The 113,557-nt window shown below is 52.3% G+C and carries 107 protein-coding genes and 3 tRNA genes; 67 read left to right on the top strand and 43 right to left on the bottom strand.

Features of this window, described 5'->3' with window-relative positions; all coding sequences use genetic code 11:
• Positions 1-343: 343 nt before the first annotated feature.
• From hypE to OUY18_RS10345, 17 genes are all read right to left on the bottom strand, one after another.
• A complete protein-coding gene (gene hypE / locus OUY18_RS10265) occupies positions 344-1,330 on the bottom strand; it encodes a hydrogenase expression/formation protein HypE (RefSeq protein WP_268058693.1) in 987 nt (328 codons plus the stop codon).
• Entirely contained in the window at positions 1,330-2,367 is a 1,038-nt protein-coding gene (gene hypD, locus OUY18_RS10270) for a hydrogenase formation protein HypD (RefSeq protein ID WP_268058694.1), read from the bottom strand. The genes hypE and hypD overlap by 1 nt, the downstream gene beginning before the upstream one ends.
• A complete protein-coding gene (locus OUY18_RS10275) occupies positions 2,364-2,588 on the bottom strand; it encodes a HypC/HybG/HupF family hydrogenase formation chaperone (protein ID WP_268058695.1) in 225 nt (74 codons plus the stop codon). The genes hypD and OUY18_RS10275 overlap by 4 nt, the downstream gene beginning before the upstream one ends.
• 58 nt (positions 2,589-2,646) lie before the next feature.
• Positions 2,647-4,911: a carbamoyltransferase HypF gene (gene hypF, locus OUY18_RS10280; RefSeq protein ID WP_268058696.1), complete on the bottom strand. Its 2,265-nt coding sequence runs from the start codon at positions 4,909-4,911 to the stop codon at positions 2,647-2,649.
• On the bottom strand, positions 4,908-5,153 hold the full coding sequence (locus OUY18_RS10285; protein WP_268058697.1) for a hypothetical protein: 246 nt from the start codon (positions 5,151-5,153) through the stop codon (positions 4,908-4,910). Before OUY18_RS10285 ends, hypF begins: the two co-directional genes overlap by 4 nt.
• Before the next feature lie 38 nt (positions 5,154-5,191).
• Positions 5,192-5,554: a 4Fe-4S binding protein gene (locus OUY18_RS10290; protein ID WP_268058699.1), complete on the bottom strand. Its 363-nt coding sequence runs from the start codon at positions 5,552-5,554 to the stop codon at positions 5,192-5,194.
• Between the two features lie 7 nt (positions 5,555-5,561).
• Positions 5,562-6,641: a nickel-dependent hydrogenase large subunit gene (locus OUY18_RS10295; protein WP_268058700.1), complete on the bottom strand. Its 1,080-nt coding sequence runs from the start codon at positions 6,639-6,641 to the stop codon at positions 5,562-5,564.
• Positions 6,642-6,659: 18 nt separating this feature from the next.
• Entirely contained in the window at positions 6,660-6,995 is a 336-nt protein-coding gene (locus OUY18_RS10300; protein WP_268058701.1) for an NADH-quinone oxidoreductase subunit C, read from the bottom strand.
• A gap of 2 nt (positions 6,996-6,997) precedes the next feature.
• Positions 6,998-7,450 carry an NADH-quinone oxidoreductase subunit B family protein gene (locus OUY18_RS10305; protein ID WP_268058702.1) on the bottom strand — a complete coding sequence of 151 codons (453 nt, stop codon included), beginning with the start codon at positions 7,448-7,450 and terminating at the stop codon, positions 6,998-7,000.
• Positions 7,451-7,466: 16 nt separating this feature from the next.
• The gene (locus OUY18_RS10310) at positions 7,467-8,327 is read right to left on the bottom strand and encodes a respiratory chain complex I subunit 1 family protein (RefSeq protein ID WP_268058703.1); all 861 of its coding nucleotides are present in this window, start codon (positions 8,325-8,327) and stop codon (positions 7,467-7,469) included.
• Position 8,328: 1 nt separating this feature from the next.
• Positions 8,329-10,239 (bottom strand): NADH-quinone oxidoreductase subunit L, encoded by a 1,911-nt coding sequence (locus OUY18_RS10315; protein ID WP_268058704.1) that lies wholly within the window; start codon positions 10,237-10,239, stop codon positions 8,329-8,331.
• 375 nt (positions 10,240-10,614) lie between these two features.
• Entirely contained in the window at positions 10,615-13,164 is a 2,550-nt protein-coding gene (locus OUY18_RS10320; RefSeq protein WP_268058705.1) for a transglutaminase domain-containing protein, read from the bottom strand.
• 50 nt (positions 13,165-13,214) lie between these two features.
• Entirely contained in the window at positions 13,215-14,195 is a 981-nt protein-coding gene (locus tag OUY18_RS10325; RefSeq protein ID WP_268058706.1) for an ABC transporter ATP-binding protein, read from the bottom strand.
• On the bottom strand, positions 14,188-15,195 hold the full coding sequence (locus OUY18_RS10330) for an ABC transporter ATP-binding protein (protein WP_268058707.1): 1,008 nt from the start codon (positions 15,193-15,195) through the stop codon (positions 14,188-14,190). The genes OUY18_RS10325 and OUY18_RS10330 overlap by 8 nt, the downstream gene beginning before the upstream one ends.
• An 11-nt stretch (positions 15,196-15,206) precedes the next feature.
• On the bottom strand, positions 15,207-16,130 hold the full coding sequence (locus OUY18_RS10335) for an ABC transporter permease (protein ID WP_268058708.1): 924 nt from the start codon (positions 16,128-16,130) through the stop codon (positions 15,207-15,209).
• Between the two features lie 3 nt (positions 16,131-16,133).
• Positions 16,134-17,075 (bottom strand): ABC transporter permease, encoded by a 942-nt coding sequence (locus OUY18_RS10340; RefSeq protein WP_268058709.1) that lies wholly within the window; start codon positions 17,073-17,075, stop codon positions 16,134-16,136.
• A gap of 79 nt (positions 17,076-17,154) precedes the next feature.
• Positions 17,155-18,801 carry a peptide ABC transporter substrate-binding protein gene (locus OUY18_RS10345; RefSeq protein WP_268058710.1) on the bottom strand — a complete coding sequence of 549 codons (1,647 nt, stop codon included), beginning with the start codon at positions 18,799-18,801 and terminating at the stop codon, positions 17,155-17,157.
• Positions 18,802-19,061: 260 nt separating this feature from the next.
• Here OUY18_RS10345 and OUY18_RS10350 point away from each other — a divergent pair, with 260 nt between their 5' ends.
• The 15 genes from OUY18_RS10350 to OUY18_RS10420 all read left to right on the top strand — a co-directional run bounded on the left by OUY18_RS10350 (position 19,062) and on the right by OUY18_RS10420 (position 32,505).
• Positions 19,062-20,414, top strand: coding sequence for an ROK family transcriptional regulator (locus OUY18_RS10350; protein ID WP_268058711.1), 1,353 nt, complete (start codon positions 19,062-19,064; stop codon positions 20,412-20,414).
• A gap of 328 nt (positions 20,415-20,742) precedes the next feature.
• Positions 20,743-21,021, top strand: a complete 279-nt coding sequence (locus tag OUY18_RS10355; RefSeq protein ID WP_326492990.1) for a type II toxin-antitoxin system RelB/DinJ family antitoxin — start codon at positions 20,743-20,745, stop codon at positions 21,019-21,021.
• A complete protein-coding gene (locus OUY18_RS10360; RefSeq protein ID WP_268058712.1) occupies positions 21,014-21,283 on the top strand; it encodes a Txe/YoeB family addiction module toxin in 270 nt (89 codons plus the stop codon). The genes OUY18_RS10355 and OUY18_RS10360 overlap by 8 nt, the downstream gene beginning before the upstream one ends.
• A 196-nt stretch (positions 21,284-21,479) precedes the next feature.
• A complete protein-coding gene (locus tag OUY18_RS10365; protein ID WP_268058797.1) occupies positions 21,480-22,589 on the top strand; it encodes a DUF362 domain-containing protein in 1,110 nt (369 codons plus the stop codon).
• Positions 22,590-22,724: 135 nt separating this feature from the next.
• Complete coding sequence (locus OUY18_RS10370) at positions 22,725-23,585, top strand: response regulator (RefSeq protein WP_268058713.1); 861 nt, start codon at positions 22,725-22,727, stop codon at positions 23,583-23,585.
• Complete coding sequence (locus OUY18_RS10375) at positions 23,582-24,043, top strand: chemotaxis protein CheX (protein WP_268058714.1); 462 nt, start codon at positions 23,582-23,584, stop codon at positions 24,041-24,043. The genes OUY18_RS10370 and OUY18_RS10375 overlap by 4 nt, the downstream gene beginning before the upstream one ends.
• A 420-nt stretch (positions 24,044-24,463) precedes the next feature.
• A complete protein-coding gene (locus tag OUY18_RS10380; protein WP_268058715.1) occupies positions 24,464-25,723 on the top strand; it encodes an esterase/lipase family protein in 1,260 nt (419 codons plus the stop codon).
• 350 nt (positions 25,724-26,073) lie between these two features.
• On the top strand, positions 26,074-27,288 hold the full coding sequence (locus OUY18_RS10385; protein ID WP_268058717.1) for a BTAD domain-containing putative transcriptional regulator: 1,215 nt from the start codon (positions 26,074-26,076) through the stop codon (positions 27,286-27,288).
• 27 nt (positions 27,289-27,315) lie between these two features.
• Positions 27,316-28,380, top strand: coding sequence for a transglutaminase-like domain-containing protein (locus OUY18_RS10390; protein ID WP_268058718.1), 1,065 nt, complete (start codon positions 27,316-27,318; stop codon positions 28,378-28,380).
• 57 nt (positions 28,381-28,437) lie between these two features.
• The gene (locus tag OUY18_RS10395) at positions 28,438-29,502 is read left to right on the top strand and encodes a type II secretion system F family protein (RefSeq protein WP_268058719.1); all 1,065 of its coding nucleotides are present in this window, start codon (positions 28,438-28,440) and stop codon (positions 29,500-29,502) included.
• 17 nt (positions 29,503-29,519) lie between these two features.
• On the top strand, positions 29,520-29,840 hold the full coding sequence (locus OUY18_RS10400) for a hypothetical protein (RefSeq protein WP_268058720.1): 321 nt from the start codon (positions 29,520-29,522) through the stop codon (positions 29,838-29,840).
• Between the two features lie 18 nt (positions 29,841-29,858).
• On the top strand, positions 29,859-30,323 hold the full coding sequence (locus tag OUY18_RS10405; RefSeq protein WP_268058721.1) for a DUF4860 domain-containing protein: 465 nt from the start codon (positions 29,859-29,861) through the stop codon (positions 30,321-30,323).
• Between the two features lie 13 nt (positions 30,324-30,336).
• Complete coding sequence (locus OUY18_RS10410; protein ID WP_268058722.1) at positions 30,337-30,792, top strand: hypothetical protein; 456 nt, start codon at positions 30,337-30,339, stop codon at positions 30,790-30,792.
• A complete protein-coding gene (locus OUY18_RS10415; protein ID WP_268058723.1) occupies positions 30,789-31,421 on the top strand; it encodes a hypothetical protein in 633 nt (210 codons plus the stop codon). The genes OUY18_RS10410 and OUY18_RS10415 overlap by 4 nt, the downstream gene beginning before the upstream one ends.
• A gap of 10 nt (positions 31,422-31,431) precedes the next feature.
• Complete coding sequence (locus OUY18_RS10420) at positions 31,432-32,505, top strand: type IV pilus twitching motility protein PilT (protein ID WP_268058798.1); 1,074 nt, start codon at positions 31,432-31,434, stop codon at positions 32,503-32,505.
• Between the two features lie 635 nt (positions 32,506-33,140).
• Here the strand turns inward: OUY18_RS10420 and OUY18_RS10425 are convergent.
• From OUY18_RS10425 to OUY18_RS10440, 4 genes are read right to left on the bottom strand one after another with little or no spacing between them, the layout of a single operon-like run.
• Positions 33,141-34,589, bottom strand: a complete 1,449-nt coding sequence (locus OUY18_RS10425) for a DUF4340 domain-containing protein (protein ID WP_268058724.1) — start codon at positions 34,587-34,589, stop codon at positions 33,141-33,143.
• Position 34,590: 1 nt separating this feature from the next.
• The gene (locus OUY18_RS10430) at positions 34,591-36,225 is read right to left on the bottom strand and encodes a Gldg family protein (RefSeq protein ID WP_268058725.1); all 1,635 of its coding nucleotides are present in this window, start codon (positions 36,223-36,225) and stop codon (positions 34,591-34,593) included.
• Between the two features lie 13 nt (positions 36,226-36,238).
• A complete protein-coding gene (locus OUY18_RS10435) occupies positions 36,239-36,943 on the bottom strand; it encodes an ABC transporter permease subunit (RefSeq protein WP_268058726.1) in 705 nt (234 codons plus the stop codon).
• On the bottom strand, positions 36,940-37,923 hold the full coding sequence (locus tag OUY18_RS10440) for an ABC transporter ATP-binding protein (protein ID WP_268058727.1): 984 nt from the start codon (positions 37,921-37,923) through the stop codon (positions 36,940-36,942). Before OUY18_RS10440 ends, OUY18_RS10435 begins: the two co-directional genes overlap by 4 nt.
• Positions 37,924-38,897: 974 nt before the next feature.
• Here OUY18_RS10440 and OUY18_RS10445 point away from each other — a divergent pair.
• Positions 38,898-40,157 (top strand): chloride channel protein, encoded by a 1,260-nt coding sequence (locus tag OUY18_RS10445; protein WP_268058728.1) that lies wholly within the window; start codon positions 38,898-38,900, stop codon positions 40,155-40,157.
• Between the two features lie 426 nt (positions 40,158-40,583).
• On the opposite strand, the gene OUY18_RS10450 is transcribed toward OUY18_RS10445, so the two are convergent.
• The 14 genes from OUY18_RS10450 to dnaA form a co-directional block, all read right to left on the bottom strand.
• Positions 40,584-40,814, bottom strand: a complete 231-nt coding sequence (locus OUY18_RS10450; protein WP_268058729.1) for a hypothetical protein — start codon at positions 40,812-40,814, stop codon at positions 40,584-40,586.
• 10 nt (positions 40,815-40,824) lie between these two features.
• On the bottom strand, positions 40,825-41,370 hold the full coding sequence (locus OUY18_RS10455) for an NUDIX domain-containing protein (RefSeq protein WP_268058730.1): 546 nt from the start codon (positions 41,368-41,370) through the stop codon (positions 40,825-40,827).
• A 163-nt stretch (positions 41,371-41,533) separates the two neighbouring features.
• Complete coding sequence (locus OUY18_RS10460) at positions 41,534-42,172, bottom strand: lysozyme inhibitor LprI family protein (protein WP_268058731.1); 639 nt, start codon at positions 42,170-42,172, stop codon at positions 41,534-41,536.
• 15 nt (positions 42,173-42,187) lie between these two features.
• On the bottom strand, positions 42,188-44,749 hold the full coding sequence (gyrA, locus tag OUY18_RS10465; protein WP_268058732.1) for a DNA gyrase subunit A: 2,562 nt from the start codon (positions 44,747-44,749) through the stop codon (positions 42,188-42,190).
• The gene (locus OUY18_RS10470) at positions 44,749-45,300 is read right to left on the bottom strand and encodes a YcxB family protein (protein ID WP_268058733.1); all 552 of its coding nucleotides are present in this window, start codon (positions 45,298-45,300) and stop codon (positions 44,749-44,751) included. The genes gyrA and OUY18_RS10470 overlap by 1 nt, the downstream gene beginning before the upstream one ends.
• 12 nt (positions 45,301-45,312) lie before the next feature.
• Positions 45,313-45,879 carry a YcxB family protein gene (locus OUY18_RS10475; protein ID WP_268058734.1) on the bottom strand — a complete coding sequence of 189 codons (567 nt, stop codon included), beginning with the start codon at positions 45,877-45,879 and terminating at the stop codon, positions 45,313-45,315.
• 20 nt (positions 45,880-45,899) lie between these two features.
• A complete protein-coding gene (locus OUY18_RS10480) occupies positions 45,900-46,556 on the bottom strand; it encodes a hypothetical protein (RefSeq protein WP_268058735.1) in 657 nt (218 codons plus the stop codon).
• A 91-nt stretch (positions 46,557-46,647) separates the two neighbouring features.
• Positions 46,648-48,588, bottom strand: a complete 1,941-nt coding sequence (gyrB, locus tag OUY18_RS10485) for a DNA topoisomerase (ATP-hydrolyzing) subunit B (protein ID WP_268058737.1) — start codon at positions 48,586-48,588, stop codon at positions 46,648-46,650.
• Positions 48,589-48,681: 93 nt separating this feature from the next.
• Positions 48,682-49,116 carry a hypothetical protein gene (locus OUY18_RS10490; RefSeq protein WP_268058738.1) on the bottom strand — a complete coding sequence of 145 codons (435 nt, stop codon included), beginning with the start codon at positions 49,114-49,116 and terminating at the stop codon, positions 48,682-48,684.
• A 19-nt stretch (positions 49,117-49,135) separates the two neighbouring features.
• Entirely contained in the window at positions 49,136-49,408 is a 273-nt protein-coding gene (gene remB, locus OUY18_RS10495; protein WP_268058739.1) for an extracellular matrix regulator RemB, read from the bottom strand.
• Positions 49,409-49,421: 13 nt separating this feature from the next.
• Complete coding sequence (recF, locus tag OUY18_RS10500; protein ID WP_268058740.1) at positions 49,422-50,489, bottom strand: DNA replication/repair protein RecF; 1,068 nt, start codon at positions 50,487-50,489, stop codon at positions 49,422-49,424.
• On the bottom strand, positions 50,486-50,704 hold the full coding sequence (locus tag OUY18_RS10505; RefSeq protein WP_268058741.1) for an RNA-binding S4 domain-containing protein: 219 nt from the start codon (positions 50,702-50,704) through the stop codon (positions 50,486-50,488). Before OUY18_RS10505 ends, recF begins: the two co-directional genes overlap by 4 nt.
• Before the next feature lies 1 nt (position 50,705).
• The gene (dnaN, locus tag OUY18_RS10510; protein ID WP_268058742.1) at positions 50,706-51,812 is read right to left on the bottom strand and encodes a DNA polymerase III subunit beta; all 1,107 of its coding nucleotides are present in this window, start codon (positions 51,810-51,812) and stop codon (positions 50,706-50,708) included.
• A 305-nt stretch (positions 51,813-52,117) separates the two neighbouring features.
• Entirely contained in the window at positions 52,118-53,431 is a 1,314-nt protein-coding gene (dnaA, locus tag OUY18_RS10515; RefSeq protein WP_268058799.1) for a chromosomal replication initiator protein DnaA, read from the bottom strand.
• A gap of 333 nt (positions 53,432-53,764) precedes the next feature.
• Here dnaA and rpmH point away from each other — a divergent pair, with 333 nt between their 5' ends.
• From rpmH to OUY18_RS10740, 45 genes are all read left to right on the top strand, one after another.
• The gene (rpmH, locus tag OUY18_RS10520; RefSeq protein ID WP_268058743.1) at positions 53,765-53,899 is read left to right on the top strand and encodes a 50S ribosomal protein L34; all 135 of its coding nucleotides are present in this window, start codon (positions 53,765-53,767) and stop codon (positions 53,897-53,899) included.
• Between the two features lie 73 nt (positions 53,900-53,972).
• Positions 53,973-54,305: a ribonuclease P protein component gene (rnpA, locus tag OUY18_RS10525; protein WP_268058800.1), complete on the top strand. Its 333-nt coding sequence runs from the start codon at positions 53,973-53,975 to the stop codon at positions 54,303-54,305.
• Positions 54,302-54,529, top strand: coding sequence for a membrane protein insertion efficiency factor YidD (gene yidD, locus OUY18_RS10530; protein ID WP_268058744.1), 228 nt, complete (start codon positions 54,302-54,304; stop codon positions 54,527-54,529). Before rnpA ends, yidD begins: the two co-directional genes overlap by 4 nt.
• A 24-nt stretch (positions 54,530-54,553) precedes the next feature.
• Positions 54,554-55,555, top strand: coding sequence for a YidC/Oxa1 family membrane protein insertase (locus tag OUY18_RS10535; protein ID WP_268058745.1), 1,002 nt, complete (start codon positions 54,554-54,556; stop codon positions 55,553-55,555).
• 60 nt (positions 55,556-55,615) lie between these two features.
• On the top strand, positions 55,616-56,443 hold the full coding sequence (jag, locus tag OUY18_RS10540; protein ID WP_268058746.1) for an RNA-binding cell elongation regulator Jag/EloR: 828 nt from the start codon (positions 55,616-55,618) through the stop codon (positions 56,441-56,443).
• 272 nt (positions 56,444-56,715) lie between these two features.
• On the top strand, positions 56,716-58,107 hold the full coding sequence (gene mnmE, locus OUY18_RS10545) for a tRNA uridine-5-carboxymethylaminomethyl(34) synthesis GTPase MnmE (protein ID WP_268058747.1): 1,392 nt from the start codon (positions 56,716-56,718) through the stop codon (positions 58,105-58,107).
• 248 nt (positions 58,108-58,355) lie between these two features.
• A complete protein-coding gene (mnmG, locus tag OUY18_RS10550; protein WP_268058748.1) occupies positions 58,356-60,230 on the top strand; it encodes a tRNA uridine-5-carboxymethylaminomethyl(34) synthesis enzyme MnmG in 1,875 nt (624 codons plus the stop codon).
• Position 60,231: 1 nt separating this feature from the next.
• A complete protein-coding gene (rsmG, locus tag OUY18_RS10555; protein ID WP_268058749.1) occupies positions 60,232-60,945 on the top strand; it encodes a 16S rRNA (guanine(527)-N(7))-methyltransferase RsmG in 714 nt (237 codons plus the stop codon).
• 162 nt (positions 60,946-61,107) lie between these two features.
• Positions 61,108-61,926, top strand: coding sequence for a ParB/RepB/Spo0J family partition protein (locus OUY18_RS10560; protein ID WP_268058750.1), 819 nt, complete (start codon positions 61,108-61,110; stop codon positions 61,924-61,926).
• 361 nt (positions 61,927-62,287) lie between these two features.
• Entirely contained in the window at positions 62,288-63,055 is a 768-nt protein-coding gene (locus tag OUY18_RS10565) for a ParA family protein (protein ID WP_268058751.1), read from the top strand.
• A gap of 15 nt (positions 63,056-63,070) precedes the next feature.
• Positions 63,071-63,931, top strand: coding sequence for a ParB/RepB/Spo0J family partition protein (locus tag OUY18_RS10570; protein ID WP_268058752.1), 861 nt, complete (start codon positions 63,071-63,073; stop codon positions 63,929-63,931).
• A 45-nt stretch (positions 63,932-63,976) separates the two neighbouring features.
• On the top strand, positions 63,977-65,254 hold the full coding sequence (gene serS, locus OUY18_RS10575; RefSeq protein WP_268058753.1) for a serine--tRNA ligase: 1,278 nt from the start codon (positions 63,977-63,979) through the stop codon (positions 65,252-65,254).
• A gap of 71 nt (positions 65,255-65,325) precedes the next feature.
• A complete protein-coding gene (locus OUY18_RS10580; protein WP_268058754.1) occupies positions 65,326-66,099 on the top strand; it encodes an acyl-[acyl-carrier-protein] thioesterase in 774 nt (257 codons plus the stop codon).
• A gap of 120 nt (positions 66,100-66,219) precedes the next feature.
• Entirely contained in the window at positions 66,220-67,695 is a 1,476-nt protein-coding gene (guaB, locus tag OUY18_RS10585; protein WP_268058755.1) for an IMP dehydrogenase, read from the top strand.
• A 459-nt stretch (positions 67,696-68,154) separates the two neighbouring features.
• A tRNA-Met gene (locus tag OUY18_RS10590) sits at positions 68,155-68,231 on the top strand.
• 5 nt (positions 68,232-68,236) lie between these two features.
• Positions 68,237-68,311, top strand: a tRNA-Glu gene (locus tag OUY18_RS10595).
• 40 nt (positions 68,312-68,351) lie between these two features.
• Positions 68,352-68,428: transfer RNA gene (locus OUY18_RS10600), tRNA-Val, on the top strand.
• Positions 68,429-68,579: 151 nt separating this feature from the next.
• Positions 68,580-68,996 (top strand): DUF4318 domain-containing protein, encoded by a 417-nt coding sequence (locus tag OUY18_RS10605; protein ID WP_268058756.1) that lies wholly within the window; start codon positions 68,580-68,582, stop codon positions 68,994-68,996.
• 285 nt (positions 68,997-69,281) lie between these two features.
• Positions 69,282-69,740: a nucleotidyltransferase domain-containing protein gene (locus tag OUY18_RS10610; RefSeq protein WP_268058757.1), complete on the top strand. Its 459-nt coding sequence runs from the start codon at positions 69,282-69,284 to the stop codon at positions 69,738-69,740.
• A 262-nt stretch (positions 69,741-70,002) separates the two neighbouring features.
• Positions 70,003-70,998 (top strand): SIS domain-containing protein, encoded by a 996-nt coding sequence (locus OUY18_RS10615; RefSeq protein ID WP_268058758.1) that lies wholly within the window; start codon positions 70,003-70,005, stop codon positions 70,996-70,998.
• Positions 70,999-71,023: 25 nt separating this feature from the next.
• Entirely contained in the window at positions 71,024-71,761 is a 738-nt protein-coding gene (locus OUY18_RS10620; RefSeq protein ID WP_268058759.1) for a GntR family transcriptional regulator, read from the top strand.
• A gap of 371 nt (positions 71,762-72,132) precedes the next feature.
• Positions 72,133-73,068, top strand: coding sequence for a PfkB family carbohydrate kinase (locus tag OUY18_RS10625; protein ID WP_268058760.1), 936 nt, complete (start codon positions 72,133-72,135; stop codon positions 73,066-73,068).
• Between the two features lie 44 nt (positions 73,069-73,112).
• A complete protein-coding gene (locus OUY18_RS10630; protein ID WP_268058761.1) occupies positions 73,113-74,465 on the top strand; it encodes an ABC transporter substrate-binding protein in 1,353 nt (450 codons plus the stop codon).
• Between the two features lie 165 nt (positions 74,466-74,630).
• On the top strand, positions 74,631-75,503 hold the full coding sequence (locus OUY18_RS10635; RefSeq protein ID WP_268058762.1) for a carbohydrate ABC transporter permease: 873 nt from the start codon (positions 74,631-74,633) through the stop codon (positions 75,501-75,503).
• A gap of 16 nt (positions 75,504-75,519) precedes the next feature.
• Positions 75,520-76,353, top strand: a complete 834-nt coding sequence (locus OUY18_RS10640) for a carbohydrate ABC transporter permease (RefSeq protein WP_268058763.1) — start codon at positions 75,520-75,522, stop codon at positions 76,351-76,353.
• A complete protein-coding gene (locus OUY18_RS10645; RefSeq protein WP_268058764.1) occupies positions 76,353-77,039 on the top strand; it encodes an HAD family hydrolase in 687 nt (228 codons plus the stop codon). The genes OUY18_RS10640 and OUY18_RS10645 overlap by 1 nt, the downstream gene beginning before the upstream one ends.
• Positions 77,040-77,134: 95 nt before the next feature.
• The gene (locus tag OUY18_RS10650) at positions 77,135-78,100 is read left to right on the top strand and encodes an SIS domain-containing protein (RefSeq protein WP_268058765.1); all 966 of its coding nucleotides are present in this window, start codon (positions 77,135-77,137) and stop codon (positions 78,098-78,100) included.
• A 151-nt stretch (positions 78,101-78,251) separates the two neighbouring features.
• Positions 78,252-79,139 carry a YitT family protein gene (locus tag OUY18_RS10655; RefSeq protein ID WP_268058766.1) on the top strand — a complete coding sequence of 296 codons (888 nt, stop codon included), beginning with the start codon at positions 78,252-78,254 and terminating at the stop codon, positions 79,137-79,139.
• Between the two features lie 232 nt (positions 79,140-79,371).
• Entirely contained in the window at positions 79,372-79,533 is a 162-nt protein-coding gene (locus OUY18_RS10660; protein ID WP_268058767.1) for a rubredoxin, read from the top strand.
• 365 nt (positions 79,534-79,898) lie between these two features.
• On the top strand, positions 79,899-80,870 hold the full coding sequence (locus tag OUY18_RS10665) for a sugar-binding transcriptional regulator (protein ID WP_268058768.1): 972 nt from the start codon (positions 79,899-79,901) through the stop codon (positions 80,868-80,870).
• A gap of 58 nt (positions 80,871-80,928) precedes the next feature.
• The gene (locus OUY18_RS10670; RefSeq protein ID WP_419196137.1) at positions 80,929-81,597 is read left to right on the top strand and encodes an L-fuculose-phosphate aldolase; all 669 of its coding nucleotides are present in this window, start codon (positions 80,929-80,931) and stop codon (positions 81,595-81,597) included.
• A 39-nt stretch (positions 81,598-81,636) separates the two neighbouring features.
• A complete protein-coding gene (locus OUY18_RS10675) occupies positions 81,637-82,662 on the top strand; it encodes a 2-hydroxyacid dehydrogenase (RefSeq protein WP_268058769.1) in 1,026 nt (341 codons plus the stop codon).
• 84 nt (positions 82,663-82,746) lie between these two features.
• Complete coding sequence (locus OUY18_RS10680) at positions 82,747-83,973, top strand: ABC transporter substrate-binding protein (protein ID WP_268058770.1); 1,227 nt, start codon at positions 82,747-82,749, stop codon at positions 83,971-83,973.
• An 87-nt stretch (positions 83,974-84,060) separates the two neighbouring features.
• On the top strand, positions 84,061-84,933 hold the full coding sequence (locus OUY18_RS10685) for a branched-chain amino acid ABC transporter permease (RefSeq protein WP_268058771.1): 873 nt from the start codon (positions 84,061-84,063) through the stop codon (positions 84,931-84,933).
• A 15-nt stretch (positions 84,934-84,948) separates the two neighbouring features.
• A complete protein-coding gene (locus OUY18_RS10690) occupies positions 84,949-85,836 on the top strand; it encodes a branched-chain amino acid ABC transporter permease (protein ID WP_268058772.1) in 888 nt (295 codons plus the stop codon).
• Between the two features lie 13 nt (positions 85,837-85,849).
• Entirely contained in the window at positions 85,850-86,608 is a 759-nt protein-coding gene (locus tag OUY18_RS10695; RefSeq protein ID WP_419196138.1) for an ABC transporter ATP-binding protein, read from the top strand.
• 13 nt (positions 86,609-86,621) lie between these two features.
• Entirely contained in the window at positions 86,622-87,320 is a 699-nt protein-coding gene (locus OUY18_RS10700; protein ID WP_419196139.1) for an ABC transporter ATP-binding protein, read from the top strand.
• Positions 87,321-87,337: 17 nt separating this feature from the next.
• On the top strand, positions 87,338-88,309 hold the full coding sequence (locus OUY18_RS10705; RefSeq protein WP_268058775.1) for a sugar phosphate isomerase/epimerase family protein: 972 nt from the start codon (positions 87,338-87,340) through the stop codon (positions 88,307-88,309).
• Between the two features lie 12 nt (positions 88,310-88,321).
• Positions 88,322-89,368, top strand: a complete 1,047-nt coding sequence (locus OUY18_RS10710) for a 2,3-butanediol dehydrogenase (RefSeq protein ID WP_268058776.1) — start codon at positions 88,322-88,324, stop codon at positions 89,366-89,368.
• A 21-nt stretch (positions 89,369-89,389) separates the two neighbouring features.
• Positions 89,390-90,577: a trans-sulfuration enzyme family protein gene (locus OUY18_RS10715; protein ID WP_268058777.1), complete on the top strand. Its 1,188-nt coding sequence runs from the start codon at positions 89,390-89,392 to the stop codon at positions 90,575-90,577.
• On the top strand, positions 90,570-92,039 hold the full coding sequence (locus tag OUY18_RS10720) for an FGGY-family carbohydrate kinase (protein ID WP_268058778.1): 1,470 nt from the start codon (positions 90,570-90,572) through the stop codon (positions 92,037-92,039). Before OUY18_RS10715 ends, OUY18_RS10720 begins: the two co-directional genes overlap by 8 nt.
• Positions 92,040-92,137: 98 nt before the next feature.
• Positions 92,138-95,704 carry a pyruvate:ferredoxin (flavodoxin) oxidoreductase gene (gene nifJ, locus OUY18_RS10725; RefSeq protein WP_268058779.1) on the top strand — a complete coding sequence of 1,189 codons (3,567 nt, stop codon included), beginning with the start codon at positions 92,138-92,140 and terminating at the stop codon, positions 95,702-95,704.
• A gap of 86 nt (positions 95,705-95,790) precedes the next feature.
• Complete coding sequence (locus OUY18_RS10730; protein ID WP_268058780.1) at positions 95,791-96,636, top strand: transketolase; 846 nt, start codon at positions 95,791-95,793, stop codon at positions 96,634-96,636.
• 3 nt (positions 96,637-96,639) lie between these two features.
• Positions 96,640-97,599: a transketolase family protein gene (locus tag OUY18_RS10735; RefSeq protein ID WP_268058781.1), complete on the top strand. Its 960-nt coding sequence runs from the start codon at positions 96,640-96,642 to the stop codon at positions 97,597-97,599.
• A gap of 39 nt (positions 97,600-97,638) precedes the next feature.
• Positions 97,639-98,865 carry a MalY/PatB family protein gene (locus tag OUY18_RS10740; protein ID WP_326492991.1) on the top strand — a complete coding sequence of 409 codons (1,227 nt, stop codon included), beginning with the start codon at positions 97,639-97,641 and terminating at the stop codon, positions 98,863-98,865.
• 92 nt (positions 98,866-98,957) lie between these two features.
• Here OUY18_RS10740 and OUY18_RS10745 read toward each other — a convergent pair whose 3' ends face one another.
• The 5 genes from OUY18_RS10745 to OUY18_RS10765 all read right to left on the bottom strand — a co-directional run bounded on the left by OUY18_RS10745 (position 98,958) and on the right by OUY18_RS10765 (position 102,565).
• Positions 98,958-99,590 (bottom strand): ECF transporter S component, encoded by a 633-nt coding sequence (locus tag OUY18_RS10745; protein ID WP_268058782.1) that lies wholly within the window; start codon positions 99,588-99,590, stop codon positions 98,958-98,960.
• A gap of 158 nt (positions 99,591-99,748) precedes the next feature.
• Positions 99,749-100,528, bottom strand: coding sequence for a type III pantothenate kinase (locus tag OUY18_RS10750; RefSeq protein ID WP_268058783.1), 780 nt, complete (start codon positions 100,526-100,528; stop codon positions 99,749-99,751).
• Positions 100,525-101,073, bottom strand: a complete 549-nt coding sequence (locus OUY18_RS10755) for a phosphopantothenoylcysteine decarboxylase (protein ID WP_268058784.1) — start codon at positions 101,071-101,073, stop codon at positions 100,525-100,527. Before OUY18_RS10755 ends, OUY18_RS10750 begins: the two co-directional genes overlap by 4 nt.
• Positions 101,070-101,846, bottom strand: a complete 777-nt coding sequence (locus OUY18_RS10760; protein ID WP_268058785.1) for a phosphopantothenoylcysteine decarboxylase — start codon at positions 101,844-101,846, stop codon at positions 101,070-101,072. The genes OUY18_RS10755 and OUY18_RS10760 overlap by 4 nt, the downstream gene beginning before the upstream one ends.
• A 134-nt stretch (positions 101,847-101,980) precedes the next feature.
• Entirely contained in the window at positions 101,981-102,565 is a 585-nt protein-coding gene (locus OUY18_RS10765) for a TetR/AcrR family transcriptional regulator (RefSeq protein WP_268058786.1), read from the bottom strand.
• A 207-nt stretch (positions 102,566-102,772) separates the two neighbouring features.
• Here OUY18_RS10765 and OUY18_RS10770 point away from each other — a divergent pair, with 207 nt between their 5' ends.
• The gene (locus OUY18_RS10770) at positions 102,773-103,000 is read left to right on the top strand and encodes a hypothetical protein (RefSeq protein ID WP_268058787.1); all 228 of its coding nucleotides are present in this window, start codon (positions 102,773-102,775) and stop codon (positions 102,998-103,000) included.
• Between the two features lie 80 nt (positions 103,001-103,080).
• On the opposite strand, the gene OUY18_RS10775 is transcribed toward OUY18_RS10770, so the two are convergent.
• Positions 103,081-105,090 carry a methyl-accepting chemotaxis protein gene (locus OUY18_RS10775; RefSeq protein WP_268058788.1) on the bottom strand — a complete coding sequence of 670 codons (2,010 nt, stop codon included), beginning with the start codon at positions 105,088-105,090 and terminating at the stop codon, positions 103,081-103,083.
• A gap of 259 nt (positions 105,091-105,349) precedes the next feature.
• Positions 105,350-106,648: an Nramp family divalent metal transporter gene (locus OUY18_RS10780; protein ID WP_419196140.1), complete on the bottom strand. Its 1,299-nt coding sequence runs from the start codon at positions 106,646-106,648 to the stop codon at positions 105,350-105,352.
• A 169-nt stretch (positions 106,649-106,817) separates the two neighbouring features.
• Here OUY18_RS10780 and OUY18_RS10785 point away from each other — a divergent pair, with 169 nt between their 5' ends.
• The 5 genes from OUY18_RS10785 (at position 106,818) to OUY18_RS10805 (ending at position 112,631) form a co-directional block, all read left to right on the top strand.
• The gene (locus OUY18_RS10785; RefSeq protein ID WP_268058790.1) at positions 106,818-107,288 is read left to right on the top strand and encodes an iron dependent repressor, metal binding and dimerization domain protein; all 471 of its coding nucleotides are present in this window, start codon (positions 106,818-106,820) and stop codon (positions 107,286-107,288) included.
• Positions 107,289-107,373: 85 nt separating this feature from the next.
• Complete coding sequence (locus OUY18_RS10790) at positions 107,374-108,180, top strand: alpha/beta hydrolase (RefSeq protein WP_268058791.1); 807 nt, start codon at positions 107,374-107,376, stop codon at positions 108,178-108,180.
• Positions 108,159-108,557 (top strand): hypothetical protein, encoded by a 399-nt coding sequence (locus OUY18_RS10795; RefSeq protein WP_268058792.1) that lies wholly within the window; start codon positions 108,159-108,161, stop codon positions 108,555-108,557. Before OUY18_RS10790 ends, OUY18_RS10795 begins: the two co-directional genes overlap by 22 nt.
• Before the next feature lie 1,514 nt (positions 108,558-110,071).
• Positions 110,072-110,587, top strand: a complete 516-nt coding sequence (locus OUY18_RS10800; RefSeq protein WP_268058793.1) for a hypothetical protein — start codon at positions 110,072-110,074, stop codon at positions 110,585-110,587.
• Positions 110,588-111,431: 844 nt separating this feature from the next.
• Positions 111,432-112,631: a GH25 family lysozyme gene (locus OUY18_RS10805; RefSeq protein WP_268058794.1), complete on the top strand. Its 1,200-nt coding sequence runs from the start codon at positions 111,432-111,434 to the stop codon at positions 112,629-112,631.
• Positions 112,632-112,703: 72 nt separating this feature from the next.
• Here OUY18_RS10805 and sleB read toward each other — a convergent pair whose 3' ends face one another.
• A complete protein-coding gene (gene sleB, locus OUY18_RS10810; RefSeq protein WP_268058795.1) occupies positions 112,704-113,384 on the bottom strand; it encodes a spore cortex-lytic enzyme in 681 nt (226 codons plus the stop codon).
• Positions 113,385-113,557: the final 173 nt, after the last annotated feature.

Genomic DNA, 113,557 nt, shown 5'->3' on the forward strand with positions numbered 1-113,557 from the left:
GTAGGGGCCCGCCCGGCCTGAGGGCAGACTAAATCATTACTGTAATTCAGTATGGAGCGCAAAGGGATAGATTCGACTTATCCGAAAACATCAGGCAAAGTGCAGTTCCAACCTTTCGGGGAACCCCCTGCGAGGGTTCCCCACGCAGAAACAGTCCACTGGACTATTTCTGCTCCCTTCCTGCGCTGTTTAAAGGCTGGGGAACGATGGGGCGCTGCCCCAAACCCTGCAAGCTTTTGAAAAAGCTTGAGCAAAACTTTCAAGTTGTTAAAGCTCAACCCTTCCGTTGGAGGAGCACCGCCTGCGGCGCGGGGGAAACGGCTAAACGGTGCTGTGCGCCTGCCTAGCAGATTCGCGGAAGCCCCTCGCCGTACAGCGCGGTAACAATTCGGGTTCCGCCGATGGGCGTGCGGAGCAGTACTTCGCCGTGCCCCTGCGACAGAACGGAACCGATGATCGCCGCATTCTCGCCGTACTTACTGTTTTTCAGGCAAGCGAGCGCCTTCTCCGCGTCTTCGGGTGCGACGACGACCGTCATCTTTCCCTCGTTGCCCATATAAAGCGGGTCAAGCCCCAGAATATCGCAGAAGCCGCGCACCTGCGCCGAAACCGGAAGCTTCTCCTCGATCAGCTCAATCCGGCAGTTCGAAGCGGAGGCGAATTCATTCAGCACGGTTCCCAGCCCGCCCCGGGTTACGTCGCGCATGGTGCGGACTTTCACGCCCGCTTCCAGCAGGGCGTTTACCATTTCGCCAAGCGGCGCGCAGTCGCTTAGAATCGTATTCTTAATCTGCATCCGCTCGCTTAAAATCGCGGCGTGGTGGTCGCCCAGATTTCCGGAAATCAGCACGGCGTCGCCTTTTTTACAATAGGACGAACTAAGATCGGTCCCCGCCGGAACAAAGCCTACGCCCGCCGTATTAATATAAATCCCTCCCTGGCCTTCCACAACCTTGGTGTCGCCCGCGACGATACTGACCCCGGCTTCCTTTGCGGTTTCCGCCATGGAGGCCGCAATTTTTTGCAGTTGATCGGTATCCGCGCCCTCCTCCAGAATAAAACCGCAGGTAAGGTAGCGCGGCTTCGCCCCGGACATCAGAAGGTCGTTAACCGTGCCGCAGATGCACAGCCGCCCGATATCCCCGCCGGGGAAGAACAGGGGCGTTACAACAAAGCTGTCGGTTGTAACGGCAATGCGTTCCGCTCCGGGCACGACGGCCGAATCTTCCATTCTGGCAAGAACGGGATTATGAAAATTTTTCTCAAAGACAGCGGCAATCAGCTCCGAGGTCGATTTTCCGCCGCTGCCGTGCGCCATGGTAATCTTCATTACACTTTCCTCGTATTTACATAATAGTTATAACAGCTTCCCTCCATGGAAACCATGCAGGCGCCCTGCGGGGACTGCGGGTTACAGCAGGAACCGAAGAGCGGGCATTCCAGCGGGGAAATCGCGCCGGTGAGCACCTCGGCGCACCGGCAGTTCGCGTTCGCGCCGCAGTCTTCGTTCAAACCCGCGCTGCCCGCGTCGTAACGGGCGTATTCCCCGCGCAGAATAATGCCGGAGGCGGGGATGGTGCCCATTCCGCGCCACGCGGCGTCGCAGGGCTCAAAGTATTTCTCCACCATGCGCTGCGCAGACACATTTCCTTCCTCCGTAACCGCCGAAGGATACAGGTTCATGACTTCGCCTTTGCCGCGCTTTTTCACCAGCGCGTAAATCGCCGCCAGAATCTGCTCGCCCTCGAAACCCGCAACCGCGAACGGGATGCCGTATTTTTCGGCAAGCGGCGCAAACGCGCGGCTGCCGGTAATCACGCTGACATGGCCGGGCGCTAAAAAGCCGTCCACGCCGCCCTGATTTTCGCAGATCCAGTCGATGACCGGCGGCATGGTTTTCAGCGAAGTCAGAATTTTCAGATTTTTTACGCCGCTTGCCTCCGCTTCCTCCAAAAGCATGGTGTAAACCGGAGCGGTGGTTTCAAACCCGACCGCCGCGAAAATATAGGTATGCTTCGGGTCGGCGACAGCCATTTTCAGGGCGTCCTGCGGGGAATAAACCATGCGGACACGGCCGCCCTCCGCTTTCGCGTCGTTCAGATTTTTATGGCTGCCCTTTACGCGCAGCATATCGCCGAAGGAAACGACCACGTTTTCCGGTTCCATGCAAAGCTTTACCAAACGGTCGATATACGCTGTAACCGTTACGCAGACGGGGCATCCCGGCCCGGAAATCATATGGATGGAAGGGGACAGCATACTGACGATTCCGCAGCGGGAAATCTGCGCGGTATGCGTTCCGCAGACCTCCATCAGCCGAACCGGCGGGCCGTCGTAATTTTTTAAATAAGAGTGGATATCCGTCATAGCTCTTCTATTTCCTTTAACAGTTCTTCAATGGAATTGCTTTCTTCCTCGGAAAGAACCTGCAAAATACAGCCCGCATGAACCAGAACGCGGTCGCCCGGTTTGATTTTCACCAGACCGGCCTCCGCTTCCACCGTATTTCCGTTAAAATCCACCGTTGCGGTTCTCCCGTTGGTTTTCAGCACTTTGCCCGGCAGCGCAACACACATAATGATCACCATTCCCCGCGGATTGCGAAAAGCTTCCGTCCTTCATCCGCAAAAAGGACGGGACTATCATTTATTCAGAACCTTCCTGCTGCGTTACCGCGGCAAGCCACGCCTGCCCCAGGCATACGCCCCCGTCGTTGCTCGGGACGGCGTTGTTCAGGAACACGCAAAAACCGTTCTCTATTAGTTTATGATAACATTGGTGCAATAGAATGAGATTTGCAAACACGCCGCCGCTCAGCGCAACGCGCTTTTCGCCGCTCTTTGCGCGGATTTTCCGGCAGACGGCCAGCACCGCATCGGACAGCGCCTCGTGAAATCCCAGCGCAATCCGGTCTTTATCCCCGTCCGCGCGCACCGTTTCAAGAAGCTGGCTGATCAGGCTCACCTGATCGACCACCATTTCTCCGTTTTCTTTTTCCAGAATCGGGAATTCCAAAAATAGAGGTGCTTTTCCGGCATCTTTCGCCGCGGCCGCCGCGTTTTCCAGCGCGATGGCGCATTCGCCCTCGTAGCTGTTTTCCTCCCGGATGCCGAGCAGCGCGCTTACCGCGTCGAACAGCCTGCCCATGCTGGAGCTGTCCTGTGTATTAATCCGATGCTTGATCGCCGCCTGCACCATTTCGAAGCGGGGGCTGCCCAGCGCTTCGCCCGCCGCGCAGCGGTAGCAGTCCGCGGCAAGCACGGCGTTTTTCGCCACCGCGTCGCCGCCGCAAAGCGGAACGCTCCGCAGGTGCGCCCGGCGCTCGAAGTCCGCGCCGCTGCAAAGCAGGAATTCGCCGCCCCAGACCGTGCCGTCCGTGCCGTAACCGGTGCCGTCGAACACAACGCCGATACAGCCGTCCAGATGATGCTCCGCCATAACGGAGGCTGCGTGCGCGTGGTGGTGCTGGAATTTCAGCGGCCCCGCCGCGGTAATCCGTAAGGCAAGGTCTTCGCCGAAGGCTGTCGTATGGTAGCCGGGATGCATATCACAGGCCACCGAAAGCGGCTCGATCCGCAAAAGGCGCTCCATATGTTTCAGGCCGTTGCGGTAATTCCGGCTGACCTGATAATTTTCCATATCCCCGAAGTACTGGCTTACATAGGCGCGGTCGCCCTTTAAAAGGCAGAAGCTGCTTTTCAGATCGCCGCCCATGGCGAGAACCGGTTTTCCCGCGCGCCGGGCGAAAAGAAGCGGAAGGGGGACATAGCCCCTGCTGCGGCGGATGACCTGCGGAGTTCCTTCAAAAACCCGCGCAACGGAATCATCCAGCGGCGACAGAATCCGGCGCGTATGGTAAAGCACGCCGGAAAGGAACGGGGAATCCACTTTCAGCAGTTCTTCGTCCCGGTAAAGAATCGGCTCCGAGGTAAAATTGCCGCTTGTAACAACCAGCGGGCCGAGGGTATCCGTTAAAAGCTGATGAAGGCCGGTACAGGGCAGAAACGCGCCGAGGAACCGGCTTTCCCCGCTGACCTGCGGGCAGAACAGCTTTTCCGTTATCCGCAGCAAAACAATCGGCCTTGCAACCGACTTTAACAGCGTTTCCTCTTCATCGCTTACGCTACAGTGCGCGCGGATGGCTTCAACCGACGGGAACATGACGGCAAAGGGCTTTTTCTCCCTGCCCTTCAAAAGCCGCAGCCGTTCCACCGCGTCCTCCTTGTCGGGGGTACAGACGAACTGATATCCGCCGACGCCCTTTACGGCGAGGACTCCGCCGTTCCGAATGAGGTCGGCCGCTTTTGCAAAGGCTTCCTCCTTCTCCCAAACCATGCCCTGGTCCCGTAAAATAAGCTGCGGGCCGCAGTCATGGCAGGAAATCGTCTGTGCATGGCATCTGCGGCCCGCTTGGTATTCCTTTTCACAGGAGGGGCACATGGCAAAGTCCTGCATCGTCGTTGTACCGCGGTCATAGGGAAGCGTATTCATAATACTGTATCGCGGCCCGCAGGAGGCGCAGCTGATAAACGGATAGCGGTAACGCCTGTCTTTTGGGTTCTGTAATTCTTTTTTGCAGCTTTCACACATGGGAAGGTCCGGCGGGATCACCGGCGCTTCCCCCGTATGGCCCTTGCATTTTCCGCTTAAATCGATGCGGAATTCGTCAAACGGTTCTTCCGGCTGCGGCTTTACGGTTACGCGCTCTACCTGCGCACCTTCCGGCCGCTTTTCGTGCAGACGGCGGACAAAGCCTTCCACCGTTTCCGGATCGCCCGAGGCGGTAATCTGCACAATTCCACCGCAGTTGCGCACCCAGCCCTTTACGCCGAGCTCCTTTGCCTGCGCGGCAACAAACGGACGGTAACCCACACCCTGCACAATGCCGAAAACGGTTATGAAAACCGTCATGCGGCCAAAATGCCTTCCGTTTTTATTTCACGGCCTGTTTGGCCCGGCCCGCCCACGGTGTGGAGTTTGGGGGAGCCGAAGCGAAACGGCGTACACGCAAAACAGAGCGGAATGTTTTCTCCGGAAGTTCCGGAATCTTCGCCGGCAAGAACGTTGATTTCGGTAACCCTGTTTTTTCCGGTTCCGGCCGCGTTGCCAAAGGCCGGCTTTAAGAAGTCGGCTGCCTTATGATAATCATGCATGAGTCTAACTCCTTACCTGTGAGATGTGGCAGCTGGAATTACGACGCGCTCTGGTCATCCTTCGGTGCCTGTGTAAAAGTTTCCGTTGATTTTTCGCCGGCCGGCTGGGTATAGTCGGGGCGCATGCTGATACACTTTTTGGGGCAGCTTGCCACGCAGTAGCCGCACTGGATGCAGCTGAACCGCTTAATGGACCAGGTTTTTGCCGCACGGTCCACGATAATGGCCCCGGTGGGGCATTTTTTCGAGCAGAGCCCGCAGAAAACGCAGACATCCATATCGTTTTCCACATGGCCCCTGGTGCGCTCGGGGTAAACCCGCGGCTCCTGGGGATACAGCCGGGTGGCCGGCTTGGAAAACAGGTTGTGCAGCTCCGTTTTTGCAAATGTGAGTAATTTCATAATTTCATCACCTTTCGGTACAGCTGATGCACGGATCGATCGTGAGAATCAGGATCGGAACGTCGGCAAGCTGGGAGCCTTTCAAGGTTTCGAGCATCCCCGGCAGGTTGGCGAACGTTGGGGTGCGCACGCGGACACGGTCGAGAAATTTCGTTCCGTTGCCCTTTACATAATAAACCGCCTCGCCGCGCGGCTGCTCCACGCGCATGAAATATTCGCCGTCCGGGAAGCCCTTTACGGGAACCGCGATTTCGCCGGACGGGATTTTTTCAACCGCCTGGCGGATAATGTCGATGGACTGGAACAGTTCCTTGATACGGACTTCGGTACGGGCATAGCTGTCGCCCGCGTTGCTGGTAATCGTTTCAAAATCGATATCGGAATAAGCGGCGTAGCCCATGTTGCGGGTGTCGCGGTCGATGCCGCTGGCGCGCATGAACGGGCCGACCGTGCCAAGGTCGTGCGCCTGCTGTTTTGTCAAGAAGCCGACGCCCTGCAGACGGGAGTTCACCGCTTTGTTATCCAGGAAGGTTTTGGAAAGCTCCCGAAGCTCTTTTTCTATCTCGTTTAGAATCTTCAGGAACCCTTTCAGCATATCGCCGTCCATGTCTTTCATCTCGCCGCCGATTTTATTCACGGAGAAAATCACGCGGCCGCCCGTGGAAGCTTCAAACATATCCAGTATTTTTTCGCGCATCCGCCAGGATTGCATGAACAGGCTTTCAAAGCCGAACGCGTCCGCCAGAAGGCCGAGCCACATCAGGTGGCTGTGCAGGCGGGACATTTCGCACCAGATGGTGCGAAGGTATTTCGCACGGGGCGGGATTTCCACGCCCATAACATGCTCCACCGCTTCGCAGTAGCCCATTCCGTGCATAAAGCTGCAGATTCCGCAGATACGTTCTGCAACATATACATATTCGTTAAAATCTTTCTTTTCAACCAGTTTTTCAAGACCTCTGTGAATAAAGCCGATGGACGGCACCGCCTCCACCACTTTTTCGTCTTCCAGTACCAAGTCCAGATGAATCGGCTCCGGCAGAACCGGATGATGCGGTCCGAACGGTACGATGCTGCGTTTAGACATCTGGTATCCCTCCTTACGTTATTTAAAAGGCGTTTTCTTATCGGTACGGTAAAGGGTACCCTGATAATCAACGGAAATCATTTTGATCTGTACGCCGAAAAGATCGTGTATCTCGTTTTCATACAAGAAGGCTGTCGGGTAAATATTGGTGATACTCGGAATTTCTTCGTCGTCACCGATGGTAAAGCGCAGGTTGTACAAATCATAGTCTTTTCCGAAGGAATAGGATAATTCGTAGCCTTCCTCCAGTCTCACGGAGCAAATCTGCACCAGACGGCATTCGCTGTTTTTCATTTTCAGGACTTCCTCCAAAAGGGAGTCGGGGGAAATGGGGATAATAATATTTTCCGGCATGCTTAATCCTCCTTATGTGAAACAGACGCGTTTGCTTTCATTTCCGCGCGTTTTTTGTCCAGAAGGCCGACCGCCTTGACCACGCCGTCGATAATGGATTCCGGCTTCGCGGCGCAGCCCGGCACATAGATATCCACGGGGATGACCTTGTCGACGCCGCCGAGGATATTGTAGCAGTCCTTAAAGATACCGCCGTCGCACGCGCAGATTCCCACGGCGACAACGACCTTCGGGTCCGGCATCTGGGAATAAAGCTGTTTCACGACTTCTCTGTTCTGGCTGTTGATGCCGCCGGTAATCAGAAAGATATCGGCGTGCTTCGGGTTTCCGGTGTTTATAACGCCGAAACGCTCCACGTCGTAAACCGGGGTTGTACAGGCGAGGACTTCTATGTCGCAGCCGTTGCAGCTCGAACCGTCATAATGCAAAAGCCACGGTGACTTTGAAATATTCATTTTTCACGCACCTCCCTTAATGTACAAGCGTCAGAATCAACAGATTGACTCCGCCCGCAATCAGCGTTACCAGCCAGGTAGATTTCAGCATACTGTTCCACTTTACGCGGGGGAACAGATTGTCTACAAAAGTTTCCAGAATATACGCGAAGAGGCAGACCACGGCGGCAATCAGAAAGCTCCACCACTGCATATTGACGATAAACAGGCCGACGATGCCGAGGAGCAGAACGTCCTCGTACCAGACGGCAAGCTCCACAAGCGCCAGAATATTGCCGGAAAGCTCCGTTGTAATTCCCTTTACCATTTCCTGATGCGCATGGTGGGAGGTACTGATATCAAACGGAGATTTGCGGAACTTAATGGTTAAGATATACAGAAACCCGAAAAACATACCGGGCAGATACGCAATGGGGGAAACGCTGCTTTTGGCGATATCATCGACCATAAAGCTTCCCGTCGCAATATAGAACCCGATGGCGGTAAGAAGGAGCATCGGCTCATAGGCCATCATCTGCAAAAGCTCTCTCTGCGAGCCCATGGCGCTGTACGGGGAGTTTGCGGAGCAGGCCGCCATCATAAGGAAAACCTCCGCCAGCGTCAGCGCGAAGCACACGAGCAGCAGGTCGCCGCCCACGAAAAACAGGCAGCCGGTGAACAGGATAAAGACGAAATAGCCGCCGACAAAGAAATCCTGAACGCCGTTTACCACGAGGGCCTGCTTTTCAAACAGCTTGAAAAGGTCGTAAAAAGGCTGGAGAAGCGGCGGGCCCTGACGGCCCTGAAACCGCGCGCTGATTTTCCGGTCGATCCCGGAGAGAAGGCCGCCGATCAGCGGCGCCAAGATCAGATACAGTGCAATTTTCAGAAACATCATATTAAATTGCACCTCCAATCACAATAATCATAAGAATCGTCATAATAGCGGAAGCCAAAACAAGCGACGGTTTTAAAAGCTTCTTTTCGCCGAAATAATCGTCCATATACCAGTTGGCAAGGTACATGGATTTTTCATGCCCGAAAGAGTCGACAAACGTGCGGTCATCGCCCTCATTGACACCGGCCATATAGGAGATGACCCTTTTATTCGCTTTGCCGAACGTAAGCAGGCGGACCGTAACCGGAAGGATGACGATCATACACAGCATCAGAAGCATAACGTTGAGATCGCTGCTGCTGATAATCGCCCCGATGGTGTCGTGGAACGTCTGGGACAGGAACGGTTCAACAAAGATATTGGAAAATACCGGGAACGAAATGCAGAGCGCGATAACGAGGAAAGTCAGCGTGTAAATGGAGCCTTTCTCGCTCTTGCGCACGGTATCCTTGAGCTGCGCGGAGCGATGGATAACGGCAACCAGTTTGCCGAGCCATTTGCCCCAGTAGAACAGCGTGCTCGCGCTTCCGAAGATCAGGAACAGAACGAGCCAGACGCTCTTGGAATCGACGAACGCCTTTAACGCGGCCCATTTGGAAATCAGCATTCCGAACGGGGCAAGGAACATGCCGCAGATACCGACGATCATAACGAACGCCAGCTTCGGAAGACGTACGATCAGGCCGTGCATGTCTTCAATATTGCGGCTGCCGGTGATGTTTTCCACCGCACCGACGGAAACGAACAGCAGGGATTTGGATACCGCGTGGAACACCAGCAGAAGGATTGCGGCCCAGACCGCCTGATGCAGTCCGACGCCCGCGCAGGCGGCAATCAGCCCCAGGTTGGAAATGGTGGAATAGGCAAGAACCTTTTTGCCGTCGCTCTGTGAAATGGCAAGCAGCGAAGCCGCAAAGAAGGTGAAGCCGCCGATGCTCGTCACCATGACCCCGGCAAGGTTGCCGTAGAGGGCGGGTGACAGGCGGATGAGAAGATAAACGCCGGCTTTTACCATGGTTGCCGAGTGCAGCAGAGCCGAAGTCGGCGTAGGCGCGACCATTGCGCCGAGAAGCCAGCGGGAAAACGGCATCTGCGCGCTTTTTGTCATTGCCGCAAAGGCCAGAAGGGTCACCGGAATGATCACCGCTTTGTTATTCGCGGCCGCGGCGACCAGATCCTGAAGATTCGCAATATGCAGCGCCATGGAGCTGTACAGAATCGCGCAGGCGAAGCCCAGGCCGCCCAGAAGGTTCATCCAGAGGGCGCGGAAGGAATTGTTGATCGCTTCCTCCGTTTGGGTGTAGCCGATGAGCAAAAACGAGCAGAAGGTTGTGACTTCCCAGAAGAAATAGATCCAGGTAAGGTTGCTGGAGAAGATCAGCCCGAACATCGCGCCCATGAAGACAAACAGCATGGAAAGGAAGAACGAGGACCGATCCTTATACTCCGTATGATGTTTATGGTAATCCTTGATATACCCGATCGCGTATACGCAGATCAGGCTGCCGACCACGCCGACGACAAGGCACATAATCAGGGTCAGGTAATCCACTACAATGTGGTCCCCGCCCTGTGCGCCGCGGCCGGCAAATTCCATCCACACAACAGGAAGCGTTCCTGCGGCGGACAGCAGAAGGATATAATACCTTTTATACCGGATGCCGTAGTAAAACACCAGACCCATCAAACCGAGCTCCGCGATCAGAAAAATCCGGTCGAGCATCTGTGTTTCCATAAGATAGGATTGCGTTTTTCCGCCTTGCAGCACATTGATGCAGAGCAGCAAAACCGTTGCAACAATCACGATGCTGCTGCAAAAAATGAGCCCGTCCCGCAGCTTGCCCGGCTTTGCGCAGGCAATCAGCAAAGCAGCGAGAAAAGGAAAGACCATTAGGGTTGCTATCATTTCCATAATTACCACCGTTTCTCCCTTGAACTTATTCCCCCGCATTTTCATGCGGAATGCACAGAGCATAATATAGGAAAAGGAAGGATTCTCCAAAAAATTCAAGTATTTGTCCTACATTGTGCTCCAAAAAAATATATTAATGTTGCTTTTAACAACAGACACAGATAATATAATAGTCACATTTGTGCAAAAGTGCAAGGTTAATATTCACCCTTTTTCGTTCTTTTTGTTAATGGATTTTATATAAAATCATCAAAAACATTGGGATACTTTGTCAATAATGACTGACCGGAATATAGATACTACAAAATTCAGGCTGAAAAAAACGCATAACCACGAACGGTTATGCGTTTTTGTGACCAGCTTGCCGCAGAACCGTCAGGCCTGTTTGTTCGCGGCCTCGATTATCTTGAGAAGCAAATCGGCAATTCCCACATTATAGCCGCTGGAGGCATACACGCCGCGCCCGCTGCGCGCAACAATAGCAAGGGGCAGCTTGTCGGGGTCGACGAACATCCTGCGGGCCATGGGGACCGCGGTTTCCGAAAAGTCGGCGCGGCGCACCAAAGCGGCGGGAATGGCCTCCTTCGCCTTTATGAAGGTTGCGTTCTTCCACGCGGCGCCGTCGCGGATAAGGAACAGAATCCGGCAGTCGGCGGCGCCCAGCGCGTCCTTTGCTTCCATAAACTCATTCAAAATATGCTCGGTGGGTTCCCGGCCTTCTTCCAGCCAGACAACCAGCGCGGTTCCCCCGCCGATTACGGAATCCGCCGGAACGGCCTCGTTCCGATCATTATCAATCCGGAATGCTGGAAGCGGGATATCCTGAATCAGGTCGCTGATCTCCGTTTTGCACAGTTCAATCGAAAGTTCCTTTTCGTCCCCCGCGCTTAACCGGAAGCAGTATTTCTTCGCGAACTGGTTTCCGTTCGGCGTGCGGCTGGAAGTCAGCAGGCGGTACGCGCCCGGCTTCAGGCTCAGCGCAAGCTTTCCGTCTGCCCACGCGGCGTCGGTAAGGTCCAGCGTCCGGTACTCGCCATGATTCAGCACAGCCAGCGTCCAGTTGTGCAGATACGCCCATTTTTCCCCGCCGCCCAGCAGGGTAACCTTTGCCTCTTCCCCGTTTTTCGCTTTTTCCTGCGCGTCGCGGAACGCTCCGTCACGGTAATACTGGGGAACCATGTCCACCGGATTCAAACGCGCGGGGATGCCCAGCGTGCGGCAGATCGCGGTAAACAGCACCCTGCGGTCGAGTTCCCCGCCCTGGCCGGTGCGCACAACGCACACGGGCGTGGCGGTCAGGCGCTCGCTCTGCCTGTCCGGACTGACCTGATATTTTCCGACATACGCCCAAATGTTTTTGGGGTCGGCACGGAAGGATTCCGCCGTGGGTTCGTCAAACAGGCCCGAAAGGAAGGTCCGGTATTCGGAAAGCTGTTCCAGATACACGCGCGGGCACAGAATATAAGGTACAAAAAGATTGTCCGGGAAATTTTTACGATAGGGAAGCGCTTCGCGGAAATGTTCCGCAAGAACCGCGGCGCGAACGTCGCGAAGATCCTTTTTCATTAAAGAGTGAAGCATTTTTATCGGAAGCTCCCGGTTTTTCTCCCCGAAGTCCATGGACAGGAAATCGTAAACCTCCGGGAAATTGCCCTCGGCCGATTTCAGAAGCGCCCGCACTTCTTCCGGATGCGCGAAACGGGTGGCAAGCGTTTCCGCCTTATCTTTCTGATAGAATCCGGCGGCGTACTCCTTGCGCTTCCGGTCGGCTTCGCCGATGATCTTCCGCCTTGCTTCCTTCTGCTCCTCCGTCAGCGCGATAAAATTGCGGGAGCTGTCCTTCGGCGCGCGGAAAACAAAATCTTCCTGCGCGTCCGGCTCTGCGGAAACCGCGCGGGTAAAGTCGATTTCGATCGAATCGGTTTCTTCCGTGTCGACAAAAACTTCGGCAAAACGCCCGTCCTTCACCGCGTGAATATGAATGCTGCCGAAGCCGAGCGTTACGGCCGCGCGGCCCGCTTCATCCGTTTTTACGGAAGCGATGGGCGAAAACTCCGAACCGTTTAAAAGTTCAAAGTGAACCGTAACATCGGCGAGCGGCTCCGGATTTTTCACCGTAACCGTAAAGCGGCGCTTTTCCGCGTAGCGTTTGAGTTCATTTAAATAGAGGGTGCAGCCGTCGCGGGTGACCTCCTCTTCGTCCTTTGACGGCAGGAACGCCTTGCAGGTCATCAGCATGGAGCGCGCCGCGGCTTCGGTGAACCATCCGCGGTTTAAAACCGGCTCCGGCTCACACGCGCCGAGGAAATACCAGTCCCCGTCGCACCAGACTTCTACCCAGGCATGGTTGTCATCGCAGTGCGCCCAGCGGGGCGCGTAAATCTGGCGCGCCGGAATCCCGACGCTGCGCAGGGCGGTTACCGCGAAGGTGGATTCCTCGCCGCAGCGCCCGTAAGAGGATTTCATAACGGTAAGCGGCGAAACGGTACGGTCGTCCGTCGCCTGATAGGTGACGTGCTCGGCGCACCAGATATTGACCTCCAGCGCGGCCTCCTTCATGCTTTTTCCGCGAACCCGTTCGGAGAGTTCTTTTCGGAAAAGCGGGCGGCAGTCCGCAATCGCTTCATTATTAATACGGTAGGAAAGCACATAATTCAGGAAAATATCTTCCGGAATCCGGCTTTCCCAAAAAGGATTTTCCCAAGCGGAAAGGCCGAACCGCGCAAATTTTTGATAAAGGGAAAAATCATAGTCGCCGATATCGCTTGCGGGCATGGTGCTGTAGAAAAATTCCAGAACGGTGCGTTCGTCTTCGCCGCAATCCCGCATCCGCTCGCAAATTCCCTCGCCGCCATGCCCCAGGGTGGCCCGGGTTTCCATAAACTTCCGGTGAACCGTATCCCGAAGCGCCTGTGAAAAACTCATATCCATATCCTCCTTGCACACCATATATCTTAACATATCCTAATATTCTGTTAAGCCTGCGGGGATTTCATCAAGTGACAGGCAACAAAATGGCCCGGCTTCACCTCGACCATCTTCGGCGCCTCTTTCCGGCACTGCTCCGTCGCCTTCGGGCAGCGGGAGCAGAAGTGGCAGCATTCCGGCAGATTGATCGGGCTGGGGATGGAGCCCTGCAGCGGCACACGGCTGCGGGACTGCTCCAGATCCGGGTCCGGAAGCGGAATTGCGGAAAGCAGGGCCTGCGTGTAGGGGTGGAGCGGATTGTCAAACAGTTCCCTGCTTTCCGCCAGCTCGGCCATGCTGCCGAGGTACATAACCCCCACGCGGTCGCTGATATACTTTACCATGGAAAGGTCGTGCGCGATGAACAGGTACGTCAGCTTCCGTTCTTCCTGCAATTTTTTCAGCAGGTTGATAACCTGCGCCTGAATAGAAACATCCAGCGCGGAAATCGGTTCGTCCGCGATCACGAAATCGGGATTCACCGCGAGCGCGCGGGCGATGCCGATACGCTGGCGCTGCCCGCCCGAAAATTCATGCGGGAAACGGTTGGCGTGTTCCTCCTGCAAACCGACGACCTCCAGAAGGTCAACCACCATCTGGGCGCGCTCCTGCGCGGATTTGGCAAGGTGATGCGCGTCGATTCCCTCCGCGATGATATCCATGACCTTCATGCGAGGATTCAGGGAAGCGTACGGGTCCTGAAAGATCATCTGCATCCGGCGGGAAAGCTCGTGGCTCTGCGCGGCGCTCATTTTGCCGTGTACGTCGGCGCCGTCGAACCGAACGCTGCCGCCGGTGGCGCCGTAAAGCCGGATGATCGTGCGGCCCAGCGTCGATTTTCCGCAGCCGGATTCCCCGACCAGACCGAAGGTTTCCCCGCGGTAAATGGAAAAGCTGACGTCGTCCACCGCTTTCAGCGTCTGATTTTTTCCTACGTTAAAATACCGTTTCAGGTTCTTCACCTGTAAAATCACTTTTTCCTCAGGCATTGTCCGCACCGTCCTTTCCCTGCTCCTTCGCGCGCTCGTCCAAAAGCCAGCAGGCGGCTTTATGCGTTTCGGAAAGACAGGTGTATTCCGGCATATATGCCTCGCACACCTTCATCGTGTGCGGGCAGCGGGCGGCGAAAGGACAGCCCTTCGGCGGGTCCATCAGGTCGGGCGGCGTGCCCGGGATGGAAAAGAGCTGCTGGTTATGCTCGTGCAGCTTCGGGATGGAAGCCAAAAGGCCCTTCGTATACGGGTGGGCGGTCTGATAAAACACATCGCGCAGGTTTCCGGTTTCCACCAGCTTGCCGCCGTACATAACGGCCACGCGGTCCGCAATATTGGCAACCACGCCGAGGTTATGCGTAATCAATATAATGGATGTATCGATTTTCCCCTGCAATTCCTTCATTAAATCCAGAATCTGCGCCTGAATGGTAACGTCGAGCGCGGTAGTCGGCTCGTCCGCAATCAGGATTTTCGGGTTGCAGGCAAGCGCGATCGCAATGATTACGCGCTGACGCATTCCGCCGGAAAGCTGGTGGGGGTACTGCCCGAACCGGGTTTCCGGATTCGAAAGCCCAACCAGCCGAATCTGCTCGATCGCCTTTTCCTTCAGCGTTTCTTTGGAAAATTCGGGGTGATGTTCGTGAAGGACCTCCATAATCTGCTTGCCGACGGTCATGGTCGGATTCAGCGAAGTCATCGGGTCCTGAAAGATCATGGAAATATCCTCGCCGCGGATTTTCTGCATTTCGCGCTCCGGCAGCTTGGAAAGCTCTTTCCCTTCCATGAAAACCGTGCCTTCCGCGATTTTGCCGTTGTTGGGCAAAAGTCCCATAATTCCCTTTACGGTAATGGATTTTCCCGAACCGGATTCGCCCACAATGGCGAGGGTTTCGCCTTTCTGGAGCGAGAAGCTTACGCCGCGCACAGCCTTTACAATCCCGAGCTGCGTCTTGATATGTACATTCAGATTTTCTACTTCCAATAAACTGCTCATTGCGGCCCTCCTCACTGTCTCATTCTGGGGTCGAGCGCGTCGCGGAGCCCGTCACCCAGGATACTGAAGCAAACCATGATTAAAATAATGACCAGAGCGGGGAAGATCAGCAGATACGGGAAATTCTGCAAAACGTGATACCCGTTGTTGATCAGAACGCCCAGCGAGGCATTCGGTTCGGCCAGACCGATTCCGATAAAGCTTAAAAACGCTTCGGTAAAAATCGCCGACGGAATGTCGAACATGGCGTTGATGACAATCACGCCGACCGTATTCGGAATGAGGTGTTTTAGGATAATTTCCCGGTTGCTGGTGCCCAGTACCCGGGCGGCCAGAACAAATTCCTGACTTTTCAGCTTCAGAATCTGCGCGCGCACCAGGCGCGCCATGTTGACCCAGCCGGTAATGGATAGCGCCAGAACAATCGTCCAGATTCCGGCGGGCATCACCATCATTAAAAGGATGACGATAATGAGCTGCGGAACGCCGACAAGGACTTCGATGATCCGCTGCATCACCGCGTCCACCTTGCCGCCGAACAGCGCCGACACTGCGCCGAACGTTACGCCGATAAACAAATCGATGAACGCGGCGGTAAACGCGATCAGAAGCGAAATCCGCGTGCCCTGCCAGATACGCGCCCACTGGTCGCGCCCGAACTGGTCTGTGCCGAAGGGATAGGCGGCGCTTGGGGATTTATAAATCTGCGAATAATCGGTATCGAAGAAGGTATGCTTTGCGAAAACCGGGCCGAACAGGGCAAGAAGAATCACGATGATGAGAATAAACAGGCTGCAAACAGCCGCTTTGTTCTTTTTCAGGCGCAGCCAGCCGTCCTGAAAAGCCGTCAGGTTGGGGCGGGCGATATGCTCCCTTGCTTCCTTGTCCACCTCCGCTTTGACAAACAGTTCCTGAGGGATTTCTGTTTTCGTCATTTGTTAATCCCCCTTTCCGTTGGATGCCAGGCGAATCCGCGGGTCAATGACCGAATAAAGGACGTCGACAACCAGCATCACAAAAATGTAGAACGAGCTGTAAAAGACGGTAATCCCCATAATCGTTGAATAGTCGTTTGTCTTGATGGAATCCACAAACAGGCTGCCGATGCCGGGAATACTGTAAATATTTTCGACCGCAAGGGAACCGGTGAGCAGGTTGACCACAATCGGGCCAAGGATGGTTACAACCGGAATGATCGAGTTGCGCACCGCGTGCCGCATCAGGACTTTAAACTGGTTCAGGCCCTTCGCCTTGGCGGTAACGATATAATCCTGTTCCAGCACATCCAGCATTTCCGTGCGCATAAAGCGCGCGATCATGGCGGTAACGCTGAACGAAAGCGCAACGGAGGGCAGAATGGAACATTTCCAGCTTTCCCAGAAAGCCACGGGGAGGATTCCCCATTTCAGGCCGATAAAATATTGCAGCAGCGCCGCGGCGACGAAGTTCGGAACCGACACGCCCAGAACGGCGATCACCATGGTGAAATAATCGATTCCGCTGTTATGCCGCCACGCGGCGATAATCCCCAGAATCAGGCCGATGGAGAGGCCGATCAGGATCGCCTGAAGACCGATCAGGGCCGAGGGGCCGATCCGCCCCAGAATAACGCCGGAAACCGGCTGCCCCGAGTAGAAAAACGAGGTTCCGAAATCCCCTTTCGCCACATTCAAGATATATTTTCCGTACTGCACGATTACCGGGTCATTCAGCCCGTATTTTTCCAGCATCTGCGTCTGCTGCTCCGGCGGAAGCAGGGAAAAGCGTTCCGAATCGAACGGCGTGCCGGGCAGTTTTTTCATCAGGAAAAAGGTTGTTGTTAAAATGATTAACAGGGTAATCAGCAAATACACAATGCGCTTGCATATGTACCTGAACATTCCGTATGCCCTCCCTCGATATGTTTATTAAAAAAGAGGAGGAAAACTCCCCCTCTTTCCTTCTACTTTCCCGTTTACCTTAGCTCAGGGAAGCATATTTGAATTCAATCGGCGCGCCGAACGGATGGGTGACTAAATTTTTTACATTTGATTTTGTCAGGTAGGCGGAACCCCTGTAGTAAAGCGGGGATACAACCGCGTCGTCGGCAACCAGCGTCTTTTCGGCCGTGAGCATGTCCTGCAGGCGCTTTTCGTCGTCGGTCTGCTTCTTTGCGTCGGCAATCAGGCCGTTATAGGTGCCGCTCTTGTAGCTGCCGCGGTACGGTGTGCCGTTTGTCCAAAGGTCCATATAGGTCATCGCGTCGTCGTAGTCCGCGCCCCATGCAGTAATCGCCATCTGGAACTTGTTGTCGTCCATCAACTGGTTTCTTGCCTTCTTGGTTTTGGAATCAATCTTCACATCGATGCCGAGATTCTTCTTGAATTCGCTCTGCAGATAGGTTGCAACGGTCTTTGTTACGGAGTCGTCTTCGGTCAGAAGGCTGATCGTCGGCGTGCCGCCGAGCTCTTTTACGCCCTTCTCCCAGTATTCCTTTGCTTTCGAAGCGTTGAAGGAATCGATTTCGCCGTTGATTTCACGGAAGGTCTGCTTGCCGTTGCCGTACATGTAATTCGGAATCAGGCCGGTCGCCGGTGCGGAGCCGTCGGCCAGAATCGCTTCCGCAAGCGTTTTGCGGTCTATCGCGTAGCCGAGCGCCATGCGGATATTCTTATTGGACAGCGTTTTGTCCGTTAAATTGTACTGCAGATAGGTGGTGCGGAATTCGTTGGTGGAGCTGAATTCCGGATTGGATTTCATTGCCGGAACGTCGGAGGAGGAAAGAATGACTCTGGAAAGCTCGCCGGCCTTGTACGCGTTGAGCGCCGTGGACTGTTCCTTAATAATGCGCACCTTGACGTTCGGAACCTTTACGTTCGCGGCATCCCAGTAGCTGTCGTTCTTCTTCAGCGTGCTTCCGCTCGCCGGATCGTAAGCCGTAAGGACATACGGACCGCAGTAAATCATGCTTCCCGCGTCCAGACCGTACTTGTCGCCTTTGGACTTTACAAATTCTTCATTCAGCGGGAAGAACATCGGAAGCGTGGTCAGACGGACGAAATACGGAGTCGGCTGCTTCAGCTTGACTTCCAGCGTCTTGTCGTCGACCGCTTTCACGCCGACGTCCTCCGCTTTCGCTTTGCCGGCCTGATATTCCGCGCCGTTTACGATGTAATCCGTCATGATAAAGCCATAGTTATTCGTGGCGTCCGCACTCATCTGCTTTAACCAGGAGAATGCGAAATCTTTCGCGGTAAGAGCGGTGCCATTGCTCCATTTCAGGCCGTCCCGCAGCGTGAACGTATAGGTGAGTTTGTCGTCGGAAATCTTGCAGTCCTTCGCCAGAGCCGGTTCCGGTTCATGGCTGGCGTTCAGACGGTAAAATCCTTCGGACACGTTGTTCATGATCGTAAAGGAGTTTGTGTCGGAAGCCGCCCACTGTACCATGGTACGGATTTCATTCGTGTCATAGACCGTAATGGTATCGTTGGATTTCGTTCCGGCGTCCGCAGTCTGTGCCGTTTTGGAAGCCGCCGTGCTGCCGGTTGAGCCCGTAAAGCCACAGCCGCTTGTCGAAAGGATTGTGGCTGCCGCAAGGACCAGTGCGAGCAGTTTGCTTTTTTTCATACCAAATCTCTTCTTTCTGCAAAAATTGATATCCGCTTTTTTCAACAGGAAAAACTTGCCGGGTTAGTTTGTTTTGTTTCCGAACTTACTTAGCCATTCCGATATTAGCACCATCTTTTTAAATTGTCAATGTATTTACCAAGAATTTTTTAATTCATTTTTATAATTTTGTACAGAATGAATTAAAATCAGAATATTGCTATTGTAAATAGAAATATTCCATGCTATGATTGTTACAAAATGCGACAGAATTCCTGACTTTGTTCGCGGATGGAAAAACCGAGGAATTCCGCGCGGGAATTGTGCCCCTTGGAGGAAACGCGGAAATACCGGCGGATACCGGGTATTCTGCTGCGGACGGACGCAATTTTAGCCTAAATGAACGGATCGTGATGAACATCATACACACAGTCGACCAAACCCATATCCGGTCGATCAATCAAAGGGTGATCCTTGAGCGGATTTACTGCGACGAACCGATTTCCCGGGCGGAACTGGCGCGCGAACTCTGCATCAGCAAATCCGCCATGACGGAAAACGTCTCGTCCCTGCTGGATATCGGGATTATACGGGAGGTAGGCGCGGGCGTCGCCATGTCGACAGGCGGACGAAAGCCTATCATGCTTAAATTTAATAAAAATTACCAATATATTATTGCGATCGAGCTGAATTTCGAGGATCCGATTTTCGTGCTGGGGAACCTGCGCGGCGAAACCCTCAATAAAATCACGGTGGCCATTTCGAATGATTCCGGCTACGAGGAAAGGCTGGAACTGGTGGTGAACGCGGCAAACCGTTTGCTTTCCACCGCGGAACTGAGTACAAAAGATCTTGCGATCATCGCGATTTCCTGCCCGGGCGTGTTCGACCCGGAAAGCCGCAACTACTACGCGGAATCCCATTTCGCCAACTGGAAGATGGGCGACCTTTCCCGGCAGCTCGAAGAACTTTTTGAAACGCAGGTTCTGGTTGTCAACGACGTAAACGCGGCGGCGGTGGGCGAATTCAACAGCGGCGCCGGAAGAGACGCCAAAAACCTTGTCTATATCAGCGGCGGCCAGGGGTTCGGCGCGGGCGTGATCATCAACGGGGAACTTTACCTCGGCAGCACAAACCGCGCGGGCGAAATTTCCAATTCCATTCCCGCGGGGCCTTTGGGGCTGGTAAACGGGAAATTCGGAAATCTGGGGTATTCGGTCAACATCCGCGCGCTGAAGGAATACATCTGCGCAAAAGCGCCGCAGAAGACAAAGGACGCTTTTGCCGCGCTGGGGAAAAATCCGGATTCGATTGGTTTCAAGGACATTTTGTGGGTATGGCGCGGCGGCGACAAATTCCTTCGGCAGAGAGTGGAGGAAATGTCCGTGATTATCGGCGCGGCCATCTCCAATATTATCAGCCTTTTAAACTGCGATCTGGTGATTTTGGGAGGAGATTACGTTGCGTTCCAGTCCCAGATGCTCCCGACGATCAACCGCGTTGTGCGGGAAAGCGCCTTCGCGCCGGTGAATGTGGTTTCCGCAAGCCTCGAGACAAACGCGGGAATCTGCGGGCTTTTCGCACTGTCGCGCGACATCATTTTCGATAAAGTCTGCAATTATGAACGCACATAGGGCGGGCGCACAGGGCGCACAGCGCCTTTTGCCGTTTCCCCCGCGCCGCGTGCGGCGCTCCTCCACGGAATGCCGACAGGAAACTTTCCGTTAAGGAAGAACACAAAGAATTCTCCCCTATTGCGGCGCTTGCCGCCTTCAAGCTCTTTAAAAAGGGCTTAAAGCTAAACTTTTTTTGCTCGTCAAGGTAGGGTGGGATTTTTTCGCTCCTAACCTTGACTTCACTCCCACTCTATTACGAAAACGCCGTATTTGTATTGCATATGTAAATATATGTATTGATAAATGCGTTATTATGACGTATAATAGAAGTAATGAAGGGAGTGTTATGAAAATGGCAAATGTGAATGTTCGTGTTGACGATTCGCTTAAACAGGAAGCTGAGCATATTTTTGCCGAACTTGGGCTTTCTATGTCTGCCGCTACCAATATTTTTTATAAACAGGTCGTCCGGTGCGGTGGGATTCCCTTTGATCTGAGGATAGACCCGTTTTATTCGGCCGAAAATCAAGCGCATTTGCAAAAGGTAATCCATGACTACGAAACGGAAAAAAGCAAGCCGGTTGTAAAAACAATGAAAGAGCTTGAGAACATGGCAAATGAATAGCTTGATCTTTCTACCGGAAGCATGGGACGATTATATTTACTGGCAAGAGAACGATAAAAAGACGCTTCGCAGAATAAATCTCCTTTTGCAGGACATTTCCCGGAGTGCTTTTGTGGGAATAGGAAAACCGGAGCCGTTACAGGGCAATCTCTCCGGGTGGTGGAGTCGGCGCATTGATGATACAAACCGCATTGTTTACCGGGTACAGGGTGATGGAAAGATTGAAATTGCTCAATGCAAAGGACATTACTCCGGTCATTAAACTGGCTGCCAACGCAAAAAAATAACCGCCCCTCTCGCTGACCGCCCTCCTATACGATTTCTGACACTTGACAAGTTTTTATAATTTCAGCCTCTGCATTTATAATGGTGCAGAGGTTTTTATTTTATGCTATAATATTAGGATAAAACAGCCGCTCAAGCCGTTCGGCCGATCTGCGGGAAAAGGAGTAATCATGATGGAAAAATCAAAGGTTTATTTTACAGATTTCCGGGCGTCTTCGAATTGCAACCTTCTGCAGAAGCTGGAAAAACTGGTGAAGAAAGCCGGAATCGAAACGCTTCCCTTTGCGGACCGTTACACCGCGATTAAAATCCATTTCGGCGAGCCCGGCAACCTTTCCTACCTGCGGCCGAACTTCGCGAAGGTGATCGCCGATCTGGTGCGGCGGCAGGGCGGCAAGGTTTTCCTGACGGACTGCAACACCCTGTATGTCGGAAGAAGGAAAAACGCGCTGGATCATCTGGACGCCGCCTATGAAAACGGGTATAATCCGTTTACGACCGGCTGCCATATTCTGATTGCGGACGGCCTGAAAGGCACCGACGAAACGCTGGTGCCGATTTCCTGCGAATATGTAAAAGAGGCGAAAATCGGGCGCGCGGTGATGGATGCCGACATCTTTATTTCCCTGACTCATTTCAAAGGGCATGAAAGCACGGGAATCGGCGGCACTCTGAAGAACATCGGAATGGGATGCGGCTCCCGCGCGGGAAAAATGGAAATGCACAGCGACGGAAAGCCGAACGTGGACAAAAGCAAATGCCGCAGCTGCGGCGCCTGCCGCAAAAACTGCGCGCACGACGCGATTTCCTTCGACGAAAACCGCAAAGCGGGAATCGACCATTCCAAATGCGTCGGCTGCGGACGCTGCATCGGCGCCTGCAATTTTGACGCGGTTCACCCCGGCGAGGACTCGGCAAACGAAATTCTGAACTGCAAAATCGCGGAATACGCCTACGCGGTGGTGAAGGACCGCCCCAATTTCCACATCAGCCTCGTAATGGACGTTTCTCCGAACTGCGACTGCCACAGCGAAAACGACGCGCCGATTGTCCCGGACGTTGGCATGTTCGCTTCCTTTGACCCGGTTGCGCTGGACGTTGCCTGCGCCGACGCGGTAAACCGCCAGCCCGTTTTAAACGGAAGCTTCCTGGCGGAGCAGCCGCAGACCACCCATGACCATTTTACCGACACGCATCCGGTTACCGACTGGCGGAGCGGAATTGACCATGCGGTGAAAATCGGGCTGGGAAACCGGGATTACGATCTTGTTGTTATAAAATAGTCCTGTTTGCATAAAAACAATTGAAAATTGTTGAAAAATACGATATAATGAATTTATCACCAAATTTTTCTATTTTTTATGGATATTTTTTGGCGATAACGTAGGAATAAGTACGATAGAAAAGCAGGGATGATGATGAAGGAAATTAAAGTAGCCGTTATCGACGATTCTCCTTTTTCCGTGGCAATGCTGTCGAATATGCTGGAGGAAAACGGGTTTCAGGTCGTCGGAAGCGCAAACAATTTACAGCAGGCTGTGGACATGGTCAAAGAGCAGAACCCGGACGTGGTTACAATGGACATAACCATGCCGGAAGCGGACGGAATCGAATGCACCAAGGCACTGCACAAAATCAATCCGGATCTGAAGGTCGTGATCGTCAGTTCCATGATGGACGACGAGATTATGCGCAAGGCAAAGCGAGCCAAAATTTCCGGTTATGTGCAGAAACCGGTGGACGCCGAGGAGCTGACCCTTACGATTCGGCGGATTATGGCGGACGAAGAGCTGTTCGCCGAGCTTGAAAAACTGTATTACACCGTCTTCAAGGAAGCGCTTACCGACACGTTCAATAAATTTTTCCACTCCGTCCCGGAATACCGGGACGAGGAAACCGCCAATATTGAGCAGACTTCACGCGGGATCTCCGCGGTAATCGGCATTATCGGGCGGTACGGCGGCCGCATGATTTTGGACATGTCTACGGAAACGACGATGGCCATTGCGCGAAAGCTTTTCAAAATTGAACAGCCGACGAAAGAGCACATTATCAACGTAATCGGCGAAATTTCGAATATTATCGCGGGCAACGCCTGCTCGATGATGAACAAAAGCAATCCGCTTTTCGGACTTCGCGTTGCCCCGCCGACCATTGTATACGGCGAATCCATTAAAATCTCCAAGTCCGAACTGAACACCGTTACTTCCGTAAAGGCGGACACATCTTTTGGCGAAATTTATATGAATATTGGATTTAACAGAGGCGAGTGTGAATGAGTAATAAATATGAAGAAGCCTTTTCCAATACTTTCCTGAATATCATGCCCCAGTTCGGCATTGAAGACATCGCGCTGGAAAGTCAGACGGAATGCGGAAGCAAAATCAATGCCCCGGGCGTTGTGTGCATTGTCGGCGTTACAGGGGAACTGCACGGAAACGTCATTTTTGCCATGACGGAAGCCTGCGCGAAAAGAATTGCCTCCGCCATGATGGGCGGCATGCCGATTGAGGCGTTCGATGAAATGGCGCAGAGCGCTGTTTCCGAACTGGGGAATATGCTTGCCGCAGGCGCATGCACCTATTTGGAGGTTATGGGAATTAAGGCGGATATTTCAACACCAACCCTAATGCACGGCGACTTTGCCGTACAGGCAAGCTTTGAGCAGGTAACCTGCCTGCAAATGCGGATCAGCGATACGTTTTTCTACATATACGTTTCCCTGGAAAGGAATTAGCAAAAGGAATATACCGTAGGATGGAAGCCCCGGCGAAAGTCGGGGTTTTTTGTCGCGAAATTCTTTTTTTCCTCCGCAGGATAACACTTGACAAATCCGCCTCATATTTTATAATTCGCTCATAAGATATTGGTATTTCTTACCAATACTTGTACGGCATCCTCCCTTTTTCGCCTGCATTCTGCCCCGTTCCCCCGATATTTGTCTCCAACTGCTTTTCAAAATACTTCCATGTTTTGCTTCACCCAAATTCGACAAAGATACGCATTTTCCTTCTTCTGCGATCATGATTTAAAGTGATAAAATTTCCTTTTGAAAATTATTCACAAAATGAAAAATTTAAAAGGAAATCGTTTACTATTTATTTACGCCGCTTTTGGCGGCGTGTAATAAACTTTTGAAAGAAGGAGTTGTATTGAATTGAGGATCAAAAAACTGGGAGCGATTTTTTTATCCTGCGCAATTTTCCTGTCGGTATTTGGGGCGGCGCAGCCATTGGCGGCGGCCGCGCAGAAGAAAGGAAACCGATACCCCATTGTACTGTGCCACGGCAACGCGGGGTGGGGCCGGGACGAAATGCTGGGCTACCGGTACTGGGGAGGACTTGTAGACCTGCAAAAGAAAATGAACGACGCGGGTTATCTCACGTATACCTCCGCTGTCGGCCCGTTTTCCAGCAACTGGGACCGCGCCTGTGAGCTTTACGCGTACATTAAAGGCGGCACGGTCGATTACGGCAAAGCACATTCCGAAGAATACGGCCACGCGCGCTATGGCCGGACGTTCCCGGGCCTTTACCCCGAATGGGGCACCGAAACGGACGGCAAAATCAACAAGGTTCACCTCATTGCGCACAGCCAGGGCGGCCAGAACACCCGTATGCTGATTCAGCTTCTGGAAGAAGGCAGCGAAGAGGAACAGGAGGCCGCGCCAGCCGATTTAAGCCCGCTTTTCGAGGGCGGCAAATCGTGGGTTGCCAGCCTGACGACCCTCGCGGCTCCGCATGACGGGACGACGCTTGCCGATGTGGACATCTACAAATTAAAGGATTTCGCAACCTACACGATTTCGGCCGCGGCCGCGGCCGTTGGAAAGGGAAAGGAACCCGTTTTTGATTTCAAGCTGGACCAATGGGGCCTGAAGCGCGAACGCGGAGAATGCTACGCCCACTACGCCAACCGCGTTTTCAACAGTTCCATCTGGAACGACGATATCCGGGACTTCAGCTTCTGGGACCTCAGCACCGCCGGCGCTTCTGCGGAAAACGCCTGGGTTACGGCAAAGGATGACGTTTATTATTTCTCCTATGCCGCCTGTGCAACCAAGCGGGAGCCGCTGACCGGCCGGCAGGTCGGGCAGCCCCTCGTGATGAACCCCGTTCTGTTCCCGCCGGCCGCCGTGATCGGGCGCTTTACGCGCAGCGGAGAGGAGGAACCGGACATCGACCGTTCCTGGTGGCCGAGCGACGGTATTGTAAACACCGTCTCCGCAAGCGGCCCGAAGATCAACTCCACGGACGAAATCGTGGACTTCAGCGGCACCCCGCAGATCGGCAAATGGAACTATATGGGCATACAGAATATGGACCATATGGCCGTTGTCGGAATCGGCAAGTACAGCGTTACGAATCTGTACCTTACCATTGCCAGGCGGGTCTGCGGCCTTCCGGTTGTAAGCTGATAAGCGAATGAATGGGAATCGCTTTCTCCGGCGGTATCCTTTTTACCACTGGGAAAGCGCTTCCTTTTTTGCTGTACCGGCGCAAATTTCGCGCCGTTTCGCCCGCCGCCGACGGATTCCCCGTTTTTCTTTTGTTTCGGAAAAATACCGCCGGGACGTTTCTGCGGACGGAGAAGCATGTCCATGGGCCGGTGAAAACCGGTAAAATTTTTTTGAAAGATTTCTGAATCAGAATCATTCCCGTCGGCAAAAATGCTTCTTTTTCTTTCGTGAAACAATAGAATTCTCTTGTCAATTCATTTTCCATGTGTTACCATAATTATATCTATTGGTAAAAGGGATGTGTGTTTATGCAGCCGGATACATTTTCTCAGCAGCGAATCGAAGTAAATATGCTGGGTGAGTTTTCCATTACCATTAACGGTCATCAGCTGACAAACCTAAAGGGCCGGACAAAGCGCGTATGGATGCTCATCGAGTACCTCCTGGCAAACCGGCACAAAGACATTTCCACGGATAAGCTCATTGAAATTCTATGGCCCGAAGACGAATGCAAGGACCCGCTCAACGCCCTGAAAAATTTGGTTTACCGGGCACGGGAGCTGCTGAAAGAGCTGTCGCGAAACAGCAGGGCGGAATATATTCAGTATATCCGCAATACCTATTCCTGGAACAACAGTTATCCCTGCCTGATCGATACCGAACAGCTTGTCGAGTTTATGAAACAGGGAGCCGATGAAGCAAAGGACATCCAATCCCGCATTTTAGCGTATAAAAATGCACTTGCTCTGTACCGCGGCGAATTCCTTCCGAAATCAGCGTACAGCAACTGGGTTATCTCCATGAGCGCCTACTACGCAAATCTTTACAATGAATGCGTTCTGCGCACGTGCAGGCTGCTGATTGACGAGCGCCGCTTCGAAGAAGTGATTGAAATCTGCGAAACCGCTCTGACGCATGCCCCGCTCGAGGAATCCATTCACAAAATGCTGCTTTACGGATACCTTTCCACCGGCCGGCGGAATCAGGCGCTCGACCATTACAATTACGTGATCGATCTGTTCTACAAGGAACTCGGCGTCGATATTTCCGAATCCATGCGCTCGCTTTACAAGCAGCTGATCAACAGCATCAACAACATCGAGCTGGACCTGAGCGTCATCAAAAACGATCTGAAAGAGGCCGCGGAGATCAACGGCGCGTACTACTGCGATTACGAAGCATTCAAATCCGTCTACCGCATACAGGCGCGAACGGTGGCGCGTACCGGAAATTCCGTGTACATCGTCCTGTTTACCCTGAACGATCTCGAAGGCGGCGTTCCGAAGCCGAGGATTGCGAAACTTGCCGCAGAACGTCTGAAAATGACGATTATGGAAAGTCTTCGCAAGGGGGACGTCGTGGCGGCTTACAGCAACACGCAGTTTATCGTGATGCTTCCCCTCATCAACTATGAAAACGCGGAAATCGTGACGGACCGGATTCTTCAGCGGTTCCGTTTCCGGTACCGCAGGGAAAATATCAAAATAACAACCAGAATCAACGCGCTGGATTCACAGCAGTAAACGACGGCCGGACAGGGGGGGAACCATATGAGAAAACATCAATATTTCTTCCTTGTATTTCTCCTTGTGTTCCTTCTGCCCGCCTGCGCCGCGCAAAACACAGAGCGGCCCGAACCAGCATCGTCCGCGGTATCCGGCGCCGCCTCTTCGGAAGCCTCCGCGGTTACGGTTTCCCCGGGCGCGGACTCCTCCGGCGCGGAATCCCAAAAACCTCCGGCCGGGGAATCTTCGCAGAATCCGCCGCCGGTATCGCGGGCGGCGCAAAAATTGCCCGCCGCGCCGTCTTCCCGAAGTTCTTCCTCCCTGTCCATTGCTTCGTCCCTGCCGCCGATGGCGGCGCCTGCGAAACCGATGCCCCCCGTAACGGCGAAAATGCCGCAGGCGTCCGGCGGCTCGGTATTTGCCCAGAACGGAGCAGAGATTGATTACAGCAACGCCGCCGAAGGATACATAATGGTTCGGTACAGCGGCTCGGCGACAATAAAAGTTTTGGTGTATTTTAACGGAGGCTCCTCCTATTATCAGTACAATATTTCCGGGGACGGCGCTTACGTTACCCTGCCGCTGCAAAGCGGAAGCGGCTCCTACCGGGTCCGCTTTATGGAAAATGTTTCGGGAAACAGCTACGCCGAGCTTTGCTCCACCGTACTGAACGCGGACGTGAGCGGCTCGGGCTATCCTCTTTACCCGAACCAGTTTGTAAATTACACCCGCTCCTCCGCCGCGGTGGCAAAGGCAAAAAGTCTTTGCGCCGGCTCTGCCAGCAACGCGCAGAAGGTGGCGGCAATTTACCGGTTTATTACCGGAAATATCAAATATGATTACGCAAAAGCGAAAAGTGTAACCGCCGGATACCTGCCCAACGTGGACAGCACCCTTTCTTCCAAAAAGGGAATCTGCTTCGACTATTCCGCCCTGATGGCGGCCATGTGCCGGTCGCAGGGCATCCCTACCCGGCTGGTCATCGGCAATACGGGCGCGGGGTACCACGCGTGGAACGAGGTCTATTTGGGCGGGTGGAAACGGTATGATTCCACCTTTGCGGCAGCGGGACAGTCCGCGGGATACTACACGGCGGAAAAATACTATTAAATCCGAATCCTTTTGAAAAAAAGTGATCTGCCGATCAGGCGGGATGGAGGAAGAGCCATGAAAGACACTATCAGACAGGAGAAAGCGAAGCCGCTTTCCTCGGGTGAGGTTTCCCTTTTCTGCTCGCAGATTGTACTGCTGCTGAAAGCGGGAATCCCGCTGAAAGAGGGCGTCGGGGAAATCAGCGAAAATGTAGAGGATGAAAACGTCCGGGAACTGATTCACCGGATTCAGGCGGGCATGGAGCAGAACGGCTCCCTGTACCTTGCGCTGAACGGCACCGGCGCTTTCCCAAAATACATGGTAAATATGGTCAATATCGGCGAGAAGGCGGGAAATCTTGAAAACGTGATGGAAGCGCTTTCGCTGTATTACGACCGCGAAGACAAACTGCGCAGCTGCGTCCGCGGCGCGCTTCTGTATCCCTTCATTCTGGTGCTGATGATCGCGGCGGTAATCGCGGTGCTGGTGATTAAGGTGCTCCCGATTTTCCATCAGGTATTTCTGGATATGGGTTCGGATGTTTCCGACACCGTCGCCTCCGTTACGCGCGCGGGTTCCACGATCGGAAGCTGGGCGCTGGCCATTATCCTGATTCTCGCCGTGCTTCTCTTTACGGCGCTCCTCCTTTACAAAACTGAGGGCGGGTACCGCTTTATTACCGGTCTTTTACATAATTTGCCGATGACGCGCAAGCTGTCCGGAAAAATCGCGCTGGCGCGCTTTGCCTCCGTGCTTTCCATGCTGCTTTCGAGCGGCTACCATACCGAAGAGGCGCTGGAGCTGGCGCCGGGCGTTCTGAACAACCGGATCGTGATCGAGAAGGTTGAGAAATGCCGTTCGCTGGTCGCTTCGGGTTCGTCCTTTCCGCAGGCGCTCACCCAGACGGGCGTTTTCCCGGGGATTTATTCCAGCATGGTAAACATCGGCGACAAAACCGGAAATCTGGACATCGTGATGCGGCGGCTGGCCGACCTTTACAGCGACGACGCAAACGAATCCCTCAACCGCGCGGTTTCCGTGATCGAGCCGGTCATGGTCGGCGTGCTTTCCGTGATTATCGGCGCGATTCTCCTTTCCGTCATGCTTCCCTTAATGGGAATTATGTCGTCGATCGGCTGAACCGGGGGTGCGTGTAAGTGACCAGGAAAAAATCACCGTACCGCAGGATTTTGCTTTCCGTTCTGGCTTTCTGCGCCGTGCTTTGCCTGTTCTGGTGCGGCTTCGGAAGCGCGCAGCGCGCAAACAGCCGGGAAAAACTCCAGATAACGCAGTCGGCGATTCAAAAGGGGATTGTAAGCTGTTACGCGGTGGAGGGCTTTTACCCTCCGAATATCAAATACCTGGAAGAACATTACGGAATTTCAATCGATCATTCGAAATACATTGTCCATTACGAAACGGCGGGCGGCAACGTGATGCCTTCGGTGGAAGTTTTGGAAAAGAACAGCAATTCATAAAAACGGGAGGATAAGCCGATGAACAGCAGAAGTTCCCATTCCATAAACACGGTGTTTGTGCTTATGATTTTTTGCCTGTTCGCCGTATGCTCTTTGTTTTTAGTGCTGATCGGTGCAAACAGTTACCGCCGGATTGTGGGCGAAATGGATTCCAACAACGAAACGCGCGCCTCCCTTTCGTATATTTCCAATAAGGTGCATGCCGCGAACGGCGGCGACGTGGGCATCGAGACCCTGAACGGGCAGAAGGTGCTGGTCATCGGGTCGAACGCAGGCGAGCGGAAATACAATACCTATATTTATCTTTACAACGGCTATCTGATGGAGCTTTTTACCAGGGCTGACAACGGGTTTACCCCGGGCGACGGCGATAAAATCACGCCGCTCACAGCCTTTACCATGGAAAAGGACGGCAGCGAGCTGATACTTTCAGTCTGCGGGCAGAACCGGCAGAACCTTTCGCTGAACCTGTTCCTTTCCTGAAGCGGGTGATGATATGAAACGCATACCGGAACAGATAAACCCCTTTTTTGTCGAGATTATTTTTGTAATCCTGTTCTTTACGATTTCCGCAACGGCAACCCTCCAGCTTTTTGTGGCGGCAAACAACCGCGCAAAGCAGAGCAGCGACCTGAGCGTCGCGGTCATTCAGGCGGAAAACATTGCGGAACAGGTTTTAACCCTGACTTCCCCGGACGAACTGCCCCCGGCGCTGAAAGACGCCCGGCAATCCGGCGGGAAATACACCATTGACTACGACAAAAACTGGAATCCAACGAAAGTCGACCCGCGTTACGAGGTGGGCGTTATCCTGAAAAAAACGGATTCCGCAGGCGGAACCCTCGTCCGGGCGGACATTGCCGTAAATCGGCGGCAAAACGGAGACAGCCGGAAAATCTATAGCCTGCATTCCGAAAAATATCTCCCCCGCGGCACAGGAGGTGCGGTGTGAAACAAAAACGGAGTTATAACTGGAGCGTGGGCGCTTCGTCCATTCTCATGATTTTTGTTGTGCTCTGCCTGACAACCTTCGGCATCCTTTCCTATGTCACGGCGAACGCGGACAACAAACTTTCCACCAAAAACGCGGAAACGGTGGAAAACTATTACAACGGAACCGTGCTTTCGGAAGAAATGCTGCGGGAAATCGACACGGCCCTGCTCGGCGCGGCGCAGGACGCAAAACAGGCCGCGAAAACCGGAAACCTTTTAAGCCTTTCGAAATACAGCCAATACCGCGGCCGGAGCGAGCTGGAACCGGCGGCCGCCATTTTGAAAACGGACGCGCCGGAGCAGGAAAAAGCCGCCGTCTGCTACCGGAATTTTGCCGAGATGCTTTTAACAAGGGTCAACGGCGTTACGGTAAAAGGGGACGGGAACAATCTGATCGCCGTCTATTTCACAGAGGCCGGTTCCGGCCGCCGGATTCAAACCGCGCTGACGGTATTCCCCTACGGGAGCGCCGAGCGGTACAAGGTTACCGGCAAAAATCTGGTAAGCTCTCAGCCGACGGAAAACGACCTCGGCGGGGACGACGCCATCCATTTATGGCAGGGGAACAGCGCCCCGCCGACGGAGTGATTGCATGGAAATAGACATGTTAGAAATTCTTGAAGAAGCCGTTCAAGAAAATGTTTCCGATATTTTCATTATATCGGGATGCCCTCTCTCGTTTAAAACAAACGACGTAATTCACCCGGCCGATATCGAATCCCTGCGCGCGTATTCGCTGAAACCGGAGGATACGAAAAAATGCATTGAAAAAATCTACTCGCTGGGCGGCGGCCGGGATATGAACCCGTTTCTGCAATCCGGCGACGACGATTTTTCCTTTTCCATTGAAGGGCTGTGCCGCTTCCGGTGCAACGCCTATTTACAGCGCGGCTCCATGGCCGCCGTCCTGCGGGTCGTTGCCTTCGACCTGCCCGACCCGACCGTTCTGCATATTCCGGACACGGTGATCGGCCTGAACCGGAACAAAAAGGGGCTGGTGCTCATCACCGGCGCGGCGGGCAGCGGAAAATCCACCACGCTCGCCTGTATCATCGACCGTATCAACCATACGCGCAACAGCCATATCATCACGATCGAGGACCCGATTGAATTCCTGCACCGGCACGATAAAAGCATCGTGAGCCAGCGCGAGGTGGAACACGACACCCAAAGCTACGTCCACGCGCTGCGCGCCGCCCTGCGGCAGGCTCCGGACGTGATTCTTCTCGGCGAAATGCGCGATTACGAAACGATTGCCACGGCCATGACCGCGGCGGAAACGGGACAGCTTGTGCTTTCCACCCTGCATACGGTGGGCGCGGCAAACACGATTGACCGTATCATCGACGTTTTCCCGCCGAACCAGCAGCAGCAGATTCGCGTACAGCTTTCCATGGTTTTACAGGCGGTCGTCTCCCAGCAGCTTCTTCCCGCCGCGGACGGAACCCTGATTCCCGCGTTTGAAATTATGCTGGTGAATCCCGCCATCCGCAATATGATCCGCGAATCGAAGGTGCACCAGATTGACAACGCGATCAATTCCGGCGCGGGCGAGGGAATGATCAGCATGGATACCTATCTTTTAAAGCTGTTTGGCGAAGGAAAAATCACCAGGGAAACCGCGCTGATTTACGCGGCAAACCCGGAGAACCTGACGAAAAAGATGAACTAAGGGACTGTGCGCCCCGCTAAACATAAAAAAAAGCTGTTCGGCAATTTTGCTGAACAGCTTTCGACTTTAATTATTAATATATTTCCAATAATCTATTTGAATTCAAAATTCCTGTTGCATTATTCGAATAAAAGGGTTATAATCTGCTTGTAAGGCATAAAAATATAAAAGTGCAATGCAGGAACAGGTGTTACCAGCACCCGTTCCCTGCATACGGAGAACGGAACTCTCCATACGCAACTGATATAATCAGCACATTGCGTATCCTATTATACCCCCATTTTTCCTTTTTGTATAGAGGGTATTTTTCGAATTTCGCATTGTGAAGGTGACGTTGTATATGGATCAAGGAATCCGTGTACGGCGTTTTTTTATGCCTTACGTTCGGGCGGCGGGGCGTTCACCATTTTAATGAGACGGGTTTTTGGGGTGCACCGCTTTTCCATTCCTGCCGCCCGATCTTAATCAGCGTTTTTCGCCTTGCGTGGAAGATGTCCCCATTCATTGGCAGCCTTCCGGCGTTCTACACCGCCGGAAGGCAAAGCCAGCCGTCCCCGCTTCCTCCCTACCCCGGGAGGATAGATTTATTGATCGGCATTCCGGCACTTCCAACCTGCCGGGATGCCGATCCTTTTTCATGAAAAGGCTTCGCCGTTTTGCAGGGCCTTTGTGCTGTCTAGAATCCTTTGCAGGTCGCCGTCCGTCACAAGGCCGTAAGCCGTGCCGTTCACCACGGCGGTGTAGCGCCGTTCGCCGCTCTTATAAAACGCGACGGTATCCGTTCCCTTCCGGTCAAAATACGTGAATTCCACCTTCACTTCGGGCGTTCCGGCCGGAACCGCGCCTGCCGGCTCCAAAATCTGCAAACTGGTGATAATCTTAAAATAATCCGTATAATTTTTGCTGTAATCCAGCTTCTTCCCGCCGGTTCCCGTTACACTATAAATATACTGCGGTTTGTCCTCGGTGGATTTTGCTTCATCCTTCATACGGGTAACCGTAAATACGTTCCCTGTGCCGTTCGCGCTGACGGTCAGCGATTTGACCGCGGTAATCTCCGGCGTAAGCAGGCCCTTGCTGCGCAGGCCGAAAACGGTTGCCTGTACCAGCGCGCTGACGCTGTCCTCTTTCACAAGATACACCACCGGAACCTTATCGAGCATGACCGAATAGCCGGTGTCCTTTTTCGCGCCGATCAAAAGCTTAAAGCTTTGCTTGTTTACCGTATATTCCGCCACGATCGCCGGTTTGTCAAGGCCGCAGCTTTTGAGCGCTGCGGCGTCGGGATTTACCGCTTCCACGGAATCCGCCGTCATGCTGGTGAGCGCGGTCTCGATTGCGCCGAGTTTCTCGGAATCCGTATTCGCGCTGACCGGAGAGGTCAGAACCATGCCGGAACCGCTTTTTTGGAGCCGGATCGGCTGCGGGAAATTCGCCCCGCTCAATTGGATTTTTGTAAAATCGTTGACGCCGGTGGAACTGGAAATGGCCAGAACTTCTTTCGTGATAAAGTAATCTTTTCCTTCCAGAATGCCGCTGTCGATGCTCACCGTATAAACGTTGCTGGAATTTTCCCCGCACATGTAGTACAGGGTACTGTCTGTTGCGGAGACATTGCCGATTTTATAATTATAGGTACTTCCGTCCTTGAAGGTGATTTCCACCGTCGCTTTCGGATTTTCCAGCCCGAATTCTTTCAGATTTTTTACGTTGCCCAGATTCTTGGTAGCAACAAGGCTGTAGCCGTTCTGCACAACCTGCGAAACGGCGGTCGTGTTTGCCGGAATGCTGCCAAGCTCCTTTACCCGGTACGTTATCTCCGCTTCCGCCGTACCGGAAGCAGTACTGGAGGAAGCGGATTTCTTTTGGGCAACCGGCAATATGGTGTAGCCGCCCTTCTGATTGATCACCTTCATGGAAGTGACGTCCGCGCTGCTTTTCGAAACCAGTTCGATCGTCGACGCCGAAGATTCGGAGGAGGTCTCCTCGGTCTTCGGCTGCGTCATAAGAAGTGCCGCGGCAACCCCGCCCAAAACCACAACGCTGACGCCGACGATTGCGAGGTTTCGGATATTGGTATTCATATTACAGGTGCCTCCTTCTGTGGTACACGCAGATACCGGCTATCACAATTGCCAGCGGAATCAGAAGGGTAAAGACGCCGAAGCCGAGCAGAATGCTCATTCCCGTACTCAGGTTGATATCCTGCGCATTGGTGGGAACGGCAGTCTCCGTAATCGCGGTCGCGGTATTCGTCGTACCGGTCGCATAACGGGAAAGATTCACGAGATACTTTGCGTTGCCAAAGGTCGTGGGGGAAAGAATATCCGAATTGAACATCGTGGTGCTGCCCAGCGCGATTACGTTCGCCTTATATTCCGTGCCTCCCGCTTTTACCGTATCCTGCGACAGCACGCCCGTATTGTACGCGGCTTTCGCGGGTGTTTCGTCTTCTTTGGTCTTATTGTTTACGAGGTAGCAGCTATCGTTCGATTTCGAAAGGGAATAGGTTTGCCTTGTGCCCTTCGTGTCGAACAGAATGTTCACCGGGCTGGACTGCGGCGTGGTATAGTATTTGTAATTGGAGTCTCCGCCCAGATCGGGCTCCGTCTGTATCGTGGATAAAATATAGCTTGGGTCGCTCGTATAATATTTCGACGAGTCGCTTTCCACGACGATCGTCTGCGGGGTCACGCTGATGCCCCATTCCTGTAGGAATGCGGAAAGCTTCGGCATGGCCGTCTGGCTCGGATGGAAGGTAATGAGCAGGGAACGGTCGCCCGCAAGCGAGCCGCTGCTTAAAAACGCGTCCAGCTTCTGGATTTCCGAATCGGTATAATCGGTTGCCGGGCATCCCAAAACCACGAGCCGCGCGTTTTTGGGAATGTCTTCCGTCAGCAGGTTGAAATCCTGCGTTTCAAAGCTGTTGTTGCTTAAAAGCTTTTTATAAGTGGCCGTGTCCATCTGCTCGCTGTGCCCGGTGTCGAACGCAGCAACGGAAACCGTATCCGCCATAACCGAGTTCAGCCCGGAGGCCAGCGCGCTGTCCACCATGGAAGAGGAGCCGCCGATCGACCCGTCCTGACTAAAGGAAACATTGAACAGCTCCGTAACGGCAAGCACGCGGGAACGCTTATCCGTCTTGAACACCACATCGCCGACGGCAATATTGTCGGACTTATAATCGCTGGCGAAAGCCGGATTTTTATCCAGATCGATGTATTCCACCTTGATGTTCCGGTTGCGCTCCGTCATTTTCTCGGCAAGCTCGCCCACCTGGCTGTATTGGATTCCGTACTCCGCTAAAATCCGGTCGCTCTTTGTCTGCGATTCGGTCGCGATAATATAAATGGTGGTGGGAATCTTCACTTTATCCACAACTGCGGCGGCTTCTGTGGAAAGTGTGTTCGTATGGTTCTTGGTAAGATCCACATTCATGGACGGATACCGTTCGCCCAGTACGCCCACGATGACATTGATTAAAATAACCACAACGATAAAGCCTGCGGTAAACGCGGTGGACATGCCGCTGCGGCGGAATTTTTCGGTTCGGGTAATCTCTTTCAGGGAACGCCGGTTCTTCTTTTCTTTTTTCTGTTTTTTCTCTGCTTTCGTTTCCGCCTGTTCCGTTTCTTCCGCGGGGGTTGTTTCCGCTTCGGCTTCGGGCTGCGGGTTTTCCTCTACAGGGACAATGGGCTTCTTCTCTTTTTCGTTTTTCATTGTCATATCCTCCTTAGCTCCATCTTCTGCTTTCGAGCTTGCGGGCGGTCAGGAAGATAAAGACTGCAATGACGCTCAAAAAGAAAACAATGCTCGAAATATCCAGAACCCCTTTGGTGAACGGCCGAAAGCGCGTGTCGAAGGAAATCCAGTTGATTACCTTGACGACATTCGCGTTGGTAATGAGACTGTTAAGCTGATCGACAACCATCAGAAGGATGGAAAGGCCGAACGTGGAAATTGCGGCGACGATCTGGCTCTGCGTAAGGGAAGAAATGAAAATGCCGATGGCGATCATTCCCGCGCCGTACAGCAGGGTACCGAAGAAATTCCCGAAGATCAGCGCCCAGCTTGGGGAGGAGCAAAGGCCGATCACGGCAACGGGAATCAGCGTGCCGGCCATTGCGATGGCGAACACGGCGAGCGCCGCCAGAAATTTCCCGGCCACAATCGAGGTAACGCCGACCGGCGCGGTCAGGAGCGCCTGATCGGTACGGTTGCGCATTTCCTCGCTGAAACTGCGCATCGTGATAATCGGAATCACCATCATGCTCCAGATGAACATGGTGCTGTAAACGCTTTGAATGTAATAGGAGGAACGGAGCATCATCACCTGATAAAAATAGTAGCCGTAAAGCGCTAGAAGGATGGCTACGCAGGCGTACCCGATGGGGGAAGTAAAGTACGCTTTCAGTTCCCTTTTTGCAATTGCTTTCACGCTTCTTCATCCTCCTTTTCGGTTTCCTTACCGGTATTGTCCTCGATATAGGCCGAGGCGGTCAGGCGCAGGAACACGTCTTCCAGCGAAAGGCCGGCGTTCTTCATTTCCAGAATCGGCCAGTTGTTTTTCGCCGCCAGCCGGAATAAATCGCGGCGCGGGTCGCAGTTTTCGCACGCTTCCACGCTGTATTCGAATACGCCGGGCTCCTTTTCGCCCAGCGTCTGTACCGACACAATATCCTTCATGCCGCGCAGTGCTTTGGAAACTTCGGCTTCGCCGCCTTCCATCCGCACGGTAATCCGGTTGTCTTCGCTCAGGCTGCGGGAAAGGCTGTCCGGCGTGCCGTCGGCAACCAGCTTGCCCCGGTTAATGATAATGATACGCTCGCAGACTGCCTGAATTTCGGGCAGGATATGGGAACTGAGGATAATCGTATGATTTTTCCCCAGATTGTGAATCAGATTCCGGATTTCAATAATCTGCTTCGGGTCGAGGCCAACCGTCGGCTCGTCCAGAATCAGCACCGGGGGATTCCCCAAAAGCGCCTGCGCCAGACCGACGCGCTGTTTGTAGCCCTTGCTCAGGTTATTGATTAACCGGTCGTACACATCGGTGATCTCCGTGAGCGCGCAAATCTGTTCCAGATGCTTTTTGCGCGGCAGGGTCACCTTTTTCAGGTCGAACAGGAAATTCAGATATTCTTTCACCGTCATATCGGGATAAAGCGGCGGGAGTTCGGGAAGGTAGCCAATCAGCTTCTTTACTTCGTTCGGATTATCGAGCGTGTTGTACCCGCCAACCGTAACCGAACCGGAGCTTGCGGAAAGATATCCGGTAATGATATTCATGGTTGTAGATTTTCCGGCCCCGTTCGGCCCTAAAAATCCGACGATGGTACCTTTTTCCACCGAGAAGTTGATATTGTTCAAAGCGACGTTCTGTCCGTAGCGCTTCGAGAGGTTTTTCACCTCAATCATTCGAATCCCTCCTGATTCCGGCGTAAATTATCCGCCATGTATTCTATTTTATCAATTTACCCAACGAAAGATGTAAACATTCTTTTAAGGAATAGGTGCTATTTTATAAACTCTGTGTGATGGTTATGTGAAAACCGTCATATTCTGGACACACAGTGTCGTTTTGCCGTTTCCTCCGCGCCGCGAAGCGGCGCTCCTCCAACGGAACGGCTAAGCCTGAACAACTTGAAAGTTTTGTTCAAACTTTTTCAAAAGTTTGCAGGGTTTGGGGCGGAGCCCCATCGTTCCCTTGTTTTTTAAAAGCGCAGGAGGGAAGCAAAACAGTCCAGTGGACTGTTTCTGCGCGGGGAACCCTCGCCGGGGGTTCCCCGGAAGCTTGGAACTGCACCTTGCCTGTTGTTTTCGGACAAATCGCACTTATCCCTTTGTCCTTCCTATTAAATTGCAGAAATAATTCAGTCTGCCCTCAGGCCGGGCGGGCCCCTACTTTCGGAATCGTCCGCAAGTAGGCAAAGGACGAGCAGGGGGCTTTGAAATTACGGCGAGAGGGTTCCATAAAAGCCCCCTGCACCCCGGAGGTATCCCCAAAAGGCCTTTGAGGTACACGCTTTCTTTGTGGTTTTCATTGACGTTCCTCTGCGGCAGTTTAGAGAGAAAAGGTACCGTGTCATAAACATGTGTGCAGGCTCAGCCTGCCGCGGTTGGAGGGTTCCGCAAAAGTCTCTGCACCCTGAGGTATCCTCAAAAGGCCTTTCGGGTACACGCTTTCTTTGTGGTTTTCATTGACGAAGTTCTACGTCAGCATTCCGTGGAGGAGCGCCGCTTGCGGCGCGGGGGAAACGGTTAAACAGCGCTGTGCGCCCACGGCCTGCGAATGACGGTCGATTCTTTCAAATTTGGCTTTAAAGTGGTATAATAATATATCCGATGTCCTCTGAAAAGGATATACTATTGAACATGCGGGAGCTGAAACCATGGGACTTTTGGAGGAAAAAGCAAAACAGCAAGGCATTAGTATCGTTAAAAATTTATCAATATTTTTGAAATGGATGTTCCTGTCCTGTCTTACCGGGGTAGCGGTCGGCACTGTTTGTACGGCATTTCATTTCTGCATAGAATTTGCAACGGAATTTCGCACGGCGCACATGGCTATTGTGTATTTTCTGCCTTTCGGCGGGCTTGCGATTGTATGGCTTTACCGCATCTGCAAAGTAACGCGCCCGCAGGGGACGGATCTGGTTCTGCTGGCGGTGCGCACGCCGCAGGAGGTTCCGCTGCGCATGACGCCGCTGATTTTTCTTTCCACCTGCATTACCCATCTGTTCGGCGGTTCGGCCGGGCGCGAGGGCGCGGCGCTGCAGATCGGCGGCAGCATGGGCTTTCAGGTTGGCCGCTTGTTCCGTCTGGATGAAAAAGATCTGCATATTATGACGATGTGCGGCATGAGCGCCGCCTTTTCCGCGCTGTTCGGAACGCCCATCACCTCCGCCGTGTTTGCCATGGAGGTAATCAGTGTCGGCATTATGTATTACGCCGCGCTGGTTCCCTGCGTTACGGCAGCGCTGGTGGGGGCGACCGTGGCCAACGCCTTCGGAGCGGAACCGACGGCGTTTTCCGTTACGGGGATTCCTGCCGCGGAAACCGCAGCCTTTCTGCGCGTTATTTTTCTGGCGGCGCTTTGCGCGGGCGTAAGCGTTTTGTTCTGTTATTCCATGAAATATACGGGCGAGTTCCTTCAGAAGAAGATGAAAAATCCATATGTCCGGGCCGCCGCCGGCGGTGTGATCATCGTGCTTCTGATGCTCGTTTTCGGGACGGATTACCTTGGCGCGGGCATGAATATCATTGAGAACGGGATGGCCGGAACCGCGAAGCCGGAAGCCTTCCTTCTGAAAATCCTGTTTACCGCGGTCACGCTCGGCGTAGGCTTTAAGGGCGGCGAAATCATCCCTTCCTTTTTCGTGGGCGCGACATTCGGCTGTGCGGCGGGCGGGCTGATCGGCCTGAACCCGTCGTTCGGCGCCTCGGTCGGGCTGATGGCCGTATTCTGCGGCGTAACCAACTGTCCGCTTACCTCGCTCGTCCTCAGCATTGAGCTGTTCGGCGCGAAGGGCGCGGCGTTCTACTTTCTCGCCGCCGCCGTCAGCTATATGCTTTCGGGATACACCGGCCTTTACAGCCGCCAGAAGATTATGTACTCCAAATTCCGCCCGGAGTTTATCGGGGACCGATAAGAAGGCATACAGTCTTCTATTTTTGGACAGGTCAAGCCTATCCCTTTATCCTTCCTATTGAATTACAGAAATGATTTCGTTTGCCCCTAGACCGGGATGTGGCGTTCTATTTTTGGATAGTCGAACCTATCCCTTTATCCTTCCTATCGAATTACAGGAATGATTTAGTCTGCCCTCAGGCCGGGCGGGCCCCTACTGTCGGATTCGTCCGAAAGTAGGCAAAGGACGAGCAGGGGGCTTTTGAAGCCCGGCGAGAGGGTTCCACAAAAGCCCCCTGCACTCCCGAGGTATCCCCAAAAGGTCTATGGGGTACACGCATTCTATGTGGTTTTCATTGACGTTCCTCTGCGGTAGCTTAGAGAAAAAAATCACTTCATTATAAACGCGATTTACGCCCCGCCCGTAGTTTTACGGGCGGGGCGCATTTTATGGGTCGTCTTTTTTTTCCGGTTCTTCGTCCGGGAGTTTCTTTTTCGGAGTATTACGCCGAAAGATTTCGATGAAAACGGCGGCGACGATGCCGACTCCGATTCCCACGGAAAGCCAGGCTTGTTCCGGATGCCCGACGGCGAAAAATAGAGAACCAATCAAAAGGCAGATGTATATGAGCAGGCTTTTCTTTCTTTCGTCCATTACCACCGAGAAACCCTTTTTCATCTTTCACCCCTCAAATCTTTCCGTCCTGTAAAAGCCGCGCGGTTTTGAGTACCAGAACCTGTGTTTTGGAATCGGGGATTTCGCCGTCCATCACCATGCGCACGGCTTCGTCCATCGGGATTTTCTCAACCTCCAGAAATTCGTCCTCATCAAAATCCGTATCGCCGAAGGACTGCGCGCGGCAGGCGTACAGATAAATGATCTCGTTCGTGTAACCGGGGGAGGGGTACAGCTTCCCGAGGTTTACATAATTCTTACCAGTGGTTCCGGTTTCCTCCCGCTGTTCCCGCTTGATCGCCTCAAACGGGTCCTCGCCTTTTTCCAGTTTTCCGGCGGGCGCTTCCAGCACGACCTCCTTATACGGATAGCGGAACTGCCGCACGAAAAGCATTTCGTTCTTCTCCGTCAGAACGGCAATGCTGGCCCCTCCCGGATGGTCAACGCATTCGCGGGTGGAAGTTCTGCCGTTCATCAGCTCGACTTTATCCACATGAAAATGCAGCACCCTGCCGGTATAGATCTCTTTTCGTTCCAGCGTTTTTTCATTCATTTCCATCTTTAATCTCCAAAAAATATTACAGATAGTAATTTATAGCATGAATATTACGATATTATAGGGAATTATGGGATCATAAAACTACAATTAGCAATATCTGAAATAAATTATACAAATTGTAACAAAATAAGGGCTGTTCCCTGTTTATTCGACTGCGTCGCAATTATTGATAAGCGTACGAAAAATTCTTATCGTAGGAATACAGCGCGCGGTAAAGCTGCGCGGCGCGGCTGCGGTAGAAATCCATTACCGCGCTTGCCTCGTTCACCTGCGCCATGGAACCGCCCGCGGCCTGCGCGCTGTCGTTGATTTTTTTCAGCGCTTCGGATTTTCCGTTCTCCCACGCGGTCTGCCCGTCCTTGATTTTGGTAAGCTCGCCGCCCTTTACAAGTTTACATAATCTTGTATAAGCGGAGGTAATTTCCTTCTCCCAAATCCCCGCGTACTTGTTGGAAAGCTTCACCATATCCACGCTGGAAAGGGCGTTATTCGATTCCTGAATGTATTTTTTATCAATCGGATTTTTCTTAAAGAGCGCGTCAAATGCTTTATTATCGGTCGTAATGTCGAGCACTTGTCCCGGCTGGGACTGCGCCGGCTCATTCGTCGGAGCGGGCGGCGTACTGCTGCTGGGTGCCGGCGGCTCGCTCGGGGCGTCGCTGGATGCGGCGGGAACGCTCTCCGTTCCAAAGCTGGAAACGGGAACGGTGCTTTCGCCGCCCTTTTTCGGGCCGCAGGCGGTAAAAATCGACGCGGCAAGGGCAAAAGCCAAAACCGCACAGAGTATTTTTCTGTTTTTCATACGCAGCACCCTTTCTTATTCCTCCGGATCCGGCTCGGTCTCCGGTTCGTTTTCAGCGTCCGTATCCTCTCCATTTTCCAGATCCTCGTCGGTTTCCGCATCTGCGTCCGCGTCGCCCTCATCTTCCGGAAGCGTATCGGTTTCGTCGTCTTCCTCATGGGCGGTGCGGGCAAGCGTAACAACCTCGCTGTCCTCGTTCACACGCATAACGCGCACACCCTTCGAAGGCCTTGCGCATTCGCGGATGGAGTTCGCCGGAATGCGGATGATAATTCCGTCGGAAGCAATCAGGATAATATCGTCGTCAAGGTCAACGACTTTGATGGCGGCAATCTCGCCGTATTTCTTAATATGATAGTTCGTGAGTCCCTTGCCGCCCCTCGATTGGATTCGATAATCGCTGATGGGGGACAGGCGGCCGTAGCCGGTTGCGGAAACGGTCAGCACCAAGCCGCCTTCGCGCAGGGAGCTCATGCCGATAACATAGTCGTTTTCGCGGAGCGTAATCGCTTTTACGCCGCGGGCGGTCCGGCCCATGGGGCGCACGTCGCGCTCGTCGAAGCGGATAGCCATGCCGAGACGGGTCGCAACCAGAAGCTCGGTTTCGCCGTCGGTAAGGCGCACCCATGAAAGCTCGTCGCCCTCGTCCAAGTCAATCGCAATGACGCCGCCCTTGCGGGTAGTGTTGTAGGCGGAAAGGCTGGTGCGCTTGATAATCCCGTTGCGGGTAACCATGCACAGGTAGCTTTCATCGTCGAATTCCGGCACGCGGATCATGGAGGTAACTTTTTCATTCTGGGTAATCGGAAGCAGGTTCGCAATGTTCATTCCCTTGCTGGTACGCGAACCTTCCGGAATTTCGTAGCATTTCAGGCGGTAAACGCGCCCAAGGTTCGTAAAGAACATGACGTAGTCGTGGCTGTTGATCACGAACATATCGCTCGCAACATCCTCTTCGCGCCGGGTCATTCCGCTTACGCCGCGGCCGCCCCTGCGCTGGATGTGGTAGGTATCGGTTTTCTGGCGCTTCACGTAGCCGAAGCTCGTCAGCGTAAGGACGCATTCCTCCTGCGGAATCAGGTCCTCAATATCGACTTCGCCGCTCACCGTTGCAATTTCAGTGCGGCGCTCGTCGCCGAATTTATTTTTTACCGCGATTGCCTCGTCTTTTACAATGCCGAGCAGGCGGGTTTCATTGCTTAAAATATCCTGGTAATCCGCGATTTTTAAGAGCAGCGCGGCGATTTCGTCCTCCAGCTTCTGGCGCTCCAAGTCGGTGAGCGCGCCGAGCGGCATCTGCACGATTGCCTGCGTCTGCAAATCGTCGAGCCCGAAGCGTTCCGTCATGCGGGAGCGCGCCGTGGCACGGTCCTTTGAACTGCGGATAATGGAAATGATCTCGTCGATATTGTCGACGGCGATTTTCAGGCCTTCCAGCAGATGAGCGCGTTCCTCGGCTTTCCGAAGGTCGAACTCGGTACGGCGGCGGACAACGCTTTCCTGGAAATTGATGTATTCCTGAAGCATCTCTTTCAGCGTAAGTACTTTTGGTTCGCCGTTTACAATCGCGATCATGATCGCGCCGAAGGTCGTCTGCATCTGGGTATAGGAATAAAGCTGGTTCAAAACGATCTGCGGGGAAGCGTCGCGTTTTACGCTGATTAAAAGCTGCATTCCTTCGCGGTCGGAGTGGTCTTCCACATTGGAAATTCCCTCGATGCGTTTTTCCTTCACCAGTTCGGCTATATTTTCGACCAGCCTCGCTTTGTTTACCTGATACGGAAGCTCCGTAACAACGATATTGAAGCGGCCGTTCTTTTCTTCTTCAATTTCCGCGCGGGCGCGCACGGTAATGCGGCCGCGGCCCGTCGCGTAGGCGGCGCGGATGCCGGAGCGGCCCATGATGATGGCGCCGGTCGGGAAATCCGGCCCCTTAATGTTCTGCATCAGGTCGTCGAGCGTCGCATCCGGGTCGTCGATCAGCGTGCACATGCCGTCGATGACCTCGCACATATTGTGCGGGGGAATATTGGTCGCCATACCGACCGCGATGCCGGTGGAACCGTTGACCAGGAGGTTCGGAAAATGGCTCGGCAGAACCGTAGGTTCCTTCAGGCGGTCGTCGTAGTTCGGCGTAAAGTCGACGGTATCCTTGTCGATATCCTGGAGCATTTCCAGCGAAACCCTGCTCATGCGGGACTCGGTGTAACGGTAGGCAGCCGGGGGGTCGCCGTCCACGGAACCGAAGTTGCCGTGTCCGTCCACCAGCATATAGCGCATGGAGAAATCCTGCGCCAGACGCACAAGTGCATCGTACACCGAAGCGTCGCCGTGCGGATGGTAGCGTCCCAGAACGGAACCGACCGTGTCGGCGCATTTTCGGTATGCTTTGTCCGGCATCAGGTTGTTTTCGTACATGGTGTAAAGGATTCTTCTGTGAACCGGTTTTAATCCGTCGCGTACATCGGGAAGCGCGCGGGAAACAATAACCGACATGGAGTAATCCAGAAAGGATTTCTTCATTTCCTTTTCCAGATCGACATTTATAATTTTTTGATTATCCTGTAATTCGTCCATTAGCGGGCACCTTCCTGCTGATATTTTTCTTGAAGCTTCGTCTGAAGAATGTTCCGGATTTGGGTACACTCGCCGTCTCCCATTGCCCTTTTCGGAATAAACCTCATTTCGTTGATTCCTGTATAGAGGATAAACACCCTGCCGTCCTCATACGCTCTGTAAAAGAGGTCATACGGGATGGCGGCCGTATATCGTTCGGTTTGAAATGTAATTTCGTCCTTGTGAAATTCCGTGGTCTGCGCAATGAATTTTTCCTTGTTTGCGTCGAAATAGCGGAGCGCGCGCCGGCGAAGCGTATACTGCGCGATCAATTCGTATAAAAAGCCCACAAGAATTCCCGCCGCAGCCATAGCGGCGTAAAGGATGCTGTTCCTTACGCTTTTAAAAGAGTAAACCTGCAAAAGAAGCGCGGTCACGATCAGAACCACCCCGGTTATCCGGAAAACGAGCCGCTCGCCTTTCTGCATATCCGCTTTCGCCGCGGCGGACTTAAAATCCGCATAGTCGAAATTGGTGGTAAGAAAGCTTACCGAAATCGGGTTATCTTCCATTTGAACCCCTCCTTAGCGTCCGCTTTTCACGTAGCGCGCGGCAAACGCGCCGGAAAGCGCGGCGGAAATTTTTTCGGTCTGCTCTTTGGAAAGTCCCTGTTTTTTGATGATGAGAAGCTCCCGTTCCCGCCCGCCCGCGGCAATAAACGCGGACGAGGTTTCCAGGCACAGCGAAAAATCTGTCCAGTATTCCAGAATCTGTTCGCAGGTATTTTTAAGGATCACGCTGTCGCGGTAAATTTCAATCTGCTCCGGGATTGACCAGAGCACGTTGGAACGGTAAAGCCGCGCGCCCCATTTTTTCAGGTCGTTCGGCTGGACAAATCCAAAAAGAATACAAAGCGCCAGCGCCAGCACGATTCCGCCGCAGGGAATCCAGACGGTGGCAAACCGCGCCCGGTAAAACGGGATACACGAACCGATTACAATCGCCGCCGACAAAAAGATACCCGCGCGGACCCACCGCCTGCGCAGGGGGGACGACGCGCAGTACGCGGCGTAGAACGCATTGGCGTAATCTTCGGAGCTGATTGTCTGGGATACCGTTTCAATCGGCCCGCCCTCGTAAAATGTCGGCATAAATGCAATCTCCTTTAGCTTCAGGCTTTCGGCTGTGTTCCGGCAAGAATCATTCCCTGCACTTCCGGCAGGACGGCCGGCTCCACACAGCGCAGCGGCAGAATGACCATGTTTCCGTCGCGTATGTAAAGTACGATCATGTTGTCGAAATGCAGGCGCTCGCAGCTTCCGTCAAGGGGAATTTCCCATTTTTTATCGAACAGTCCCATTTCAATATGGTCGGGGTAAATTTTCATGCGGATTTCTTTTCCGTCGGCAATTTTTACGGCATGCAGTTTGATCCGCAGCGACGGATAAGCGCCTATGATCAGAACCATCAAAATGCATACCGCGGCAAGCGACATGTACCGGTGATTGCCGGTGGCGTTCCACTTCACCAGAAACATCCCCGCCGTTCCCGCGCAGAGAAGCACCGCGACCACCGAAAGTGCAACCCGGGTGCCGGTATACTGCACTTTCCGGAGCGCCCGGAAAATTTCGCCGGAAGTCAGCACGTATTTCAGCTTGATTCCCGTATGCTGTTCCTCAAATACCTCGGCCGATTCGTCCGCGACAAGCTCCGCTTCGGAGCCGTCCCATTCAATGGAATCTTCCCAATCCTCGTCTTCGGGGGTCTGTTCCCCCCGAGGTTCAGGAGGTTTGGAATTGGTATCCTGTTCTTTTAAAAATTGTTTCATCGTAAACTCCTTCTCGGTTTTATGTATTACGCAACGTATAATATATTATAAATTTAACAGTTAGTTAAACATAATCGTAAAACCCGACGGATCAGACATCCAGATTCTGCACATATTTTGCGTTACTCTCAATAAACTGGCGGCGCGGTTCGACCTTGTCGCCCATTAAAACGGTGAAAGCTTCGTCAGCGGCGGCGGCGTCTTCCACTTCGACGCGCAGCATAATACGGGTCTGCGGATTCATGGTCGTTTCCCAAAGCTGTTCGGCGTCCATTTCACCAAGACCTTTGTAACGCTGGATTTCATAATTGCTGACAAGTTCCGCCATGATGCGGTCGCGCTCGGCGTCGCTGTAAGCGTAGAAATGATTTTTGCCCTTGCTCAGGCGGTAAAGCGGCGGCTGGGCAAGGTAAATATGCCCCTCTTCGACGAGCGGCTTCATGAAACGGAAGAAAAAGGTCAAAAGCAGGGTACGGATATGGGAGCCGTCGACATCGGCATCGGCCATAATGATGATTTTGCCGTAGCGAAGCTTGTTCAGGTCGAATTCTTCACCGATTCCCGTGCCGAGCGCGGTAACGACCGGCATCAGCTTTTCGTTTCCGTACACTTTGTCGAGCCGGGCCTTTTCCACGTTGAGCATTTTGCCCCAAAGCGGAAGGATGGCCTGATATTTCCGGTCGCGTCCGCCTTTTGCGGAACCGCCGGCGGAATCACCCTCGACGATATAAATTTCGGTTTCTTCCGGGTTGCGGCTCTGGCAGTCGGCCAGTTTTCCGGGAAGGGCGGCGCTTTCCAATGCAGACTTGCGGCGCACCAGGTCGCGGGCCTTCCGGGCGGCGTCGCGCGCGCGGGAAGCAGCCAATGCTTTATCGAAAATCGCCTTTGCGGTAGCGGGGTTTTCTTCCAGATAGGCGGTCATCTTTTCGGTGATCAGGTTGCTGACCAGCGTACCGATTTCGGTATTGCCCAGACGCGCCTTGGTCTGCCCTTCAAACTGGGCATCCTTCATCTTCACGCTGATAATGACGGTTAACCCTTCGCGGACATCGTCGCCCGAAAGGTTTTTATCATTTTCTTTAAGAATATTATATTTCCGCGCGTAGTCGTTCATGACACGGGTGAGCGCGCGTTTAAAGCCGTCCTCATGCGTTCCGCCGTCGGTCGTATGGATATTGTTGGCAAAGGAAAGCATGAGTTCGTTGTAGGAATCGTTATACTGCATGGCGACTTCCGCCGTGGCGGAATCATCCGGCGCAACGGAGCTGAAATGGATAATATCGGGGTGGATAATCTCCACCGCTTTTTTCTTGTTGATAAATTCCACGAAGCTGCTGATGCCGCCCTCGTAGCAATAGCTGTCGCTCACCGGATGTTCTTCGTCGCGCAGGTCGGAAAGCACGATATGGATTCCGCCGTTCAAAAACGCCTGCTCGCGCAGCCGGGTCTGGAGCGTTTCGTAATCGTAAACGATGGTTTCCTGGAAAATTTGTTCGTCCGGTTTGAAGGTAACGTGCGTGCCGGTAAGGTCGGTATCGCCGCGCTGTTCCAGCTTCGTTACCGCTTTGCCGCGCTCGAAGCGCTGAAAATAAATTTTTCCTTCGTTGTAAACTTCGACCTCCAGCCATTCGGAAAGCGCGTTTACAACCGAAGCGCCCACGCCGTGCAGGCCGCCGGAAACTTTATAGCCGCCGCCGCCGAATTTTCCGCCCGCGTGCAGCTCGGTGAAAACCACGGTTACCGCGGAGATTCCCAGCTGATGCTGAATGCCGACCGGAATGCCGCGCCCGTTGTCTGTAACGCTGATTACGTTTCCGGGCAGAATTGTAACCTCGATTTTATCGCAGAATCCGGCAAGCGCTTCATCGATCGCGTTATCTACGATTTCATAAACAAGGTGGTGCAGTCCGCGCGGGCCGGTGGAGCCGATATACATGCCCGGGCGCTTTCTGACCGCGGCCAGACCTTCGAGTACCTGTATTTGATTTTCATCGTATTTCTGTCTTGACTGCGTAATCTCGCTAAACTCCAAGTTTAACCCTCCAGTAATTATACAAGTTGTATATATAAAATGCTTTGATTCAATCGTACGCCGTTGGACGGCGGTTCAAAAAAAGCAATTCGCTTATCTGCTGTATTTGGAAAAATTACCGACGACGATGGTCTTGTCGATATTCGGGTCCCGTGGCCTCTGCGCGTACCGGCTGCGGGATGCTTCGTACGCCGAACGGTGCTGCGCCGGCGCTCTTCTGCCGGACTCCGGTTTCCGAAGCCGGACAAGGTAAACCGAAATCAGATAAAATACGAAATAGGGCAGCACGGCAAAGAGAATCGTGGGAATACTGAGCGATTTTACGGCAATCATCCGGATAAGATAAACAAGCCCGCCCAGAATAATGGCGAGGATGGAGAACAGATACACCGCGGGGTCCAGCTCGATATTGGAGAAGCCGCCGCATTTCGGGCATTCGAATTCTCCCTGCGTTTTAATGGACCAGGTTTGAAGAAAGCCCAGTTTTCGCCCGCAGTGCGGACATCGCGCCTTTCGGAATTTTTTCATTTCTCAACCACCTGATCTTTCATACGTTTGCAATTTCGTCCATAAAACCCGTCCGTTTCAAAAGGGTGACGGAGGAAATCTGCGTAATATATACATTCACCCTGTTTTTTTTGTCGCAGCAAAGAACGAAGGATTTCGGCATTTCCATGGAAACGTTCACAACCCTTCCCGCTTTCTGCGCGGCGGAAAGATAATCGCGGGTCGTATGCGAAATGGTAGACGTTTCCATATCGAATATGCCCACAATATCACTGACTTTAATCACTGTGTCCTGCCCAAGATGAAGATACATACAAAAAAACCTTTCATTTTTTACTGAGAACGCCGCCGTCCATGAAAAACAGGGCGCCCTCCCGAAGCTGTTTTATTGCGTCGGGTTCGCAGCAGGTTATAAAAACCTGACAATCGGTCAGGTGATTCAGCAGGTAATCCTGCCTTCCGGAATCCAGTTCGCTCATCACGTCGTCAAGGAGAATCACCGGCCGTTCGCCGGTTTCCCGGAAAAGCAGCTCCGCTTCCGCCAGCTTCAGAGCAAGGACAACGGAGCGTTTCTGCCCCTGCGAGCCGAAGGTCCGTGCGGACAGGAAATCGATGGTGATTTCCATATCGTCGCGGTGCGGGCCGAAATTGGTGTGGCCCACCGCGATGTCGTCGCGGCGGGAATCGGAAAGCGCCTGTTTCAGATTTTCGGCGCTTTTTCGGTATTCCAGCTGGATCGACTCTTTATTTTGACTGATCCCGGCGTAAATTTTCTGCGCCGGTTCCCGTATTTTCTCAAGATAGCCTGCTCTGCCCTTTACCACGCTTTCGCCGAGGGCCGCGAGCCGTTCATCCCAGACGTCGAGCGTATCCAGAAGCGCGGAATGGCGGGGAATTTCTTTCAAAAGCGCGTTGCGCTGGGTGAGCGTCCGGTTATAACGGGACAAAAGCGCGGCATACCCGGGTTTTACCTGGCAAAGCGCGGCGTCGATAAAATCGCGCCGGAAGGAAGGCCCCTCCCGCACCAGTGCAAGATGCTCCGGGGAAAAGAGGACGGCGAAAAAACGCCCGATCAGGCCGGAAGCGCGTTTCAGCGGCACGCCGTTCAAAACGGCGCTCCTGCGTCCGTTTAAAATGGAAATCTGCGCCGCCTGCTCCCGTTCGCCGCAGTAAAAGCCAAGGTTAATTTCCGCTTTTTGCTCCCCGCGCAGAATCAGGTCGGCGTCTTTCGCGCTCCGGAAGGAGCGCCCGCCCGTAAAAAGCCAGATTGCTTCGAGAAGATTGGTTTTTCCCTGCGCGTTCGGCCCGCTGATCAGATTGATTCCGGGGTGCGGTTCCATCTGCCCGGATTTCAGGTTCCGGTAATTTTGAAACGCCAGGTGCTGGATATTCACCCTCTGCACACCTCATATGTCACAGATTGGAATTCGGCTTTGTCGCCGTCATGCATTTTTTTGCCGCGCATGGTGCAAACTTCGCCGTTGACCTTTACTTCGCCGTTCTGAATGGCGAATTTTGCCCGGCCGCCGGTATCCACCGCGCCGCCAAGCTTTAAAAGCGCGTCAAGCCGGATAAATTCCGTGTCGATCGCAATTTTTTCCGTATTCATATCAAGCCTCGCTCTTCAGGCGGACGGGCAGTACCAGGAACAGGTACGAATTGCCCTCCCGCGGTAAAATTTTCATCGGGCTTAAAGCGCCGTTGAGCTGTATTTTCACCTCGTCGCCCTCGGTGTTGCGGAGCGCGTCGAGCAGGTAACGGTTATTGAAACCCATTTCCACCGCGCCGCCGTCCATTTTTGCGGAAAGCTGGTCGCTGGCGCGGCCGATGGAAGTGGAACAGGAAACTTTGATTTCGTTGTCTTCAAACAGACAGCGTACCGGGCTTTTCAGCCGGTCGGCAATAATCAGCGAAACACGCTCCACGCTGTCGATAAACGCGCGGGTGGAAACAAGGATTTCGGTCGCGCTCACATTCGGAATCGCGGCGCGGTAATCCAGAAATTCCCCTTCCAGCAGGCGGGAAATCACACAGTAGCTGCCGATCTGGAATAAAATGTGCCGCCGTCCGATCAGGATTTCCAGCTCCTCGTCGTCATCGCTCAGAAGCTTCATTACTTCCTGCAATGTTTTTCCCGGAACGACAAAATTCAGCTCCTCGTCGCATTTCGCGGTTTCTTCCCGTATTGCGAGACGGTAGCCGTCGACGGAGACCAGCCGGATTGTATTTTTATCCAGCTCAAACAGGGTTCCGGTATGAATCGGTTTCGCGTCGTTTTCCGCGACGGCGAAAATCGTCTGCCGGATCATGCTTTTCAGCGTACAGTTGGCGATCTTGATGGAAGTTTCGCCCGTGATGCTCGGCAGCTCGGGGTATTCCTGCGCCGGAATGCCGGCGATCGAGAAATCTGCCGGGCCGCTCTGAATGGTTGTGATGTTTTTCTCGTCGGCGGAAAGGAAAACATTGTCGGCCGGGAGACGGCGGACAATGTCGCCGAACAGGCGTGCGCTCAGCACGATGCTTCCCTTTTCTTCCACCTGCGCTTCGATCTTGGTTTTCATTCCAAGTTCCAGATCGTATCCGCACAGTGTGATTTCATTATCGTCCGCGCTCAGGAGGATTCCCTCCAAAGCGGGGACGGAGGATTTTGCAGACACGGCGCGCTGTATATTCAACACAGCCTCGTTCAGTTGCTGCCGTTTGCAGATTATTTTCATAAACTCACCCTTTGCTTCCGTTTATAATAGAAATAAATGATTTAATTTAGTAAGAGTAGTAGGGGGCGCGGAAAAGTTGAAACAGGTTGGTTTTCCAAGCGCCCATCGGGGATTTCCCGGAGTTGAAACTGTGATTCTAAAGTTAACTCTTCGTTAACATTGCGTATTAACATTTGAGTTTTTAACCGTATGTTGAAAACTCTGTGGGGAATGTTGAAAACTTGTTTAAAAAATCGGGGAAAACGAAAAACGCAAAATTTGAGTTTTCCCCCGGATTGTTTAAATGTGAAGAAACTTTCCACAATTTAACGGTCGCGAATATTTTTGATGATATCCTCCACGGTCGCCTTGGTTTTCGGATCCTTGGAAATGCCCTTTTCGACCTGCTGGATTGCGTAAACAACGGTGGAATGGTCGCGCCCGCCGAATTCCTCGCCGATGGAGGTCATGGGGAGCTGGGTAATTTCCCTTACAACATACATGGAGACCTGCCGGGCGCTGGAAATGTTCGCCGAGCGTTTCGCCGAGCGGATATCCTCGCTGGAGGTTCCGAACGTGCGCGCGACTTCGTCGATAATTTTTTCGACGGTAAGCGGCGTGGGCTGGTCGTTATTGATGATATCGCTGATCGCCGCCTGCGCCGTCGTGATACTCGGGCTTTCGCCCGCCAGCAGATTGTAGGCTTTCATTTTCTTGACGGCCCCTTCGAGCTGACGGATGTTGTTTTTCAGGCGGTTCGCTATGTATTCGGCAACGTTGTCCGAAATGTCGATTTCCAGAAGTTCGGCTTTTCTTTTAATAATGGCGATGCGCGTTTCGAAGTCCGGCGGCTGGATATCGGCGGTCAGACCCCACTCGAAACGGGTTAACAGGCGTTCCTCCAGCGTCGCGATATCTTTCGGCGGCCGGTCGGAAGTCAGTACAATCTGTTTTTTCGCTTCATATAACGTGTTAAAAGTATGGAAAAATTCCTCCTGCGTGGAATCTTTTCCGGCAATAAACTGAATATCGTCGACGAGGAACACGTCCGCTTTCCGGTAACGGTTGTGGAATTCGGCGGTGGTTCCGCGCCGGATGGCTTCAATCAGCTCGTTTGTGAAATCATCGCCTTTAATGTAAACAATATCCATTTCCGGATGGGTGCGGCTGATCTCGTTGCAGATCGCGTAAAGAAGGTGGGTTTTGCCCAGCCCGGAATTTCCGTAAATAAAAAGAGGGTTATATAAGGTTGCCGGCTTGCTGGCCACCGCCATGGAGGCCGCGTGCGCAAATTTGTTGGACGGGCCGACAATGTAGGTGTCGAAGGTAAACTCGTAATCGTCGTTGATGGCCGGGGTTTCGTCATTCTGCTTTTCATTTCCGGCTTCGTCCGGCGTGCAGATGCGAATCTGGATTTTCTGACCGAAGATCTGTGCGAATGCCTCTTCCAGCATATCGATATAATAATGTTTGATTGTCTGCCTGTGAAGCTCGTTCGGAACTTTCAGCACGGCGACACCCTGTGCAAAATCAAGATTAACCGGTTCGATACGCTTGATCCAGGTCGAATACGCAATTTCCGTGATTTTGCTTTTGCAGTAATCACAGACCAGATTCCATACCTCGGTAAAGGATTCCATCATTTAAACCTCGTTTTAACAAATATTTATACTCATAGGCATAACATAATTTATATTACCACAAAACGTTTGTCTTTTCAAATTTCAATTTCGGTATCAAACACTCTATATTGTATCGCGCGCGTACGAAAATACATAGATGATAAATATTTTTTATTTTTCTTTTATTTTATCCTGAAATGTGGTATATTGAATCATATAGTCTGGCAAATTGCAAAATTCTCTTTTTCAGGATTTTTCCAGTGCCGGGCGACAATTATAGGTTGACAGTATGTGCATTTTTAATATATAATGCTATATTGCAAGGTTTGTACCCCGAAAGGAGGGTTTTTCATGCTGAGAACATATCAGCCAAAGAAGCTCCACAGACAAAAGGAGCACGGCTTCCGGAAAAGAATGTCCACAAGAAACGGCCGCAAGGTTTTGGCCCGCCGCAGAGCGAAGGGCAGAGCACGGTTGAGCTACTAAGCAGAGGGCCACTCAATGTGGCCTTTCTTTTTAGCTCCCTATTTTTAAGGAATTGCGGTGCGGTTTTAAAGTGATGGATTTTTTGCCAATTAAAGAAAACAAGGACTTTCGCAGGATTTACGCAAAGGGAAAATCGTTTGTCGCTCCTGTGGTCGTTACCTATGTTTTGAAAAACCGCAGTAAAAATGTCCGGATCGGCATTACGACCAGCAAAAAGATCGGCAACGCCGTAAAAAGAAACCGGGCCCGCCGCGTAATCCGCGAAGCTTTCCGGATTTTGGCGCCCGATGTAAAGCCGGGTTACGACTTTATCCTTGTCGCAAGGGGCAAAACGCCTTATGTGAAAAGCACGGAAATCGTCCGTGTGCTTTCCGCGCAGCTTAAAAAAGCGGGGGTACTGAAATGAAACGCCCGTTCATCTGGCTGATACGGTTTTATCAAAAAGGGATTTCACCGTATAAAAAGCCGTGCTGCAAATATTATCCCACCTGTTCGAATTACGCAATAGAGGCGATTGAGCGCTTCGGCGCGTTCAAGGGCTTTTGGCTCGCCTTGTTTCGTATACTGCGCTGCAACCCGTTCAGCCGGGGAGGGTACGACCCTGTTCCGGAAAAACGGGACAAGCAATAAGCATTATAGAGGAGTACTGCCTATATGTACGATTTTTTTAATTTTTTCGGCAACATCCTGGGTTATCTGCTTTGGTTTTTTTACACCCTGATTCACAACTACGGAATCGCGATTATTCTCTTTACCGTTGTTCTGAAAATCCTGATGTTCCCTTTTTCCATCAAACAGCAGAAGTCCATGGCGGCCAACAGCAAGATGGCCGTCAAGCAAAAAGAACTTCAAAAAAAGTACGGCAACGATAAAGCGAAGCTTCAGCAGGAAACGCAGAAGCTTTACGAAAAGGAAGGCGTGAATCCCACAAGCGGATGCCTTACCACTTTTATTCCGTTCCCGATTATGATCGGCCTGTTTTACACCGTTCAGAATCCGCTCGCAAACGCGCTGCATCTTTCCGCGGATGGAATTGCCAAAGCGGTTGCCATGCTGAAAATGATTCCGGGCGTCGGCGCGAATTTCAACGCGCAGTACGCGCAGATCGAAATTGTTAAGCATTTTGCGGACTTAAGACCCCAGCTTACCATGTTTAACGGGGACGAGCTTAAAAAAATCGAATCGTTCAGCCATGGTTTTCAGTTTCTGGGAATGAACCTTCTCGATACTCCCTGCGACGGTGCCAATATATTCGGAACGCTGTTCCGTTCAAACCTTTGGGTTATTCCGGTGCTGTGCCTTGTTTCTTCTTTGGTAACACAGTATTTTATGATGAAAATGCAGCCCGGAATGCAGCAGCAGGAAGGCTGCATGAAATACATGTTTTATTTCATGCCTTTGTTCAGTGCATGGCTTGCCTGCACCCTGCCGGCGGCTGTCGGTTTTTACTGGATTATTTCGACCCTTACCGGATTTTTGCAGACCATCATTCTGAATATCTGGTACAGCCCGGCAGATTTGAACGCAAAAGCCGAGGCGCAAAGAATTGCCCTGCTGGAGCAGGAAGAAGCAAAAATCAAGAGGATACCGGTCGTTTTCCAGCCGGCTGAGACAGGAAAAGGCAAAGCGGGAAAAAACAGAAAACCAAAAGCGTAAGCGAGCATTCTCACATTCGTAAGAAAAGAAAAAGAGAAAACAACCCGGGGAGGTAATACCGTGATAAAAGAAGCGATTGCAACCGGTGATACTGTAGAACTGGCGAGAGAAGCCGCATGCAGGGAACTCGGTGTTGAATCCTATGATGCGGAATTTGAAATTCTGGAAATGCCCACAAAAAAGACATTCGGTCTTTTCGGCGGGAACCCGGCGAAGGTAAGGGTCTTTATTAAAAGCAATCCCGCCGAGGCCGCCGCGGAATACTTGAAGAAAATTCTGGGGCACATGGGTCTTTCTTCGGTCGATATCAGAATCACCGAGGAAGAAAACGGTGCGCAGCTTTCCCTTTCCGGTGAAGATATCGGTTTCATTATCGGTCACCGCGGAGAGACGCTCGACGCGCTTCAGTACTTAACCGGACTTGTGGCCAACCATATCGACAATACCTATTATCGGATTACGCTTGACATTGGAAATTACCGTGAAAAACGCAAGGAAACGCTCGAAATTCTGGGCAAAAAAATCGCCGTCAAGGCGGTTAAGACCGGCCGGAACTCCTCTTTGGAACCGATGAATCCTTACGAGCGGCGGATTATCCATACGGCGGTTCAAACCGTGGAAGGAGCAAAGTCCTGGTCGGAAGGCGAGGATCTCGGCCGCCATGTTGTGATCGGCCCGGAAGCAGGCGAACGGCCGCTTCCCCGCAGAAACTTTAACAACAGAAGCCAGCAGCACCGTCCTTACGGGGACAAGCCGCGGACAGGCTATGGCAACCGGTCGCCGAAACCGGCGCAAAGTACCGCGCAGCCGGTGCATCCCCCGGTGAAGCAGGAGCCGAAGAGCGATAAGAATGCTCCGCTTTACGGCCGCATCGATTTTAAAAAATAATGACTTGACGGGCGGTTCGCAGAATCGCCCGTTTCTTTTCGTTCGGATCGGAAAGTTCTTTTTCAAATGCCTTGTTCCATTCTTCTTAAAAAAGGTCGGAAGAAATGAAATTCGGAGAAAACAAGACAGGCTTTTCTGAAAATCCCGGGCAAATCAGAGGAACGATGGAAATAGTATATACGAATGTCTGAAATCGGCGATTTATTTAAAAAGGCCAATTTTTTTTTAAAATTTACCCGCGCAGAGCGTGGATAATACGGATGAGGTACACTATGGAAAACAGAGAAACTTACAGCCCGTCGTCCAAAACGATCGCGGCGATTTCCACGCCGCAGGCTCCGGGCGGAATCGGGATTGTGCGTATTTCCGGCCCGCGCGCACGGGAAATCGCGGGAAAGGTTTTTACCTCGAAACGGGGGAAAACACTGGATGAAATCAAAGGCTACACCGCTCTTTACGGGCGGGTTCACGACGGGGACGAGGCAATCGACGAGGCAATCGCCCTGAATTATACCGCGCCCGCAAGCTTTACCGGCGAAGACGTTGTGGAACTTTCCTGCCACGGAGGGCTGTATCTTCTGCGCCGGGTGCTGAAGGCGGTTTTTTCCGCCGGAGCGGTTCCGGCGGGGCCGGGGGAATTTACGCGCCGGGCGTTTCTGAACGGAAAAATCGGGCTGACGGAAGCCGAATCCGTTATGCAGCTCATCGGCGCGCAGGGAGGCCAGGCTGCAAAGGCCGCTCTGGCCGGGCATGACGGCGCGCTGGAAAAGAAAATCCGGAAAATCCGCGAAAGCCTGATTCAGACGGCCGCGCACCTTTCCGCATGGGCAGATTACCCGGAGGACGACATTCCGGAAGTAAACGAGGAATCCCTGCATGAAACGCTCCGTTTTGCAAAGGAGGAGCTTGACCGGCTTCTCAGTCAGTTCGACGCCGGACGGGCCATCCGCGAAGGAGTCGTTACGGTGATCGCCGGGCGGCCTAATGTGGGAAAATCCACTTTAATGAACCTGCTTTCCGGCTGCGAGCGTTCCATCGTTACCGAATACGCCGGTACAACGCGCGATATTGTGGAGGACACCGTGATTCTCGGGGATGTCCCGCTTCGCCTTTCGGACACCGCGGGCATTCATCTGACGGAAGACCCGGTGGAACTCATCGGCGTGGAGCGCGCGCGCGAAAGAATCCGGGAAGCCCAGCTCATTCTGGCGGTCTTTGATTCCTCGCAGGGGCTGAACGATGAAGACCGGGAGCTGGTTTCGGTGATTCGTGACGCGCCGTCGATCGCGGTTGTGAATAAGAGCGATCTGCCTGCAAAAATTGACTTAGAGTATATTAAATATAATTTTAAACGAATAGTATATATATCTGCGCTTTCCGGAGAGGGATTGGAACAATTGAAAAACGCGGTGGCCGAACTTCTGCACACGGCGGGGCTGAATCCGGCGGAAGGAATCCTGTTTACAGAACGCCAGCGCGACGCGGCGCGGCGCGCCGGAGAGGGCGTTGACGAAGCGCTTGCGGCGGTGGAGAGCGGAATAACGCTCGACGCGGTGACCGTTTCCATTGAGGGCGCAATTTCCGCGCTGCTGGAATTGACCGGCGAACGCGCAACCGAAGCGGTCGTCGATTCCGTTTTCCACCATTTCTGCGTAGGAAAATAAAGAATGTATTTTTGAAGTATACTATTAAGTTGCTTGCGGCAGGCAGGATGGTTTGGATACTTAGAATGCCGATTGCCTGTTTTGCGGCAACGCAAGCTATCCGGTAATGATAAATCAAGGCTTTCAATAATGTTTTATGAATCAAAGACGGACGAGCAGGCTTCTCTGTTTCATTTTTCCGTGGAGGAACATCGCTTATGCGGTATGGGGAAACGGCGAATGCCCCTGTGCGTCAGGGAGGGATTCTCATGAGATACAATGCTGGTGAATATGATGTGGCGGTGATCGGCGCGGGACACGCGGGAATTGAGGCCGCGCTTTCTTCGGCGCGCCTTGGCTGCCGCACCTGCGTTTTTACAATTAATATGGATGCCGTCGGAAACTGCCCCTGCAATCCGTCGATCGGCGGAACGGCAAAGGGACATCTTGTGCGTGAAATTGACGCGCTTGGCGGGGAAATGGGCAAAACCGCGGACGCGGCAATGCTGCAAAGCCGGATGCTGAACCTTGGAAAAGGCCCGGCTGTCCATTCTCTGCGCGCGCAGATCGACCGCCGCGAGTACGGCAAGATTATGAAACATAAACTCGAGCTTCAGCCGAATCTGCATATGAATCAGGCAGAAATCGTGGAGCTTACCCGTACGGAGGACGGCATGTGGCAGTTGGTCACACGCATGGACGCGGTTTACCGCGCAAAAGCGGTGGTAATTGCAACGGGAACCTTTTTGGGCGGCAAGATTTACGTTGGAGACGTTTCCTATGAAAGCGGGCCGGACGGCATGTTTCCCGCCGCGTTTCTGGGGGCGTCGCTGAAAAAGCTGGGTCTGCGCCTGCGCCGTTTCAAAACCGGAACACCCGCGCGTGTGCTGAAATCCAGCATTGACTTTACGGATTTGGAAGAACAGCGCGGAGACGAGCCGGTTATTCCGTTTTCCTACGATACGCTGACGCCGCCGGAAAATCGCGCCGTCTGCCATATTTCCTGGACGAATGAGAAAACAAAGCAGATTATTCTCGAGAATATCGGGCGTTCTCCGATGTACAGCGGAAAAATCGAAGGCATCGGGCCGCGTTACTGCCCGAGCATTGAAGATAAAATCATGCGGTTCAAGGACAAGCCGCGCCATCAGCTGTTTATTGAGCCCTGCGGGCTGGATACCGAGGAAATGTATTTACAGGGAATGAGTTCCTCCCTGCCGGAGGACGTGCAGGTTGCTTTTTACCGTACGATCAAGGGGCTGGAACATGTTCAGATTATGCGCAGCGCTTACGCGATTGAATACGACTGCGTCGATCCTCTGCAAATGAATGCGACGCTGGAATTCATGGATTTTCCCGGTCTTTACGGAGCGGGGCAGTTTAACGGCAGCTCCGGTTATGAGGAAGCCGCCGCGCAGGGACTGGTCGCCGGGATCAATGCCGCGCTGAAAGTGCTGGGCAGGGAGCCGATGGTTCTCGACCGCGCGGGTTCCTATATCGGAACGCTGGTGGACGACCTGATTACGAAGGGGGTTACCGACCCTTACCGCATGATGACTTCCCGCAGCGAATACCGCCTTGTGCTCCGGCAGGACAACGCCGACGAGCGGATGACCCCGACCGGGCGGAAAATCGGGCTGATTTCCGACGAGCGCTGGGAGCGTTTCCAGTTGAAGCAAAAACAGAAGGAGGAGGAGCTGAAACGGGTGCAGAATACCGTTCTGCCGCCGTCTGAGGCGCTGAATTCCATCCTTGTTTCACATGAAACATCGCCCGTAACGACGGGTGTGCGCCTGTCGGAACTGCTCCGCAGACCGCAGCTCAGCTATGAAATTCTGAAAGCGGTCGACCCGAACCGCCCCGACCTGCCGGACGCTGTATTTGAAAGCGTGGAAATCGAAATCGAGTACGAGGGGTATATTAAACGTCAGAAAGCGGATATCGCGGAGATGCGGCGGCTGGAAGCGCAGAAGCTTCCGGAAGACACGGATTACAGGCAGATGACCGGCCTGCGCACCGAAGCGCAGGAAAAACTGACGAAGGTAAAGCCTTCCAGCGTGGGACAGGCCTCGCGCATATCGGGGGTAAGCCCCGCGGATATTTCCGTCCTGCTGATCTGGCTTGCCCGCAAAAGGGAGGCGTAACATGGAGGATATTCAAAATCAACTGATTTCGTCCGCAAAGAGCATGGGGATGGAGGTCAGTGGGAGCGAGGCGCAAAGTTTTCAACAATATATGGAGTTATTGTTGAATTGGAGCGAGAAAATGAACCTGACAGCCATTAAGGAACCGCGCGAGATAGCGGAAAAGCATTTTCTGGACAGCATCCTGATTTTAAAATATATCGACCTTCCGGGCGGTGCAAAGCTGATCGACGTCGGCACCGGCGCGGGTTTCCCCGGCGTACCGCTGAAAATTATGCGGCCAAAGCTGGAACTGACCCTGCTGGACGGGCTGAACAAACGCCTGATCTTTTTAAAGGATGTGCTCGACCGTCTGCAATTGCCGGCGGAACTGGTGCATGCGCGCGCGGAAGAGGCCGGGCGGCAGAAAACGTACCGCGGAAAGTTTGATTTTGCGACGGCCCGCGCGGTTGCGCCGCTGAATCTTCTCTGCGAATACTGCCTTCCGTTTCTGAAAATGGGCGGAACCTTTGTCGCGATGAAAGGCCCGGATCCGCGGGAAGAAACGGACGACGCGAAAAACGCGATTGCTCTTCTGGGCTGTGAACTTACGAAAGTCGAGGAATTCGAGCTGCCGGGCGGCGACCGCCGAAGCCTGATCTTTATCCGGCGCACGAAGCCGCTGCCGGATTTGTATCCCCGGCATGGGGCGAAAATCGCAAAAAATCCCCTATGAATAGCGGTTTTCAGAATACATATTCTCGGATAAATGCGGGGGAATCCACAGGAACCGCCACAAAGCTACAAAAAATATTTTTCTTACTTGCCATAATTTTACAAATTATTGCCGTTCATCGTGCTATCCTTATCAAAAAGGGACGAGCAGGGGGCGGCAATTTTGCATTTATTCAATGAATCGTGTAAGGTAGTGCAAATTTCGATCAACTCTATTCATCCAAATCCGGCACAGCCGCGGCGGGTCTTCAACGAACAGGAGCTTTTGGAGCTGTCGCGGAGTATCCGTACGAACGGGCTGCTCCAGCCGATTTCCGTTCGCCGCGTAAAAGACGGCTATGAACTGATTGCGGGCGAGCGCAGGCTCCGTGCCTGCAAAATTGCCGGGCTCGATACGGTTTCCTGTATTATCAGCGACTGTTCCCCTGAAACCAGCGCGGTCCTTGCCATGACCGAGAATCTGCAAAGACAGGATCTTCAGATTTTTGAGGAAGCGGAGGGAATCCGCCAACTGATTGAGCAGTGGAACGTTACGCAGGAAGAAGCCGCGCTGCGGCTTGGCAAAAGTCAGTCCACGCTGGCAAATAAGCTGCGGCTTTTAAAGCTTACCAAAGAGGAACGCGAAAAAATCACTGCCTGCGGGCTGACAGAACGCCACGCCCGTGCGCTTTTGCGGATTAAGGACGAAACCCTGCGCGAAACGGCGCTGAATCAGATTATTGCCCGCGACTGCAATGTAAAACAGGCGGAAGATTTGATAGACAAGCTCCTTGCCGGAAGCGAAAAGCCGAAGAAGACCAAGCGAACCGTTGTTGTGAAAGACGTCCGCATTTTCCTGAATACGATCAACCATGCGATTGAAACCATGAAACAGAGCGGGATCAATGCGCAGACGCTGAAAAGCGAAACCGACGAGTATATTGAATGTCTGGTTCGTATTCCGAAGGGACAGGCTACCTCCGGCGGAAAAAAGCCTGCTTAAAAAGCTTATAAGTTTTACTCCTATTTCCCTATATCATTTCCCACAAGGCAGGCCGGACACGTGTCCGGCCTGTTTTGTTTCACATGAAACATCTGATAAGGAGGGCAGCCCCGCTCGTATTTTTTGGGAGGAAAATCGAAAGTATCCTTCTTTTCGCGCCGTGTTCCGCATAAAATAGGAAGAAACCAAATTTACGGCGGGTGCGGGGGAGAGATTCTTCCAACATATGTGAATAAACTCCTTTAACTTACGGAAAAAGCGTGCTATAATAATAACATTATACGCTGATGCCCGAATAGGGCGGTTCCGTTTGTTTCAGCGATGATCCGGCGGGCGGGAACCCGCTTCGGGAGGGAAAAGAATGGGAAAAATTATCGCAATCGCCAACCAGAAGGGAGGCGTCGGCAAAACCACAACATCGGTCAACCTTTCCTCCGCGATGGGGTTGAAAGGGAAGAAAACCCTGCTTGTGGATATCGACCCCCAGGGCAACGCCTCGAGCGGGGTCGGGGTAGACCGCCGCACGCTGAAAAATACCGTTTACGAGGTTCTGATCGGCGAAACAAATGCAAAAGATGTGATCATCCATACGGAATTTACCAATCTGGATCTGATTCCGTCCAGCATGGATTTGGCGGCGGCTGAAATCGAGCTTGTTTCGCTGGAGCACCGTGAATCCATTCTGAAAAACGCGCTGGTGCCGTTCCGGGACCAGTACGATTATATCTTTATCGACTGTCCGCCCTCGCTTGGCCTGATTACGACCAACGCGCTCTGCGTGGCGGATACGCTTCTGGTACCGATTCAATGCGAATATTACGCGCTGGAAGGCCTCTCCCAGCTTATGAATACGGTTCGCCGCATAAAGCGGCAGTACAATTCCCAGCTTGATATTGAGGGCGTTCTGCTCACGATGTACGACGGCAGGCTGAATCTGACGCAGCAGGTTGTGGAAGAAGTGAAAAAATACTTCCCGCGCAAGGTGTTTGCGAGCGTGGTGCCGCGCACCGTGCGCCTTTCCGAGGCGCCCAGCTTTGGGAAGCCCATCCAGTACTTCGACAAAAGCTCCCGGGGCGCTTTGGCTTACGAGGCGCTGGCGGAGGAAATTCTGACAGCGAATAAGAGATAGCGGGGGGAGAGAACAATGGCAGTAAAGAAACGCGGCCTTGGAAAAGGCTTAGACGCGATTTTCGCGGAAAACGATACCGAAGACCGCAATGCGGCGGTTTCGCTGAAAATCAGCGAGATTGAACCCAACCGCGCGCAACCCAGAAAAGATTTTAATGAAGAAGCGCTTGCCGAGCTAGCCGATTCCATTTCACAGCACGGCGTTTTGCAGCCGCTTCTGGTTCGGCCGATTGTCGGCGGAGGATATCAGATTGTAGCGGGGGAACGCCGCTGGCGCGCCGCGCGCATGGCGGGTGTTGCCGAAGTTCCCGCAGTGATTCGGGAGATGTCCGACGGCGAGGTAATGGAACTTGCGCTGATTGAAAATTTACAGCGTGAAGACCTGAATCCGCTCGAAGAAGCGCAGGGTTACCAGTCTTTGATGGACACCTACGGACTGACGCAGGAGGAAGTCTCCAAAACCGTTGGAAAATCACGCCCGACGGTGGCAAACGCGCTCCGGCTTTTGAATTTGCCGAAGGCAATCCTCGATATGGTGCATTCCGGAAGCCTTTCCGCGGGGCATGCCCGCACGCTTCTGAGTTTTCCGAATCCTACGGAAATGTTAAAAGCGGCGAAATTGGTTCTGGAGCAGGGTATTTCGGTGCGCGAACTGGAAAAACTGGGAAAAAAGGCAAACGAACGCCTGAACCATGCCGAACCGCTGCCGAAGGCAAAGAAAAAGATTCGCTATTTCAGCGAAGTCGAGCTTGCACTGAACGAGCATTTGGGCCGCAAGGTACAGGTCAGCGGCACGCGAAAGCGCGGCGTACTGCAAATTGAGTTTTACGGGGAAGAGGATTTGGGAGAACTCGTAAAACTTTTCAACAGAGATTAACACGACGGTGGAAAATAAAACAGAATCGAAAAAGGAGTTCAAAACATGCTTGATATTAAACTGATTCGCAGCAATCCGGAAAAAATAAAAGCCGGCGCAAAAAAGCGCTGCATTGATGTAGACGCGCTGGTGGACGATATTCTGAAAATCGACGAGGAACGCCGTGACGTTACCGGAAAAGTGGAGAACATGAAGGCCGAACAGAATGCGGCGACAAAGAAAATTCCACAGATGAAAAAAGCAGGTGAGGATACCACTCAGCTGATGGCGGACCTGAAAGCCCTTTCCGAAAAAATCAAGGCGGCCGACGGCGAACTCGGCGAACTGGAGGAAAAGCAGAAGACGCTGCTGCTGTCCCTTCCGAATATGCCGGACGAAGACCTTTTGGAGGGCGGCAAGGAAAACAACAAGCCCCTTCGTTTCTATAAGGAACAGCCGAAGTTCGATTTTGAGCCGAAAAACCATGTGGAACTCTGCGAAAGCCTCGGCATGATCGACTACCAGCGCGGCGCAAAGCTGGCCGGAGCCGGTTCCTGGGTATACCGCGGCATGGGCGCGCGCATGGAGTGGGCTTTATTGAACTTCTTTATCAGCGAACATCTGAAAGACGGCTACGAACTGATTCTTCCGCCGCACATGCTGAACTATGAGTGCGGTTATGTCGCCGGCCAGTTCCCGAAATTCACCGATGAAGTCTACTGGATTCAGAATCCGACCAGCAACGATAAGAAATTCATGCTTCCCACCGCGGAAACCGCTCTGGTCAACCTGCACCGCGACGAGGTGCTTACCATGGACGAGCTTCCGCGCAAATATATTGCGTACACCCCCTGCTACCGAAGAGAGGCCGGCAGCTACCGTTCCGAGGAGCGCGGCATGATCCGCGGCCACCAGTTCAATAAGGTGGAAATGGTGCAGTACACCGCGCCGGACAAGTCGGACGAGGCTTTTGCGGAGCTTGTCGGAAAAGCGGAGAAGCTTGTGCAGAAGCTGGGCCTGCATTACCGCCTGAGCAAGCTTGCCGCGGGCGACTGCTCATTCTCCATGGCGCGTACGTACGACATTGAAGTCTGGATTCCGAGCATGGAGATTTACAAGGAGGTCAGCTCCGCTTCCAACGCAAGGGATTATCAGGCGAGAAGAGGCAATGTGAAGTTCCGCGGGGAGGACAAGAAATTACAGTTCGTCCACACGCTGAATGCTTCCGGCCTTGCAACCAGCCGCGTGATTCCCGCCCTTGTGGAGCAGTATCAGAATGCCGACGGCAGCGTAACCGTGCCGGAGGTTCTGCGTCCGTTCATGGGCTGCGACATCATAAAATAAGAGAATGCAATGCCCCCCGCCGGAGGAAATGCCGCAGGGGGCGTCACTTTACATAAAAATGAGGTGTAATCATGGATAAAGCGGATTTGATCGGAGAATATTCCAGAAAGGTGCGCGTCGCGAGCTACCAGGTCGGGGCGCAGCGGCAGTTAAAGCTCAGCATGCTGCTGCGCATGTGTCAGGAAGTAAGCCAGCAGCATCTTGACCTGTTTGGTTTTAGCTATGAAAAAATGTATGAGGACAACATCGTGTTCCTGCTGATTACGAGCCGGATGAAAATCCGGCGGATGCCGCTGCACAATGAAGAAGTAACGGTGAAAACGCATCCGCGCGGGGTGTGCGGCGCGCAGTTTTACCGTGATTTTAAGGCTTACAGCGGGGACGAAGAGATCATTGACGTCATGCAGACTACCGTCGCGGCGGACCCGCAGACGCACAAAATCCTCCGGCCGAGAGTATTTCTGGATTACGTGGGCTTTCCCGGTACAAAAGTTTCCCCGGAGGAACGGATCGGGAAAGCGGAAATACCGGAAAACCTGCCCTTTGTGGGGGAAAGGCCGATCCGCTATTCCGATATCGATTTCAACTATCATCTGAACAACACCGTTTACGGCGATATTGTAACGGATTTCCTTCCGGGCGGAGCCGAGAACTGCCGCTACAGCGAGGTGCGGATCAATTACATCAATGAAAGCGCGCTGGGCGACGTTCTGAAGATTTACGCCGCGAAACAGGACGGGAAGGTGCGGATGAAAGGCATGAATGCGCGCGGCTGCGGATTCACCGCAACGGCAACGGTTCTGCCAATGGATGGAATGCCGGATTATTCGAAAAAATTCGGTTGAAATTGAATGCACGGAATGATATAATAACAAAATATATTAAAATAAGATAAGAAGAGAAAGCGGCGCGGAAAGCGGTTTGCGGCGGCGCAAAATTGTAACAGAATGTGACAGGAGGAAAACATGTTAAACACGAATTACTCGGAAAAATTTGCAAAGGAAGGCCTGACGTTTGACGATGTTCTGCTGATTCCGGCGGAATCCCACGTATTGCCCAAGGAGGTGGATTTAACCACCCGGCTTACGAAAACCATCAAGCTGAACACCCCGCTGATGACGGCTGCCATGGATACCGTTACGGAAAGCAACATGGCGATCGCCATTGCCCGTGAAGGCGGCATTGGAATTATTCACAAGAATATGTCCATTGAAATGCAGGCCGATATGGTCGACCGGGTAAAGCGTTCGGAAAACGGCGTGATCGTTGATCCGTTTTTCCTTTCTCCTCAGCATTACGTTCATGATGCCAATGAAATTATGGCAAGATACCGTATCTCCGGTGTACCGATCTGCGAAAACGGCAAGCTGGTGGGCATTATTACAAACCGCGATCTGCGCTTTATGACCGAAGAGGATTACGACCAGCCGATTTCCGCCGTTATGACCAAGGAAAACCTTGTTACGGCTCCGGTTGGGACAACCCTTGCACAGGCGCAGGAAATTCTGCGCAAGCACCGCATTGAAAAGCTCCCGATTGTCGACGACAAGGGCAACCTCAAGGGCTTAATCACCATTAAGGATATTGAAAAAGCGGTCCGCTATCCGAATTCCGCAAGAGACGCGGGCGGCCGCCTGCTCTGCGGCGCGGCGATCGGCGCCACGGGCGATGTTCTGGAACGCGTTGCCGAGCTGGTAAAGGCGCAGGTGGACGTGGTTGCGCTGGATTCCGCCCACGGCCACAATCAGGACGTCATAGAAGCCGTTAAACGCGTGAAAAAAGCGTTCCCGGACTTACAGCTCATTGCGGGAAATGTCGCCACAGGCGAAGCCACAAGAGCGCTTATTGAAGCGGGCGCGGACTGCGTAAAGGTCGGCATGGGGCCGGGCTCCATCTGTACCACCCGTATCGTCGCGGGTATCGGCGTTCCGCAGGTCACCGCCGTTTACGACGCTGCCTGTGTCGCCGCGAAATACGATATCCCGATTATCGCGGACGGCGGCATCAAATACTCCGGCGATATCGTGAAGGCGCTTGCCGCCGGCGCGAATGTCGTTATGGTCGGTTCGCTGGTCGCGGGCTGTGAGGAATCCCCCGGAGAGACCGAACTGTATCAGGGACGCCAGTTCAAGGTTTACCGCGGTATGGGCAGCCTTGCCGCGATGGGGCAGGGCAGCAGGGACCGTTACTTCCAGCAGGATCAGAAGAAGCTGGTTCCGGAAGGCGTGGAAGGCCGTCTGCCATATAAGGGGCCGCTCTCCGATACCATCTACCAGATGGTCGGCGGGATTCGTTCCGGCATGGGTTACACCGGCTGCAACAGCATTGAGGAGCTGCATGAGAAGGCACAGTTTGTCCGCATTACGGGCCCCGGCCTGAAAGAAAGCCATCCGCACGACATTCAGATTACCAAGGAAGCACCGAACTACTCAATCCAGTAAGTAGAATTCAATATAAATTATACAGAGGGGATTCATTCCGGAAAGAATTTAGGAAACGCGTTGTCCTGACGGGCTTTCCGGAATACCCCTTCCCAGTTCCTTCCTTATGGGCGGAATCGCATCAGGCAGAGCCGCGGGTGTCCTTACGCAAGGCCGGAGAATATTCCGGGAAACCGGCGCACGGTGCGTCTGCCCGTAATTGGAATTGGAAATGATACGGTTCAGAAATCTGTGTTACGCTTGCGCAAAAGAAGCGGACGAGCAGTTCACCTCATGCGGAATAATTGCGCCGGACGCGGCGGCCCGCCGAAGGTTCGCGCCTGTTTTGCCCGGGAAATTCCAAATGCGCGAGGAAATATTTTGAATTTAAGATATTTTGCAAAAATATGTTGACAAAACACCATTGCATAGGTTATAATATAAAACGCTCCGCTTTTGAAATTTCAAAGCGGTATATATGGCGGCATAGCTCAGTTGGCTAGAGCATTCGGTTCATACCCGGAGTGTCATTGGTTCAAATCCAATTGCCGCTACCATATAAGGCCCGGTGGTCAAGCGGTTAAGACACCGCCCTTTCACGGCGGTTTCACGAGTTCGAATCTCGTCCGGGTCACCAAAAGCAATGTACCCTCGAAGTTCGGGGGTATATTTCATATGGACGCATAGCTCAGCCGGTTAGAGCGCTCGCCTCACACGCGAGAGGTCATGGGTTCGAGTCCCCTTGTGTCCACCAATGAGAAAAAGCACCCGTTGGGTGCTCTTTTCTATTTGAGGATATTAAGCTGTTTCGAAAACTGGGAATATCCATCAGTGATATTTCGCAAATGCAGCGTAAGGAACGATCCGTACAGGATTGTATGCAAAAATATTCGAAGATAGCCAGCATGAAAATTGATGAATTAAAAGTACAGAAAAAGCTTTTTGAAAAGATCGCGCAGGAGGCATCCGATGCGGACTTTGCTGTGGAAGAATATCTGGATTGTCTGGAAACGGAAGAACAGAACGGGGCAAAATTCTTTAATATTGCATTTGACTTTATAATAAAAGCAAAAAATTATTTGGGGAAAGGGATGGAAGATTTGATGAAAAAAAGATTCGATATTGAACTGGACGAGACTCTAACGTATCCAACCACTCAAAAGATTTGCAGTGTTATTGCAGAATTTTGTACCCAAACCCAGCAGGAATTTAAGTTTGTAAACAAGGAACGTCCGGTCACTTTTTCTTTGGCAGGTGATCTGTATCGTGCAGAAGTCAGGATGGCTCGGGGAGGATATATTTTATATTGCATAGAAATATAATTGAATTGTTTTTATTTGGTAATATCAGTATGATGAGAACCCCCGTGCAGGCTGGAAGAACCGGAACGGAAAACGAAAGAACGGGAAACCGGAGAGAATCGCGGAACGCGGGCTGAGCGAACCCAACACCCCAGTCCCCCTGTGTCCACGGGCGGGCCGCCGCCGGCAAGACGCGCACTTCACTTTTGTGGAGTGCGCTTTCTTTATGCAGAAAAACATGGTATCATTAGAAGAAAACCGATGGAACGCATTCGGATAATCAGAAATTTGACGGAGGCGAGAGCTTTGGCGGAAATAAGTAAGAAATTAACGGTTCTGTCGCAAATTGCAAAGGAGCTGAACCGCCGACAAATTACATGGGCAATCGGGGCGTCTCTGCTTCTCTACCTCAAAGGCATGGTACAGGAATTCCATGATATTGATATTATGGTTGCGGAGGCAGATGCGGAAAAAGCAAAAAAGGTTCTTTTGTCCTTTGGAAAGCTGCTGCCCGCGGGCCCGAAGGGACAGTATAAGACAAAATACTTTTGGGAGTTTGATGTGGATGGCGTTGATATCGATATGATGGCGGGTTTTACCATCGTACACGATGGGATGGATTTCTATTTTCCGCTTGAAAAAGAGCAAATCAACGATTATACAGAAATCAACGGAGCAGTAATCCCTTTGCAATCCCTTGACGAGTGGCGTATTTATTATAAACTGATGGGCAGAACCGATAAAATTGCTATCATGGATCGCTGAATTTCAATTTTTTACCCGGCCAATACCGAACAGGAAAAATAGATCATTTATCCACTATTGCCAAATGAAAACAGCACCCGACCGGGTGCTGTTTTCATTTGGCGGTATCCGTAGCACGGGAACCGGGGAGCAATTCACGCTCCTCACAATACTTTATTGTATTCCTACAAAATTCAGCTTTTTTGCTCTGAAATTCCTATTGAAAGCGATAGAATGTTATGCTATACTATATTACAACAATATAACATTATAGGAGGGCAATATGTTAAATTTTGATGAAGCGAAAGTGCTACAGGACCAAAAAAACGGAATCGGGCTGATTCCGCAGGCTGAGGCCATCGTTGACCGGATCTGCCAAAGAGGATATTCCAACATCTTCTACATCGGAATCGGCGGAACCGTGCTGTACGCCGGGCAGATGATGCATATCGTAAAACAGCTTGGGGCCACGGTGCCGTTTTACCTTGAGAACGCCGCCGATTTCTGCCTGGAAGGGAATCCTTTCCTGAACAAAGATTCCGTAGTGGTGATCGAGTCCGTTTCCGGAGATACAAAAGAAGTTGTAGAGGCGATGAAAAAAGTTCATCAAATCGGGGCGGAAATTATTGGATATATTGAAAAAAAGGGTAGTCCATTGTATGATATATGTGATAATATTATTAATACAACCGGAGCCGCGTATTACTTTTGGTACACGGTAACACTTCGTTTCCTCAAAAACGCCGGGCAGTTCGACGCATATGACAAATTTTTCTCCGAGATTGTCAATCTGCCGGAAAATGTCGTTCGGATTTACAAGGATGCGGATGAAGATGCAAAGGCCTATGCCGAAAAATACTGCGACGAACCGCTTACATACCTTGTCGGTTCCGGAAATCTTGAAGACTGGGCAACCTGCCACGGTATGTGTATTATGGAGGAAATGCAGTGGATGCGCACAAGGCCGGTATCGGCGGCGAATTTCTTCCACGGAACGCTGGAAGTAATCGAAAGGGATACTCCGGTTATTCTGATCAAGGGCGAAGATAAGACCCGCCCCGAAATGGACCGCGTTGAGAATTTCGTGAACAGGATCAGCGCGAAGGTGATTGTATTTGACACAAAGAAATTCAAATTAAACGGAATCAGGGATGAGTTCCGGTGGATTCTGGCGCCGATCGTGATGCGCTCCGCATTCCAGAGGGTAAACGTGCATCTGGAATATTGCAGAAGGCATCCGCTCGAAATCAGAAGATACTACCGGAGACTGGACTACTGATTTCCGAAAAGAAGCAGGAGAGAGTATGGAGGAGCTTATAAGAGAGAAAGGGACACCGCTTTATCTGCAGTTGGCAGACGAATTGAGAAAGCAGATTGAAGAAGGAAAACTGAAGGAGAATGAGAAGATTCTTACGGAAAAGGAACTGAGCGAGACGTATAACGTCAGCCGGATTACCGTACGGAAGGCGCTGGAAATTCTTACAGATGAAGATCTGCTTACCAGAAAGCAGGGAGTGGGTACGTTCGTGACCGGCAAGAAGCTGGTCAGAAACCTGAATATGCTTATGAGTTTCTCCCAAAACTGCATTCAGAACGGTGAGAAACCGGGGACAAAATTTCTGTCCGCGGATATCGTTAACGCGATGCCCAGCGATGTGAAATTTCTGCACATCCAGAAAGGCGAAAAAATCATACGTATCCGCCGGCTGCGTTACTGCAACGACGTCCCGGTCATGCTGGAGGAAAACCATTTTCCGCGAAGGTTTGCCTTTCTCCTTTCGGAGGACTTGAATCAGCCGCTGTTCAGTACGCTTGCAGCCCACGATGTTATCCTGAAAACGGGAACGAAAAAAATAGGCATCTGCTATGCGACAAAGGAAGAGGCGCAGGAACTGGGCGTAAAGGAAAACGAAGCCCTTCTTTATATGTGGGACACCTGTGCCGATGCCGACGGGGCCCCTGTCTATTACGGCAAAAATATTATTAACGCCGACCGCTACACCTATATCCTGCAGCTGAATGTGGATGAGGATGGAAAATAATTAAAAACAGAGCCAATTTCGTTATGAATCCGGTATGGATTATCCACCAGCACGTTTTCCGGGCTGACGCCGTTCTGCGTTTTCACCCGGAGGATATCACCATGTTGTAAAAAGTGCAGGAAAAAAATCACAACCCGGCAATAAAAACATTCAAGGAGCAGCTTCGGCTGCTCCTTTTTGTGTTGAACAATGATACAAGTGCATGCATACAATACTTTTCCTGTTTTGCAGGATTTTTCACCCAAAAGCCAATAAGTCAACAAATTTCTTCGGGAAAGTTGAAAAATTATTGACAGATTATCATATATATGATATAACAATATCAAGACAAATTATGATAATGTTATAATATGTTATAAGGAAGTTTAAAAATGATCAAAACGTTAGGAATCGGAGATAACGTCTGCGATAAATATCTGCATATTTCCACGATTTATCCGGGCGGCAATGCCCTGAACGTGGCGGTATTCAGCGGAATGCTCGGCGCGCGGGCCGCGTACCTCGGAACCTTTGGGGATGATCCGGTCGGAAAGCATGTGTATGAAGCCGCGGCGAAAATCGGCCTGGACCTTTCCCACTGCCGCTTTGAGCACGGAGACAACGGCTGCGCCCGCGTTCAATTGGTAAACGGGGACCGCGTGTTTCTCACCGGCAACAGGGGCGGTGTCTCCAGAGAGAAGCCTCCGGTGCTGACAGGGATGGACGAGGACTATATCAGCGGCTTTGATCTGGTTCATACGAGCGTATACAGTTTTCTGGAGCCCCAGCTGCCGGTCATACGCAGGGCGGCAGGGTTTGTATCCATGGATTTTTCCAATCGAACGGATGAAGGCTATTTCCGTGAATGCTGCCCCTATATCGACTGCGCGGAAATTTCCTGCGGCGATCAGGGTGAAACCGAAATCCGGGCGGCAATGGAAAAAATCATGGATTACGGATGCAGGCATATCGTCCTTGCGACACGGGGTTCAAAAGGCGCGTTCGTTTTGGTTGACGGTCATTTCTATGAACAGTCCCCCTTCCTGGTAAAGGCCAGGGACACCATGGGCGCCGGGGACGCCTTTATCGCGTGCTTCCTGACAAATTACATTGACGGAATCAGGGATTCCGCTGATTTCGGCCCGGATTCCGGAAACAAAGGAATCACGGCCGCTGCGGAATATAAGGATTGTCTGATACGCTTAAGCCTTTACAGGGCCGCGGTTTTTTCTTCCGCTCAGTGTCAGCGGGACGGTTCTTTCGGGTACGGAAAACAAGTCGAACGAACGGAAGAAGATGAAAAGGTCATGAGAAAGGAAAGCGTGTAAGAATACAGGAATCTTCAAGGAAGAATCTGAAAGGAGAAGCAAGTATGAAAAAAGGAATACTGAAAAGAGCAGTCGGATTTACCATGGCCTGTGTTATGGCAATTTCCTTTGTGGGGTGCGGCGGAAATGCAGAATCCGGAACCGCATCGGCCGGCGGAGGTTCGGCGGCAAGCACGGCTGCGGGAGGGCAAAAGGTGATTAAGTTCTTCCACCGTTTCCCGGACGAGCCCTACAACAGTTTCATTGAGGGCAAGCTGCACGAGTATGAAAAGTCCCATCCGGATATCAAGTTCGATATCATGAGCGCGCAGAATCAGGACTACAAGGAAAAGATCAAGGTCGTCGTGGGCGGCGATGATACGCCGGATATCTTCTTCAGCTGGGCGGGCGATTTCACGGAGAGGTTTATTCGTGAGAACCTGATTCTGGATCTGACGCCTTATATGGATAAAGATCCGGAGTGGAAGAATTCCCTGCTTGCAAACCAGATGAGCCTCTATACGAATAAGGACGGCATGATATACGGCATTCCGTTCCGTCTTGACTGCAAGCAATTCTACTACAATACAGAGCTCTTTCAGAAGAACGGGATCGAAGTTCCGAAGACGTTCGACGATCTGCTCGCCGCCTGCGCGAAGTTAAAAGCGGCCGGAGTAACGCCGATCGCATACGGCAATTCGGAGCCTTGGGCGGGCCTCCACTACATAGGAACCTTGAACCAGATTTTCGTTCCGGACGATGTCAGGGCGAAAGACTATGAACCCACCACCGGTGAATTCACGGACCCCGGATATGCCCAGGCCATGCAGTATTATCAGAAGCTCCTTCCGTACATGACGGAGAATCCGGACGGTGTAAAGCCGGATATGGCAAGATCCATGTTTGCCGGAGGACAGGCGGCGATCTACTACGGCGAGCTGATTGAGATTCCGTATATCAAGGCCGACGGCCCCGATCTGAAATTCGGCATGTTCAAATTCCCGCAGGTTGCCGGCGCGAAAGGCAATCAGGAGATTCTGACCGGCGCCCCCGAAGGATTCGTTATCTCTTCGAAGACCAAGTATCCGCAGGAGTGCGTGGATTTCCTGAAGTGGTTCCTCGGAAAAGACGTGGGTACCGAACAGTGCCAGAAGATCGGCTGGTTCAACGCGGCGAAGGATACAACGAAGGGGCTTACGGACCAGTCTCTGATCGACGGTTATAAGGTTGTAAGCGAAGCAACGCAAATGAGTGCGTGGCTCGACAACGCGCTGTATTCCACCGTATGCAAGGAGTATCTGGAGGAAGTGTCCAACCTCACGAACGGTTCCGTTTCGCCGCAGGAGGCGATGAAGAAGATCCAGGGGAAGGCGAAAGAAGCGCAGACGCTGGTGAAAACAGGAAAATCAAGCCAGTAAGCACAGGCTTCTGATGTACCGTCTCGGGAACGCTCCCGTGCTCCCGGCGTGAAGTATGTGTCGTTAAAATAGAACTTTCCACAGCGAATCCCCTGAAATATAAAGCAACTGCGGGCAGGCTTTCAAGAGGAGACCTGCCCGTATTTCAAAAAGCAGGTGAAGGATTTGAAAACAAGAAAATACGTTCCGTATCTCTACATGCTTCCCGGGCTCCTTATGGTTCTGTCTTTTGTCTATATCCCGGTTTTCATGAACATAGGATACAGCTTTTTCCGGCTTTCCTCCTATTCCGCGGGGGCGGCCTTTGTCGGTCTGGATAATTACCGGAGATTTTTTACAGACGAAGCCTTTCCCGTCATGCTCAAGAATAACGGGCTGTACTGTATTATTTCCCTGATCGTACAGGTAGGGTTCGGAACGATTCTGGCGCTGATTATCGAAAGCACCTCGATTGCGAAAAAAATAAAAGGGATGTACCGCAATATCTATTTTATGCCGTCGCTGATCTCGCTGGTGGCGGTAGGATTAATGTTTACGTTCATTTATGATCCGAATGTCGGGTTTTTGAATGCGCTGCTGAAAGCAATGCACCTGCCCGGCAAAGCATGGCTGGGCGATTCCAACATTGCGATCTACTGTATCATTGCCATGAGCCAGTGGCAGTTTACGGGGTATATTGCGCTGCTGATGTGCGTGGCTTTTCAGAATGTTCCGGAGGAATATTCCGAAGCGGCCGCGATCGACGGGGCGGGCCCGGTAAAAAGGGCGGTCAGCATCCTGATTCCCCAGGCCAAGGAACAGCTTCTGGTATGTTCCATTATTACGGTGATCGGTGCGTTTAAGCTATACACGGAAGTTTACTCCACAACGGGCGGCGGACCCGGGAACAGCACCCAGGTTCTCGGCTTGTTCCTGTATCAGCAGGCTTTCCTGCACGACGACCTCGGAATGGCTGCCGTTACCGGCGTATTCATCTTTGTGATTACCGTTGCGCTTTCCGTGTTGCAGTTGAAAGTAACAAATTCAGGAAAGGATTGAAGGAGGCAAAAGAAGTATGAAAACAATGAACGGGCATAAAACATCGAAAGTTCTCCTCAATCTGCTGTGCATCCTCCTGTGCATCGTAATTTTAGCGCCTCTTGTTTGGATTATTCTGAATTCTTTAAAGACCAATCCGGAGCTTTTCAAAAATTCCCTTTCCCTGCCGAAGGCATGGAGGTTCGACAACTATGCCAAAGCATGGAAGCTTGGCCTGTACCGATATTTCGGAAACTCGGTTCTGGTCAGTACGGTCTCGCTCTGCGCAATCCTTATTCTGTCTTCGTTTCTTGCTTACGGGCTTACAAGGTTCAAAGCCAAAGGGGCCGGAATCATCTTCGTGATCGTACTCGGGGGAATGGCGCTTTCCGAACAGGTGGCGCTGGTGCCCCTGTATAAAATGCTGAAATCATTGGGAATTTACGATACCTATCTCGCGGTGATTCTGCCTTATATTGCATTCCGGATTCCGTTCACCGTGTTTCTGATGCGCTCTTATTTCCTGTCGATTCCGGTGGAACTGGAAGAGGCGGCAATTGTGGACGGGTATAACAGCTTCCAGATATTCCGGAAGATCATCGTTCCGATCAGCAAACCGATCTTCGCGTCCTGTGCAATTGTGAACCTGAACTTCGTTTGGAATGAGTTCCTTTTTGCGAACGTATTCCTGAACAATAAGGCGATACAGACGATTCCGATCGGCCTTATGACCTTTAAAGGAGACCTGAGAACCGACTATACAACAACGCTGGCCGGCCTGATTATTGCGTCGCTGCCGTTAATTATCCTGTTCTTCTGCATGTCGAAGCAGTTTGTGCGCGGGCTTACCGCCGGGGCGGTGAAAGGCTGATGATGATTAAAGCGGTAATTTTTGATATGGACGGCGTGATCGTGGATACGGAGCCGGTGAATCAACAGCGTATTTTTCAGTATATCAGGCAGTACAATTCCTCGGTAAAAGAGGAAGATTTGAATGATATTGTGGGAAGAGGCTCGAAAGAGATTTGGGATATTCTTGCGAGGGTTTCCGGCTCCGGAAAGGACGCCGAAGAACTGAAGGAAGAATTCCGCTTTCACTGGATTCCGCGCCACTGCGGCAAAATTGACTATACGGCGCTCTTCCGGCCGGCGGTTCAGGAGGTGCTTTCCTATGCCCGTGCGAACGGCATCCGCACGGCCGTGGCGTCTTCAACGGAATATGAAAAGGTGAAAGCCATTCTTACGGAAGTGGGCGTTTTTGACAGCATGGACGCCGTGATCAGCGGAGAAGACTGCGGCAGACCGAAGCCGTATCCGGACGTGTACCTTGAAACGGCAAAAAGGCTGGGCGTATCCCCAAAAGAATGTCTGGTCATTGAAGATTCCACGGTTGGAATCGAGGCGGCGCACCGGGCGGGCACCATTGTAGCGGCGCTGATCGATAACCGGTTTCCGTTTGACCGCGGCAGGGCGGACGTTGAGCTTGCCTCGGTTGCGGATGCAATTTTGCTTATCGATCAGGAACGGAAAAAGGAAAAAATGCGCAGTTCTATTTGACATGTATTCTATATTGTACTATAATGGTTATAACATAATAATACATTATGTTATCCGCCGGAAGGGCAGATCAAAAAATACGGAGAGGGATAAAAATGGAAGTAAAAAAAATTGTTTCAGAAATTAAAAAAGAAGTTCCGGGCATTAAGTCCGTGTATTACGTGGGCTGCGGCGCATCGAAGGCGGAGCTTTACCCCGGAAAGTACTTTCTTGAGGAAAACGCAAAGTCTCTTCGTGTCGGCCATTTTACGGCCAATGAATTTGTACACGCAACACCGGTCGCCGTGGACAGTACCGCGATTGTCATTACCTGTTCCCTCGGCGGGAACACGCCGGAAACCGTGGCCGCGTCCAAACTGGCGATGGAAAAAGGCGCGAAGGTCATAGCGGTTACGCACAAGGCGGATTCCCCCCTTGCAGGGAATGCGGACTATGTCATCGTGCACGGTTTTGAGAAAAACTATGCGGCGAAGCTGGAAAAGATGGTCAATGTTCTCGACCTCTCCGTGGAGATTTTAAATCAGTATGAGGGATACGAGCATTACGAGGATATGCAGACGGCTTTCGGCAGGATCTATGACATGATTGAAAACGCGGTTTCCTTTGTTGTTCCCGCTGCAAAGAAGTTTGCCCAGGATTACAAGGACGCCCCGTTCGTCTATGTGATGAGTTCGGGCGCGACACAATGCGTGGCCTATACGTTCTCGTTGTGCCTGATGATGGAGATGCAGTGGATCAACTCCGGCAGCTTCCATGACGGAGAATTTTTCCATGGCCCGTTCGAAATTGTGGATAAAGATGTTCCGTTCATCCTGCTGATGAACGAAGGCCGCACACGCGCCCTGGACGCGCGCGCAATGGATTTCCTGCATCGTTTTCAGGCGAAGGCAACCATCGTGGACGGAAAAGATTACGGGATCGATTCTCTTCCGTCGGCTGTGGCGGAGTATTTCAATCCGATGATCCTGAGCGCCGTGATGAGAGTCTATGCGGAACAGATCGCGATTGCCCGCAGCCATCCGCTGACCATGAGAAGATATATGTGGAAATTGGAATATTAATGAAAGAGTGAAAATTTGCCGCAAGGTAGAAACCGGATACCGCAAATATTGGCCTTGTTTGTAAAATCCTTTGTTTCGGCTGAAACTCATTCCAAAAATTCGCCGTATTTTCTTTTACAGACAAGGCTTCGAAAAGGCTGATAAAAATGATATGAAAGAAGCAGAGGGCAGAAACGAATGGCTGCATATGCTGTATGTCCTGATCGGCGTGGCCCTGTTTTCCGTCGCTTACCGGTGTTTTCTGATTCCCGCGGGGCTTTACTGCGGGGGATTTACCGGGGTCGCGCAGATTATCAAATGGGTGATCGCCGACGCATGCGGCATTTCCGTCCCCACCAATATTGATATCGTGGGTATCATCGCCTGGCTGATGAACATCCCGCTGATCTTCATGGGCTTGAAAATCGTGGGACGCAAATTCATTATTCGCACGATTATCGCCGTGTGCGTTCAGTCCTTCCTGATGACGGTGCTTCCGTCCCCGCCGAAGCCTCTGTTTTCAGACGCTTTGCTGAACTGCCTGATCGGCGGAGCCATTGCCGGCTATGGGGTGGGTTTATCGCTCCGGGAAGGAGGTTCCGGCGGCGGAACGGATATCGTCGGAATGATCTGCTCGAAAAAGTATCCGGGCTTCAGCGTCGGCAGGATCGGTCTCTTTATCAACACCGGTGTCTATCTCTTCGCGGCAGTGAAGTTCGACCTCGAGACCGCCGCTTATTCGCTTGTGTTTTCCTTTGTCGCCACTGTCGTCCTGGATAAGGTGCATGCTCAAAACATCAAGCTTACGGTGTTCATTATCTCCAGAAATCCGGAGCTCGGCAAAAAGCTGACGGATTTTACGGGCAGGGGAGTGACCAGCTGGAACGGCTGGGGCGAATTTACTCAGAATGAACAGCTTGTTCATATGACCGTCATCAACAAATATGAATGGCAGTTTCTAAAAAGATTCCTTCTTCAGGAGGACCCGAAGGCTTTCGCCTTCGTCGTTTTGCCGACCATGATCCTCGGCAATTTTGAAAGGCGGCTTGAAGTGCGGTAGGAAGCGGAAACAGATCGCGCGGATGCTTTTCATCCCCTGCCCGGCAAAAACCGCCCGTATGCAAAGCTCGGTATGAAAGGTAGTATAAAGCGATTGTCTTGCCCATTTCAGTGGAATTTCTGCTGCTGAAATTGCAATACGGGATATTCTGCTCCAAAAATTGTTGACATGTACCATAAAATGAGTAAACTGTAAATAAGTTATCATTTCAAAAAGAAAGGTGTCGACAAACATGAAGAAATATGAATGTACCGTATGCGGCTATATCTACGAGGAAGAAAAAGGCTGCCCCGATCAGGGGATTGCACCCGGAACCAAATGGGAAGACGTGCCCGATGATTTTACCTGCCCGGAATGCGGCGCCGGTAAGGACATGTTTGAACCTGTGCAGTAAAACATTCGTTTTATCCGCGCAGCAGCGGTAAACCGCAGAATTGGAAACAGTTTCCAAAACATGAACAGTGGAAACACCATTATTTTTTTGAGAGCCGTTTGGGGTAATCCCAAACGGCTCTTTGTTTGCAAGAAGCCCCACGGCTTTGCCGTGGGGCTTCAATTATCTATTAAGTAATAATACACAATAAAATGGTTTTTTCTGAGAACCATTTTGTGTGACATATGTCATTTTACAGGATATTAAAAAATTTTTTGTATAAATTGCTATTTTTGATCTTGACTTCTTCAAAGAGGTAATATATAATACACTCAACACAGAGGACATATGTAAATTAAAATTACATTTGTAAGGAGGACCGGAACATGAATTCTCAATATGATGCGGATGACCACAAACTGGAAATTGCATATTGGTATTATAAGCTCAATATGACGCAGGCGGAAATTGCCAAGCGGCTCAATTTTACCAGACAAAGAGTGAACCAGATTATCGGTAATCTGATTGACGACGGGATTGTGGAAATTAAAATTAACGGATTACGTGAAAATAATGTCGAAATGGAAAGTGCGTTTGAAAAGTATTTTAAGCTCGGCAGAGTATTTATTTTTGACGTGGACGATGCGGAAAACCAGTTGGATCTTTTCGGCCAGAAAGCCGCCAACGCTTTTACGCAGCTTCTGAGTGACAACAGTATCATCGGCGTGTCCTGGGGAATCACTTTGGGCGCCGCCGTCATGAAGATGCAGCAGAGAAATCTCAGCAACTGCAAGATCGTTCAGATGGTAGGCGGGCTGAATTCCGACACGGAATTGGCAAAGCCGGATGAAATCGCCCGTACGCTGGCAAAAAAGCTTTCCTGCGATTATCACCTGCTCTACGGCCCCGCTGTGGTCGACGACCCGCAGGCGAGGGAAGTCCTTATGCAGGACAAAGTGTTTGCGGAAACGTTTGACCTGATCAATCGCTGCGATCTGGCAATCCTCGGTGTCGGCGAACTGAGCAAGTCGTCAACCATTTACCAGCAGGGCTTCCTTTCGAAGGAACGGCTGGAAAAGCTGGTTGCACAAGGCTATGTCGGCGATATGGCCATGCAGCCCTTTAAAAAAGACGGCACATGGGAAACAGAGAACCATGTTATCGGCGTAAGCCTTGAAACACTCCGGCATATTCCCCGCGTGGCGGCGGTAGCCTGCGGCGTAAACAAGGCAAAAGCGGTTTTAGGCGCGATCAACACGGGGTGCCTGGACGTACTGATCATCGATAAAGCAATTGCCCAATCCATTTCACAGGAATTGTCGTTGGATATCGACGAATTAAACAAAAAAAGCAACTAGATGTTCCGACGATTTATTAAAATCAATTATCTAATTTTACTTCAAGAAAGGCGGAAAAATGATGCTTTTACAGGAAATCCGGGAAGAAATTGTCCAATATGGGCAAAAGGCAATTGAAGCAAGGCTCACAAAAGGAACGGGGGGGAATCTGAGCATCTGTGACAGGGAGTCCGGACTGATGGCCATTACGCCGAGCGGGATTGATTATTTTAAAATGACCCCGGAAATGATCGTGCTGATCGATGTGCAGACCGGAAAGATCGTGGACGGCAACGAGGTCCCTTCCAGCGAATGCGATATGCACCGTATTTTTTATAAATACCGTACGGATATCGACGCCATCATCCATACGCATACGACTTTTGCAGCTACGATTTCCTGTTTGAACTGGCCGCTGCCGGCGCTCCATTATCTGGTTGCCTTTGCGGGGGTTGACGTTCGCTGTGCAAAATATGCTACGTACGGAACCGTCGCCCTTGCGAAGAATGCTTTCGAAGCCATGAAAGACAGAAAAGCGGTTCTTTTGGCCAACCACGGTTTGGTGGCGGGCGGCGCGAATCTGGCGGAAGCGTTTGCCGTTACGGAAGAGATTGAGTTCTGCTGCGAACTTTACTACCGGACAAAATGCATTGGGGAACCGGTTATCCTTCCGAATGACGAAATGGAACGCATGCTGGAGCGCTTCAAAAATTACGGAAAAAGAATCGAAGAGCACGAGACAATCTGAGCCGTGGAAAATGCAATCGAGAGGAAGAATATGTGGGCAATGAAAACGTTATTAACTGCCGAGGTGAGTGAAGACCATATTGCGGAGCTGAAGAAACTTCTTGATATTCAGTATGAGGGCTGGTACAAGAGCAAAAGAATTCTTACTGAAGACGAGATGGCCGAGCTGATAAAGGGAAAGGAAATATTAATTACCAGCTATGACCCGGTAACAAAGAAGGTAATGGACGCCTCTCCGGAGCTGAAGCTGATTGTATGTACCAGGGCGAATCCCGTAAACGTCGATACGGAATATGCAAGGCAAAAGGGAATCAAAGTGAGTTATTCTCCCGGAAGAAACTCAACCTGTACGGCGGAGTTTACGGTAGCGCTGATGCTTTCCATTATGCGGAAAATACCGATTGCATATTGTGCCCTGCACAGCGGAAAGCACGTTTCGGAAAACAGGCATGAAAACGTTATAAAAGACGGGCTGCGTTCCGACGTTACCTGGGCCTTAAACAGTGATTCACCCTATGTGCTGTATAAAGGCCGTCAATTGTGCGGGCGCACGCTGGGGGTTGTGGGCTACGGCAGCATAGGCCGCTCCGTGGCAAAACTTTGCAGAGGCTTTGGGATGAACGTCCTCGTTTACGATCCGTTCGTAAACCCGGATACGCTGGAAGAAAATACGGCTTCCGTCAGCTTTGACACGCTGCTCAAAGAATCCGATGTGATTACGGTGCACTGCAAGGATACGCCGGAAACCAGAAAAATCATCAATGCGGAAGCATTCGGCAAAATGAAAAAGACCGCGTACTTTATCAATACTTCAAGGGGAGCGCTTGTGGACGAAAAAGCGCTGATCGATGTTCTGCTTAACCATAAGATTGCGGGAGCGGCGGTGGATGTGTTCGAAAGCGAACCGATTGCAAAGGACCATCCGTTCCTTACCAAGTGCGACAATGTCGTGATCACTCCGCACCTGGCCGGCGCAACGTACGACGCAATCGTCAATCACACCATCGCCTTGGTGAAGGATGTTAAGCATTTCTTGGATGGGGAGCCCCTTGAATATGAATATTAGCTATTGGCGTTTTTTCAAGGGAGAAGCGCTTTTAGAAATACGTTAAGTAAATAGTACTTAATCAAAAAAACAGGAGGAAGTTGTATGTTCAAGAAAGTTCTCAGCGCAGTATTGGCACTATCCCTAATGGCAGGCGTAACAGGCTGTTCCGGTGGAGCCGCGAATTCAACGGCATCTACGGCAGCCCCGGCCTCGGCATCCGCAGCATCCGCCGGAAGCAACGGCGCGGCACCTTCCGGAGACCCGATTAAAATCGGTTATGTCAGCGCGCTGTCCGGCGATACCGCCCTCTGGGGCCAGGCCGGGTTAAACGGAATGAAGCTTGCGGTGGAAGACCTTAACGCAAAGGGCGGACTTCTGGGAAGACCGGTACAGGTCGTAGGCTTTGACGGACAGGGGCAGCCTTTGGACTCCGTTAACGCACTGAACAAGCTGATCGATCAGGAAAAAGTTGTTGCCGTCGTAGGAACAAACTTCTCCAGCTGCAACATTGCCATGGCGCCGGTTGCAGACACCAAAAAGATTCCGCTGATCGCAACTGCGGCTTCCAGCCCGCAGGTTACGGTGGACCAGAGCGGCAAGCTCCATCTGTATTCCTTCCGTATCGGCTTTACCGATCCGTTCCAGGGCAAAGTGGTGGCTTCCTATGTTATCAACAAGCTGAAGTTTAAGAAGGCTGCCGTTATTACCGATATCGGCGATAACTATTCCACAGGCGTTACCGGCTATATCACAAAGGAATTTACCGATGAAGGCGGCACCATCGTTGCGAAAGAAGAAGCAAGATCCGGCGACAACGATTTCCGCGCGCAGCTTTCCAAGATCAAGAGCGCAAACCCGGATGTTCTGTTTATTCCCTGGGTTTATAAGGATGTTGCTTTAATTACAAAACAGGCGAAGGACCTCGGCATTACGTGCCAGTTTATCGGTACCGACGGCTGGGATTCACAGGACCTTCCGAAGCTGGCGGGCGCCGCGATCGACGGCGGTTATTTCTGCTCACGCCCCGGATTCAACAGCCCGGAAGCAAAAGCGTTTGCGGAACGCTATAAGAAGGCTTACAACATTACCCCGGAAGCAGAGTGCCTGTTCGGTTATGACGGCGTAATGTGGCTCGCCCAGGTTATTAAAGAGCAAAATTCCGCCGAATCCGATAAGATCCGCGACGGACTTGAGAAAACAACCGATTTTAAAGGCTTCCTCGGTTCCATGTCCGTTGACCCTGCAACCCACAACCCAACCCGTGATGCGGCTATTTTCCAGGTTAAGAACAATACGGTCAATTTTGTTGAAATGTACTCCGTCAAATAAAATATAATCCGGCTGCAGGAAACCATGAAATCGCCGGATGCTGCGGGCATTTCATGGTTCCCCTGCACTTTTGGAAGGTGGTTGCAGATGTTTTTACAGCAATTGATTAATGGGATTTCCGTAGGCGGAATTTACGCGCTGATTGCAACAGGCTACGCGTTGATTTACAGCCTGCTTGGGTTTTCAAACTGGGCTCATGGTGAAGTTGCCATGTTCGGCGCGTATATCGCGCTGACTTTGGTGACGCGGTTAAGCTCTCCTTTCCTCGGCGCACTGGCTTTCGGCATCCTCGCGGCCGGTGTGGCCAGCGTTTTAAATGAAAAAATTGCTTATAAACATATTCGGGACAAAGGGTCCCCGACAATGTTCCTCATGATCGCGGCCATGGGAATTTCCACTACCTATCAGAATGGCGCCATGGTTGTTTTCGGCCCGAAATTTCAGATGTTCCCTTCGATGTTCGATGTTACCACCATTCAGCTGGGCAGCGTCAGCATCGGTATTCTGGATGTTATTTCCCTGATTACCTCGGCAATTGCGCTGATCCTTCTGGAACTGCTTGTCAATAAGTCAAAGGTGGGCCTCGGAATCCGGACGGTTGCGTCGAACTCCTATACGGCAAGCCTGATGGGAATCAACATCAACCGGTATTTTTCCCTTGTATTCCTGATTGCGGGTTTACTCGCAGGCAGCGCCGGCGTTTTGCTCGGGCTGAAGTACAGCGTTTATCCCACGATGGGCAACGTTGGCCTCAAAGCGTTCATCGCTTCCGTGCTCGGCGGTTTGGGGAGCGTGCGCGGTGCAATTATCGGCGCCATTATTATCGGCGTTTTGGAAACCTTTGTATCCGGGTATTTGAATTCAGGTTTACGCGACCTGTTCACATTTGGTCTTTTAATTTTGATCTTGCTTATTAAACCGTCCGGCCTCATGGGAGTGGACGTTGAAGATAAGGCGTAAGGAGGAAGAAAGCGGATGTCTGGTTATTGGCAGGAAATTTTTGTTTTAGTCGGAATCAACTTTATCGTTGTTCTGGGCGTTTCTATTTTAACAGGCTTTACGAAGCTTTTTTCTTTCGGCAACGCGGGGTTCATGTCGATCGGCGCGTATACCTCGGCGATTTTAACAACAAGGTTCAACGTCCCGTTCCTCTTGGCCGTTCTGGCCGGCGCGATCCTTGCCGGTTTGGTGGGGTACGGCCTCGGTTCGCTGACTTTAGGCTTAAAGGGCGACTATTTCCTGATTACCACCCTGGGTTTCGGCGAATGCGTCCGGGTGCTGTTCGAGTATATTCAGCCGGTAACGGGCGGCGCAGGGGGACTGAGCGGGATTACGCATTATACGGACTTCACGATCGTGGCAATCAGCGTGGTTGTGGCCTTTATTTTCGCATGGACGCTCATCCATTCCAAGTATGGGCGAAATTTAACGGCAATCCGGGAACAGGAAGTTGCCGCGGATGCCGTTGGCATCAACACCTTTAAAAATAAGCTTCTGGCTTTCGTCGTCAGCGCTGTGTATGCAGGATGGGCCGGCGGTTTATACGCGCACCATCTGACGTATCTTGAACCGAAAATCTTTAACCTTGCAAAGTCGGCCGAGTTGACCATTACAACGGTTATCGGCGGTCTTGGCAGCCTGACCGGCTCGTTCCTCGGAACCTGCGTGGTTACCCTGCTTCCGGAGGTTTTCCGCGACCTGTCCACCTACAGAATGCTGCTTTACGGTATTGCCGTTGTTGTCATCATAACGGTGAAGCCGAGCGGGCTTTACGGCTACAAGGAGTTCTCCATTACAAAAATTATCCGCTGGTTTAAGAACCTGAGCAAAAGGACAAGCGGAACGGTGGAGAAAGGGGCGTAACAGAGTGGATACTATTTTGCAGATCAACGGCCTGAATAAGAATTTCGGCGGCGTTAAGGCAATCGATTCGTTTAACCTTCAACTGGAAAAAGGCAAGATTCATGGACTGATCGGACCGAACGGCGCGGGCAAAACGACCATTTTCAATACCATTACGGGGATTTATAAGCCGGACGCCGGAGAAATCCGGTTTAAGGGCAAAGACGTCACCGGCCTGAAACCGTTCCAGGTTGCCCAGCTTGGAGTGGGAAGAACATTCCAGAACATTCGCCTGTTCGCAACCCTTAACGTAATGGAGAATGTTTTGATCGCAAGCAATTTGGATATTACCTATAATATGCTGGATTCTTTTCTAAGGCTTCCCAAGTATAAAAAAGAAGAAAAAGCCCTGCGTGAAAAGGCAATGGAATTATTAAAGATCGTCGGCTTGCAGGACTTGGTGGACGCGCAGGCGAATTCGCTGCCCTACGGCCATCAGCGCAAGCTGGAGATCGCAAGGGCGGTTGCGCTGAATCCGTCGCTGCTGCTGCTGGATGAGCCGGCCGCCGGCATGAACAAGGAAGAGTCGGTTGAGCTGGTGGAATTCATAAAAGAGATTAAGGAGCGCTTTGATTTAACCGTATTGATGATTGAACACCATATGGACGTTGTAGCCGGACTGTGCGACCACGTTACCGTGCTCAACTTCGGGAAAACGATTGCCTCCGGCAGGCTGGACGAAGTGAAAAACAACAAGATGGTTGTTGAAGCGTACCTCGGGGAGGAGAAATAGTATGGGGCAGAGTTTGCTGAAGGTGGACAATTTGTCCGCCGCATATGGCGGAATCAAAGCGTTAAACAATGTGTCCATTGAAATTGAAGAAGGCAAAATCGTTTCGGTGCTGGGTTCAAACGGCGCGGGCAAAACGACGCTGCTCAAATGCATCTGCGCAGCGATGAAGCCGACGGGCGGTACCATTTCCTTCCGGGGAAAGCCCCTGCCGAACAAGCCGCACGAGGTGGTAAAGGCCGGCCTTACCCATGCGCCGGAAGGCAGGCAGATCCTGGCGAATATGACGGTTATGGATAACCTTATGGTAGGCGCTTACCTGCGGAACGACAAAGCGGAAGTGAAAAAGGATCTGGAATATGCGTTCACCCTGTTTCCCCGCCTGAAAGAGCGGCAGAAGCAGTACGGCGGGCACCTGAGCGGCGGCGAGCAGCAAATGCTGGCAATCTGCCGCGCGCTGATGGCGAAGCCCAGCCTCGTTATGCTGGACGAACCTTCGCTGGGTCTGGCGCCGATTATTGTCAGCCAGATCTTTGATATCATCAAGGAACTGAAAAAGAACGGAACATCGATTCTTCTGGTAGAGCAGAATGCGTATAAAGCGCTTTCGATCAGCGACAGCGCGTATGTTATGTCCGTAGGAAGCATTGTCAAACAGGGCAGCGCGGAGGAATTGCTGGCGGATAAATCCCTTACCGAAGCGTATTTGGGCTAAATAAAAGGAGAATAAAAATGAATAAAATTAGCGTTGGCGTTTGGACTTACGGCGCGTGCAGCGACCGTTACGTAAGCGATGGATATAAAAACAGGCTGCCGCTGACCGAAAGGCTGGAGCACCTTGGCAAAATCGATGGTGTAAAAGGCATTGAGATTACCTATCCCTGCGACATCAATGAGGAAAATTATTCGCAGTATGCGCCCCTGCTTAAAAAATACGGCCTTGAAATTTCCTCCATGGGCGTGGAGCTTGTGTGCGACAAGCAGTGGAAAACCGGCTCCTTTACTTCGCCGATTCAGGAGGTTCGGGAGAATACCGTCGCGCTGGTGAAAAAAGCGATGGATTTTGCCGAACAGATCGGCACGGAGGTGGTGAGCCTTTGGCTGGGACAGGACGGCTACGACTATTTTATGCAGTCGGACTACCGGCAGCAGTGGAAGTATCTGATCGACGGCCTGCGCGAATGCGCAAAGCACAATCCGAAAATCAAGCTGGGTCTGGAATATAAAACGACCGAACCCCGGCTGAAATGCATGGTCAGCACCGGCGGGCTGTCGCTTGCGATCGCCCAGTGCACCGGGATGGACAACGTGGGGGTTACCATGGATATCGGGCACGCCCTTTTCGCGGGCGAAAACCTTGCGGAAACCGCAACCATCCTGCTGGCGCAGAACCGTCTTTTCCATCTGCATGTCAATGACAACTACCGCATTGCCGACGACGACATGCCGATTGGCAGCGTGCATTTCCTGCATTTTATCGAATTCTTCTACTGGCTCAGGAAGATGGGCTACGAGGGCTGGTATTCGCTCGATATGTACCCCTACCGGGACGATCCGGACGCGGCGGTAAAGGCTTCCGTCGAGTTCATCCGGGGGGCCGAGCAGTTTGTGGAGAAGAAACTGGCCGGCTATTCGTTTGAAGAAATGCAGAAGAAAGCCCCGTCCGACATTTTAAGCAATTTATTTCAGAAGATATTCGAATAGGAGGATTTTTCAATGAAGGCAGCTGTATGGCATGGTTATAAAGATGTTCGAATCGAAGAAGTCGAACAGCCAGAAGTGAAACCCGGCTGCGTTAAGATTAAAGTGGACTACGCGGGGATTTGCGGCACGGACAGGCACGAATATGTCGGCCCGAACTTTATTCCGACCCAAAAGCCGCACCGCCTTACCGGCCGGATGGCCCCGCTGACCATCGGCCACGAGTTTTCCGGTGTGATTGCGGAATTGGGCGAGGGCGTAACCGGCTATAAAGTCGGGGACCGCGTTACCGCGAACGGCACGCTTTGCTGCGGGAAATGCCCCGCGTGCAAGTCCGGGCACTACAATATCTGCGAAAAGCTCGGCTTTGTGGGCGTGGGCGACGACGGTACTTTTGCGGAGTATGTTACCTTCCAGGCCGAGCGCCTGTTCCATATCCCGGAAAATGTTACGCAGCGGCAGGCCCTTCTGGCGGAGCCGCTGGCCTGCGGAATCCACGCCACCCGTTTGGTTGGCGACGTTGCCGGAAAGTATGTTGTGGTCATCGGCCCCGGGATCATCGGGCTGGCCTGTTTCTTCGCCGCCAAACTTGCGGGCGCGGAAAAGGTTCTGGTCGCCGGAATCGGGAATGAACGCGAGGAACTGGTCCGGCGCTGCGGCGGGGAATATCTTGATACCGGCAAAAAGCCGCTGGAAGAGTATATCAGTGAAAGCGGCCGGATGGCCGATGTGGTGTATGAATGCGTCGGCATTCAGCCCACGCTGAACAATGCGCTGCATATCGTTTGCCCGGCCGGAAAAATTATGATCATGGGCGTTTTTGAAAAACCGCCGGTGCTCGATATGAACCTGCTTCAGGAAGGCGAGCGCATGCTCCTGACCTCACAGGCGCATACGGATGAAATCGGCGCGGCACTCGATTATATTTCCCAGGGAAAAATTAACGCCGAAGAGCTGATTACGCGCGAAGTAACGTTGGATACGCTGGTGGAGGACGGCTTTGAAGAGCTTCTGAGAAATCCGTCCAAACACATTAAGATAGCGATCAGGATAGGAATGTAAAAAAATAATGGAGGCAGTGAAATGGAAGAAATGAATATGGGATTTGCTACGAAGGCAGTGCATGCGGGACAGCACGGCGACCCGGTCACCGGGGCGATGGTTTCTCCAATGTTTTTGACAAGTACGTTTGTATGGACTCCTGAAAAAATGGAGCGCTATCAGAATGGAGATAAAGCGGGTATCTTTACCTACGGACGCTCGCGCAATCCTACCCAGAACGACATTCAGGATAAGATCAAAACGCTGTACGGCGCGCCGGCCTGCCTGGTAACTTCCTCCGGCATGGCGGCAATTTCGCTCGCCATCCTCAGCTTTGTGCATCCGGGCGATCATATTATCAGCGGCAAGACCATTTACGGCGGTACGTTCGGCCTTTTTTCCCATATTTTCGAGGAGATGAAGATCGACGTTACCTTCCTTCAGGATCTGTCCGAAGAAAGCCTGAACAATGCGCTGCGTCCGAATACGAAGCTGATCTATTCCGAAAGCGTTTACAACCCGACTTTGGAAATCTGCGAGGTTGACCGTATTGCGCAGTGGGCAAAGTCCAAGGGCATCGTATCGATGATCGATAACACCTTCCTTAGCCCGTACCTCTTCAACCCGTTCGAGCACGGCATTGACGTGGTTGTGGAAAGCGCAACCAAGTACATCAACGGCCACGGCGACGTGATTGCCGGCCATATCTGCGGACAGGCCGACTTTATTGAACGGATACGCAGCTCGATCTATCAGGAAATCGGCTCCGTGCCCAGCCCGTTCAGCTGCTGGCTGATGCTCCGCGGCCTCAAGACCCTCCATCTGCGTATGAAGGCCCAGTGCGAAAACGCGATGGAAGTCGCCAAATGGCTGGAGAAAAGCCCGCTTGTTGAAAAGGTAATCTACCCCGGACTTGCCTCGCATCCGCAGCATGCGCTGGCGACGGAGCTTTACGGCAAAAGAGGCTACGGCGCAATGATTTCCTTTGTCGTAAAAGGCGGCCTTGAGGGCGGCCAGAAATTCATGAATCATATAAAACTTGCAAAATACGCTGTTAGCCTCGGAGATTTGGATACAATGGCTGAACAGCCGGCCACCCAAACTCACGGCAAAATGTCCCGGGAAGAAAGGATGCTCATGGGCATTGACGACGGGATGATCCGCCTGTCCATCGGCGTTGAAGACGTAAGGGACATTATCGCGGACGTTGAACAGGCACTCAATGCCTGACGACAGGCTTTTCCTCGCTGTGGACGCGGGTACTACGATGATCAAGGCTGTGCTTACCCGCGCCGACGGCAGCTTTATTGACTCGGCGGGAAAGAATGTGCAGATATTGATGCCGCATCCCGGCTGGTGCGAAATGGACATGAACGCCGTATGGGATTCCGTCTGTGAAGTCATCGCGCGCCTGAAAAACAACAACGGCGGAATCTGGAAGAATATCTGCGCGGCGGGAATCTGCGCGCAGGGCGACGGGATGTGGCCGGTAGGGCGCGACGGCAGGCCCGTTCGCAACGCCGTTCTGTGGAACGACATCCGGGCGGGCGGCTTTGTCGATTACGACAGCCTGAGCAAAGAATGCGTTGATTTGGGAACTTCCCCGCTCTTTCCGGGCGCCGCTCCCGTCATCCTTTGCTGGCTTAAAAAACAGGAACCGGAGAACTACGCCCGGATTGCCGCCGTGCTTCACTGCAAGGACTGGCTGAATTACCGGCTGACCGGCCGAATCGTTACGGAGCAGACGGACGCTTCCACGTCGTTATTGAATGTTTATACAAAGCAGTACGAATTTTCCCTGCTGGATAAGCTGGGAATCGGGGAATGCCGCGGCTGTTTCCCGCCGGTTGAAAGCTCGGCTGAAATCATAGGGTGTGTAAAGGAAGAAGCGGCAAAACAGACGGGAATACCGGCGGGAACCCCGGTGATTGCCGGTTCCATCGATGTGCTTGCCGCGGCAGCCGGCTGCGGGATTACCGAACCGCTGCAAAAGGGAAGTATTGTAGGGACAACGCTCTGCAACTACGTGGTGCTCGACGAAGCGCAGGCAAAGGCGCAGGCCGGGCAGATCGGGAGCGTGCTGTGCCATACGGAGCCGGGCCGGTACATCCGGCTGATGGCGGCTTTATCCGGTGCCTCCGCAATGGACTGGGCACGGCGCGAAATTTTTTGCGGCGAACCGTATCCCCGGCTTGAAGAACAGATTTCAAAAATCCCCATCGGCAGCGAAGGCGTGCTGTTCCACCCGTATTTGTACGGCGAACGGGCGCCCTTCCGGAATGCGGACGCCAGCGGCGGATTTTTCGGCCTCCGCGCATGTCATACGAAATATCATATGGCGAGGGCTGTTTTTGAAGGCGTTGCGCTTTCCCTTTACGACTGTTATCAGAGCCTGCCTGCGGGGCAAAACGGATTTGTTGTAGCGGGCGGGGCTGCGAAGAGCGACCTGGTCTGCCGGATGATGTGTGACTGCATGGGCGAAAAAACCGTACGTTACAGGGAAAAGGAGCTTGGTATCTTAGGCGTTGTAAGCTTGCTGCAAACAGCGACCGGATGCGAAAAGCATGGCCGTGAAGAAGAGAAGGATCTCTTCATCCCGGATATGGAAAAGCATCAGGAATACCGGAAGCTGTACGAAAGGTTCTGCGCGGCAAAGGAAGCGATAGCGCCTCAGTGGGGAAAGGGTAAATAACCATTTTCAGAATGAAAAACCTCGTGAATGTTTACCCGCGGTTTCACAATCGCGGGTAAACATATATCATCATTTATTTCCGGAGAAGGAGAGTAATTATGGATTCCAGAAACATGAAAACAATGGACGGCAACACAGCCGCCGCGCATGTATCCTATGCATTTACCGATGTGGCGGCGATTTACCCGATCACGCCGTCCTCGCCAATGGCGGATGAAACGGACAAGTACGCCGCCGCCAACCGCAAAAACCTGTTCGGGCAGGAGGTACAGGTTATCGAAATGCAGTCCGAAGGAGGAGCGGCCGGCGCGGTGCACGGTTCCCTTGCGGTCGGCGCGCTTACCACAACCTATACCGCTTCGCAGGGCCTGCTGCTCATGATTCCGAATATGTATAAAATCGCGGGCGAGCTTCTGCCCGGCGTAATCCACTGCGCGGCGCGTACTCTCGGCAAGAGCACGCTGTGTATTTTCGGCGACCATTCCGACGTTCTGGCCTGCCGCCAGACCGGGTTTGCCATGCTCTGCTCCAACAGTCCGCAGGAGGTAATGGATTTGGGCGCGGTGGCGCATCTTGCCACGATTAAAGGCCGCGTTCCCACCCTGCATTACTTCGACGGCTTCCGCACCTCCCACGAAGTGCAGAAAATCCACATATGGGATTACAAGGATTTAGGCGATATGCTGGACTGGGACGCGGTGAATGCTTTCCGCCGCCGCAGCCTGAACCCGGAGCATCCGGTTATGCGCGGCACCTGCTCCAACGACGATACCTATTTCCAGCAGATCGAAGCCGGGAACCGGTATTACGACGCTTTCCCGGACATCGTGAACGGGTATATGGAAAAAGTCAACGCAAAGCTCGGAACCGATTATAAGCCGTTCAATTATTACGGCGCCGCGGATGCAGAAGAAGTCATCGTTGCCATGGGTTCCTCCTGCGAAACCATCGAGGAAGTGATCGATTACCTCAACGCCGCCGGAGAAAAGGTCGGCCTGATCAAGTGCCATCTGTACCGCCCGTTTTCCACAAAATATCTTTTTAACGTGCTTCCGCAGTCCGTTAAAAAGATTACCGTGCTCGACCGCACCAGTGAGCAGGGCTCCATCGGCGAGCCGCTCTACCTGGATATTCTGGCGGCTTTCAGCGGAACGAAGTTTGAATCCGTCCCGGTATACGCGTGCCGTTACGGTCTGGGCGGAAACGACACCACCCCGGGCCAGATGATCGCCGTTTACCGCAATATGCAGAGCAATGCCCCCCGGAAGCGTTTCACGGTGGGCATTACGGACGACGTGACCAACCTGTCGCTTGCGGTTACGGAAAACCCGGATACGACCCCGAAGGGAATCCATTCCTGCAAGTTCTGGGGCCTCGGCGCGGACGGCACCGTGGGCGCGAATAAAAACTCCATCAAGATCATCGGAGACCATACCGACATGTACGCGCAGGGCTACTTCGCCTACGATTCCAAGAAATCCGGCGGTCTGACCGTTTCCCACCTGCGCTTCGGCGACAAGCCGATCAAATCCACCTATTACATAAATAAAGCGGATTTCGTCGCGTGCCATAAGGCCTCCTACGTTGATAAATACGATATGGTGAAGGATGTCAAGCCGGGCGGAAGCTTCCTTTTGAACTGCCAATGGAGCGACGGGGAGCTGGAGAAAAACCTTCCCGCGACAATGAAAAAATACATCGCCGACCATCAGGTCAATTTCTATACGATCGACGGGGTAAAGCTCGGCAAGGAAATCGGGCTGGGCACCCGCATCAATACCGTCCTTCAGTCCGCGTTCTTCGCGATTACTAACATCATACCAAAAGACAAAGCCATTCAGTATATGAAGGACGCCGCCCTCCACAGCTATGCAAAATTGGGCCAGAAAGTCGTTGATATGAACTATGCGGCGATTGAGCGCGGCGCACAGGAATTCCATAAGGTCAACGTGCCGGATTCGTGGAAGAATTTAGCCGACGACACAGCGGACACGCAGGTGGCAGGGGAGAATAAGAAGCTGGTCGATTATGTCAACGGCTTCCTCAATCCTTCCAATTCCTATAAAGGAAACGAGCTGCCGGTTTCCGCGTTTACAAAACTCGGCATGGAAGACGGCACGGTGCCGAACGGTTCCTCCGCGTATGAAAAGCGCGGCATTGCGATCGACGTGCCGGAGTGGAACCCGGAGAACTGCATCCAGTGCAACTTCTGCTCCTATGTCTGCCCCCACGCGGTAATCCGCCCGGCGGCAATGACGCAGGCGGAGGCCGACGCGGCACCGAAGAGCCAGAAATACAAGGATATGACCGGGCTGCCCGGCATGAAATTCGCCATAACGGTTTCCGCGTTGGACTGCTCCGGCTGCGGTTCCTGCGTGACGGTATGCCCGGGCATGAAGGGCCAGAAGGCGCTCGTTATGAAACCGATCGCCGCCCAGATGGATTCCCAGAAAGGGTTTGATTACGGCATTGCGCTGAATGAGAAACCGGAGGTTATGGAAAAATTCAAGCCGTACAGCGTAAAGGGCAGTCAGTTCAAACAGCCGCTCCTGGAATTCTCCGGCGCATGCGCGGGCTGCGGCGAAACCCCGTACGCAAAGCTGGTGACCCAGCTCTTCGGCGACCGCATGTATATTGCCAACGCAACGGGCTGTTCTTCGATTTGGGGGGCTTCCGCGCCGTCCACGCCGTATACGACGAACAAAAAAGGCTACGGGCCCGCGTGGGCGAACTCCCTGTTTGAAGACAACGCGGAATTCGGCCTTGGCATGGCGTTTGCCCAGAAGGCAATCCGCACCCGTCTCGCCGGGTACATCAGCCAAATCGAAGCTTCTGAAACTTCCCCTGCAGAGCTGAAAAAGGCCTGCGCCGAGTATCTTGCCACCAAGGACGACAGCCGTACAAACCGCGCCGCGACCGACAGATTGATTCCGGAACTGGAGAAGGCGGCCGCGTCCGGCTGCGAGCTTTCCCAAAAGGCGCTTGCCGATAAGGACTACCTCGCCAGGAAATCCATGTGGATTCTGGGCGGCGACGGCTGGTGCTACGATATCGGCTTCGGCGGCGTAGACCATGTGCTGGCTTCCGGCGAAGACGTCAACCTTCTTGTGTTTGATACCGAAGTGTATTCCAACACCGGCGGGCAGGCTTCGAAAGCCACGCCGACCGGCGCCGTGGCACAGTTTGCCGCCGCCGGAAAGACGAATAAGAAGAAGGATCTGCCGGGGATTGCGATGAGCTACGGCTACGTATATGTAGCGCATATCGCGATGGGCGCGGATATGAACCAGTGCATCAAGGCGATTAACGAAGCGGAAGCCTACCCGGGCCCGTCCATCATTATTGCCTACGCGCCCTGCATCAACCACGGCATCAAGGGCGGCATGAGCCTTTCCCAGACGGAGGAGAAAAAGGCGGTCGAGGCCGGTTACTGGAACCTTTTCCGCTATGACCCGCGTCTTGAGGAGGAAGGCAAAAATCCGTTCCAGCTCGACAGCAAGGCTCCGGAAGCCAGCTACCGTGATTTCATCATGGGCGAAGTCCGGTACAACTCGCTTACCCGCTCCTTCCCGGAGCGCGCCGAAAAGCTCTTTGCGCAGGCGGAGGAAACTTCCAGAAAATCTTACGAGCATTTGAAAAAACTCGCGGAGCTGAATATGGATTAACCGGTTTTTTCCGGCGGCAGGGTTTGCAGGGCCGTGCCGCCGGAAACAGGCTGTTTTTCCTGCAAATAAAGGATGGGGTGGCTAGAATGGAACAAAAACGCGTAAAGGAGCTGGCGGTTACCGCCGCGAAGGTTCGTCTGGAATGTTTGGAAGCAATTAACGCCTGCCATTCCGGGCATATCGGCGGGGCGCTGTCGGCAGCGGATATCCTGACGGTTCTGTACTTTGAAAAGATGAAAAATCTTGACCCTGAAAATCCAAAAAATCCGGACCGCGACCGGCTGGTGCTTTCCAAAGGGCATTGTACGGGAGCCTTGTATCCGGTGCTTGCACTGAAAGGGTATTTCCCCGTAAAAGACCTGAAGACCTTCCGGCATATTGATTCCTACCTTTCCGGTCATGCGGAAATGAAGCATGTTCCCGGCGTGGATATGTCCACGGGCTCGCTGGGGCAGGGGCTTTCGGCGGCGGCGGGCATGGCGCTTGCCGCGAAACTGGATAAAAAACCGTACCGCGTGTTCGCCGTTATGGGCGACGGGGAGATTGAGGAAGGGCAGATCTGGGAAGCCGCTATGGCGGCCGCGAAATATAAGCTGGATAATCTGGTCGGGTTTGTAGACGTCAACGGGCTGCAGATTGACGGCACCACGGAAGAGATTATGCCTTCGGAACCGCTGGACGAAAAGTGGGAGGCTTTCGGGTGGAATGTTCTTAAAATAGACGGGCATGACCTGCGGGCAATTTCCGACGCGGTGGACGCCGCCGGGGAATGCAGCGGAAAACCGACCATGATCCTCGCGAAAACGGTAAAAGGAAAAGGCATTTCCTTTATGGAAAACAAAGTTATGTGGCACGGAAATACACCGGACGAAGAAGAATACCAAAAAGCGAAAGCGGAGCTTACCGCAAGACTCTTGGAATTGGAGGGCTGAAAAATGGCGGAGTTTATTTCAACCAGAGTGGCCTACGGCCGGGCGCTCAAAAAATTCGGCGGGCAGAATCCGGATATCGTCGTTTTTGATGCGGACCTTGCCTGCTGCACAAAATCGGAGGGCTTCGGGCAGGCTTTCCCGGAACGCTTCTTTAACGTCGGGATTGCGGAAGCCAATATGGTCGGGATGGCTGCCGGAATGGCCGCCGCCGGAAAAATCGCCTTCGTGCATTCTTTCGCGATGTTCAGTGCGGGCCGCGCCTACGATCAGGTTCGCAATTCCGTCTGCTATCCGCACCTGAACGTCAAGATCGTCGGGTCGCACGCGGGTCTGTCGGTGGGTGAGGACGGCGCGACCCACCAGTGCATCGAGGATATCGGCCTGATGCGGGTCATCCCCGGTATGACGGTGCTCTGCCCGTGCGACGCGAATGAAACCGAAGCCGCGGTAAAAGCCGCGATCGAGCAGAACGGCCCCTGCTATCTGCGCCTTGGAAGGGCGGAGGTGGAAAATATAACGGCCAATCTGCCCGGTTATCATTTCGAGCTGGGGAAGGGAACAACGCTTGCCGACGGAAAGGACGTTACCATTGCCGCCACCGGCCTGATGGTGCAGAATGCCGTCAAAGCCGCGGAGATTTTGAAAAAAGAAGGAATCTCCGCCAGAATCCTTGATATCCATACGATCAAGCCGCTGGATACGGAGCTGATCGTGAAAGCGGCAAAGGAAACCGGGGCGATCGTTACGACCGAGGAGCATAATGTGCTCTGCGGATTAGGCGGGGCGGTTTGTGAAGCCGTGTCGCGGTATTGCCCGGTGCCCGTTATCCGCCACGGCGTTGACGACCGGTTTGGAAAATCGGGGAAATATGAGGATTTAATGGTTCGTTACGGCCTTACGCCGGAGAAAATCGCCGAATGCGCAAAAGAAGCCGTTTCTTTAAAGGCCGGACAGGCCGGCTGAAAGCAGAACAGGGTTCCGCAGAGCGGAAGGAGCGGTTCCTTGAATTTGAATGAAACAGAGGCGTGTGTCGTGGAAATAGATATTGAAAAGGATTATACGGTGGAACGTGCCGGAACGAACTCTACCAAATGGGACGGCCTGAAATCCCGGTTCGGCAGGGACGGGCTGCTTCCGCTCTGGGTTGCGGATATGGATTTTAAAGCGCCGGAATGTGTTCGGGAAGCGATTGCCCGGCTGAATGGGCATGGCGTTTACGGGTATCATATGGTGCCGGACGGGTATTATCGGGCGTTTATCGACTGGGAAAAGCGCAGGCACGGCTATGAAGTGAAAAAAGAGTGGATACGCTTCACCGCCGGCGTTGTATCCGGGCTTTACTGGTTTATCAATGCCATGACGCAGAAGGACGATGCGTGCCTGATTCTTACGCCGTGCTACTATCCTTTTATGGATGCCGTCCGGGATACGGGCCGGAAGCTGGTCTGCTGCGACCTGGTCAATACCGACGGATATTATACGATTGATTTTGAAAAGTTCGAGGAAGCGATTCGTGCAAACGCGGTGAAGATGTTTCTCCTTTGCTCGCCCCATAATCCGGTGGGCAGGGTATGGACGAAAGAAGAATTGCGAAACCTGTTGGAAATCTGCAAAAAATACGGGGTATTTGTCCTGAGTGATGAAATCCATCAGGATATCACATTTGGGGGGCATAAGAATATCCCGGCCGCGGCGGTCGGGGATTATGACAATATGCTGGCAATACTGACTTCGGCGTCTAAAACATTTAATCTTGCGGGGATGAAAAATTCCTTCGCCGTCATTCCGGACGAAGCCGTGCGGAGCCGGTTTGACCGCTTTGTAAAGGCGAACCGCATTGCAAGAGGCTCCGTATTCGGCTATGCGGCCGCAGAGGCCGCTTACCGGGGAGGGGAACCGTGGCTGGAAAAGGTTTTGGAAGTCATTGCGGGCAATGATGCATATCTGCGCGACGAACTGGCTTCCAAACTGCCGGGGGTTACCGTAACGCCTTTGGAAGGAACCTATCTGGTGTGGATTGACCTGGGCGCTTATGTCCGGCCTGCGGAATTGCGGGAAATTGTTCAGGAACAATGCGGGCTGGCGGTGGACTACGGCGAATGGTTTTTTGAAAACCGGACGGATACGCACATCCGCATCAATCTCGCGACTTCCGGAAAAAATATAGAAACGGCTGTACAAAGGCTTGTTGAGGCGTTGGGCGGCGGGAAAGAACATAAAATCAAGTAAAATTTAACCGAAAGCGGCAGAGCCTGTCATCCATTGGATGACAGGCTCTGCTATATTATATGCGGTTTATAAAAATGGGGAGGTTACAGGGTTTACGCTTTCATGGGTTTCAGCTTCATCAGCGCGCGGCAGACCACGGCCGTAAGGACGGCGGCAACGATGGCTTCCGGCACGCCGTTGGAAAAGATAACGGCCAGAACCGCTTTATACACCATGTCCACCGCGATATGCTTCACTTCCCCGTAAGCGTCGCGGAACACGAAATAAATCAGGTTCATGACCAGAATCGTATTCGTAAGGGATCCGATCAGGCCGCTGAGGGCGAGCGACAGCACGTTGTATCTGCCTTTAAGCGCTTTGTTCAGAAACACATAGAAGTAATACGGGACGACGCCGACCAGAATGCGGGGGAGAAAGGCAATGAAAAGCGCAGCCCAGCTTCCGCCGGCGGTTCCCGGAACCGGAATCAGCGGGGAAAAGGCAAAGGACAGAAGGGTTGGGGCAAAGGTGTTGTTGTATAAACTCGTAAGCCCGAAAACAAAACCCAGCCCCGCGCCGATTTTCGGCCCAAGCAGGATGGAGCCGATAATCACAGGTACATGGATGATCGTCGCTTTAATCAGCGGAAGCTGTATGTACCCGATCGGGGTAAAGTTTAAAAGGAGGATGATCGCGCAGAACAGGGCGGTGAGTACCAGTCGATTCGTGCCGGTTTTTCGATTCATAATGTTCTCTCCTTCTTATTAGGAAACCACGGATTTATTGCAGATTTGCATTTGACCGGCTGATTTTTGCCCGGACAGCGTCCAAAACGCCCGAATACGGCAGGTATCCGTGCGCTTTTGTCCTTGCTGAACGGAATCATCCCGGCATTTGTACATGGTTATTCCATCCGCGCTTTCCGGGATACCGTCTTGAGCCGGTCCGATTGAATTGCCAGTCCTTCCAAAAGCAGTTCCGGTTCATAATGCACCTTGAAATCGCAATAGGGGATAACGGCTTTCGCGTTCCCGCCGGTAACGATGACGGATACAGCGGCGCCAAGCTCGTTTTCAATCCGCCGCACAAGTCCTTCCAGCATGGCCGCCGTTCCGAAGGTCGCCCCCGAAAGCATGCATTCGGTCCGGTTTTTTCCGATCACCGATTCCGGTTCGGAGAAGGGAATATCGTGCAGCTGGGCGGTGGAGGCGGTAAGCGCGTGGAGTCCGGTTCGCACCCCGGGCAGAATCACGCCGCCCGCGAACGCGCCAGAGGGGTCGATTACATTCAGGGTTGTGGCGGTGCCGAAATCCACAACGACGAACGGGGGCCTGTATTTCTGCAAAGCCGCGGAACAGCACAGCAACCTGTCCGTTCCTAAAAGGCCGGAATAGGCGGAAGTATCGAATTCCCAGTCCGTGTGGCCGGTGATCAGAACCGGCTCCGTCTGTGCAATTTTTTCCGCCGCACTCAGAATCACAGGCGTTTTTTCGGGGACGACGGAGGAAATTACGGCGCCCTCGATATCATCCAGCCCGCGTTTCTTCAACAGGGAGCGGAAAAGCGCAAGCGCCTGCTTTTCGCTCGTAAGCGGATGAATGGGGGAATAGCCGGAAGCAAGAATCCGCCGCCCGTACAAGCCGTAGTTTAAATTGGTATTCCCGATATTGGCGATTAAGATCATACCGGTTTCTCCCGCAAATTGTCGGTTATCGCACGGACGATCTCGCCCACGTCGGCAAGGGCGCCCTTGCCCAGGTCGCCGCACGCAAGAAGGGCTTCCTTCGGCTCGATAATCTGATACCCGTACTTCTTCAGCTTCTCTATATTATCCTTTACAATCGGATTTTCATACATCCGGGTGTTCATTGCCGGGGCAATCAGCAGGGGGATGTCTCTCATTGCAAGGGCAACGGTGGACAGCATATCGTCCGCGATGCCGTTAGCGAGCTTCCCGATGATATCCGCGCTCGCGGGCGCAATCACAAAGGCATCCGCCTTTTTGCAGAGGGAAATATGCGTGACCTCCCGCGGATAGTTCAGTTCAAACATATCGGTATAGACCCGGTTCTTCGATAAGGTTTGCAGCGTCAGCGGCGTAATGAACGCCATGCCGCCCTTTGTCAGAATGACGTCGACGTTGTAGCCGGATTTCGTAAGCGTGTTGGTGATGTCGGCCGCTTTATAGGCGGCGATGCTCCCCGTAACGCCCAATACGATATTTTTCATTTCTGCCTGTCCTCCTCGGCTTTCCGCATTACATGGTCTTTGATTGCCCCGGCAATTTCAGTTTTGGTGTGCAGGCGGGTAAGGGAATGGTCTTTTCCCAGCAAAATCGCTTCGTGGCGGGTTTCATCGATGTTTTTCTGGTCGTTTGCCAGAACAAAATCGCACCCGTTGCGTTTCATCAGCGTTTCTGCCGCGCGGAGAAGTTCGTTTTCCTCCACGTCGACGAGAAGCTTAAAGCCCACTAAAATGGTTTGGGGCTGGAGCTTTTTAAACAGCCCGATGATTTTCGGCGTCTTTTCAAGGCACAGAAATAAATTTTCGATGTCCGAAGACAGCTTCTTCGAGCGGCATCCGCCGCCGTAAGCCAGAAGCGCTGAGTGAATCTGCGCCGTAAGAAATTCCGGATTCCCGTCCCAGCTCCGGTTCAGAACGGATTTTGCGAGATGTGCCGCCAGCCATTCGGAGGGTACGCTGTACTTCACCGTGTAGTCGCTGACCGCCATGGAATGGATAACCGCGTCGTAAGCGCGTTCCCGCATCTGCTCCTCCACCGCCGCCTGTAAGCTTTGCACGTCGCTGACGGGAACAATGGTCGCGCGCGGGTTTTTGGGCAGGACGGCGTTTTCGGAACAGAGACAGGTTACTTCGACCCCCTCGTCTTCTAGAAAACAGTCCGCCAGCAGGCTTCCCAGCCGCCCGGTTGCCGTATTGCTGATTTTACGGACATCGTCGATTTTCTCCGACGTCCCTCCTGCCGTGATCAGAACGTTCAAGTTTGCCCCTTCTTTCCGTTAGCCTTGTTTCATTAATAAAAATAACGAATTTCGAAAATAAATCGTATTTTTCGTATTCCGGGTGGTTTTGGTACGGTGCAATTTTAACCGAACCGGAATTTTTTCAACAAGGCCTAGAATAAATCGGAATAAATCAATCCTTTGCCGACCTGCATCTGCTGGTCCACAAGCTCGTCCGAAATGGCGCTGGATACCGCCAGAGACCGCAGGCCTTCGATCAGGAACAGAATGGAATCCGCAAGGCGGTCGATATTTTTCGCCGTAATCGCTTCCGCTTTCTGCCCGAACTTCAAAATCTCCAGAATAATCACCTTCGTGTTGTAGAACTGATCCGTGTAAAAGTCCCGGTCGGAAACATTCTTGTGTGCGAAGCAGAACTCCATCATAGCGACGAACAGGCTTTTGTCCATATTGAGCAGGCGTTCCTTCTGATCCGCGAAAAATTCGTCGATCAGCCGGTCAAAATTTTGGTTCCGCTCAATGCTGGTGCGTATCCCTTCTATCTTTTCCTGATTGTGCTTTTTTACCACCTCGATAAAAATTTCGTCGACCGTGGAGAAATAAAGATAAATGCCGCCCCGGCTGATTCCACATTCCTCAATAATATCTTTCATGGTCACGCGGTCGAACCCTTTGCGGATAAAAACCTTTTTTGCATTTTTTAAAATAAGCTCTCTTTTTTCAGAAGCCTTCGACATGCGGGCCGGTCCCTCCGATCTTTACAATTATGACACTCGTGTCATAATTTTATAATTCTATTATATGACATCCGTGTCATGCTGTCAATCAATATCGAATAAAGAAAATATAAAGATTTTTCCATTTAAGGAAAAATTGACAGCGCGGAATAGATGCTATAATATAGTTAAAAGAAATATAATCTGTGTGAGAAGGGGTTGGAAGTTATGTTTGGAAGATTCTCTCCGAAGAGTTTAGCCTTACGGGTATTTTTCTGGCTTGTTGTTTTATTATTGCTGACGATGTTGCAATTTTTTCAAAGCAGTACCTTAATCGAAAACATCCGGATTTATTATGGAATACGAATGGTTGCCACGCTGTTTTTAATGTGGCACGGCTGCGACGTTCTGTACCGGTTCCTTGCGGCCTGTGACCGTACGGGGTGGAACCGATAAACCGGCGATAAGCTTTTCAATCGAAAACAGCCCCGCGGATTGCTCCGCGGGGCTGTTTTCGATTAGGGCGTAGAGTGCGTTTATAAGCGGAATTGATCGATGAGACCCTTCATCGATTTTGCCTGACCGTTCAGCTCTTCGCTGGAGGCGGCGCTTTCTTCCGAGGTTGCGGAGTTTGTCTGCACAACCGCGGAGATCTGGTCGACGGCGATGGTCACCTGCTTGATGGACGCGGCCTGTTCGTTGGTCGCTGTGGTAATCTTTTCGATCAGGTCGGACGTCTGGCTGACTTTATCGATCATTTCCTGAAGGGATTGGGCCGTCTCGTTGGCGACCGCGGCGCCCTTCTGCACGGAGCGGATGGAGTTGTCGATCAGCACGGTGGTGTTTTTCGCCGCTTCCGCGCTCTTGCTCGCAAGGTTGCGGACCTCATCCGCGACAACGGCAAACCCTTTTCCGGCGGCGCCTGCGCGGGCCGCTTCCACCGCCGCGTTCAGGGCGAGGATATTGGTCTGGAACGCGATGTCTTCAATGGTTTTAATGATTTTTCCGATTTCATTGGAGGAATTGTTGATGTCGGACATCGCGGTAACCAGACGCGCCATTTGATCGTTGCTGCGCTGCGCGTCGCTGAAGGAATCTTTGGCAAGCTGATCGACCGCATTGGCATTGCCCGCGTTCTCGTTGACATGATTTGCGATTTCGGTAATGGAAGCGGAAAGCTCCTGAATTGTACTGGCCTGTTCGGCGGCGCCCTGCGCCAGGGACTGCGCGGCGTTCGATACCTGGTCGGAGCCGCTCGCCACCTGGTCGGCAGAATCGGTAATCGTTCGGAAGGTCTTTACCAGCTTCGACTTTATATTGTTGAGGGAATCCTTGATCTTGGCAAATTCACCGGTGTATTCGCATTGCAGTTCGAACACCAGATTCCCAAGGGCGATCTGGTCCAGCACGGCGGAAATTTCATCGATATAATCGATGTAGTGGCTGAGCCTGTCCACAATCTTTTCGATGGCGTTGGCAACCTGCCCGGTTTCGTCCATGGTCTTCATATCCACTTTCACGTTCAGATCTCCGTCCGCAATCTGCTGTGCGGCGGCGGTCAGTTTTTTCAGCGGCTTAATAATGCTCATGGAAATCATAACGATAATGGCAAGAAGGAGAATCAGCGCGATCAGGAAGGTGAAAAGGAACATTGTTTGTGTTTCATTATAGGCTGCATTATACTCCGCCTCCGGCATTCCGGTGGTAATCGTCCATCCGGTATCACCCACCGTCGCGACATAGCCGTAGTTGGTATGGTTCAGCGCGCTGTAAGTGACGGGGCCGATGGTTTTGGTCATGATCGAGCTGATAATATTTTCGGACATTTTGGATTCGGAGACATTTTTGTTAATCAAAGACGAATCGGGGTGGTGAATCAGCACACCCTGCGCGGTGCTGAGAATGTAGAATCCGCTGTTGCCCAGTCGGTAGCTCTCTATCATTTTGTTGATCTGGTCGAGGCTGAAATCAATGCCGGTTACGCCAAGAAGCGTTTTCGTACCGGAATCATAAACCGGGGAAACCACGCTCACCGTTAATTTCTTTGTGCCTGCGTCCAGATACGGTTCGGTAATGATGGTTTTCTGCTCCTTTACGAGCTGCTGATACCAGGACCTTGTCGCAATTTTATAGTCGGCACCCGAAAGGTATCCGTCGGACTGTGTATATTGGCTGGAATCGACATCCGCAATCCAGGAAATAACGATATTATCCGGATCGCTTTGCTTAACGTTGAGCATGCTCCTTTTTACATTTGCGAATTCCGCAGGGGACGTGAGCTTCGTTCCCGGGGTGGCCTTCTTGAAAAGGTCTTCGAATTGAGAGTTTGCCGCCATCTGCACGGCAACCTGCTTGTATTTTGAAAAATACTCGCTGATCTGATACGATGCGGCCTGAGACTTGTCCGTCAGTTCATTGTTCGAGAACTGATAAACGGATTGCTTAACATGGGACAGTGAAATAAATGCCGTAATCACAAAGACCAGTGCAACCGGAATTCCGATAAAAAGCAGCAGTTTTGTTCTTAAGCTTTTCTTTCCCAGCATACTATCATCTCCTTCACTTTCTACATATATCGACAGGGTTTTTACCGAGTTTAGGTACAAAACCGGGGGCGGGAAAAAATAACGGAAATCACAAAAATTCTGCTGAAAATGCCCGAAAAACGGGCGAAAAATAGAACGGGAAAGGAAAAAAATACCCATCCCGTTCTATCAAAACAAGGAGACGTTTCCCCTGCCCGGGGTTCGGATTTCCCTTGCGGAAGATTCCGGTTTGTAAAGGAGGATTTCGGATGGAAAACGGTTACGAAAGTCCGGCAAACGTAAGGTAAAGCAGCACGGCGTTCAGCGCGATAATGACCGCGGCGATACCCATGCCCAGAATCCTTACCCGGGTCGTGTTGGCGAATTCGCCCATTAAATCCCTCCGCTTCGCAATCGAAAGCATCTGGATGATCGGAACGGGCAGGATGAAGCTGAGGGCGACCTGGCTCAGGACGAGCACGTTCATCGGATTTACGCCGAGGATGATAATGATCAGCGCGGGCAGCATGGTGATCAGCCGCCGGAGGTTCACAGGGATACTTAGATTGATAAAGCCTTTCATAATCGTCTGCCCGGCCATGGTTCCCACCGCCGAGGAGGAAAGGCCGGAAGCGAGCAGGGCAACGCCGAACGCGCCGCTGGAAAGAGGCCCCAGAAGCGGCTCCAGCGATTTGTGCGCTTCCTGCATGGTTTCCACCACCATGCCGCTGCGGAAAAACACCGCCGCAGAAACGACCACCATGCCGGCGTTGACGAAAAACGCGATGTTCATGGCGATGGCAATATCGATTTTCTCCATCTTCAGGTGATGCCGTTTTTCCCGGCCGCAGTCGCCGCCCCCGCACCGGCATTGAACGAGCTGAGAGTGAAGATAGATCACATGGGGCATGACCGTTGCGCCGAGCATGCCGACGGCGATGGTGACGGCCTCCCCGTTGGGAAGCGAGGGAACGAAGGTGTGGATTCCCACCTGCGCCCAGTCCGGCTTCGCAAGAAAGATTTCCGTCAGATAAGCGACGCTGATAACGGCAACCAAAACGGTAATAATGATTTCAACCGCTTTTTGGCCGTATCGCTCCATCGCACAGATCAAATAGGTTAAAAGACCCGTCAGAAGGCCCGCAACAGGCATGGGAATGCCGAACAGCAGGTTCAGCCCCAGCGTTCCGCCGAGGAATTCCGCCAGATCGGTCGCCATAGCGCCCAGTTCCGCCACAATCCAGAAGAGGACGTTGACCCGCCGGGAAAACACCTTCGCACACATTTCGGGAAGGCTGTGGCCGGTTGCGATTCCGACCTTCGCGGACATGGTCTGTAAAAAAATCGCCATGAGGTTGCTGGCAAGGATTACCCAGATCAGCGTGTAATTGAATTTGGAACCGCCGCTGATATTGGTTGCAAAGTTTCCGGGGTCAATATAGGCCACGCTCACAACGAACGCCGGCCCCAGATACTTTAATAGCTGTAAAAATTTATTGGGAACCCGCAGGGACGGTTTCTTTATCGTTCCGGCGGTATTCAGGCTCCCCAGCCCGGCCTGTACCGCGCCTTCTTCCATTTGCATCGGTAATCACCTTTCTAAAACAATTTTATTCTTAGCCTGCTCCAACTTTCTTTTGTTTTACAAACTATGTCGGGGGAATGAAAAGTGTTCCTGTTAGGAATGAATGAAAGCGCTTCGGAATATATTTAATGATTGGGTTTTTTATAGAAAGGTGGACGCGGCTGTGCAAAGCAACTTTTATACTTTCAATGAATATATGAAAAAAGACGACGATTCCCTGACGGCGTCCATGGAGGATTATCTGGAAATGATTTACCGGCTGTCGTTTGAGACCGGGTTTACCAGGATCCATATCCTTTCCCAGGCGCTGAACGTACAGCCCTCCTCCGCAACAAAAATGGTTCAGAACCTTGCCCAGACGGGGATGGTGAAATATGAGCGGTACGGGTTCATTATGCTGGAGGAAAAAGGCAAGGAAATGGGCGCGTGGCTTTTAAAGCGCCACACGATTCTGGAGGATTTCTCGCGCATTATCGGCGTGGGGGATTCCCGTTTGCTGGAGGAAACGGAAAAGACGGAGCATATGTTCAGCAAGGAAACGATTTTGTGCTTTGCCGACTTCGTGGAATTCATGCGGAAAAATCCCGATATTGCCGAACGCTATAAGGCCTTTAAAAGCAGGCAATCTAAATAAAAATAATGTGGTTGACGAATAAAAAATTAGGTGATATAGTTAAGAAAATCGATTCTGTCGATTATGAAAAAAAGGGGATGTTGTTATGACGAAGGAAATGATGGTTCCTACCTTTGACGGAACCAAACTGTTTTTCCGAAAGGATATTCCGGAAAATCCGAAAGCGATTGTCGTTGTGGTGCACGGTTTATGCGAACACCTCGGCCGTTACGACTATGTGACGGAAAAGCTGAACCAAAGCGGGTTCGGCGTTTACCGGTTTGACCACCGCGGACACGGCCGGTCGGAGGGCAAGCGCGTGTTTTACAGCGATTACAACGAAATCGTGGACGACGTCAATCATTTTGTAGAGCTGGCTAAAAAGGAAAACGAGGGGCTTCCCGTGTTCCTGCTGGGGCACAGCATGGGCGGCTACGCCGTCGCCATGTTCGGAACAAAATATCCGGGCAAGGTGAACGGGATTGTGACCTCGGGCGCTTTGACCCGCCTGAATGCCGTCCCGCCCGGATTCCTGCCGATTCAGCAGCCCGCGGACACCTATTTCCCGAACGAGCTGGGCAACGGCGTTTGCAGCGACCCCGCCGTTGTGGAAGCGTATGCGAACGACCCGCTGGTGGAGAAGAAAATCTCCGTCGGCCTGTATAATACGCTGTATTACGGTGTGGAATGGATGAAAAAGAACGCGAAAAATTTCACCGATCCGGCTCTGGTTCTGCACGGCTGCTGCGACGGCCTTGTAAGCGAAAAGGATTCCCGCGAATTTTTCGGCGACATCGCCTCAAGCGACAAGACGCTGAAAATCTACGCGCGCCTGTTCCATGAAATTCTGAACGAGCCCTGCCGCGACGAAATCATCACGGAGATTGTTGATTGGATGAAGAAAAGACTGTAATCCGTTTTATTTTACATAACAGCAGTAAAAAAGCCGGTGCTTTCATGCATCGGCTTTCTATTTTTGGCGGGTGCATAGTACCGTTTCGCCGTTTCCCTCGCACCGCAGGCGGTGCTCCTCCAACGAAAAGGTTAAGCTTTAACAACTTGAAAGTTTTGATCAAACTTTCTCAAAAGTTTGCGAGGTTTGGGGCGGCGCCCCATCGTTCCCTGGCTTTCAAAAAGCGCAGGAAGGGAGTGAAAACAATTCAGTGGATTGTTTCTGCGCGGGGAACCCTCGCCGGGGGTTCCCCGAAAGGTTGGAACTGCATCTTGTCTACTATTTTCGGACAGGCCGAATCGATTCCTTTTGTACTTCCTATCAAATTACAGGAATGATTTAGTCTGCCCTCAGGCCGGGCAGGCCCCTGCTTTCGGAATCGTGCGAAAGTAGGCAAAGGACGAGCAGGGGGCTTTTGAATCCCGGCGAGAGGGTTCCACAAAAGCCCCCTGCACTCCTGAGGTATCCCCAAAATGCCTTTGGGGTTACGCATTCTATGTGGTTTTCATTGACGTTCCTCTGAGGCAGCTTAGAGGAAAAACCATAAAAAAGGCTGTCCGGCAATTTTTTGCTGAACAGCTTTCGACTTTACTTATTNTGCCTTTGGGGTTACGCATTCTATGTGGTTTTCATTGACGTTCCTCTGAGGCAGCTTAGAGGAAAAACCATAAAAAAGGCTGTCCGGCAATTTTTTGCTGAACAGCTTTCGACTTTACTTATTAAAATATTTCCAATAATCCATTTAAATTTAAAAATCCTGTTGCATTATTCGAATAAAAGGATTATAATCTGCTTGTAAGGCATAAAAATATATAAAGTGCAATGCAGGAACAAGCGTTGGCCCGCCTGTCCCCTGCCTACGGAGTCACAGCTCCATAAGCAACTGATATAATCAGCACATTGCGGTTCTTATTATACCTCCATTTTTTCTTTTTGTATAGGGGGTATTTTTCGAATTTCGCATTGTGCGGGTGACGTTGTATATGGATAAGAATCCGTGTACAGCGTTTTTTTATGCCTTGCAACAGGCGGCGGGTTTTCCTCACGCTATTCCACTTGCGAAATATGCCCCCATTTCCTCCCCGCCGCCTGATTTTAAAGCTTTTTCCACATTTTCACCTTGGTGTGAATAGAACCCCACAGTCGTCGGCAGCCCGGCGCTCCGCACACGCCGGGCGTAAGTCCGACCAATTCAGGCAAATTTGTTTGCCCGTCGCTTTTTTATTAATACGCGTTCGCCTATTCCTCTCTCACCTTGGAGGGTAGATTTTTTATCGGCACCCCGGCAGGCTAAGCCTGCACACAGGTTTATAATAAGAAGGTGCTTTTTTCTCCAGGCTGCCTCAGAGGAACGTCAATGAAAACCACATAGAAAGCGTGTACCCCAAAGGCCTGTTGGGGATACCTCGGGGTGCAGGGGGCTTTTGTGGACCCCTCTCGCCGGTAATACAAACGCCCCCTGCTCGTCCTTTGCCTACTTTCGGACGATTCCGAATGTAGGGGCCCGCCCGGCCTGAGGGCAGACTAAATCATTCCTGTAATTCAGTGAAAAGGACAAAGGGAAAGGTTCGACTTGTCCGAAAATAAAACGCCGCACCCCGGCCTAGGGGCAAACGAAATCATTTTCTGTAATTCCCGGCTTCGGGAAAACAGCGGCGAACTTGTAGGCTCGGACTACCACGGTGTGTACCGTACGTCGGGCGGAAATCTGCCCTTTCTATGTCTTTGAAGGTTGACAAAACAGTGGAAAAATCGGATAATTACAAAAGGCTCCTTTTCCTCCCGGCAAAGGCCGGAAAAAAGGGTACACTATCATTTGAATGTTATTGTAATATGTAGAGAGGGCTTACAGATGAAAAAGATTTTAATCCTTGCGCTCGCAGTTGTTATGGCGGGAACCATGGCGGCCTGCGGCATGGGCGATGTAGGCGGAGCGTCCTCCGCGCCGGTTTCCTCCGTTGCTTCCCAAGCGGAATCGTCCGCGGTTGGTGCGGACAGTATGGACGATAACCTTTCCGGCCTTGTAAAATACCTTGCCGCCAATTCCGCTCTTTCCGGAAATCCGGAGGAAATGAAGGCGGACTTTATCGGCGCGAAGAGCGGCGTAAAGTATCATTTCAGCTACAACGGAAAAGACAATGTGACCGTCGAGCTTTACGAGTTCGATCCCAAACTGAACAGCAAGGCGCAGTCTGTTTTTGATGAAATTAAGGCGGAGGGTCAATTCAAGATCATGGGCCAGGAAGTTCCGGCGGTTGTTTCCGACAGCGGGAAGTATCTGATGGTTTACAAGGATACCGTCGCTTCCGACCAGAACAAGAAGCATCAGGACGATGTGACGAAGCTGTTCAAGGAATTTAAAAAGTAATTTTAAAAGATTGCCGCCAAGCGCGGTTTGAAGCATAATTATTAAGAAAGACCTGATGAACGTTTTAACGCTTGTCAGGTCTTTTTTACGTACAGCGGGCGCACGCCATTCATCGTTTCCCCCGGGGCAGGCTGAGCCTGCACGCACGCATAGCGTCGATTAGCCGTTTCCTCCGCGCCGCAGGCGGCGCTCCTCCACGGAATGCTGACGTAGGACTTCGTCAATGAAAACCACACAGAATGCGTGTACCCCAAAGGCTCTTTGGGGATACCTCCGGGGTGCAGGGGGCTTTTGTGGAACCCTCTCGCCGGGAATACAAACGCCCCCTGCTCGTCCTTTGCCTACTTTCGGACGATTCCGAAAGTAGGGGCCCGCCCGGCCTGAGGACAAGCTAAATCATTTCTGTAATTCAATGATATAAACAAAGAATCAGCTTCGACCTGTCAGAACAAAGTCTGATTCACAAAGGAACGAGTATCAGCACAATTCTAAAGGGGAGAAAACCTACGTGCAGTTCCAATCTTTTCGGGGAGCCTCCGGCGAGGGTTCCCCGCGCAGAAACGGTCCACTGGACTATTTCTGCCCCCTTCCTGCGCTTTTTGAAGGCAAGGAACGATGGGGCGCTGCCCCAAACCTCGCAAACTTTTGAGAAAGTTTGATCAAAACTTTCAAGTTGTTAAAGCTAAGCCCTTCCGTTGGAGGAACACCGCCTGCGGTGTGGGGAAAACGGCGAAACGGCGCTGTGCGCCCTGAGCCTGCAAAAATCAGCTTGACAGCACCGGAAGATCAGCCTATAATGACAGCAACAATTCCATTTTTTGTAAACTACATAGGAGGAACCCGAATGAGAAAAAAATACATCGCTCTTTTTCTGGTGCTGGCGTTTGCCCTTTCTTTCTGTACCATGGCTTATGCGCAGGACGTGACAAGCACCGATGCGCTGACGTTAAGCGCGCAAAGCCTCGCGCTGAAAAAGGGAGATAACGCGGCCCTTACGGTGAACGACGGTTCATCCGTTACATGGACGTCCAGTAATCCGAATATCGCCACCGTAAGCGACGGAACGGTTACCGGCGTGTCCCTTGGCAGAGCAACGGTTACCGCGACGGCTTCGGACGGCAGATGCGCGACCTGCGTGATCAATGTTGCCCTGAAGGGGATTGACGTTTCCTCCTATCAGGGAAGCGTGGACTGGGCGGCTGTAAAGGCCGACGGCGTGGATTTCGCCATCCTGCGCGACGGGTACGGCAACGAGCATCCCGAAACCCAGACCGATACCACCTTCGCCGCAAATTACGACAGCGCGACCGCGAACGGGCTGAAAGTCGGCGCGTATCATGTCAGCTATGCCACCACCGTGGCGGAAGCCCAGCAGGAAGCGCAGTTCTGCCTCGGCATTCTGAACGGGCGCAAGCTGGACTATCCGGTTTATCTGGATGTGGAGCAGCCCTTCCATTCGACGATGCAGGCAAGCCAGATCGATTCCGTTATTTCAACCTTCTGCAACGCGATGATTAAGGCGGGCTACCGCACCGGCGTGTACGGCAATACAACCTTATTAAATCAGTTTAAAACCATATCTTCTTTCAGCGCCTATGATACATGGGTTGCCCATCCGGATGTGCTCCTTCCGAATTACGGCGGCTCCTACGCCATGTGGCAGTATACCTCCGCGGGCAGTGTCTCCGGCGTGAGCGGCGCGGTCGATCTGGATTACTCCTATCAGGATTACCCCCTCGGGCCACAGACGATCAGCCAGCCTGCCGGCACAGCGGCCACGGATTCCTCCATGGCGAGCGACACCGGCGCGGCGATTACACTGAAGGCCGGAAAGACCTATCAGTTTAAATTTACGCCGAAAAACGCATCGGATAAACCGACGTTCTCCACCGGCAACAGCCGCGTGATTAAAACGGTTTTCCAGAAGAAGATCGGCGCAAGCTACTATTATAAAATCCAATGCGTCGGGCGCGGCTGCACTTCGGTGTATTCCGCTCTGCCGAAACAGAATGCGGTACGCCGCTGCGTGGTCACCGTCGCATAACATAAGGGATTGATTCTATATAATATAAGAAAAGGCGCTGAACGAAATGGTTCGGTGCCTTTTTTTGTTAACTTACTTACAGAAACGGTGGTCTCCAATCACCGTAATTACGGGGCGGGAGAAAATCCAGCCGCTTGTGGCTTTTGCCGGGTTATAATAATAGATGGCTCCGCCGGACGGGTCCCAGCCGTTAATGGCGTCGCGCGCGGCCTTGTACGCGGTATCGGAGATCGGTGCGTTGATTCCGCCGTCGTTCAGGCAGCTGAACGCGCCCGGCTGATAAATCACACCTGCCAGAGAGTTTGGGAACGAAGGGTGCTGAATACGGTTCAGAATAACCGCCGCAACCGCAACCTGTCCTTCATAGGGTTCCCCGCGCGCTTCCGCCGAGGTTACCCGCGCCAGCAGCGTGACGTCGCTGCTGCTGAAACCGCCCAGCCCGCCGGAACCGCCGCCGAGGCCCAGCGCGCTTAATGTTTTAGGGCCGGCGATCCCATCCGGAGTAAGCCCCTTGGCATTTTGGAACTTGATTACCGCGGTTCTTGTGAGTGATCCGAAAATGCCGTCAACTTTTCCTGTATAATATCCCTGATTCTGCAGCTTTGTCTGAATGCTGCGCACTTCGGACCCCTGTGATCCCATTTTGGACAGAGCATCGACAGAACCGCCCATATTTGTTACAATCGATATAACAAGGACATTCACCAGTAAAACAATAGCAACCGCCCAAATGTATTTCAGCTTTTTAGTCATTTTTAAAACACCTCTGCAAAGATTTTTCCCTCACCGTGATGTTTTATCCCAAGAGCAGGAATATTTAATCTTCTGATTTTGCATCAAAAGCGCAAAAAACGCCTGTTTTCGCTATAAAATCTGATTTTTTCAAAAAAAATCAAAAAAAGGGTTGACTTCGGGCTGGGTATTTG

Origin of the sequence: Caproiciproducens galactitolivorans, assembly GCF_026672255.1 — a bacterium.
In the GTDB taxonomy this organism is placed as follows: Bacteria; Bacillota; Clostridia; order Oscillospirales; family Acutalibacteraceae; genus Caproiciproducens; species Caproiciproducens galactitolivorans_A.

What these genes read in the sequence shown, in the direction of transcription:
- hypE (WP_268058693.1), bottom strand. Translation starts at nt 1,330, where the DNA reads ATGAAGATTACCATGGCGCACGGCAGCGGCGGAAAATCGACCTCGGAG.
- hypD (WP_268058694.1), bottom strand. Translation starts at nt 2,367, where the DNA reads ATGACGGATATCCACTCTTATTTAAAAAATTACGACGGCCCGCCGGTT.
- OUY18_RS10275 (WP_268058695.1), bottom strand. Translation starts at nt 2,588, where the DNA reads ATGGTGATCATTATGTGTGTTGCGCTGCCGGGCAAAGTGCTGAAAACC.
- hypF (WP_268058696.1), bottom strand. Translation starts at nt 4,911, where the DNA reads ATGACGGTTTTCATAACCGTTTTCGGCATTGTGCAGGGTGTGGGTTAC.
- OUY18_RS10285 (WP_268058697.1), bottom strand. Translation starts at nt 5,153, where the DNA reads ATGCATGATTATCATAAGGCAGCCGACTTCTTAAAGCCGGCCTTTGGC.
- OUY18_RS10290 (WP_268058699.1), bottom strand. Translation starts at nt 5,554, where the DNA reads ATGAAATTACTCACATTTGCAAAAACGGAGCTGCACAACCTGTTTTCC.
- OUY18_RS10295 (WP_268058700.1), bottom strand. Translation starts at nt 6,641, where the DNA reads ATGTCTAAACGCAGCATCGTACCGTTCGGACCGCATCATCCGGTTCTG.
- OUY18_RS10300 (WP_268058701.1), bottom strand. Translation starts at nt 6,995, where the DNA reads ATGCCGGAAAATATTATTATCCCCATTTCCCCCGACTCCCTTTTGGAG.
- OUY18_RS10305 (WP_268058702.1), bottom strand. Translation starts at nt 7,450, where the DNA reads ATGAATATTTCAAAGTCACCGTGGCTTTTGCATTATGACGGTTCGAGC.
- OUY18_RS10310 (WP_268058703.1), bottom strand. Translation starts at nt 8,327, where the DNA reads ATGATGTTTCTGAAAATTGCACTGTATCTGATCTTGGCGCCGCTGATC.
- OUY18_RS10315 (WP_268058704.1), bottom strand. Translation starts at nt 10,239, where the DNA reads ATGGAAATGATAGCAACCCTAATGGTCTTTCCTTTTCTCGCTGCTTTG.
- OUY18_RS10320 (WP_268058705.1), bottom strand. Translation starts at nt 13,164, where the DNA reads ATGAGTTTTTCACAGGCGCTTCGGGATACGGTTCACCGGAAGTTTATG.
- OUY18_RS10325 (WP_268058706.1), bottom strand. Translation starts at nt 14,195, where the DNA reads ATGCCTGAGGAAAAAGTGATTTTACAGGTGAAGAACCTGAAACGGTAT.
- OUY18_RS10330 (WP_268058707.1), bottom strand. Translation starts at nt 15,195, where the DNA reads ATGAGCAGTTTATTGGAAGTAGAAAATCTGAATGTACATATCAAGACG.
- OUY18_RS10335 (WP_268058708.1), bottom strand. Translation starts at nt 16,130, where the DNA reads ATGACGAAAACAGAAATCCCTCAGGAACTGTTTGTCAAAGCGGAGGTG.
- OUY18_RS10340 (WP_268058709.1), bottom strand. Translation starts at nt 17,075, where the DNA reads ATGTTCAGGTACATATGCAAGCGCATTGTGTATTTGCTGATTACCCTG.
- OUY18_RS10345 (WP_268058710.1), bottom strand. Translation starts at nt 18,801, where the DNA reads ATGAAAAAAAGCAAACTGCTCGCACTGGTCCTTGCGGCAGCCACAATC.
- OUY18_RS10355 (WP_326492990.1), top strand. Translation starts at nt 20,743, where the DNA reads ATGAAAATGGCAAATGTGAATGTTCGTGTTGACGATTCGCTTAAACAG.
- OUY18_RS10360 (WP_268058712.1), top strand. Translation starts at nt 21,014, where the DNA reads ATGAATAGCTTGATCTTTCTACCGGAAGCATGGGACGATTATATTTAC.
- OUY18_RS10365 (WP_268058797.1), top strand. Translation starts at nt 21,480, where the DNA reads ATGGAAAAATCAAAGGTTTATTTTACAGATTTCCGGGCGTCTTCGAAT.
- OUY18_RS10370 (WP_268058713.1), top strand. Translation starts at nt 22,725, where the DNA reads ATGAAGGAAATTAAAGTAGCCGTTATCGACGATTCTCCTTTTTCCGTG.
- OUY18_RS10375 (WP_268058714.1), top strand. Translation starts at nt 23,582, where the DNA reads ATGAGTAATAAATATGAAGAAGCCTTTTCCAATACTTTCCTGAATATC.
- OUY18_RS10385 (WP_268058717.1), top strand. Translation starts at nt 26,074, where the DNA reads ATGCAGCCGGATACATTTTCTCAGCAGCGAATCGAAGTAAATATGCTG.
- OUY18_RS10390 (WP_268058718.1), top strand. Translation starts at nt 27,316, where the DNA reads ATGAGAAAACATCAATATTTCTTCCTTGTATTTCTCCTTGTGTTCCTT.
- OUY18_RS10395 (WP_268058719.1), top strand. Translation starts at nt 28,438, where the DNA reads ATGAAAGACACTATCAGACAGGAGAAAGCGAAGCCGCTTTCCTCGGGT.
- OUY18_RS10405 (WP_268058721.1), top strand. Translation starts at nt 29,859, where the DNA reads ATGAACAGCAGAAGTTCCCATTCCATAAACACGGTGTTTGTGCTTATG.
- OUY18_RS10410 (WP_268058722.1), top strand. Translation starts at nt 30,337, where the DNA reads ATGAAACGCATACCGGAACAGATAAACCCCTTTTTTGTCGAGATTATT.
- OUY18_RS10425 (WP_268058724.1), bottom strand. Translation starts at nt 34,589, where the DNA reads ATGAATACCAATATCCGAAACCTCGCAATCGTCGGCGTCAGCGTTGTG.
- OUY18_RS10430 (WP_268058725.1), bottom strand. Translation starts at nt 36,225, where the DNA reads ATGAAAAACGAAAAAGAGAAGAAGCCCATTGTCCCTGTAGAGGAAAAC.
- OUY18_RS10440 (WP_268058727.1), bottom strand. Translation starts at nt 37,923, where the DNA reads ATGATTGAGGTGAAAAACCTCTCGAAGCGCTACGGACAGAACGTCGCT.
- OUY18_RS10445 (WP_268058728.1), top strand. Translation starts at nt 38,898, where the DNA reads ATGGGACTTTTGGAGGAAAAAGCAAAACAGCAAGGCATTAGTATCGTT.
- OUY18_RS10450 (WP_268058729.1), bottom strand. Translation starts at nt 40,814, where the DNA reads ATGAAAAAGGGTTTCTCGGTGGTAATGGACGAAAGAAAGAAAAGCCTG.
- OUY18_RS10455 (WP_268058730.1), bottom strand. Translation starts at nt 41,370, where the DNA reads ATGGAAATGAATGAAAAAACGCTGGAACGAAAAGAGATCTATACCGGC.
- OUY18_RS10460 (WP_268058731.1), bottom strand. Translation starts at nt 42,172, where the DNA reads ATGAAAAACAGAAAAATACTCTGTGCGGTTTTGGCTTTTGCCCTTGCC.
- gyrA (WP_268058732.1), bottom strand. Translation starts at nt 44,749, where the DNA reads ATGGACGAATTACAGGATAATCAAAAAATTATAAATGTCGATCTGGAA.
- OUY18_RS10470 (WP_268058733.1), bottom strand. Translation starts at nt 45,300, where the DNA reads ATGGAAGATAACCCGATTTCGGTAAGCTTTCTTACCACCAATTTCGAC.
- OUY18_RS10475 (WP_268058734.1), bottom strand. Translation starts at nt 45,879, where the DNA reads ATGCCGACATTTTACGAGGGCGGGCCGATTGAAACGGTATCCCAGACA.
- OUY18_RS10480 (WP_268058735.1), bottom strand. Translation starts at nt 46,556, where the DNA reads ATGAAACAATTTTTAAAAGAACAGGATACCAATTCCAAACCTCCTGAA.
- OUY18_RS10490 (WP_268058738.1), bottom strand. Translation starts at nt 49,116, where the DNA reads ATGAAAAAATTCCGAAAGGCGCGATGTCCGCACTGCGGGCGAAAACTG.
- remB (WP_268058739.1), bottom strand. Translation starts at nt 49,408, where the DNA reads ATGTATCTTCATCTTGGGCAGGACACAGTGATTAAAGTCAGTGATATT.
- OUY18_RS10505 (WP_268058741.1), bottom strand. Translation starts at nt 50,704, where the DNA reads ATGAATACGGAAAAAATTGCGATCGACACGGAATTTATCCGGCTTGAC.
- dnaN (WP_268058742.1), bottom strand. Translation starts at nt 51,812, where the DNA reads ATGAAAATAATCTGCAAACGGCAGCAACTGAACGAGGCTGTGTTGAAT.
- dnaA (WP_268058799.1), bottom strand. Translation starts at nt 53,431, where the DNA reads ATGGAATCCTTTACCGAGGTATGGAATCTGGTCTGTGATTACTGCAAA.
- rpmH (WP_268058743.1), top strand. Translation starts at nt 53,765, where the DNA reads ATGCTGAGAACATATCAGCCAAAGAAGCTCCACAGACAAAAGGAGCAC.
- rnpA (WP_268058800.1), top strand. Translation starts at nt 53,973, where the DNA reads ATGGATTTTTTGCCAATTAAAGAAAACAAGGACTTTCGCAGGATTTAC.
- yidD (WP_268058744.1), top strand. Translation starts at nt 54,302, where the DNA reads ATGAAACGCCCGTTCATCTGGCTGATACGGTTTTATCAAAAAGGGATT.
- OUY18_RS10535 (WP_268058745.1), top strand. Translation starts at nt 54,554, where the DNA reads ATGTACGATTTTTTTAATTTTTTCGGCAACATCCTGGGTTATCTGCTT.
- mnmE (WP_268058747.1), top strand. Translation starts at nt 56,716, where the DNA reads ATGGAAAACAGAGAAACTTACAGCCCGTCGTCCAAAACGATCGCGGCG.
- mnmG (WP_268058748.1), top strand. Translation starts at nt 58,356, where the DNA reads ATGAGATACAATGCTGGTGAATATGATGTGGCGGTGATCGGCGCGGGA.
- rsmG (WP_268058749.1), top strand. Translation starts at nt 60,232, where the DNA reads ATGGAGGATATTCAAAATCAACTGATTTCGTCCGCAAAGAGCATGGGG.
- OUY18_RS10565 (WP_268058751.1), top strand. Translation starts at nt 62,288, where the DNA reads ATGGGAAAAATTATCGCAATCGCCAACCAGAAGGGAGGCGTCGGCAAA.
- OUY18_RS10570 (WP_268058752.1), top strand. Translation starts at nt 63,071, where the DNA reads ATGGCAGTAAAGAAACGCGGCCTTGGAAAAGGCTTAGACGCGATTTTC.
- serS (WP_268058753.1), top strand. Translation starts at nt 63,977, where the DNA reads ATGCTTGATATTAAACTGATTCGCAGCAATCCGGAAAAAATAAAAGCC.
- OUY18_RS10580 (WP_268058754.1), top strand. Translation starts at nt 65,326, where the DNA reads ATGGATAAAGCGGATTTGATCGGAGAATATTCCAGAAAGGTGCGCGTC.
- guaB (WP_268058755.1), top strand. Translation starts at nt 66,220, where the DNA reads ATGTTAAACACGAATTACTCGGAAAAATTTGCAAAGGAAGGCCTGACG.
- OUY18_RS10605 (WP_268058756.1), top strand. Translation starts at nt 68,580, where the DNA reads ATGAAAATTGATGAATTAAAAGTACAGAAAAAGCTTTTTGAAAAGATC.
- OUY18_RS10615 (WP_268058758.1), top strand. Translation starts at nt 70,003, where the DNA reads ATGTTAAATTTTGATGAAGCGAAAGTGCTACAGGACCAAAAAAACGGA.
- OUY18_RS10620 (WP_268058759.1), top strand. Translation starts at nt 71,024, where the DNA reads ATGGAGGAGCTTATAAGAGAGAAAGGGACACCGCTTTATCTGCAGTTG.
- OUY18_RS10625 (WP_268058760.1), top strand. Translation starts at nt 72,133, where the DNA reads ATGATCAAAACGTTAGGAATCGGAGATAACGTCTGCGATAAATATCTG.
- OUY18_RS10630 (WP_268058761.1), top strand. Translation starts at nt 73,113, where the DNA reads ATGAAAAAAGGAATACTGAAAAGAGCAGTCGGATTTACCATGGCCTGT.
- OUY18_RS10640 (WP_268058763.1), top strand. Translation starts at nt 75,520, where the DNA reads ATGAAAACAATGAACGGGCATAAAACATCGAAAGTTCTCCTCAATCTG.
- OUY18_RS10645 (WP_268058764.1), top strand. Translation starts at nt 76,353, where the DNA reads ATGATGATTAAAGCGGTAATTTTTGATATGGACGGCGTGATCGTGGAT.
- OUY18_RS10650 (WP_268058765.1), top strand. Translation starts at nt 77,135, where the DNA reads ATGGAAGTAAAAAAAATTGTTTCAGAAATTAAAAAAGAAGTTCCGGGC.
- OUY18_RS10655 (WP_268058766.1), top strand. Translation starts at nt 78,252, where the DNA reads ATGAAAGAAGCAGAGGGCAGAAACGAATGGCTGCATATGCTGTATGTC.
- OUY18_RS10660 (WP_268058767.1), top strand. Translation starts at nt 79,372, where the DNA reads ATGAAGAAATATGAATGTACCGTATGCGGCTATATCTACGAGGAAGAA.
- OUY18_RS10665 (WP_268058768.1), top strand. Translation starts at nt 79,899, where the DNA reads ATGAATTCTCAATATGATGCGGATGACCACAAACTGGAAATTGCATAT.
- OUY18_RS10670 (WP_419196137.1), top strand. Translation starts at nt 80,929, where the DNA reads ATGATGCTTTTACAGGAAATCCGGGAAGAAATTGTCCAATATGGGCAA.
- OUY18_RS10675 (WP_268058769.1), top strand. Translation starts at nt 81,637, where the DNA reads ATGAAAACGTTATTAACTGCCGAGGTGAGTGAAGACCATATTGCGGAG.
- OUY18_RS10680 (WP_268058770.1), top strand. Translation starts at nt 82,747, where the DNA reads ATGTTCAAGAAAGTTCTCAGCGCAGTATTGGCACTATCCCTAATGGCA.
- OUY18_RS10685 (WP_268058771.1), top strand. Translation starts at nt 84,061, where the DNA reads ATGTTTTTACAGCAATTGATTAATGGGATTTCCGTAGGCGGAATTTAC.
- OUY18_RS10690 (WP_268058772.1), top strand. Translation starts at nt 84,949, where the DNA reads ATGTCTGGTTATTGGCAGGAAATTTTTGTTTTAGTCGGAATCAACTTT.
- OUY18_RS10705 (WP_268058775.1), top strand. Translation starts at nt 87,338, where the DNA reads ATGAATAAAATTAGCGTTGGCGTTTGGACTTACGGCGCGTGCAGCGAC.
- OUY18_RS10710 (WP_268058776.1), top strand. Translation starts at nt 88,322, where the DNA reads ATGAAGGCAGCTGTATGGCATGGTTATAAAGATGTTCGAATCGAAGAA.
- OUY18_RS10715 (WP_268058777.1), top strand. Translation starts at nt 89,390, where the DNA reads ATGGAAGAAATGAATATGGGATTTGCTACGAAGGCAGTGCATGCGGGA.
- OUY18_RS10720 (WP_268058778.1), top strand. Translation starts at nt 90,570, where the DNA reads ATGCCTGACGACAGGCTTTTCCTCGCTGTGGACGCGGGTACTACGATG.
- nifJ (WP_268058779.1), top strand. Translation starts at nt 92,138, where the DNA reads ATGGATTCCAGAAACATGAAAACAATGGACGGCAACACAGCCGCCGCG.
- OUY18_RS10730 (WP_268058780.1), top strand. Translation starts at nt 95,791, where the DNA reads ATGGAACAAAAACGCGTAAAGGAGCTGGCGGTTACCGCCGCGAAGGTT.
- OUY18_RS10735 (WP_268058781.1), top strand. Translation starts at nt 96,640, where the DNA reads ATGGCGGAGTTTATTTCAACCAGAGTGGCCTACGGCCGGGCGCTCAAA.
- OUY18_RS10745 (WP_268058782.1), bottom strand. Translation starts at nt 99,590, where the DNA reads ATGAATCGAAAAACCGGCACGAATCGACTGGTACTCACCGCCCTGTTC.
- OUY18_RS10750 (WP_268058783.1), bottom strand. Translation starts at nt 100,528, where the DNA reads ATGATCTTAATCGCCAATATCGGGAATACCAATTTAAACTACGGCTTG.
- OUY18_RS10755 (WP_268058784.1), bottom strand. Translation starts at nt 101,073, where the DNA reads ATGAAAAATATCGTATTGGGCGTTACGGGGAGCATCGCCGCCTATAAA.
- OUY18_RS10765 (WP_268058786.1), bottom strand. Translation starts at nt 102,565, where the DNA reads ATGTCGAAGGCTTCTGAAAAAAGAGAGCTTATTTTAAAAAATGCAAAA.
- OUY18_RS10770 (WP_268058787.1), top strand. Translation starts at nt 102,773, where the DNA reads ATGTTTGGAAGATTCTCTCCGAAGAGTTTAGCCTTACGGGTATTTTTC.
- OUY18_RS10775 (WP_268058788.1), bottom strand. Translation starts at nt 105,090, where the DNA reads ATGCTGGGAAAGAAAAGCTTAAGAACAAAACTGCTGCTTTTTATCGGA.
- OUY18_RS10780 (WP_419196140.1), bottom strand. Translation starts at nt 106,648, where the DNA reads ATGGAAGAAGGCGCGGTACAGGCCGGGCTGGGGAGCCTGAATACCGCC.
- OUY18_RS10790 (WP_268058791.1), top strand. Translation starts at nt 107,374, where the DNA reads ATGACGAAGGAAATGATGGTTCCTACCTTTGACGGAACCAAACTGTTT.
- OUY18_RS10800 (WP_268058793.1), top strand. Translation starts at nt 110,072, where the DNA reads ATGAAAAAGATTTTAATCCTTGCGCTCGCAGTTGTTATGGCGGGAACC.
- OUY18_RS10805 (WP_268058794.1), top strand. Translation starts at nt 111,432, where the DNA reads ATGAGAAAAAAATACATCGCTCTTTTTCTGGTGCTGGCGTTTGCCCTT.
- sleB (WP_268058795.1), bottom strand. Translation starts at nt 113,384, where the DNA reads ATGACTAAAAAGCTGAAATACATTTGGGCGGTTGCTATTGTTTTACTG.